The sequence below is a fragment of the Paenibacillus sp. Lou8.1 genome, assembly GCF_024213565.1.
In the GTDB taxonomy this organism is placed as follows: Bacteria; Bacillota; Bacilli; order Paenibacillales; family Paenibacillaceae; genus Paenibacillus; species Paenibacillus polymyxa_B.
This window is the reverse complement of record NZ_JANAVN010000010.1, coordinates 115,343-230,685: the sequence shown is the minus strand read 5'-3', so window position 1 is coordinate 230,685 and position 115,343 is coordinate 115,343. Positions and strand designations below refer to the sequence as shown.

Sequence of the window (115,343 nt, the reverse complement as noted above, 5' to 3'; positions counted from 1 at the left end):
ACCCAGGCAATGGCGATAAAAATCACATAATAGGCGGCCAGCACGGTGAGCGAAAAGGTTAGACTGGAACTTACTGTTCCCGGCGGCATATCTAGATATTTTTTCAGATCCATATGTGTAAATAGTACGTATTGGGTCCATTCATAACGATCTGTGCTGAACAAGCCAATAGAGTTATAGACTGTTTTGGTGAACATCATGAACAACGACAGCCCAATCGCCAAGGCACTGGAACGGAAAACTGCGGATAGCATAAATGCAAAGGCCATCGTCACGAATAAGGCGATATAGCTATACAAGAAGTTCAGCGTTACATAAGATATCGGATCACTGAACAGCGGAACAGAACCCGCTGGTGCATCCTTGGATAACATCAGCCATGAGGACAGCGTAACCATCAAGATCAAAATGATCGTTCCGAGCAAACTGAACAAAATCACGGATATATACTTGGACAACAATATTTTGCTGCGAGTCCAAGGTCGGATGAGCAACAACTTAATCGTTCCCCAAGTAAATTCACCAGCCACCGAATCAGCGGCTACAATGACCGTAAACGTCGTATTGAGGAAAAATGTAAACAACGTCGTCAACGCAATTCCATCCCACACACTGACCTGATCGGAAACCAGGGAAATCAGCATCGGAATCGCAGCCGTGATGACCGCCAGCAGACCCAGCATAATCCATGTGCGCACACGCAGGTAAATTTTCAGATTTTCGTTATGTACCAACTTGAAAAAATCAGCCAATGAACCCGCCTCCCGTCACTTCCAAAAATTGATCTTCCAGCGTACGGGCAACCGGGCGAATCGCATATACTTTAATTCCGTTTGCAGCCAGCAGGCTGTTCATCTCTGCGATCTGTTCCCGCTCCAAGTGAAGCAGCAGTTGATTGCCTTCGACGCGCCCTGCTCCAGCAAGCGCATAAGCTTGCTCGGCATCATTTACCTCAAAAGCAATTTCTGCCGTCTGCACTTCCTCCCCTGTATTCTTCAGCTGCTTGATATCAACCAGCCGTCCGCTCTGAATAATGGCTACACGGTCGCACATCAGCTCCATCTCGGACAACAAATGGCTTGATACGAACACGGTAATTCCTTCCGTACGGGTCAATTGACGCAAATAATCCCGCAGTTCTCGAATACCCTGCGGGTCCAAGCCGTTGGTCGGCTCGTCCAGCACGAGCAGCTTCGGTCGATGCAAAATCGCCTGAGCTACCCCAAGTCGCTGCCGCATCCCGAGCGAGTAGGTTTTTACTTTGTCATGAATTCGGTTTCCGAGTCCCACCAAACGAATCGCTTCATCCACGCGCTCTTGGGTCACCCCAGGAGACATTCGCGCAAAATGCTGCAAATTTTGATAGCCTGTCAAAAACTTGTACATCTCCGGGTTCTCAACAATTGCGCCGACATGGGAAACGGCCTTTTCAAAATCGGTATTAATGCTGTCTCCACAAATATGAATATCGCCCTTGCTGATCGAAATCAGGCCAACCATCATACGGATGGTAGTCGTTTTTCCCGCACCATTGGGTCCGAGGAAACCAAATACCTGTCCCGCCGGAACCTCCAGCGTCAGATCATCCACGATCGCTTTTGAGGAAATGATTTTACTCACACCCTCCATACGTATGACGGGAACCTGTCCTGTCGCTTGCTGCATACTATGAAACTCCTTCCATCCGGAGTGAAGCTGTTATCCATTTTACTTTACATTTCCGGTTTTGGAAGTATTGTACCATATTTAACCTTTTAGAAACACCACGCAGCCTCTATTCCTTGTCCTTGTATATCCAAAGCACCCGCCATTTCTCATCTTCCTGTGTCACATAACAAGGCTGTACGATATCAAAATTACCGAATCGGGTCTTGTAATGCTGAGTGACCGTAATACGGTAAACCTTCCCTAACTCCTCTCCATTCGGATCGGTACGAATGTCATATTCAGCCTGCGGCTCCCCCAGTTCAAACGTGAACGTATCCGTCCCCATATCCTGCATAAAAACGTGCGCACGCTGCTGTACATACGTAGATTTCTCGAATTTCTTTTTCATTTGCGAATGAAAAAACTCCCATGATCCTCCGAAATTTCCCGATTGCTCCATAGTGTAGAACTCGTTCAGTGCTTCTACCGCTTGATCGCCCTCGCCTGTAGACACCACCCCACGCAGACCCAACCACAGCAGCCATAACAATCCACATATGATGGCAAAATATAATAGCTTACGGACGAACGCCGAAGCCGCTCTCCTTCTAAACAGCACACATTGCCCCTCCTTCTGTTGGACTATACCGAATTCTCTACAGATGTATGTGGGACAAGCCTTGTTTAGAAGTCTTTAGAAGGAAATTACGGGTGACCTCCCAAATAGGGCACCCGTCTACATAAAGCTTACCTAAGGCGATATGGCCGTGGTAAGCATGTGCTTCTCCAGCACTCCATGGAGACGCTGGCGTTCCTGCTCCTCCACAATGTAATAATATACACCGTTGATTTTACGCCCCTGTCCCTTCAGTTCAACGGTATCCATCTGCTTGAGGGACGGACCGATCCGGGTCAGGAAAGTGGTCATATCGTCAAAGGTAATGTCTGTGCGAATCTGCTCCCCCGCTGCCTCCAGTATCGGCTTTACCCTCAACAGCCCTTCCTTGCTGATGGACTGGGCCAGAATTTGCTTGAGGAGCTCCCGCTGGCGGGCATTTCTTCCGAGATCTCCACGTGGATCATCGAATCGCATACGAGCGTAGGCCAACGCCTCAGCCCCGTTCAAGTTCAAATTACCCTGCGCAAAATGATGGCCCTCATATTGAAAATCAAGTGGATTATGAACCTCCACTCCCCCCATAAGGTCCACCATTTTCGCAAACCCTTCCATGTTCATCTGCACATAGTAATCTATCGGATGGTTCAAAAAATGCTCAACCGTACGAATCGACATATCCACGCCCCCAAAAGCAAAAGCGTGATTGATTTTGTCCTCACGCCCCTTGCCGATCAACTCTGTTCGCGTATCACGCGGAATGTTGAACATCAACATAGAGCCTTCGGCAGGGTTAACAGACAAAACGATCATCGTATCCGATCGTCCTGGATCGTGAGGCCGCCGATCTACGCCCAGCACCAGCACGGTGAACGGCTTGAACTGGGAGATGGCTGCCGGATTGGGTGTACTTGATCCCGTATCTGTACCTACAGATCGCCCTGCTCCGCCCGTTGCAAGGGTAGAAACCGCCCCAGGCTGCACGATGCTGCGCGGATGATACATCGCATTCGCCGCTGTTTTAAAGGAATGATACACATAAGCGGTGTAGGCAGTAGCCCCTACGACCATTAACGCCGCAGCCCCCAATGTCACCTTCAGCCATCGTTTCATACGCAGCCTCCCCTTTACGGATTCACTACAGACTGATGACGATCTACATCCAGATTGTTCATCTGTGGCCTGCCGACAGAATAGTATGCAAAGGCGGATTGTCTGATCTGCTCTTCGCTGTACACATTGCGTCCGTCAATCATAATTGGATACTTCATAAGCTCATTCAGCTCACCCAACCCGATATCACCAAACTCTTCCCATTCCGTCAATAGACACAGTGCGTCACATCCCTCTGCCGCTTCTCGTGCGCTATCTGCCCACGTTACTTCCGAGCTGTCGAGCAGTCTGCGGAAGTTAGCGGTAGCGATCGGGTCATACGCACGAATTTGCGCCCCTGCCTCCAGCAGAGACTGCATGATATCCAGCGCCGGGGCATCTCTTACGTCATCTGTATTCGGTTTAAAGGCCAGTCCCCATATACCAATCGTAGCTCCCTCCAGATCACCCAGCGCCTCTTTCAGTTTACGAATCACGTTAAAACGTTGCCCTTGATTCACTTCCACCACAGATTTCAGCAGCTTGAATTCATAGTCCACGTTACCTGCAATTTGGATCAGAGCTTGTGTATCCTTGGGAAAACAGGAACCCCCATAGCCGATACCAGCAGACAAAAAGGAGGAACCGATCCGCTGATCTAGTCCCATACCGTGTGCCACGCGTGTAACGTCTGCGCCCACCTTTTCGCAAATATTTGCAATCTCATTAATAAACGAAATTTTGGTCGCCAAAAAAGCATTCGACGCGTACTTGATCATCTCCGCCGAATGGATATCCGTGGTTACGATATTTGTCGTCAACGGCTCGTGCAGTGTAGTCAGCACAGCGGACACATGCGGATCAGAAGCTCCGATGATAATTCGATCTGGCTGTAGGGTGTCTATGACTGCTGAGCCTTCGCGTAAAAATTCAGGAACCGAAGCCACACCAAACGGATAGTTTGTGCGGCTCGCAATCCAATTTTGAATACGTTCGTTCGTTCCGACAGGCACCGTGCTTTTGGTGACAATTATTTTGTAGCCATTCATGGCGTCTGCCACCTCGCAGGCGGCTTCTTCAATATAGGACAGGTTCGCTTCTCCGCCTGGCAGTGAAGGCGTGCCGACCGCCAAAATAACAATTTCGGCTGCCTCCACCGAAGCAGCCGTATCTGTTGTAAAGCTTAGTCGGCCTTGTTCTACATTATCTTTAATTAGAGCCTTTAATCCCGGTTCATAAATCGGCACCCCACCTGCACGCAGCTGATGAATTTTGTCCTCATTCTGATCTACACAGACGACGGTATTCCCGAGTGCGGCAAAACAGACCCCTGACACCAGCCCGACATACCCTGCACCAATTACACATAACTTCAAAGCAACTCCCCCTTTTACATGCTGTCTCATTGCATCCTGCTTTTACCGACTTCACTTCTCTATATCTCTTCCTGCAAGCCGATTATGATAAAGCGTAAGCCGTTTGTTTTGCCGATAAGATTTTAGAAAACGGTATACATACATCGGATTGTTATAGGCATACCTCTTCCATAATCGCTTCGGTTCACAGATCAGACGGTACAGCCACTCCAGCCCAAGCTTTTGTATCGCTAGTGGCGGTCTACGAACCTTTCCAGTGATATAGTCAAAGGCCGCCCCTACTCCAATCATCACGCCATGAATGCGGGCTTTGTTTCGATGCATCCATATTTCCTGCTTCGGACAGCCTAAGCTGACGAATATGATATGCGCGCCGGACGCATTGATTTCATCAATGATCCGCTCCTCCTCATCTGGGTGAAGCTCACGAAATGGTGGTGAAAAGCTGCCCGCGATGCGGATTCCAGGGTAATCCTGTTCTACTCTTTCTTTTAAGCTATCCAGCGTATCCGGCGTACTGCCGTAAAAATATATACTTACCTTCGTCTGTGGCGCACGTTCGCACAACTTGAGCATCAGACTGGGACCATCTACCCGATCCTGACGCTCAAATCCGTACAGCTTAAGCGCCCATACCAACGGCATACCATCGGGAGTACACAAATCGGCTTGAGTGAGCGCTTCGTGGAACTCGGAATGATTCCCGGCTGTGACAATGGAATGCGTGTTGCAAATACAAACATAGCCGTCCTTTCGTCCGACTGCCCATTGTTCCAGCATGTGTACCGTCTCCTGAAACGTAAGTGCTGCAATATCTGCATCCGCAATCCTTCCGACTCTATATTGGGGCAGCTGCTTCATAATCACGCTCCTCCATCGCCTCGCTATATATCGCCATCAGCTGCTTCACATTCACTTCTTCCGTATAGCGTGCAGCGTAGTTTTCCGACACCTTCTGTCTTATAGCTGCATAGTTTTCATAAGCTACTGCACAGCGAATCACAGTCTTTATATTTTCCAAATCATCATGTTGAAAATGGAAACCCGTCACCCCGTCCTCCACGACTTCCTCCAGTGCACCGAGCCGGCTGCATAATACCGGAGTTCCAACAGAAAAAGACTCTACAATGGTCATGGGAAATCCTTCATACCAAATGGAAGGCACCATGACATACATGGCCCGGCTCATGCAATCCAGTACCGTGTCTCCATCCTGCTTACCGAGAAACCGAACATCTTCCTGCGGATAAGCAGCGGTCAATTCAGCCTTTTCCGGACCATCCCCAATGATGACCAGTCTCAATCCCCCCCGATCTTCCAACTGTGACCAAGCTTTCAGCAGATTGCGAACCCCTTTTTCAGCAGAAATCCGCCCCACGAACAATAAATAACGATCATTCGGGTCATATTGGGTTTTCACTGTTTTATGATGGACAAAATTTGGCTTTACCGCGATACGATCCAGTGGAATACCGCTTTCGGCAAATTTGTCCCGTGCAAATTCTGTCAGCGCAATATAGCGACTTACCTTGTGCTGCCATGTGCCGATCAGATCGTTGAACTTAATCATCGCCGCTACCGGAATCGTCTGAAGCTGTGAACCTCGATAGCATCCATGACGGATGGAATGCAGTAGCGTGCCGTGCAGACATTTTTCACAAACCTTATTCCCTCGCATAAAGGTTGCCGCCGGACAAATCAGCCTGTAATTATGAAGTGTCTGGACAACCGGAATCCCCAGCCGTTCACAAGCATGATAGACCGAAGGGGATATAACCGGGAAAAAATTATGCACATGTACCACATCTGGCTTCACCTGTAAAAGCAGCTTCTTGATTCTTTTGAATTCCGGCAGGGACCATGCCGCCTCTACCGCCAGCTTTGCCATGTTCGCTAGCCCTCTGCTTTGAATGCTGTCGTTGTGCACATAGTAATGCTCTGTCTCTATTCCTCTGGAACGCAGCATAGCTGATTCTTGCTCGACAACCTTGTCTTCTCCCCCGCTTTGCTGATAAAAGTTATGGATGATCAGCACCTTGCTCACAGGAGGGTTCATCTGTCTGCTGACCTGTTGGCTCACGTGGTTGCCCCTCTTTCCTGCGTTGATTGCATAGCGTGGTTCGAGCTCATAGGTTTGATCCCTTGATGACTTACTATTTCATCCGCAATGCGATCCCACGACATACGGTCGACCGTAAGAAAGGCCTTCTCCGCCATACTTCGTCTCAGCTCAGCATTATCCAGCAAATCGCCTATTCGACCAGACCATTCCTCTTCTGAAAAGCTTCTCAGCATCACTCCGCTCACTCCGTCCTCAAGCAAGGTAACCGAGCCCCCGTTTACCGAAGAGATAATCGGGACGCGAAACAGCATGCTTTCCAGCAGCACCATACCAAAAATATCGTATTGGGTCGGAAACAGCATCACATCCGCCGCTCCGTAAACCTGCCACAGATGACGTTGCTCCACTCTTGAAAAATGTATAATACTGTCCGTTATTCCCAGTTCATGAGCATATGTCCAATAGCGGTCTGTGTCCGTCTTCCGTCCATCCCCGACCATTAACAAAAGGCAGCTAGGATGCTTTTGGAGTACCCTTTTGAACGTAGTCAGCATAAAACGTATATTTCTCCGTTCCTCCAATACACCAACATACAGTAGCACCGGACGATCACCGATTCGACGCAGCTCATTCGCGACCTCACGGTTTTCCTCACGTTCTCCGCTTATGTCTTCACTGTTGTTACTGGTTTCACTATCGAATGCTCTCTCTACTTTACTGCGATCCAGTCCGACCCCAATCGTAACCACGTTGTCAAAACCTTTATTCTCCAAATAGCGCTTGGCAAGATCGGATTTGACATAGGTACGGCGTAGAGATTTTGCTACCTTCGGCAGCAGCATAATATCGTACAGTTTGCGGATCAGCGCGTGCGTGTTATCTCGGTATGGGCCGTGATACAACGCCAGCTTATCAGGACATTTGCGAGAAAGCAGATAGGTCATGATCTGGTTGTATTCTGTAGTAATGACCAGACCATAGGCATCCAGAAAAGAATCTTTGAGAACATCTCTGTAGATGCTGTTGCTTAAGAACTTAAACCCGTGGAGCCAGATAATACGCAAGGTGCATCCTTCGTGACGGTAGACCTGTTCCAGATGGGTTTCTTTACGATCGTTGTAGTAAACAATATCGCAATCATAGCCTTTTCGAACGAGTGCTTTGCCCAAACCGACTTCCTGTAAATTGTATGAGTCCCCGTTCACTTTGCTGGCAAAATTGCGGAGATACAATATTTTTTGAATCATCATCAGGGCTCCTGCCATTTCATATTGGGTGAGTTATGGAGCACGGAGGGTTCAGAGAACGCTGCGCGTTTCATTTGATCTTCCGATCGCTGTTGCAGTGGGATTCCTGGATATATAAAACATTCCGAGGTAAGAATCCCACTGCAAAGGCGAACGCTAGCGCTTCTTCAGATTCAAATGGACCGCTCCGCTACTGACCGCCGGGTCTATAAAGTCACCTCATTTCAAAAAAGGGAATGCTGGGCATGAAGTGCCCCACTGGCGGATACTCGAACACGGATGCATGCAGAGCGTTGACTTCGTCAAACGCTTGTGAACTTGGCACGATTATGGCAAGCTCTCAAGCCAGCATGGTAATATTGTCGCCGGGTTAACCAAGCAAGACGCCTTAACTAGACTTGATTGTTGCTTGTCGTGAGTGTTATCCACCAAACGCTGTCACCCTGACAGAGAACGGTACAGAGCATTAATTACGCCGGGATGCATGCCCGGCGAGAAGTTCGCGGCGATAAGGCGAAGCTATCGCCAGGCGGCTCTTACCTCCCCCACCCAATAGGCTGGGGGAAATTCTTTTTGGCGGCGGTGGGTAGCGGAGGGTAAGGATTTGAATCTGGAGAAGCGTCAGCGTTCGCCTTTGACGTGGGATTCCGCCCTCTGCAGGGCTTTATTCAAACAAAGGAATCCCACGTCAACAGCGATCGGAAGATCAAATCCGTCCCGAAGCGGCCTTCCATCCACAATAGTTGCTCCAGGATCAAACCCGCCCCGAAGCGGCCTTTCCCCTCCAACTTGAATGCTCACGCTGCCTTTCCTCTGTCATCTGCATATTAAAATGATCTGCCCCTTTGAGCTGGGCTGCTGCCATATCTGCCACTAGAGTCACACTCGATTCCATCGGCACAAAGCGGTATTTGTAGGCTGTAAGCCGATGATCCGTTTCGTGAAATAAAATATCCTGAGCGTAATTCCCCCATCGGTCCTTGGGCATCAAATCAATGGTCATGCTGGCATGCGCAGACGGCAGCAGCATATTAGAGCCGTGGATACCGATTACTAATTGGCTGGCTGCGTATACCTCGCAGACCCGCAGCTCACTTTCTCGATCGAAGCGTGTGACACGCTCATCAGAAATCCATGTCGGGAAGCTCCCGGTACGCCCAAGTCCAGCGACTGTAAAACGATGATCTGGGAAGCTTTCTTTTAGCCTGCGGAACAGCCGTATGATTTTACTGCGCTGATGATAAATTAGCGGTTTTAGCCCACGTTTGAGCTGCGGAAATTTCTGTACCGCTCTTGCGATATGATGGCTGCCGCTCCACAAGCGATCTTCCCTCCATACGAAGGTAATGCGCGGCTCCGACTCACGCCCCTCGTCATAGCGGGAGACACCTGTAAACTGCTCAATATCAAACTGATTGGGATGTGAATATGCCGGGCTGACATACACCTCATCAAAACGCATCAGTTCCTCAATCATCCGATGATGTAGTACAGGATAAAAGTTACGTGCCCTGCTGAATGGCACATCAACCGTCCAAATTTCAGACACATATGCTGGCACCATCCACTCCAGCGACTTTTGCACAATGACGATAATTCCCAGGTCCGGGGATTGCTCGTATTCGCGTTGCACATTGAGCAGCTTGAGCAACGCATGACCATACAAATAATCCATAGTGTTGACGATGATTACACGTGTAGAAGCTTTCATTTTATGCACGGTCATGCCGACTGCTAAGTCATAGGAAGGATTCATCAACGATTGCCGCAAAGGCTCTCCGAGCCATTTTCTCGACTTCGTATCACCGGTCAAAATATAGTCAGGCATTTCTACACGATAAGGTGAATACGTGGCATGACCGACCCTCATGTCCTCGAGATATTCGCGTCCGCACCCCTCACACGCAGTGCTGACACATACATGGATTCCCTGCCACAGCACCTCTCCACCACGTACCTTACCTCCACAATGCGGGCACTGTTCCTCATGCCGAACAAACGGTTTAATGGGTATCATGATTGTTCTCTCCAACTTTCGGTACTGTAATTTGAACACGCCAAAAGGTCAGGATGGACTTCATCATCCAACCCAAATTAGATTTAACTTCCTTAAACAGCAAATCTAATAGAAATACAGATATCGTAAAGGACAAGATCGTCGCCACTAACGACCCTCGGACACCGAGCAAAGGGATTAGCGCGTAATTGAAAGCGATATTCGTAACCGCCCCTACCACCGAGGTCAGCAGCGTGTATCTAAACAAATTTTCATTGGTAATAAACAAGCTTTTAGCAACACTGAAGTTGGTGAAAAACAGACGAATCGCAAACAGAGACAACAGCGAACCTGCTTCGGTAAATTCTCTCCCATACAGCACAACCACTACCCATTGGGATAGAAAAAATAAAGGTACCGAGGTCACAAGAAAGCATATAAACATCAGCCGATACACCTTGGACAATGTCTGTCTGTATTCGTCACTTCCTTTCTGCTTGGAACGCGTCACCACCGGAGCATAAGCCGTCGTCAGAACGACCGGAATGAAGCCCAGCACTTCGATGAGTCGGAGTGCAACGGAGTATTGCCCGACCGCAGCATTCCCCAGCAGTTCACCGATAATGACTTGATCGATCCGTGCCTGTACATATACAGCGGAGGATGACAATATAAGCGGCCAGCTGTGATTCATGATTCGCCGAGCTGTGGTTAAGCGGAACGTCCATCGGTTCACACGTCGTCCTTCCTTATGGAAGAAATACAGCAGCAGCAGGCTTCCCAACAGAAACTCTCCATGAGCACACAACGCCACCAACCATATCGGAACACCGGACAACAAAAGAATGATTTTGATGGTGGAGCCGAGAACAAAAGCGGTATTCTTGGCAACGACCGTGTATTTGGACAGCATCTGCGCACGAAACCAGTAATCGATGATATCAAACAATTGAAATATCGAGGCCGTAGCCAGGATCAGATTGATCAACCGCACTGAACTATCTTCCGGTCTGAGCAGTGAAATCAAGGAATAGGACAGTACAATGGCTATCAGAGTACCTACCAATTTCAGCAGAACTGCCGTCCCCAATAGCTCATGCTCATCCTTGGGGTCTTTGACAAGATCGCGTACTAATATAGAATCAAAACCAAGGGTCGTGAAAATCAGAAACATCCCGAAAAAGGATTCCGCATAATTCCACTTTCCCAGTTCCTCTGGTCCCAACACTCTCGCCATGATGATGCTGACTGCCAGGCCAAACACCATGCGAATCATTTTGTCACCGAACAGCCAGGATGTATTCACCAGCAAACTTCTGCGCGGTTTGGCGCGTTTTTTGACTAATGTCATAGGTTTTACTCCATCTTAAAAAATGACCTTTCGCACAGCCTTATAACCTGCTGTTCTGTCAATGCAGCTGCAATCATGTACAGCGAAGAGACCCCCCGCCCAGGCGGTTGGCCCCTCCATCTCTTACACGACAACAGAAGCTTCAACTGCAGCCTGCCTTTTTACCCGCTCCAAGTCTGTATCCACCATCATATGAATGAGCTGCTCGAAGCCTACTTCCAATCGCCAGCCCAGCTTTTCTTTCGCCTTGGCACAATCGCCGAGCAATAAATCTACCTCTGCCGGACGGACAAATTGAGGATCGATCACGACGTAATCCTCATAATTTAAACCTACATGGGAAAAGGCAATTTGCAGCAGTTCACGTACAGAATGCATTTCTCCCGTGGAAATGACGTAATCATCCGGTTGATCCTGCTGAAGCATCAGCCACATCGCCTTTACATAATCGCCTGCAAAACCCCAATCTCGCAGTGAATCCAAATTTCCCATGCGCAGCTCCTGCTGCAACCCTAGCTTGATACGAGCTACCGCATCCGACACTTTACGCGTTACAAATTCCAGTCCTCGGCGTGGCGATTCGTGATTGAACAGAATGCCAGAGCAAGCAAACATATCAAAGCTCTCGCGATAGTTCACTGTAATCCAATGGCCGTACACTTTGGCGACACCGTAGGGACTACGTGGGTAAAACGGAGTCGTTTCTGTCTGGGGTGTCTCCAGCACCTTACCGAACATCTCGCTGCTTGACGCCTGATAAAAGCGCGCTTCCGGCTTGGCAATTCGAACCGCCTCCAGCATATTGGTGACAGATAGCGCTGTAATCTGCCCTGTAGCCAACGGCTGCGGCCACGAGGCCGCTACAAAGGATTGAGCAGCCAAGTTGTAGACCTCATCTGGGTCGGACTGACGGACGGCTTCGATCAATGAAGCCAGATCGGTCATATCACCGGAAAGCCAATGGATGTCATTCTGGATATGCGCTACATTTTCAAAGTTCGGTGTGCTGGTTCGTCTGCGCACCCCGTATACCTCATAATCCTTGGACAGCAGCAACTCAGCCAGATAGGACCCGTCTTGTCCGGTAATCCCTGTGATCAGCGCTTTTTTCATTCCAATTCCCCCACCGTTTTTTTATTGTTCAACCAGATCCAGGCCTTGAAATGCCTGATACACAGACCTTAATCCCTCTTCTAGTGAAATACGCGCCGACCAGCCCAGCCCGGAAATTCGGGATACATCTACCAACTTACGCGGCGTTCCATCAGGAGCGGAGGTGTTAAAGGTAATTTCTCCCTCATAGCCAACTACATTCTTCACTCGTTCAGCCAGCTCACGAATGGAGATATCCTCACCTACGCCGATATTTACAATTTCATTTCCCTCATAATTGTTCATCAGGAACAGACAGGCTTCAGCCAGATCATCAGAATGAAGAAATTCTCGGCGCGGCGTACCAGAACCCCATACTTCTACAGTCGGAGATTGATTCAGCTTGGCTTCATGAAACTTGCGGATGAGCGCAGGTAGCACATGAGAGGTCTGGAGATCAAAATTGTCGCCCGGACCGTATAAATTCGTCGGCATCACAGAAATAAACCGGGTTCCATACTGACGGTTGTAAGACTGACACATTTTAATCCCGGCAATTTTAGCAATCGCATAGGCCTCATTAGTAGGCTCCAGTTCACCCGTAAGCAGATATTCTTCTCGCAACGGCTGCGGAGCAAATTTAGGATATATACAGGTAGAGCCGAGGAATAACAGCTTGCCTACATTCACCCGGTACGCCGCATCAATCACATTCGTTTGTATAAGCAGATTGTCACGGATAAAATCAGCCGGATATTCGCTATTCGCCAAAATCCCACCAACTTTGGCCGCTGCCAGAAATACATAATCCACAGGCTCTGTTTCAAAAAAATGATCTACTGCCTCTTTATTGCGTAGATCCAGCTCACGGCTTGTGCGAGTAATAATATGACGGTAACCCGCATTCTGAAGCGCTCGGACAATAGCGGAACCCACCAGTCCGTTATGCCCTGCTACATATATGTTGGAATGAAGATCCATACTTATCCCCTACCTTCTTCGTGAAAATGAAAGACTTTAATACGCATCCTTGGAGCCTAGCAGCACACGAAATGTTTTCAGCATAATGATCATATCTGTGCGGAAACTGCGTCTGGATATGTACTCCAAATCCAGTTCTACCATCTGGTTAAAGCTTAGATGATTACGACCGCTGATCTGCCATAGACCGGTGCAGCCTGGTGTAACCGTCAGACGCAGCTTATCCCTCACTGTGTAATTATGGACTTCTCTTGGCAACGGGGGTCTGGGTCCTACCAGACTCATCTGCCCACGCAGTACATTGAACAGTTGTGGCAGCTCGTCGATGCTCGTTCTGCGAAGAAAGCGACCCACACGGGTAATTCGGGGATCGTCCCGCATTTTGAACATCGCACCCTCAATTTCATTTTCCACCAGCAGTGCAGACAATCTGGCTTCGGCATCAGACACCATGGAACGAAATTTGATCATGCGAAACGGCCGTTCATTTTTCCCAATACGTACTTGATAAAATAACGCACTGCCTTTTGGGTCCTCCAGCTTAATCAGCAAAATGACAAGCAGAAATACCGGGCATAGCACGATGATTCCAATGAAAGACAATATAATATCCATGCTTCGCTTCACGACCGGGTATACGTTCCATCCTTGCCGCCGTTCAAGCCCATGAGCGACCGAATATACATCCACTGACGCGCCCAGCACTTCGGCCTCGTTCGAGCGGGAAGAAGACACGTCTCATCACCTCGCTCCTTATTGATAATTATCATTTATACATTGTTAAAAGAATTTTATATACTCTCATTTTCCTCCTTTTTATTCATGTCAGATTGCGTTCCTCCATACCTCTCTCGGCGCGGGTATTCGAACGCTTCACATTATTAAGTACGACACCCAGAATGCGCGCCTTTACTCTTTCCAAATTCGCTTTTGCTTTCTTGACGACATCCTTTTTGACCTTCCCTGCCTGCACCACCAGAATGACTCCGTCACACATAGCGCTTATAATTAAGCCATCCGGAAAGGACAGCAACGGCGGCGTATCCATTAAGATCACTTCATAATGTTCTTTTAGCTCAACTAGCAGAGCATTCATTCTACGGGAACTGAGCATCTCGGACGGATTGGGCGGGTTCGGCCCGGCTGTAATTGCATGCAGATGGTCAATCCCGGTTTCCTGAACCACATCCTGCCATGCCTGTTGATTGGCAAGCACCCGTGTCAGCCCTGTATGATTACGCAAACCAAACATATGGTGCAAAGAGGAACGACGCAGATCCATATCCATAATCAGCACCTTTTTTCCCTCTTGCGCATAGGTTACAGCCAAATTGCTAATTGTGACCGTTCTGCCTTCACCCGCCTGAGCGGACGCCACCATCATAACCTCAATCGGCTCGTCTATAGAAGAAAACTGGATGTTAGTACGAAGCATGCGGTACTCCTCCGAAACGGAAGACTGAGCATGTAGGGATGTAACGAGCTGATTATTGATTAATCGCGGCATATTGCCCTTCACCTACCTGTTTAGGAGTTGTAGTGGAGCTGTCAGAGCGTTTATCTTCTTTTTTCATTTTCGTAATCAGGGATAGGGTAGGCAGACCGAGTTCTTTTTCAATATCCTCTTCATTCTTAAATGTATCATCCAATACCTCCAGCAAAAACGCCAAGCCGATTCCCAACAATAAAGAGGTGACAAAAGCAATAAATATCTGTATAGCGGGATTACTGTTCACGGGAACTGCTGGATCATTCAGACTGGCTTCGCTTAGGATGGTGACATTGTCCATTTTCATGATAGAGGGAATTTGCCGTTTGAATACTTTGGCTACCGCATTGACGGTTTTCACAGCCTTCGTATACGATAAATCGCGGATTGTTACATCCATGACCTGTGAATCACCTGCGGTGTTCACTCTTAATTTTTGCGCCAAAGCTGACGGAGTGACCTTAAGGTCGGGGAAGCTGGCGACCACCTGATCCATAATCGCCGAGGAGATCATAATTTGCTTATAGGAGTTCGTTAAGGCTATATTCGTTTGAACTACACTGTAATCAACGACACCTGCACGATCCGGTCGTGGCGTCTGGTTGATAATGAGCTTTGCGGTAGCTTCATAAATCTGCGGGGTAAAATATACATTTTTTATGCCCACTACAGTACATACCAGCAGTACGATGCTACCAATCAACCACATTCTTTTACGGATCAAACGGATGTACTCTTTCAACTGCACAAGACCAGTCCTCCCTGATTGACTTGTTTTCGATGCAATAACGCTTGTACTGATCCTCTGCATAACGGGGAAAAGAACGATGCATGACCCTCTAATCTATAGTAAAATGTTGTATAATAGCGCATAGAAGGTCTAGCCAGCGAATAAGCACAAAATGCTCAATAATCGGTGGCCTCTTAGGGTATATAAACGAAGACATAAGTGAAAACTATGAAATAAAGATACGTTATGTAACTTACATAACTAATTTATGATACAAAACGTATCTTGTCAAGCGTAAAATTGCTTTTTTACCTTTCTTAACCTTGCCTTCAGGAGGAAAAACAGATGAATTATGGCACCCGCATCGCTGAATTACGAGAACATAAGGGATTAAAACAAGAGGAACTAGCGCAATCCCTCGGAATTACGCGGGCAGCTCTTTCTCACTATGAAAAAAATAGGCGCAAGCCAGATTTTGAGATCCTGACCAAGCTCGCTGATATTTTCGGGGTAACGATTGACTACTTGGTGGGACGTACGAGCCATCCGGCAGCGATATTGGATTCAGATGTGAGGGAATTTGTGGACCAGCTTGAACTGTCCGACGAGGATATTCTGCAACGTTTCAACCTGACCATTGACGGACGCACCTTGTCTGAGGAAGAAGCCAAACGTTTTATTGCATTTGTCCGAATGGAACGAATGATGGAATAAAGAAAGCGGCCGACTGCTTCCGTCTCGCTCAAGTAAGACCAGCCATTGAATTTACACGCGCTTGTCCTTCCGGTATGTGGCTCCATCAGCGTCGTTTTCTAGCCATTCTGGCATCGTGAACCCACATTGGAGCAAAATGTCCCGGATGTCCAAGTCGATAGCGGCTTTGTCTACTTTCCGTGCGTTGTTTTGAAAAAGAGGGTTGTTCACCCCTAATTCTGTCTCCTTGTTCATTCAGCACTAACCTCGCTTTATTATTCTTGGTCACCGGAAAGAGATTTCCTACAAAACCATGTATGTATTGTCATGAACAAAACTATTATATATGAATACATACCTGCAATGTTGTCGTCTTATGACGAGAATATAAAAGGATTTTCTTATTTTTTTCTTCATTATACGTAAAGTATTGGCAAATCAGAACGATTTTCCAACAAAAAAGAACCTGTCAGGTCCTATTTTCTCCTGATAGGTTCTTTTTTGTTTTATTTCGAAATGATGTTAGGTATTCGTTAACTCAGGTCCTATATACATTCCGATCTGTTATTAAGCGACCTCGGCTGCCTGGGAAACCTGAGTGCCTCCGGTCGCCCGGACTTTGTAGACATAGTGGCCTCCAGCTTTTACTGTGCGGTCTGTATACGTGTTTCCCGCTACTTGCGAGGCAATCACCTGATAGGCCCCGTCGGTCCCGTCAGCACGCAGCACATCATAGGAAGATACGCCTTCTGCCTGAAGCCAATTAATCTTTACCGCCCCATCCTGAACAGAGGCAGCCTTCACCTCTGTTGGGGCTGAAGCTGCGGTCTGATCTGTACTTTTTAATTCCAAAATATATTGTACCGCTTCACCAGGACCCAGCTTTTCTTCAAAATCAAGGGCAGGAGAAGCCTTGAGCCCTGATATGGAACGCTGTGCCTGACTGTAAGTAGAACCTGCTCCAAAACGTTCACCCGTGTACAAACCGGCTTTCGGCATCGTTACCCGTACACGAACGGTCTGCGGGGTAGCTTCGAAATTCACTAGATTCACCAGCAATTTGTCTGAAGTAGCGCCGCTACCTGCCAGCGGTTTAAGCTTGGACGTATCCACCGCACGAACATACACCATCTTATCCTTGGTATCCTCTGGATTCAGCACTGTATAAGTCAGAGGTTTTCCATGGGTGGCATAGGCTAAGCTCAAGCGTCTCATGATCTTAACACGGGTGTCCTGTCCTTGCCCGAACGGATAAATTTCTGTGTTGGCCGGGTTATGACTTTGCAGATCGAAGCCTGTTTTAAACAGCGTATAATCCTTATAAAAAGCAGCGTGCTGGATAAACATATCGGCAAACCCGATTTGCGAACGCATAATCCGGTCGAATGCAGCTGCTTGTGGCTGACTAGCCCCGTAATCTGGATTGTCTCGATGCGTATCATTGGTACCGAACTCCGTGTTCAGCATCTTTTTCGCCAGTCCATTGCTCGAACCGCCGAAGGTTTTCAAATTTTGGACGAAGCTGCCCCCGCCCTCTTCATTATACGATTCACCATAGGCGTGTCCATTGGTCAGGTCGGTGACTTCCTCCAGCTGTTTACGCTGCTCTGGGTCCCGTTCCCATCCATCTGGGTCACCGCATTTTTGCGTACCACTGGTTTGATTTTTGCACGCCTTGGTAGAGTACGTTGGCCAGTAGGCCCAGCCCGGTGCTACGGTTTTGAGATGCGGTGCCAATTGCTTGCCTTCTGTATTCAACCACTTGGCCACAGCCAGGTTTACCGCCTTGGAGCGATTAAATAATCCAGGTTCGTTATCTACTTCATAATATTGAAGATAGGAACCGTATTTTTTTACATAATCGCGCAACTTTTGCTTGGCCGTCTCTGGCAGAGAACCATCTTTTTGCAGCTTAATATCACCTGTATATAAATACAAAGCAGACGATTGCATATTATACTGCTTTAACGTTTGATAGTAATCATCCACGTCTGTACATGCCTTGCCCACATTACTGGCACAGGTGACCCTCATGACGTTGCCACTATAAGCAATGCCCAGCCACTTGAGAACGTATGGTAAATGCTTAACTGCACCCTGATCATAATAAAATTCTTTATTGTTCACATTTGTTCCGGTCAGTATATATTTACCGTGTACCGGTTCGACCGCAGGTGAAGCTAACGTCTCCAAGCTCAAGTCATCCCAAGTCCACCACACATTTTTATCTTCTGCAGAGGAGCAGTATAGGCAGCGCGCTGTCTTTAGCTTGAGTACGTTAACACCGCTTTGCAATTGCTCTTTGGGTATATATAACTCGTAGTTGTTTTTGAAATTATAAGCACTCCCAGTACCGGATACCCCGGCAATCTGAATAATACCGGACAGCTGATGATTTGAAAATACAGCCATTTGCGGGACTGCTTTGCCCGCATCCAAAATCCGAACACGGAATATCATACCATTGGGAGGTATCTGATTCAGCTTATACTGAAGTGTCAGTTCAGGGTTCGTGGACGCATTCAAACCGGGAGGAATATCTCCACTGCTGAGCAATACCGGAACTGTTGTACTCTCTTCTGCTACCGACAACGCTGACAATGCTCCTTTAGCAGACGATTCGGTAGTGGCAGCTGCTGTAGAAATGTCGATATTATCCCTACCGACCACACCTTTGAATTCCGCTGAAGAGTCATCCCTCTGACCCAGCTTCCATACTGGACTGGCAGCCGCTACTTTATCCGTCTGCAATTCTGCGCTTCTTGAAGGCGTGTATATAAACCAAGCGATCATCGCTATAGCTACGACCGCTAGTAGTCCAGATAAAACGACTCTATACCTATGGGATAACCATTTTTTTATCATATGATCCACCCTCTCTCCTCATATTTTTGGACCGGGAAAGAGTATCAATCAAGGAAGAAACAAAGCGTTTCCGGGAATCACCGCTTTCGCTTCATGCTGACTTTCCCACATAAGACGTGCCATCGCGTCGCCCATTTCATCATAGTATTCCACTTTTACATCTACCATTTTGCCTGCTTCCAAAGTAATACTGCCTTTACGCTCCGTCCAGCTTTGTTTGAACCAGCTGTCAATCACCAACTTGCCGTCTACCCATACGCGAATACCATCATCGGATATCGTTGTGAACGTATAGGTCTCGCTATATTGTGGTTTGATTTTACCCGTCCAGCGAACCGAGAACTGATCGGCATTCACCTTTGGATCAGCTGCATTGGCGCGCCAGTTGTAGTCCAGCTTGCTATCTGTACGGATCAAAGCAGGACTTCCATTCAAATTCATATTGTTAAAATATTCGCCCTGAAGCCCGTTCACATATACCACATCAGGAACGGAAGGAGGGGTCGGAACCGGGATAGGCTCACTTTGTCCCTCGTCCGGTAAGGTCGGTACATCTGTCCCAGGTTGTTCGATTGCTGCCAGCCCATTTTTCACATCATCCCGTGTCAAACTCTTCGAATCATTCATATAATCCTGTATTTGATTTGTTGTGTTATTCTCGGTCAGCATCTTGCCCCAAGTCATGGAATATACCCATTTAGGCTGAGCCTGCAACACCTCAGAACTAGGCATCTCACCGTGCTCCCCAATGGCAATCGGCTTATTCCGTGCCAGCCCGAGCAGACCTTCATAATGACTTTGCTTAAAATCATTGTTGTAAATGTCTACTGCCAAAATGTCCACTTTGTCATCTCCCGGGTATTTCGGGGTATACGGGACAGTATACGAATTGGGCGCATTCGGACTCCATACCCACAGCAGATTGTTCAATTGATGTGTGTTTGTAAAACGGTCGTACATGATATTCCATAGCTGATTGAAATTAGTTTTGTTTCCCCACCAGAACCAGTCACCATTCATTTCGTGGTAAGGTCTCCACAAAACCGGAACCCCTGCATCACGAAGCTGCTTTAACGAAACAGCGACCTTATCCAGATCGGCAATGAGGAGGTTATACTGCGTAGTACCTGGGGTCACGTATTTGTTGAACTCTGTCTGACTTACTTTCGCCTGTACATTGGCCCAAGTCAGTGGCCTACCCGGTAGCGCTTCATGAAAAGTCATCGTCACAATACCACCGGATCTGCTCCAATGGATAGCACTATCGACGACATTTTTACGTTGTGCTGCTTCCGTAGCGTCAGATTGACCAGAGATAGCTCCCATCTCATAGCCGTGTACACCAACATATGCCTGACTGATTTTTTGGACCTTGTTACTTAATTCATCCGGACTTTCCAAATAATCATGCTGACCGGTGACTATTTTTTCCCCTGAGATGTTGAGTAAATAATTGTATAGTTCACGGGCCTGAGTAGAAGCGTCCGAATTAACAGGTTGTAATGAAGTGGCATTCGCCACAGACAGAGAATCACCAAAACCGACGGGCAACAATGAAAAAAGCATAACAAAGGGGAGTACATGACGTATCAGTCGATACAGAGGAATAAAATTGAATCTCACTTTCGCTCTTCCTTTCGGTAGCCAGGCTGCCATCCTTGTAGAAGGCCCTTTAGCTTTGCGTACCTGCCTTTCGACAGGGCTGCGTTTATCGTTGGAAGGAGTTTGGATTCCTTCTTACCCTAAGTATCGACTTTCTTTTACCAAAATTTAATAGGTCATGTTCATGAATTTACAGGTTTTCGCCCAATTTCGACAGTTTGAGCTATGAATTTTCATGAATTCGTCTTTTTTTTCGTTTTTACGAAAACAATTATGAGATAAATTGGTGACGGGAAATTTCATTCCAATCCATACAAAAGCGGACAATATCCTCTTCAACCAATTCAGAACCAGTCTGCACCTCAATAAAATCCACATCGGTCACAGCCAAAATGCTATGCTTCGTTCCTTCAGGAATGCGAACTACATCACCAGCTTTTACTTTGTGCAGCTTCTCATTCAAAATAATTTCCGCTTCACCGCTAATAATGGTCCAAATTTCACTCCGTTTGAAATGAAGCTGATAGCTGATATTTTTGCCTTTCCGTACGCGGATTCGTTTGGTCAATACCTCGTTACCCTCGTCATACTTGACATAATCCACAACCCGATACTGCCCCCAACGACGTTCTTCATACATTGGACGCTGATCATGAGCCTTGAGCACTTCCTTAATGCGAGGACTTTCAGCCTTATTGGTCACAAGAATACCATCCGGGCTAGCGGCTACAATCAGATCATTCGTTCCAATGATCGCCACAGGAATGTCTAACTCGTTAATAAGACTCGTATTGACGCAATCCTCCGTTACTACACCTCTGCCCACTTGTTGATTAGACATTTCTTCTGTGAGCGTATTCCAGGTGCCCAGATCCTTCCAAAAACCATCATACGGAAGAACTACGATATCCTTTTCCTTCTCGACTACTTCATAGTCAAAGCTGATTTTTTCCAGAGATGCGTATTGCTTTTGCATTTCTTCATAATTCAGCGGCAAACCCTTGGATGCCAAGATATCCAGCAAATAACTTAATTTGAATGCAAAAACCCCGCAGTTCCATAGAGCATTGCGTTCAATTAGACGCTCCGCCTGCTCCCGGTCGGGTTTCTCTTGAAAATGGCTCACTTCGCGGTAGCCAGTGCTACCTTGGGTGGCATCGTTTTTCGGAATAATGTAACCATATTTCTCTGAAGGATAGGAAGGGACAACCCCGATTAAAGCAAGCTTGCCTTCACTCTCCTGGAGTGTATGTTCCAGCTGGGCTACGGAAGCGAAGAAAGCATCCTCAACATAAGGATCTACAGGCAATATAGCTATAATTTCATCAGGGGAAACACCAGCAATGGAATATAGATAAGTCGCTGTCAGCGCAATCGCAGGAAAGGTGTCTCTGCGTTCCGGCTCAACAATGATGCGCGTATTCGGCCCGACCTGACTCTGGATCATTTCGACCTGTGCTCTCCCTGTCGCAATAAACGAGGATTCTGATAATCCGTTGTCTCCCAATTGTCTCCATACCCGCTGTACCATGGATTCCGAAATCCCCTCCGGGCTCTCCAGTACCTTCAAAAATTGTTTGGAACGGGAATCGTTGGACAAAGGCCATAATCTTTTACCGGAACCACCAGACAAAAGTACGAGCTTCATAACTCTCCACTTCCTCTCTATAATGTATGGGTGATCGGATGGGGCAGGGTTGAGTAGTCCGCTACGGGCTGGATTTGATCTTACGATCGCTGTTGCCGTGGGATTCTTTGGATTGTGTAAGACATTTATATGTAAGAATCCCAAGTCAAAGGCGAACGCTCCGCTTCTCCAGATTCAAATCCATCCCTGCGCTACTCAAAAATGCATCATATCGATCATATCTTGTGGTGCAAAAGGCACGACCGGACATTATTAAGTCCGGTCAGCCTGTAAGACGTTCGAGAACTCAGAGCTTGCCCGCTGTGCTTGCAAGCTTCAAGTAATCGAGGTTTCGTAACGCCTTGCCAAGATTGCCTTCGGCAACCGCAATGGCGTACTTGATCGGAAGGAGCGGCTTCAACCGCGCCGCTCCTTCCGATACGCCTTCCTACTCCCCCCCATAAGGTGGGAGTTTAAAAACTGTGACTCCACGGCGAAAAGCAGCGGAGCGGGCAGAATTGTTCTGAAGAAGCGTCAGCGTTTGCCTTTATCCCCGGATTTTAACCTTTGAATGTTTTATATAATCCAGAAAATCCGGGGGTAACAGCAATCGGAAGAACAATCTGCACGCGCAGCGCCTTCAGCGCCTCCAACACCGCCACAGTCACTTTTTAATCTGTCACTTTTAAACTTCCACTTTATCCCGATTCCACCCACTCATCCGCGGACGACCCACGGAGTAGTATTCCAGCCCGGAGCCTTGGATCTGTTCCTCAGCGAATACGTTACGACCGTCAATGAGAACCGGCTTGCGCAAAATGGAGGCCAGTTGTACGAGATCGACTTTTTTGAACTCTTCCCAATCGGTCAACAGGCACACAGCGTCGCTACCTTCAGCGGCTTGCTGTGGGGATGAGCACCACATAATATTCGGGTGATCCACGCGCTCCTTGAATTTATCCATCGCAATGGGATCATACAGTTTGACAATAGCGCCTGCCTGAATGAGCGTTTCTACGATTTCCAGTGCTGGAGCTTCGCGGATGTCATCTGTATTTGGCTTGAAGGCGAGGCCCCAAATGCCAATGGACACACCGTTCAGTTGACCCAGCGATTCGCGCAGCTTGGATACAATCATAAAGCGCTGGTCGGTATTCACCTCGACCACCGATTTCAATAACTTAAATTCATAGTCTACATTACCTGCAATTTGGATAAGCGCATTTGTGTCTTTTGGAAAGCAAGAGCCACCATACCCAATCCCTGCTTGTAGGAAAGAGGAGCCAATCCGTTTGTCCATACCCATACCGTCAGCCACACAGGTGACATCGGCGCCAACCTTTTCGCAAATATTAGCGATTTCGTTAATGAACGAAATTTTAGTTGCCAGAAACGCATTGGACGCGTATTTGATCATTTCAGCACTACGGATATCCGTCACATAGATTTTATCCGTGAACACCTGATGCAGAGTGACCATGGTCTCACGCAATCCTGTATTGTCCAAACCAATAATGATGCGATCCGGATAAAGCGTATCATTGATGGCTGAGCCTTCTCTCAGGAACTCCGGCGCGGAGACGATATCGAAAGACAAACTCGTGTGACGAGCCAACACGTCCTTAATCTTTTCGTTCGTTCCGACAGGTACAGTACTCTTGGTCATAATAATCTTATACCCGTTCATGGCTTTCCCAACATCAGCGGCCGCCTGTTCAATGTATGACAAATTCGCCTCGCCGTTAGCCAGTGAAGGTGTACCTACCGCCAAAATTACGATATCCGAGCGGCGTACCGCATCGGCCAAATCCGAGGTGAACTCCAACCGGCCCGCTTCCAGATTCAACGCGATCAATTCCTCAATACCCGGTTCATAAATCGGAGATTCTGCCCGGTTCAACATGTCGATTTTGTGCTGCTCCAGATCGACACAAATCACCTCATTACCTTTTTGCGCAAAACATACACCCGAGACGAGTCCAACGTATCCAGTACCGATTACAGCCAGCTTCATTCCGTTCATCCTCCTTTTAGAAAGTTCACATAGGCTTGTTCTACATACTTTTTTAATTGATCCTTGAAATTTTCTTCATCAAATTTGCGCGCATGGGTAATGATATCGTCCACATTCCACGCATGTTGCTCAACCTTTTCGACGGCCTCCAGCACATCCTCTACTTGATGCTTGCGGAAAAATACGCCGTTCACATGAGGAACAATCGTATCCAGCGCTCCCCCACCCTGAAAAGCGATGACAGGCCGTCCGGCCGCATTCGCCTCCAAAGGCGTAATACCGAAGTCCTCTTCACCCGGAAAAACGAGCGCTCGGCATTCTGCCATCAGCTTGTTAACCTCTTCATCCTCAAGCCTGCCGAGGAACTCAATGTTCGGGGCAGCCATACCTTCGAGTCGTTTACGGTCCGGTCCTTCACCCACAATGCGTAGCTTGAGACCGTTACGTTTGAATGCTTCGATCGCGAGATCAATGCGCTTGTAGGACACCAATCGGGATACGATCAGGTAATAGTCACCGATGTTTGTAGCGCGTTTAAAACGGGATGTATTAATAGGTGGGAAAATCACATCCGAATCCCTTTGGTAATAGTGCAAAATTCTTCGTTTAACAACCGAAGAGTTGGCGACAAACTGGTCTACGTTGCGAGAAGTTTTGGCATCCCATGTTTTCAACCGGTTCATGTACAGCTTGAGCATGTTTTTGAGCAGGTTGGATTTGGACTGCCGGGCCATATATGTATCGTAATCCCAGGCAAACCGCATCGGCGTGTGACAATAACAAATGTGAAACGTATGTTTGGGTACCTGGATGCTTTTCATAAATGCACTGCTGGAGCTTAAAACAATGTCGAAATCCCTAAAATCAAAATCACGGATAGCAATGGGATACAGCGGCAGCACTCCTTTGAAGTTGTCCTTCACTCCTGGGACTTTTTGTAGCCAAGTGGCTCTAATATCCGCATCCTTCAAGTTACGCGACAGGCGGTCGTCGCTGAACACCGTTGTGAAGATAGGAGCCTCCGGATACATATCGTGGAATACCTCTACTACCCTTTCCGCTCCGCCCATTTGGATTAAGTAATCGTGTGCTATCGCTATTTTCATCTGAATCATCCTTTAACGCGAATGTCGGTCAGACTCCTGCCAACAAACCCTTATAGTAATGAACTATATCCTTAACTGTGTTCTCGATGACAAAATGCTTCTTGACCCGTTCCATCCCTCTCTCACCCATCTGCTGACGTTCTTGTGGATGCTCCAACATCCAGCGGATGGCTGCTTCCAGCTTAGCCGGATCACCCGGTTCAATAAGCAGCCCGGTTTCATGGGGTACCACCGTTTCCTTGGGTCCACCCTCATTGGAAGCAATCACGGGGAGACCCGCAGCCATGCCTTCAATAATGACCTGACCGAATGGTTCTGGTGTAATAGAGGTATGAATCAGCAAATCACAACGCTGCATCAGGCCTTGAATGTCATCGACGTGTCCCAGCAGATTGACGTTAGCCAACCCGTATTCGCGCATCGTGGACTCTAATCGTTGCTTGTATTCCTCTTCTCCGAACAACGCATCTCCAGCCAGCCAGAATTTCACGCGCTGATCCGGTAAAAAGGAGCGTGCTGCTTCCAGTAAAATATGCTGTCCCTTCCATTCCGCCAATCTGCCGACCAATACGACGTTAAACGAGTCATCACCACGTACATGGGCAGCCGTGTCACGTGCTGTAATTGCTTTGGCAAAAGCGGAATAAACGACAAGCGTCTTTTTGTCCGGGGGTAACTCCAACGCACTCAGCGTGGACTTGGAATTAGCAATCACTCCGTTGGGCAAAAAGCGGGACATCAGCCGAATCCCTTTGGCCACAATCGGCTTCAGATACGGCGGACCGATGTGGTCACGGATATGCCAGATCAAGGGCAGCTTCGCCGATTTGGCGGCTACTGTACCATACAGTGCAGACTTGAGCGAGTTCGTGTGAACGCACACGACCTTTTCCTCCCGCAGCAAGGGCGCAAGTTTTCTACCGTAAGCCAGCAAACGAAAAGCTGCTGCAGGCGCACCTAGATTCACGGCATTCCGTCCCCGATTGCGAATTGAATCGTCCAATGGAACGATGCGCACATCAATATCACGCTGCCGAAGCCGATCTGCTAAATCGCCCTCCTCTGCCAAAATAACGAGCGGGTCGATATGTTCCCCGATATTCGTCAGTATGTTGTACAAAGCGACTTCGCCGCCGCTCCATCTTGCCGTATGGTCAATATAAGCTACTCTCATCATTTCGCCGCCGCCTTTCTATCAAGGACCTGTCGGAACACCTCTTCCACCTGCTCCGCTACATGTCCCCATGTATATCTGCTCAGGACATGGTCCCGGCATTCCCTTGCATTCGGTAGAAGTTCACGATGATCCAGCACACGCAGCAACCCTTCAGCAATGGCTTCACTATCCGTTCCCTTGAACAAAAGCTCGGGACGGAATCCTCTTAAAATCTCCTTGTTGCCACCCACAGGAGTCGCCAGCACTGGCAGTCCCGAAGCCATTGCCTCCACCGTGATCAGACCGAAACCTTCCAGCGCCTGTGTAGGTACGACGAACAAATTCGATGCTTGGTGGTACTGGGGAAGCTCCTCATCCGACACATAACCGAGCAGCCTTACATGGTTATGAAGATTGTATTCCGCTACCTTGGAAGCCAATTCCTCCATCAAGGGGCCCTTCCCTCCAATCAGCAGCAGATGATCAGGATGACGCTCGGTTACTCGTCGCCATGCTTCGAGTAGCTGTAGCAGTCCCATTCGATTAACAAGACGACGAACGGTTAGCACAATCGTCGCGTTTTGCGGCAAATTCAGGCGCTCTCGTACTGCTCCCCGATCCTCTGCCGGGTGGAACCTTTCTACATTCGCCGCTCCGGGAATAATGTGAATTTTGCTGAGTGGAACCTTATAGTGCTCATGCAAAATATCCCGAAAAGTCTCGCTGAGCACTATAAATTTATCCGCCAATCCGTAGGCCTTCATTTCAATGGATTTGGCCAACGTCGTTTTTAGCAAATGCTTGAGGCCCTGTCCTTCAATCTTCATTTCCTCCGTCCACGGTCCATGAAAGGTGGTAACTACCGGGATTCCTCTTTTTTTCGCCTCCAGCGCCGGTCCGACACCATAGGGAGCAAAATGGGAATACAATATATCCATCGGTTGCTTGTCGAACAACTCTGCTGCATATTTTTGCATTAGCTCTCGACGCTTCCAGATGGATTGCTGCTTGCTGCCAATCGTATGAATCCGAATACGGTCGGGCGCTTGCGGCTGCTCGTCACTACAGATTAGAGCATCCAACGTATTGCGCTCTAGCGTAAGCTGCTCACAGATCGATTTGAAATAGGTGTTGAGGCCTCCTGGCTGCAAAGACGGCCAGCTCAACCCCGTTGCCGCAATACGAAATCCGTTATTGTACGACATAGCTGGTTTCTCCTTTCTGCTCGGTATGTCCGTCATCCACGATTTCTATCTTTTTTCGCCGCTTGGTTAGCTCATAATGCTTGAAGCAGACGAGAAACTCATACATCACCCAGAAAACGGCTACGGCAAAACCCGCCAATCCCTTGCGGTATAAGCCTTGGACAAAATACTTCTGCACAAAGCGGGCAGGAGGCCGCCACAACAGTCTGGTAATCCGAAAGGATCTTCCTTTGTTAAATGCCGTCTCTGCTTCCAGATCTGTATATTTATTAAAACGGGTCATATGATCACTGATGCTGCGGAAGCCGTAGTGCCATAACACGCCCTCCAGATTGACAATCTGGGAAGAGGCTACATCCGGCATTTCATGAACAAGACTATTCGTAATGCCATAAATACGCCGATTGTACAAACGAACCAGATATTCGCCTTTATTCATCCATTTGCCGAGAAAATCGCCAATCCGAAATACGGAATATGCTTTGGCCGGATCGTGGAGCGTTTCCTTTACTTTCAACAAGTCTCCAAGCAACTCTGCATCCACTACTTCGTCCGTATCAATCAGGAATATCCAATCAAATTCCGCTTTTTCAACACCAAACATGCGCTGCTTGGCATAACCCGGCCACGGGTTAGAAAACACCCGACAGCCCAAGGATTCAGCTACCTGAATCGTATTGTCCTTGCTCCCTCCGTCAATGACGACGATATCGTCCGCAAAGGGCTTGCAGGATTTAATGGCGGCTGTGATTCGAGTGCCATCATCCTGAGCGATAATAACTACGGATATCCGGTTGTCCGCGGGAACGCTAGACATGTGGTTCATTAGCGGGTGCCTCCTTCTTTATCTAACCGTTAACTGGCTTTTTCCGGATGTAGTGTGACATCGTTGATCGGAGCCATTGAAAATCTTGTTTGGAAATAAGCAGTCTTGGAATTTTCATTTTAAGAACGAATTTAACATTACATAAAATGAAAATGAACCGTAAAATCCCCGAAGACAGCATTGCTATCCCTGCACCCGTCAATCCATATCTCGGCACGAGTATGGACAGCAATGGAATGACGAGCGCCAATCCGACACCCTGTAGAATGGTAACCAGTTTGGGCTTACCCAACGCCATAAATTGTTGTGCCAGCACCATGGTCCCTCCACTGATAGCAACCTCAAGCACCAAGAACCGGAATACCGTGAGCGCTTGTTTAAACTCTTGACCATATAACAATGTAAATACGAACGGAGCAATCAGCATCAGCATCGCCGCAGCCAGAAAGGTTGCCGTTGATGTCACTCGAAATGCCCGAAATGTTATGGCCACCGCCTCTTCCTTATTCAGACCAGAGGCTTTGGGAAACAGCACGACAATGATCGAGGTAGAAAATACATTCACCATCCTGGCCAAGCTGACCGCTACTGCATATAAACCGAGATCAGCGGGTCTGAGCAGACCCGCAATCAAAATCTGATCAATATAAGTGGAAACCTGCCCCATGAGATCATTTCCGTATGAACCCATACCGTAGGTAAAGAGATTTTTAAATTGCGTCCAGCTGTTCTTTACCTTTGGTTTGTACAGCCGAATCATTCGTATCGTGACACCGATATAAATTGGCAAGCCTGGCAGTAAATAGGCCAATGCTGAGGTGTACGGATTCATATTTCCGGTTAAGATCAGAATCGCCAGACCCAGCAGTGTACTCAGCGGTACCAGATACCGGAATAAATTGTACTGCTTATATTCCGAGCGAACTTGAAGCAATGCATTATTGATCTGTGAAATCGCTATGAGCGGACACATCATCATGGAGCACTGCGCGAAAAGTATGACCGATGAAGAAAAAGAGCGCAGCCAATAAGGAATTAGAAAAACTCCGACGAGTGTCGCCAAGCCCCCGAACATGGTAGCCAGCAGCAAGGCCAGACCATACAGCTTGCCCGTTTCCTCCGGTTTCCTTTTCGCATTGTAAATCAATGCAGACGGGACACCGAAGCTCATGCAGAAGGCGAGAAATTGGGACCAGTTCACCATCGCTGTCTGTTCCCCGCGTCCAGTAGGACCCAGGAATCGTGCCGTTAGCACACCAGTCAGCATATTCACGACGAGAATCAGCATACTGAATATCATCGTTTTTACTGCTGCAGAGCTGTTATCCTTGCTTTTGGCAAACCGAATCACTGTGGACCATAGTGTCCGGACAGGTGCGGATAATGCTTGTAAGTTTTGCACAGCCTTTACCTTCTTTCCGCGATGACATCTTTTGCCCATAGTCCTATTCCGATCATCATCCAGATCAGATAGCCGCGCATACCGGGGAAACCATTATCTGATATGAGACTGGCTACAGCTCCGGCCCACGTAGCCAACGCCAGTCTGATATAAGGCTGACTGGCATCTCGTTCGGCAATACGGGCGAGAAGGCGCTTAATGATAACGAACAGACCACCGAAGAAAAAGAATGCCCCGAAAATACCGAAGGTGAGGAAAATGGCGATATATCCATTATCCATAATCCCAAGTTCGCCGAGATCGCCGCCGTTATCAAGCTTGGTTCCGATTCCTACACTCCCGATCCCCTGCCCGACCGGATTGCCAGCAATCGCCGGAAGCATCGTATGCAGTAAATCCAAACGTTCATTGTACGAATGATCCTGCTGAATATCCGTCAGCGTCTGCATGCGAGCCACCAAACCTTCTGCCCCTGGAAGTTTTGGAACAATGATGTAGAGAAGAAGGCCAACTATAGCTAGTTGAAACAAGGTTTTCCACTTTCCCTTGGAAGATGAACTGAGAATGTAAGCCAGCAACATGACGAAGGCAATTAGCCAGGCTGAACGTACCAGCGTGATTAAGAGACAAACGACCGTCAGCAGGATTCCGATCCACCCCAAAGTGCCACGCCAACGTTTTTCCATTAGCATGGGTACAAGTGCCATCGCCAGGAAAATAGCGCAGGGACCGGGCGAGTTCATGGAAGAAAATACTCTGATTTGAAGTGGTTCTGGAACACCAATGGAATTCATTTCTACATGATTCATCCAAAATGCATCCCACGGAGGCACCGTCAAGTACTGGATAATGCCGTAAATTGCCACAAGAACAGCAATGTTGGCATATGAATACAGCAGTCGGTCCAGCTCCTTCGCCTTCATGGGCTTAATCGCAAGATAAGGCAACAGGATCAAAGGAACCACATAATTGGCTAAATCATAAGCAAAAACAATACCATTTTTGAATAACCCGACCACACTTCCGTAGGCCAATTCTATGCCGAAAAATACAGCAATTCGGGTCAAGGGTTTTTCCGCCTGATGAATGCCTCGCAACACAGGAATAATCAACATACTGCTTACCAGCAGCGGTGCCACGCTCAACAAGGAAACCGAGTGATACGTTCCCTCCATCCAATCCGCAATGCGGCGGATTTCCGGGCCTACTGCCCACACTGCCAGTGTGTAAGGAATCAGTAGCCGCGATTGCAGGATCGCCAGCAGGAAGGCCGGAAAAACGAGCGCCAGCAATATGGCTCCCTGCTGGCTCATGGTGGGATTCATCTTGGCGCTGACAAATCCGATGGCGAGTGGCAGCATACAAGCCAGCAATCCCATGCCGATCATGCTGATTCCACGCCGATTTCCTAGCCAAACGGAAATCTGCTGATCTGCCAACCGACTCATGTTTCTCACCCCTGACCTCCCTTCATCCGCTTCCGCTTGAACATCTCCTTAAACAGCAGAACGAGAAATTGGGAATCTTCAATCAAATATCTTTTCCACAATCGTTTAGGCTCCTGAGACAACCTCCAGAACCATTCAAATCCCGTCTTCTGCATCAGCTCCGGTGCTCTTTTCACATTTCCAGACAGGAAATCAAAGGTCGCTCCCACCCCAATCGAAATCGGAGCACGGTAAGTCTCATAATATCTGTAGATCCATTTTTCCTGCTTAGGTGCGCCTACACCTACAAAAACGATGTCCGGGCGTGCCTCTTGAAGCAGTTGGATAATGTGCCTATTCTCCTCCTCGTTTTTCTCAAAGCCATAAGAAGGAGAGTAACAGCCCACCACATTCATGTTCGGATAAGATTCCTGGAGATTGAGCATAGCCTTCTCAGGAATACCGTCAGCTGCACCGAGAAAAAATAAACGATAGCCTCGATCCTCAAAAGCCTCTCCCAGCCGAGTGAACAAATCTGACCCGGACACCTTTTGTTTGAGGGGTTTTTTCAGTAACTTGGACGCCCATATGATAGGCATCCCATCGGCCACTACAGCTCCGGCATCCGAATACACCTTGCGGAATTCATCATCCTTGCGAAGCTTGATCACATGATCGACATTACAGGTCAAAATGTAGGAATGACGCTGATGTTCAATAGAAGTATCTATAAATTCGAGTAGATCATTAAAATCGTAATTATCAAAGTTGACATCGAACATGTTCACTCTGCTCATCGTATCACTTCTCTTTGCGAAAATCGGTTTGAGTAGATGTCTGGTATAACGCGTTCAAATACCAGCAAAATGGAATAATCATCTGAACCGTTGACAACGTATTATCTGAAAACGAGTAGATCAGAAAGCCTGCAATTAAGCTTGCAAAATAAGGTTTGATAGACTTGGCAAGCGATTGGTAAATGAGAGCGAACACGATCAGCAATGAAAGTATTAATAGCCCGCAACCGATATATCCCGTGTCAAAATAAAAGCGTATATACTCGTTATGCGGTACAACAAAGCCATTGAATAATGTCCCGTCGTTCGCGACCGTTACCGCGCCAAGACCTCTCCCTGACCAAGGGTAATCATGTACTCTGTTCAAAAAATATTCCCATGCCTCCGAGCGTCCCGACAGGTCAATGCCTGTATCGGTCTCCCGTTCGAAGGAGCGTTTTTTTAAATTGTTCCATTGCAGGGCCACCGCCCCCAGAGCAACCAAAAACGATCCGGCCAGCGGTAGCAAATAATTGACTTTCCCCTTGAGGTACTGACGGGCAATATCAAACAGATACACAGCAAACATTAATAACAATGCCAGAATCGGTCCACGTGTACCGGTGGCGATCAGAATCAGAAAGTTCAGTGCCAACACAGTGTAATAAAAAGCGGCTTGCTTGGGTTTACGCTTGACCTCAATTAGAGAGACAGCAATTCCGAGAAAGGAGAGCATTGCCAGATGCGGCGGTATATTCGCTCCTTGTACTCTGACTGCGCCCGTAAATTCTACATCCGTAAACGAATGCAGCCCTAGAACCTGCAAACCCAGTCCAATGACCACACTAATAATGGGCAACAAACTGATCAGTCGGATATGCTTTTCTGCCACATCCTTTTTCCACTGGATCAGTAAAAAAAAGAAAGGGAGTGATAAACCGACGAACGCCTTGACGGCAATCGAGGTCGTTAACAAAGGCAGCCATGCTGAAAATCCAAATGTGATCCCCAGCATGATCACCAATGCCCAGACCGGATAGCTGAACTTGAGACGTATGCCATACACGAGCATGCACGGCACCAGCAGAGCCAAAATGCCCAATTTGTACAATGACAAAATCTCAATACCGAACACGCCACCCTGATACAGAGAATCGACTGAGACTGCTGTACTTAGCAAAACAGCGTAGCTGATGCGCTCTGGATGATGAATGGAAACAGCCAGCAAGAGCAGTAAACATACCGCCGCAATACTGACCACCGGCTGATAGGTAGCCGCAATTCCTACAGCAAGAGCGCCCAGTAGAAAAATAAAAACATGCTGTATGGTGTTTATTCTAGTAGTCCAAGGATAGTTACTCATGTTCCATCTTTCACCCCGCAGCTGACTCGCTTTTCCGGTTGCGCAGTGTATCCAGCGTCCCACGGATACTTTCAAGCCTGCACCGGTTCAACAGCTTCCTGCCCTCACTACGCGCCAGCAGGGAATCCACAGTGATGTATAACACTTTGGCTGCCGTCTTCGCCATCAGCATCGCGTTGCCGCGCAGACCTACGGCCTGAGCAGCGTTAGACATGCCCTGACAATAGTAGCGGTTCATGATCCATTCTTTCGTTAACCGTGAAGCCGGCACAAAATGTTCCACAGACATGTGTGGATGATACATAATCGTTCCACCATTTTTACGAATTTGCTCGAAAACCCACGATTCTTCACCAGATAGAAGAATATCTCCCTTTCTGCCTAGATGAAGCGGGAACATAACGGCGGCAAAAGCCGTTTTGCGCATCGCCATATTCGCTCCAAATGGATTCAGTCCCGACGGATATTCACGAACAGCTTTGCCCAGATCAATAATTGTGTAAGGCAGTTCAAGCGGGCCTGTCAGCCAACCCGGTCGTTCCGTCTCAAACATAGGGTCAATTTTCCCACCCATAGCCGTCAGCTCAGGATTGTTCCCGAATGCTGACATAATCGTTTGCAACCATGTAACACACGGAATTGCATCATCATCGAGAAAAGCAATGACTTCCGCTCTTGATAACGTAATGCCTGCATTACGAGCAGCAGACAGTCCTTGTTCGCGCTCATAATGATATCGGAGATGGATATTCTGACCATGGGCGACGGTGAACCTTTTGATCGTCGCTGCTGTATGATCGGTGGATCGGTTATCGACCACAATGATCTCAGCCAGTGCAAGGTCTTCCAGTTCCAGCAGGGACATTAACGTTTTCTCCAGCAGGTCCGCCCGGTTATAGGTGCAAATAACGACGGACACTGCGGGACATCGCTTGAATGCATCCATCAGTAAGCATCCTTGGAGAACAGCATTTTAACGCCTGTTTTCATGATGATTTTCAAATCGAGCCACGTATTGCGAACATGAATATACTTCAAATCCATTTGCACCATTTCTTCGAAGCCTACACTGTTACGTGCGCTCACCTGCCAGTAACCCGTACATCCCGGTGTTACAATCAGGCGTTGCTTATCATAATCGGAATATTGCTCGACCTCGCTGGGCAACGGCGGACGCGGACCGACTAAGGTCATGTCGCCGACCAACACGTTCCACAGCTGCGGAATCTCATCAATACTCGTCTTGCGCAGAAAACTGCCAATTTTCGTGATCCGAGGATCGTTTTTAATTTTGAACATGGCGCCGCTCACTTCATTCAGCTCCATCAAGTCCTTTTTCAGTTCCTCAGCATTGGACACCATTGAACGGAATTTATACATATCGAATAACTTCTCATTCTTGCCCACCCGAGTTTGCTTGAAAAACACGCTTCCCTTTGGGTCTTCGAGCTTAATCAAAACGCCTACCACTACAAAAAGCGGAAGCAAGACGATCAAGCCCACGAACGACAGCAGCATATCAAGGAGGCGTTTTGTGACCAGGTAGGACGTTTTATCCTGAATTTGTGTATTTCCGTATGGCATGTAAAACGCTTTACCTGACATGACAGCCTCGCCGTCCTCCGGTAAATTTTCCATGCTCATGCTGACGTCCCCCCTCTCAACCTGCCGTGGTTGCTTTCTCGGTCTTTTTCAACCATTCATTCATGGCCTCCATAACCGGATACTTCAAATCATCGCTGGCAAGTGCAAATTCAAGTGTGGTTAGAATATATCCAAGACGTTCACCTACGTCATAACGTGTGCCTTCAAAATCATAGGCGTACACACGCTCACTCTGATTCAGCTTTTGGATCGCATCCGTCAACTGAATTTCGCCGCCAGCTCCTTTTTCCTGAAGATCAAGATATTTGAAAATTTTCGGCGAGAACACGTAGCGACCCATAATAGCCAAATCAGATGGCGCTGTGCCTGGAGCCGGTTTTTCTATAAAATTATTCACTCGGTACAAGCGTCCGTCCTGCTGATCCGGTTCAATGATGCCGTACCGGTTCGTAAATTCCTGCGGTACCCGCTGCACACCGATAACCGAATTTTGAGTTTCCTCATACTGATCCATCAGCTGGCGCAGGCAAGGCTTTTGGCCTGTTACGATATCATCACCCAGCAGCACACCAAACGGCTCGTCCCCGATAAAGCGTCTTGCGCACCATACCGCATGTCCGAGACCTTTGGGTTCTTTTTGGCGAATGTAGTGAATTTCCACTCCCGAAGAACGCTGTACTTCCTCCAGAAGCTTCAGCTTACCGTCCTCGAGCAGTTTGGATTCCAGCTCAAATGCGTTGTCAAAGTGGTCCTCAATGGCACGTTTGCCTTTACCCGTAACGATAATAATGTCCTCAATACCAGAAGCAATCGCTTCTTCCACGATATATTGAATCGTAGGCTTATTGATAATCGGAAGCATTTCCTTAGGCATCGCTTTTGTAGCAGGGAGGAAGCGCGTACCTAACCCTGCTGCTGGAATAATGGCCTTTTTCACTCTTTTCGTCATCGCACTCATTCTCCTTGCTTCATCGAATTTTGGTGTTGCTTACTTCACCTGATTCATCACAATTCCAACCAGCGTCGCACTGGCCTGCTCCATGAGTTGCTTTGTTTTACGTAGATCTTCCCGTTTGGTACGACCATGTCTAGCGACGAGAATCACACCATCCGTTAAGCCTGCAATCAGGCGAGCATCCGTATAATTCAGCGCCGGAGCCGAATCGAGTAAAATGATGTCATATTCACGTTTGAGCTCTTCCAATAGCTCAGCCATACGTTCGCTACCGAGCAGATCTGCTGCGTTGTACAGGGTGTCTCCACCGGGAACAACCGATAGCTCCAGGCCACCATGTCTAACGATAGACTTGGAAGAAGCCCCACCGCGCAAATAAGCCGATAGACCTCCGGTATTCTCCATTCCGAATATCTCGTGCAGCGCTGGTTTATGCAGATTGCAATCCACCAGAGCTACCTTCTTGCCTTCTTGTGCAAAGGAAACTCCGATGTTGGCGAGCAGTGTTGTTTTACCCGCTCCGCTTTCCGGCGAGGTCAACAATAGAACCGTGCCACGGTCCTTTTGCCCAATCACCTGCTGCCGGATGTATGTACGGAGGGATCGAAATGATTCCGAGATATACGATGATGGATTACTTTCTGTAATCAACATGTCATTCAATCGCAGCATATTTACGCTCCCCTACCCGTTCTTTGGAATTTCCGGCTGCTCCATCGACGTCCTTCTTGCGAATGACTGGAATCGATGCAATTACCGGAATACCGATGTCCGCGTCCGCTTCTTTCTCCGAGCGCAGCGTACCGTTAATGCTTTCCAGGAACACAATCGTGCCCAATGCAATCATCAGCGATACGAGAAAACTAATCGCAATATTCATGAGCGGGTTCCCATTAATCGGGTCAGGATTGGCCTGAGGGTCCGCTTCATTTAAAATTTTCACATTATTCAATTCCATCAATCCCGGAACTGTCTGTACGAATTTCTGGGTTACCGCGTTTACAACCGCTGCGGCCTGTGGATAGCTCCCTGCCTCAAACGTCAAACCGATAACCTGACTTTTATCCGAGGATTTAATCTGCAGTTTCTCTGCCAACTTCTGCTGCGTCAAACCGAACTCGGGATGAGTCGCTACAACAGCGTCCATAATTTTAGGTGAAGTGAGAATTTGCTTGTAGCTTTCCACCAAATTAAGACTTGTGTTGACGTCGTTCAGATTGTTGCTCCCCTGCTTGGCGGAAATATGATTAACCAGCAGTTGGCTTGAAGCGGAATAGACTGGCTTCACGACATTGTCGCTCACAAAGTATGTTGTTACACATGAGAGAATGACAAAAATTGCGATCAGCCACAATCTTCTTTTAATCAGGACTAGATAATCCAAAATGGTTTTCTCCACAAAAATCCTCCCTCCTATACAATTTCTCTTCATATTTAAGTATGACTTTATTGTAACAATTGGCTCTGTGAACGACATGGAACCGAATGGCACTTTCTCCCTCACTATGGGGGGAGGGAAATGTATACTTTCGGATACGGCATGGTATACTTTTGTACCATGCTTTGTCGATTATGGAAAAAGAAATCGAAAAAAGCCTCAAAATCACAAAACTTGGTGATTTTGAGGCTTTTCTTTCCACTCGCACATGAAAGTGCAGCGTAGCTTATAGAGTCAGCGCATCATTGTTGGCTCGTACTTCGCCAGACCGATGGCATTGGCATACAATGCTGCCTGCGTACGATCCGCCAGCCGCAGCTTGGCCAGTATCTGACTGACATGCTTTTTGACTGTGAACTCACTGATAAATAACCGGGATGCAATTTCACGATTGCAAGCTCCTTGTCCCAGCTCGACCAGCACTTCCTTTTCCTTTGGCGTCAGGTCGTCGGTCAGATTGCCCGCATCTTCACGCAGCTTGTTTTCGAGAATAGCCGGATCATAATATTTGCGTCCTTTGTTGACAAGATGAATCGCGTAAATTAGTTCCTCAGGCAATGCTTCCTTAAGCACATAACCGTCCACGGAAGCTTCCTCTGCTTTTAGAAAATCTTCACGTGTTGCGGAAGAAGTCAGCAAAATAAATTTGCTTCTGAAACCGCGTCCGCGCGCTATCTTGATAATATCCAGCCCCGATTCATCAGCTAGTTTCAAATCCAGCAGCACCAGATCCGGATCCGTTTCCTCTATCACCACAAGTGCTTCCTGTTGATTCTGGGCCTCTCCCGCAAACTGAACATTGGGCTGCATGGATATAACCGCAGCGAGTCCTTTCCGTACTAAAGGATGATCATCGACAATGACAATTTTCATGATTCGGCCTCCTGTCTACAGTTCAGGATTTGCATAATCCCTATGTATCCGATTGTTACCGCAGATTTTGTATTGCAGAATGTTCACACATTTTATTCGAGGATTTTGCAAAATCCTCATTCATAAGCATTTACCGGAATGGACAATCGGATCTGTGTTCCCTCTCCGATTCGACTTGAAATATCAAATTCGCCTCCCATCGATTGAGCTAAATATTCCATATTCATCATGCCCAGGCCCCCGCCTGCACTGACCGCCTCACCTCCTGCTACCATTCTCGCCGTCTCAAACCCTACTCCGTCGTCATGAATAGACAGTCTAATCACTTGGGGCGTCAATTTTAACTTCACATCAATTCGCTTGGCCAATCCATGACGGATTGCGTTCCCCGCCGCTTCGGAAATGATCCGGAATAAAGCCTTTTGGTACAAATACGGAAGTGAATAATGATCACCATGAATGTCAAAATCAATTTGTACATGGTTCAGCTTGGAGAGTGTATGCAGATGACTTTTCACCGTCCCTAACCAAGTTGAGCCTCCGCTTTTTTTCGAACTTAAACTATGAATCGCCCCTTTCAGCTCTCTAACCGCTTGGTTGGCTGATTGCTGAATTAGATCAATTTGCTCCTCCACCTGCTCCTTTGGCTGATGACACCAGGTTTGCCGGAGAGAATGCGTTGCGTACACAATACCAAAAAGACTTTGAGAAACATTGTCATGCATTTCATTTGCAATCCGGTTCTGCTCATTCGTCACAATCAGCTGATTTTCAATACGCTCCAGCTCATAGCGCTCCAAGAACACAGCGCTGAGCTCAGCCAAGAATATCAGTTGTTGCACGAGCCAGCGTCTTCCTGTCAGACTTTGATCCGGGCCCAGCTTGAGGCCAATCGTCGCTACAAAACGGGTCGTCATCGGTACGGTGATCATGAGGAAATCGCCCCATTCTGGCAGATGTCTGAAAAATGGTTCACGTTCTTCCCTGAATTCCTCCCGATAATTCCCCAGCTCCTCGAATAGCTGCTCCTCCTCCTCTACCGTCCAACCTGTCTGGCTGCTTGCCGGTGCATCCTCCTCCTGACTATCCAGCCAGAAAAATGCACGGCTTTGCTTGGTTAGCTTGACCGTATAGTCCGAGATGACTTGACCGAGATTTAAAGCCTCATTGTGGCTGGTCGTCTCCATGATGTGGTAAATCGACTTGATATGATCCATCGTCTCATTGGCTTGTTCTTTAGCCACCTTCAGTTCGTCCTTCATGACGCCGATAACCTGCATTGCCATCGTAGTTGCGATCAGTACCAGAAACAAATTGATGTTCTGCAATATAAGATCCCACAAAAAATATTGACCTGGTGTAAAAAAGATATAACAAAATGTAAGCACCAAGCCGATATAAGAAAGGAGGAGTGTCCAACTGTATCTCATAGACAGATGAGCACAAGCCACCAGCATGGGGGTAATCACATACCATTTGAACGGGCTATCCATCCCTCCGGTTGGGAACAACAACAAAATGATCCCTGCTGTCTCTAGTGCAATGCTACATTTCAATACCATATCATGAAGTCTGTATTTACGGTAAATCCAAGTAAATGCTGTAACGGATAAAAATAGAAAACCAATCAGTAATAGCTTCTGCCACACGATTAATCTAGATGATTCGAACAGAAAAACAAGTGACGTTAAAGATAGTGATACATAACGGTATAAAAAAATCATTTGGTCTTCTGCTGACTTCCTCAACTTCATCCTGTCACCCTATTCTGTGTTTTGAAGGGACGATGGGCATATTAGGTTTGTTTGTGTTTGTGTACTCTAAAAAAATCATAACCAATCCAAAAATAAATAACAAGACATAAACTCTTACGTAAACGGTTACATTCCAAAAAATTTGGTACTTTTTATAACATATTTACCGTTTCAGGAAAACATTTTGGGGGTAATGTCAGAATTTATGACGTTTGTCAAGGAAATAAATCACATTTTTGTAACCTAAAAAAGACTTGCTGGTACCACCGTGATTATAACAGCGGTATTCAGCGAGTCCTTTTTTAGTAAATTTGGTAGTCTACATTTTAACCCCCGGCACGCGCCAATTCACGCATATTGGCTTCAAATGCTGCCAACAGAGCTTCATCTCCGCTCAAACCAGTTGCCTCTTCTTTTTGGATCTGTTCAACCATACGCTTGTAATCCTTTGGAATCACTCGTACAAACTGCTGAATCGCAGTCTGCCAATCATCCAAAATACGTTGTCCCGCTTCACTACCCGTGTAAGTGACATGGCGTTGAATCAAGCCGCGCAAATCCGCTGCTTCTGCAGGATCTTCCACACCTTCCAGCAACACCATTTCCAGATTACAACGGCTCAGGAACGTCCCCTCAGGGTCATAGACATAGGCAATACCTCCGGACATTCCGGCTCCAAAATTCCGTCCGGTTCCACCCAATACAGCTACACGTCCACCCGTCATATATTCGCAACCATGATCACCAACGCCCTCAACTACAATACGTGCGCCGGAGTTCCGAACGGCAAAGCGCTCGCCTGCGATTCCGCTAATGTAAGCTTCACCGCTGGTGGCTCCATACAATGCTGTATTTCCGATAATAATGTTCTCTTCTGCCTTAAAGGTCGCTTTGTGAGACTTTTTCACAATAACCTTACCACCAGATAGCCCTTTACCAACATAGTCATTGCTATCGCCTTCCACGCTCAGCGTGATGCCTTTCGGAATAAATGCCCCGAAGCTCTGACCTGCCGATCCAATAAAGTTAAAGCGAATCGTATCCTCAGGCAGACCCGCCACTCCATACTTACGGGTGACCTCGCTGCCCAGAATCGTTCCTACCGCCCGATTCACGTTTGTAATAGGTAAGGTACCCTCAACAGGCGTTCCGTTCTCCAGCGCTTCCGCAGCCATCGGTACGAGCTGTTGCATGTCGAGTGTTTCTTCCAGACCGTGATTTTGGCGTTGTACGCGGTAACGTACACTACCTTCTTCCAACTCAGGAACATGCAACAGCAAGCTCAGGTCTACGCCCTTCTTCTTCCAGTGCGAATCGGCGTTCACGGTATCCAGACAATCCGTACGTCCAATCATTTCCTGAATCGTACGGAAGCCCAATTCCGCCATAATTTCACGGACATCTTCCGCGATGAAACGCATAAAATTCACCACATGGGCAGGATCGCCCATATAATTTTTGCGTAGCTCCGGATTCTGCGTAGCCACACCAACCGGACATGTATCCATTTGGCATACCCGCATCATAATACAACCCAACGCCACGAGCGGCGCTGTAGAGAAGCCGTATTCTTCCGCGCCCAACAGGGCAGCTACTACCAAATCGCGGCCAGACAGCATCTTGCCGTCTGTCTCCAATACCACGCGATCGCGCAGGTTGTTTAGCATCAGCGTCTGATGCGTCTCCGCCAGGCCCAGCTCCCAAGGCATACCCGCATGGCGGATGGAGCCTTGCGGGGAAGCGCCTGTACCACCGTCATAACCGCTGACCAGAATAATGTCAGCACGGCCTTTTGCTACCCCTGTAGCAATCGTGCCTACGCCTACTTCTGACACCAGTTTCACGTTAATGTCAGCACGCGGATTGGCGTTTTTGAGATCATAGATGAGCTCTGCCAAATCCTCGATAGAATAAATATCGTGATGCGGCGGTGGTGAAATCAAACCTACTCCTGGCGTAGAACCACGTACCTCAGCGACCCAAGGGTATACCTTACGTCCTGGCAGTTGTCCACCTTCGCCCGGCTTAGCGCCTTGCGCCATTTTGATCTGAATTTCGTCAGCATTCACCAAGTAATTCGATGTTACACCGAATCGGCCCGACGCTACCTGCTTAATCGAACTGCGGCGAGAATCGCCATTGGCATCCGGTATGAAACGTGCAGGGTTCTCCCCACCTTCACCCGTATTGCTCTTGCCACCGATCCGATTCATCGCAATCGCCATATCTTCATGCGCTTCCTGACTGATCGAGCCAAAGGACATGGCTCCTGTCTTGAAGCGACGCATAATGGATGCAGCGGATTCCACTTCATCCAGCGGCACAGGCTCACCAGCAGGCTTCAATTGAAGCATGGAGCGAATCGTCAAATACTGTTCAGATTCACCCTGTATCAGCTTGGCGTACTTCTTGTAAAGCTCGTAGTCTCCCGAGCGTACCGACTGCTGGAGCAAATGCACCGTTTGCGGGTTAAACAAATGTTCTTCCCCATCGTTACGCCATTGATAGTCGCCGCCCGAATCCAGCACTTTGTCGTTGCCGTCCTTGTCAGTGAAAGCACGGTTATGATGAACCAGCGCTTCCGTAGTCACTTCCTCCAGACCAATACCGCCAATGCGGGAAGGTGTCCAGGTGAAATAACGGTCAACAAAATCCTGCTTCAGACCTACAGCCTCAAAAATTTGTGCTCCACGGTACGACTGAATCGTGGAAATACCCATTTTGGACAATATTTTAACGACACCCTTCGTTGCCGCTTTAATATAATTTTTAACTGCCTTTTCGTGCGAGATGCCGCGCAACAAGCCCTGCTGAATCATGACATCCAGCGTTTCAAAAGCCAGATACGGATTAACCGCGCTCACACCGTAGCCAAGCAGTACCGCATAATGGTGAATATCCCTTGGCTCCCCGGACTCCAGCAAAATGCTCACACGTGTGCGTGTACCCTGCTTAATCAGATGGTGATGCAGGCTGGAAACAGCTAGCAACGCCGGAATGGCCGCATTTTCCGCATCCACTCCACGGTCGGACAAAATCAGGATGTTATGACCTTTGTCAATGACACGGTCAGCTGCCTCAAACAATCCTTCCAGCGCCTTGCGTAAGCCCTCAGCGCCTTCCTTCGCTTCAAAGAAGATCGGAATCGTCATCGATTTGAAGCCAGGACGGTGTACGTGGCGAATTTTGGCAAACTCCTCATTCGACAACACCGGCGAATCCAAACGAATCTGACGACAGCTTTCCGGTTCTGGATGCAGTAAATTGCGCTCTGCTCCAATCGTAGTTGCGGTTGACGTTACAATCTCTTCACGAATGGCGTCAATCGGCGGGTTCGTGACTTGAGCAAACATTTGTTTAAAGTAATTGTACAAACGTTGCGGACGATCAGACAGCACCGCCAATGGTGCATCGTACCCCATTGAGCCAATCGGTTCTGCACCTGTAAGTGCCATCGGCTCCAGAATTTTGCGCAGTTCTTCAAACGTATATCCAAAAGCGAGCTGAAGCTGATTTACATTTTCATGTTTAGGCTCCGGCTGTTCCAGTGCTTCCGGCAGCTCATCCAAATCAACCAAGTGCTCATCCAGCCATTGCTGATAAGGTTCCTCGGAAGCAATACGTTCCTTTAACTCTTCGTCAGAAACGATACGGCCTTCTTGGGTATCAACCAACAGCATACGACCCGGACGGAGACGATCCTTATAGAGCACATTTTCAGGAGCAATATCCAATACGCCCGCCTCTGAAGACAGTGCGATCAGATCGTCCTTGGTCACATAGTAACGTGCAGGACGCAGACCGTTGCGGTCGAGAATGGCTCCGATTTGGATACCGTCTGTAAACGCCATCGCAGCCGGTCCGTCCCACGGCTCCATCATAGTGCTGTGATATTCATAAAATGCCCGTTTCTTCGGGTCCATGGTTTCATGCTTGTTCCAAGGTTCCGGCACCATCATCATGGCTACATGAGGAAGGGAACGTCCGCTCAGATACAGAAACTCCAGTGTATTATCAAACATGGCTGTATCTGAGCCATCTGGGTTAATGACTGGTTTTACCTTCTTGATATCTCCGCCAAACGCTTCGCTTTCAAACTGCGCCTGGCGAGCATGCATCCAGTTCACGTTGCCGCGCATAGTATTAATTTCGCCGTTGTGAATCATAAAACGATAAGGATGCGCACGATCCCAGCTTGGGAACGTATTCGTGCTAAAACGGGAATGGACCAGCGCGATCGCCGATGTCACCCGCTCATCCTGCAAATCCAAATAAAATTTGCCTACCTGCTCGGTTGTGAGCATTCCTTTGTATACAACCTTGCGACATGACAAACTTGGAATATAGAACGACTCACCGTTCTCATCCTCTTGGTTATAGCGAATAGCAAGCTCTGCACGTTTGCGAATGACATACAGTTTCCGTTCGAAGTCCAGCTCTTCCTTCAAATCGCTACTGCGACCGATGAATACCTGACGCACGCCCGGTTTAGCTGCTTTTGCCGATTTACCCAGCATTTCGTCATAAGTTGGAACATCGCGAAAACCCAAACAATTTTGACCTTCGTCCACGATGATATCTCTTAGCTTCTGCTCATGCACTTCACGAACTTTTGGATCATTGGATACAAAAAGCATACCCACGCCATAATGTCCGGCCTTTGGCAATTTAAAGCCCAATCGCTCCGCTTCCTCTTGAAAAAACAGATGAGGGACCTGAATCATAATCCCTGCTCCGTCACCGGAGTTTGGTTCACTTCCCTGACCGCCCCGATGCTCCATATTCACGAGCATGGTCAAAGCCTGACTTACAATATCGTGCGATGGTTTTCCCTTGATGTGGGCAACAAAGCCCATGCCGCAGGCGTCTTTTTCGAATTGGGGATCATATAGTCCCTGTTTGGGTGGTAAACCTGTCTGTCTCATGGAACGCAACCTTTCTGTTATAAAGTCATGCTGGCCTGAAATACAGGCGGCCGAATAGAAGACAGTGGCGACAAGAGGTAACTCAAAGAACAACTACGAGGAATGGGGGACAAAACATGTGACGTATTCAAGGCGGTACGGTCCGCCGAATGCGTATGTTTTTCAATAATTATGCAATGGCTTGACTTGAAAAATACGTCGATTCCACTGATGAATCTAATTAGTTCTATCATTTTATCATTGACCTATCATGTTAGCAATTCAAAGTTTTTATGATTGTGATAATAAATCTTTTACATTACAGCTTCAACGTATCAATGCAAAAATATCTCATTTTTATGTATAAATATTCACTTTTAAAAAACAGCCTTTCCTATTCCTCTAAGGAACAGAAAAGGCTGACAAAGGAGATTTGATGAGTTTATAGACCATCAAGTATATTCCCGTAAATCAGATATCCGTATTAAAATTCGAGACTTTCGCCGGGCTTCAATGCTTTCCCTTCAATGCCTTCTTTGTGCAGACGATCACAGAAGCCGTCTCCGTCCTGCTCAATACCCGGGAACGTATTGTAATGCACCGGTATTACGCGGCTTGCACGCAGCCATTTTGCTGCCAGCAGTGCATCCTCCGGTCCCATCGTATAACCATCTCCGATCGGCAATACCGCAGCATCGATGGAGTTAGTTTCGCCAATGAGACGCATATCGCCAAACAGACCAGTATCCCCTGCATGGAAAAAGGTTTGGCCTCCCATGGTCAATAAGATCCCCGCCGGCTCTCCCATGTAAATGGTTTGCCCGTCCACCGTCAAAGATGAGCTGTGGAATGCAAGCGTGAATTTCACATGGAAACCGTCAAAGTGGTGACCTCCACCCAGATTCATACCGTGAGCTTTGGCCCCCAAGGATGAACAATATTCGGCCAGTTCCGCGACCGCGATTACTGGACAATCATTGCGCTTGGCAATTTCAACAGCATCTCCAAAATGATCGGCATGACCGTGTGTCAACAGCACGGCATCCACCTGAATATCCTCGGCCTGTACGGTTGCTTTAGGATTTCCTGTCAAAAAAGGATCAATAATAATCCGTTTCCCCTCTGCCTCTACCAGTACAACTGAATGTCCATAATATGTGATTTTCATATCATCTACGCCTCCTTTGTCACTTTCATTATTTTGGTTACTTTCCTTTACCCATTATACCTCTTTTGCATACTGGCTTCACCTGTACCCTAAAATTCGTTCACAAAGCTGAACCCTATTGTTTAGAAAGGGCTGTTATTTGTAGAAAGTATGATGACCGATAGTTTTCACCTTCGTACGCGAATGATGAACCGTAAGGTCCTGGGCCAACGTAAGCGACAGGAAAAAACAGGTGTTATCAGGCACGGCTTTATGGCCGTTCAAAGCAGCAGTAACCGCACGGATGCTGTCCTGGTTGGGCTGAACACGACGAAGACGCCCGTTCGCGACCGGACTAAATTGCGCTTTTTGATAAATCACTGCCTGAATCGTATCGGGAAATGGGGCTGACCGCAGCCGGTTTAAGACAACGTTGGCAACTGCCACTTTGCCTTCGTACGGTTCGCCTTCTGCTTCTGCCATCACTATTTTTTGCAGCAGGAGCAGTTCTTTAGCGGAGACAGGATAGCTCCAGGTAGACAACGCCTTGTCATCCTGCGTGAGCATTTTTGTCTTCGTAAAGTAGATGGTTGTAGGAGGGGTTAGGATTGCGGACTTGCTATGCTGGACCTCAGGCTTTTTCTTGCCTGTAGCAACGTTATTCCGAGCTTGTTCCGCCTGCTTCATCTGGGAAGCGGGTAACGGAGTCGGCATGATTTCTTTCCAGCTTGACTGCCCATGAGCAGCGACAAAGATGGGGCTTGTCCTGTTTGACCCGTTATGGGTCCCCATCCTGTCGCCATATGTAGGAGACGAAGAGTTCCCTGACCAGCTCAGAGATTGCATAGGTGCATTTTTATGATTTTTCTGTGTTTGCTGAACCTCAGCGTAGAGGCCTATCCCCAATATACAAACAAGCAGCACACTCAATAGAGGTGCAAACCAACGATGTTCTTTAACGATTTCCATAATGTTCCTCCCGTTAACTATAAGCACATTCCTCAGATATGTAACCTAAAATGCGCTTTTTGAATAACGCTGAAACACTATATCACTAAATTCGCTGATAGATCAAGGCTTTCACCTCATTAATGGGAATGTTTGAATTATTTGGTACATTGGTTTTTGACCCATTCGGGTTGCATATAAAACAAATTCTCCCACTTCCCATGGCTCGCTGCATCGGGCATTTGGCTGCCAAATAGACGGTGGAATAGGCTGTTCTCCTGTGTACGAACGTGCTAGGGTGATATGAGGTCGATAAGGTCGTTCCTCGGGTTTAAAACCCAGCGGTTCGGTAGCCTGGACTATGGACTGGTACAGTTGATCCAGTGAATCACGCTGCCCGGTCACTCCCCTCCACAGTACACGCGGAAATTCTTCACGGCCAAAAAAACCTGCTTCTCCAATGCCGAGTGTGAACGGGTCATGCTCAGCTGCAGCTTGAACTAAAACCTGCTCAAGTTTCGGTATAACCGAGGTCTCCACATCACCCAAAAACTGAAGTGTCACGTGGTAATCTCTGAAATCACTCCATTTGCGAAAAGTCAGGTCTTTTAAATCCTGCTCCACCCAATAATGTAGCTTCTTCTTATGCTCATTCGGGAGAGCAATAGCTGTAAAAAGTCTTTGCGATTCATTTTTCATCAACCTATACCTCCTTTCCTAATTGATATTTGTGGATATCTCAAAAAGTAGCTGTTTGGATTGTCCCTGATCAGGGTAAAGCCATTTGTTGTTATATATAATGACACTGCGAGCTCGTTTTTACCCTCCTTATGCAATTTTTTCGGCAATCTGTTATTCTTGAAAGGATGGTTCGCCAGAATATATTGGAAACTCCAAGGAATCAAAAATCGAGGAGGCTATGAACTATGGGAAACATTTTAAGCTTACATCAACTTACGGAAGAGCAAAAAAAACAAGTTCGTGCAACGGCTCCGGGCTACGAGTTGATTATTGGCAAAGCCCAGGAATTGGAGTCTAAACAAATCCGGGAGGCCGAGGTTATTCTAGGCTGGTCCAAGCATATTGCCGAAGAGGCATTACATCAAGACAGCAAGCTGAAGTGGATACAAACCTGGTCGGCCGGGATTGATAAGCTACCGCTTACCGAATTGGAGAAGCGTAACATTTTACTAACGAATACAAGTGGTGTGCATGCAATTCCAATTACAGAGCAGATCTTTGGAATGCTGCTATCGCATACACGTTATTTACAGCAAGCAGCTCTCTTGCAACGTGAGAAAACATGGCAGCCACCGAAAGGCCAACTGACGGAATTACGTGGCAAAACGCTCTTGATTACAGGCGTTGGAGAAATTGGCCGTGAAACAGCGCGGATTGCAGAAGCCTTTGGCATGCGGGTGATCGGAGTCCGCCGTTCTGGCAAGGAAGCTCCCCATGTAGAGCACATGTATACTAACGAACAACTACACGAAGCATTGGGAGCAGCGGATATCGTGGTAAATATATTGCCATTCACCGAGGAAACCCATCACTTCTTTGACGAAAAAGCATTTGCAGCTATGCGTAAGGGTGCCTTCTTCATTAATGTAGGTCGCGGTGGCACCGTTCATACGGATGCGCTTGTACGCTCTTTGGAACAAAAGCATATTGCCTTTGCCGGACTGGATGTATTCGAGGAAGAACCGCTACCTGCTTCACATCCGCTATGGAGTCTGGACCATGTCTTGATCACACCGCATATTGCAGGCGATACGGACCGATATGCCGAACGGGCGGTGGATATTTTTCTTACTAATTTGAATGCCTATGCCGCTGATCAGGAGTTACCGCTGAATGTGGTTAACTACAAAACTCAGTATTAATACACTACTTACAGATCCAGATTTCCCGACTCATACCTGTCTTATGTATGCGGCATTGCTCCGTAAGGGTCCAGCCTGACTCGGATAACAATGTTTCCATCGGCTCCGTGCTCACGACCACTGCCCGCGCGGCCAAGCGTCTCAGACTGCGCAGCATCTTCTTTTGTTCATCAGCCGGGAGCACGGAGCACAGGTTATAGGGCATATCCAATATGGCCGCATCGTATGTGCCTTCGAGCATATTCATATCCCCGAGCTTCACTAGATCTTCTTCATATCCAAAATGACGCAAATTCACTCGTGCCCCACGCACCGCCAACGGGTTGATATCACAACCGCGAATATCCTTCCCCATGCTCAATGCCTCAATCATTACATTGCCCATACCACAACACGGGTCTAGCAGTTTCAATGAGCCTGACTCTCCCTTTGCGGCTGTTAGATCAGTTGCTGCCAAATTCACAAGTGCCCTAGCTACCAGAACGGGTAGTCCAGTAGAATAATTTTGCGGCTTCTGACGACGTTCCTGCCACGATCTGTCGCTATACTGACACATGCCCAGTAGCCACCGTTCTCCTATCCGAATAACACCAAGGGTGATATCCGGTGTCTTCATTTGCGCCTGGCCATAAATGCGTGCACCAATTCGGCGTTCGATTCCGCGCCGCTCGTCATAGTCGGCCTCATGGTCACCTTCTTTAAGGCACAACACCTTGAAAGTCTTTCCTTCCTCAAGTTGTAACATAGAGGCTGCTTCGCATAGATCTTCCAGTGTTCCCGCATCTGTCATTACATCCAGCCGAAGATGAATAAACGGGCTGGTCCCCGGTTCCAGCCGCCGATGGGACAACAGGATGGAATCCTGCACGGGCGGCTGACCGAACAAGCATTTCAATTCCAAAAGACACAACTCACGCTCTGTTTCATGACACGCATAGGTATATATGTAGCTTGGTTTCATTTCTTCGATATTCGTTTTCTGTTTATTCATGTCATATCTCTTTTCATTTGGAATCAAGGCTAGAATTTACAGCCTCCGCTATTAGACGGTAGGAGTGAAGCCGCTGCTCATAATCGGGAATCGGTGTGACCAACAGAAACTCATCATTATCATATTTAATCTGCAAGCCGCGTAACCGTTCGGCAATATCCGACGGCGTTCCCACTAGCCAGCTGGCTCGCATTGCCGGATCGCCCAATGAAATCTGAGCAGCCCATTGCTGCGCCAGTTCATTCGTCAAGGCACATACTGCTCCTACAGCCACCATGGTACGTGGCTTGTCCATCCGGTTGGATGGCTGAAAGCTGGAGCGGTAAATGCTTAGCATTTCTTCCGTTTGCTGTTCACTCATAAACTGACCGAATACATAGCCTGTTGAATACTGGGCGGCATATTCGGCACTTTTTCGGTTTGTACCTAGCATCCACACTGCTGGCGGCTGTTCAGGCATCGGCCGGGCAAACACAGGCACCTGTTCATATTCATAAGTACCTTCCAGCAAAGCCAATAGAGCTTCCATCGTCTGTGGCAGCTCCGTCACATGTTGAAGAAAATTACCGCTCAGTGCCATCGAAGCATGAGGTCCCCCACCAGGTGCTCTCCCCAAGCCCAATTCGACTCTGCCAGGATATAGAGCGGCCAGTAGATGAAACCATTCCGCGACCTTGACTGGACTATAATGCGGGAGCAAAATAGCACCCGCACCCAGTTTAATTGTCTTCGTCACCGCCCCGATATGCGACAGCAGCACTTCCGGGCTGGAGGAAGCCAGCCCCTCCATATCATGGTGCTCCGAGGTCCAGTAGCGTGTATATCCCCATGCTTCTGCCTGGCTCGCTAGTTCACCAGCTCGTTGAACCGCCTGCTCCGGGCGGTTACCGGGCAGCAACGGCACCATATCGAGCACACCGAGATTCAACCTTTTTATAGATAAAGACCGAGATTGCATAGACACATCCCTCCCTCCTGCTATCCATTACAAACCAGTTCCTTCTACTATATAGGGGAAATTTAAAGGTCAATCCAGATCATAAATGGAACCCACCTTCAGACCGTATAACTCATTATAGATTTTTTCAGCAAAAGCATCGGTCATACCTGCAATATAGTCTATGACCATATGCTCCCATGTCCAGATCGGTTTCGCCTTGGCTTGGTCGCGCTCATAGCGCTGGAGCCAGTCGCTTGGAATAATAGATTTCGACGTTTCTGGGTCCAGAAAAGCCAGCCACAGCCGTCTGAGCATCCACTCACTCCGTTTTTGCAGTCGCTGTACGCGTAGATCGCGGATCATCGTAACCCAAGCAAAGCTTTTCAACACACTCACAGTGCGCAGCATATCCAAATCTTCGCTTCCATCCCGCACGAAGGTTACCTTTTTCCAATTTCCATCATCAATTACACCCAAGCTGCTGACAAACAGGCTGACCCAGTATGCCTTCACTTCACGGCGAGTACGGGAATAATCGTGTTCACACATCGGCATCTTGCCATTCCACACCTTCAAAAATTCGCTCAGCACAGCCGCTACCTTCTGCTCAATCTGAGCCAGTTGCCAGCCTTGCCAGAAGCTATCCTCCAACGTGGTGATTTTCTCCGTAATCAGACGAATTAAATACGGATCATATAAGAAATGCTCGTGCACCTCGATTTTCCCAGCTTTAATCCCATCCTCCAGATCATGCGCAGAATAAGCGATATCGTCGCACAGGTCCATAAGCTGGGCTTCTAGCGTCTTTTTACCATCAGGGATACCCCAATCCTCGCGGATAGAACGTATGTATTCCCACTCATGCAGGTACAACCCTTTTTTGTTCAGAATCCCCGGGTATGGGTATTTGTTGATCCCCAGTAACACAGCGTCCGACAAATTCAAACCATCCACGTTCTCACGCTTCTCCAAAAACATAATCAGTCGGAAATTGTGCGCGTTCCCTTCAAAATGCTCATAAATTTGTCGCTCACGCGCATAGGCCTCCTGTCCACGCTTGGACTCCGGTGTGAAGCCTCCGGCAGAGGATATCTTTTCTACCTTTGTTTCAATCAGTTGATCCAAAATCCCGTCCAGCACCTCTTCTCCCTTGTGTCCGAACGGTGGATGCCCAAAGTCATGTGCAATGGAAGCACATTCTACCACCTCCGGGTCAATGATCAGTCCTGCGTTATCTGCCTGTTCCAGCTCTACTTCGGGATGGCGGCGCAGCAAGCTTCGTGATGCTTCACGCGCAATTTGCGCTACCTCCAAAGAATGCGTCAGTCGTGTGCGGTAATAATCGCCCGTGCCTGCGCCAAACACCTGTGATTTACCCTGCAATCGCCGGAAAGTCGGTGAATGGATCAAACGGGAGTAGTCCCGTTCATATGCGGCCCGTGAAGCGTCGCTTCGTGTCTGTTCCGCAAATTGCCGATGCTCTCTCTTGTCCTGCCATGTCATAAAGCCCACTCCCTACGTACTCAATTGGAGTGATTATACATTTTTTTCGCGCCTCAGGAAAGCTCACATGACTTTCAGCTGTAAAAGTTACTTTTAGCGCCACTGCGCAGTCGGATGGTGCTTTCTATTCCAATACAAAAAGTGTCATATAAAAAAAGGTGGTCCCCAGCCATTTTCTTCAGGCCAGAGAACACCTCTTTACTCAACTTTATATACCTCATCACTTTTGCTCTAACGCTTTGCCCTCGGGTCCAATACATCCCGCAACCCGTCCCCCATCAGATTAAAGCCCAATACGGTCAGCATGATAGATATCCCCGGAAAGATAACTGTCCACGGCGCGTTCTGGATATATTGCCGCGAATCGGACAACATTTTACCCCACTCTGGCTCAGGAGGTTGTGCACCCAAGCCCAGAAATCCAAGCGCTGCCGCTTCAATGATGGCCGTTCCGATCCCCAACGTTCCCTGTACGATGATTGGTGTCAGGCTGTTAGGCAAAATATAGCGGAGGATGATTCGTGTATTATTGGCTCCAAGCGCTCTAGCAGAAGTGATATACTCCTCCGTTTTGACACTCAGCACCTTAGAGCGAACTAACCGTCCATACGTTGGCACATTGACAATGGCAATGGCGTACAACGCATTTTCCAATGAAGGCCCTAAAATGGCCACAATAGCAATGGCCAGCAAAATCCCCGGAAATGCCAGTAAAATGTCGAATAGCCGCGAAATGGCCATATCTGCCCATTTTCCGTAAAATCCTGCGATTAAACCTAAGGCTGTTCCTACAATCATTGAACCAATAACAGACAAGAAACCGACCCACAACGAGATTCTGGCTCCATACAGCGTGCGAGTCAGTAAATCTCGACCGAGATCATCCGTACCGAACCAATGCTCCGCAGAAGGAGGCTGCAAACGGCTCACCAAGTTTTGCTCTTTATAGTCAAAAGGAGCAATCCACGGCGCGATCAAAGCAATGATGACAAAGAAGATAATAATGCTCAGGCCGACGAACGCCATTTTATTGTGACGGAAAGCCCTCCATGCGTCTCTCCAAGGGCCAGTCACGACAGGCAAATGCGCCAATGTGCTGCGTGTCGTCGGTATGTTGTTGGGTTCCATTGAAAATTGTGACATCGGACAAGCTCCCCCTTGAACAATTGACGACTTGATTACTGATAACGGATACGCCGGTCGAGCACCGCGTACAGCAAATCGACAATCAGATTAATGATGACGAACAGGAACGCTATGATCAGAATTCCGCTTTGAATAACCGGATAGTCACGCGAGCTGATCGCTTCAAAAATGTACCGTCCGATGCCAGGCCAGGCAAAAATGGTTTCTGTCAGTACCGCGCCTCCCAGTAGTGATCCAGTCTGAAGACCGATGACAGTAAGTACGGGGATCGCAGCATTTTTAAGCGCATGTTTGTACACAACTTGAAAAGATGCCAGCCCCTTCGCCCGAGCCGTACGGATATAGTCCGCATCCATAACCTCCAGCATGCTGGAACGAGTAATGCGCGCAATGACCGCCATTGGAATCGTTCCAAGTGCGATACTGGGCAGGATCAAATGCTTGATGACGGTCCATACCTGATCCATACGCCCACCTATGAACGCATCAATCACGGCTAAATGTGTCACAGCTTCCACCGGATCACGGGAATTCATGCGTCCGATGGAAGGAAGCCAATGCAGTTTATTTGCAAAGATCCACTGCTCCATCAAGCCCAGCCAAAAAATCGGCATCGATACCCCGACCAGTGCAATGACCATGCTCACATAGTCAAACCAGGAATTTCGCTTCCAGGCACTCACGATGCCGGCATTCATTCCGACTACAACGGCAAAAAACATGCTTGCTACTGTCAACTCCAGTGTAGCCGCCAGATAAGGGACCATTTCCCGGGCAATCGGCTGCTTGGTGCGAATGGAATCGCCCAAGTCCCCTTGTGCCAGCTCACCTAAATAGGTCCCATATTGCTGTAACCACGGCTTATTCAGCCCCAATTGCTCACGTAGCGCCTGCTTGGACTGTTCCGTAGCCTTATCTCCCAGTATGGTTTCCGCCGGATCTCCCGGAATGGCATGAATAATGGAAAAAACGATGAGCGTCATGCCCAGTAATACAGGAATCAATATGGCCAGTCTTTTTACAATATATGAGTTCATATCCTATTCACCGCCTGCTTGCGTTTGGGCTATTCAAAATAAATATTTCCGTACGCTTCAATACCTGCCGGAGAAGGTACAAAACCCTTGAGATTCGCTTTACCTGCCATCAGCGGTGTGCTGTGAACCAATGGAATCCACGGCGCATCCTGTTTAATAATCACTTGTGCTTCCTTATACATTTCCGCACGCTTGTCCTGATCGACCTCAACCTGCGCCTTCACCAATATTTTGTGGAGTTCCTCATTCACATAAAAACTACGGTTATTGCCTGGAATCGTATCCTTGTCCAGCAATGTATAAAGGAAATTATCCGGGTCACCATTATCCCCGTTCCATCCCAGCATATACAGATCATCCTTTTTCCCCGCCTTAACATCATCCAGATACGTAGCCCATTCCGGGGATTGGATGTTTACTTTGACGCCTATTTTTTCAAAATCGGCTTGAATGGCCTCTGCCACCTTTTTGCCGTCAGGCATATAAGGACGAGATACGGGCATTGCATAGAAGGTTAAAGGCTCGGGAAGCCCGTTAGGAAAGCCCGCTTCCGCCAGCAAAGATTTAGCCTTATCCAGATCATAGGCGTAGTCCTGAATACTATCGTTGTACCCCCATAACGTAGGTGGCATCGGATTGACCGCAGGCTTAGCCTGCCCTGCAAACAATGCATCAATAATAGCCTGCTTGTTCACTGCGTGATTCAGTGCCTGCCGCACCTTGGGATTATTGAATGTTTTTTTCTTTAAATTAAAGCCAATGTACGCCACATTAAAGGAGGGACGTTCAATTTTCACCAAATCGCTATTGCCGTCTAACTGCTTTGCATCATCCGGGTTCAAATCCTCCATCAGGTCAATTTCCCCGTTTTGCAGAGCATTAAATCGTGCGGTATTGTCGGGTATGGAGCGAACAATGATCTTAGCCAGCTTCGGCTGCCCCTCTTTCCAATAGTTTGGATTCTTCTCCAGCGTGATGGTATCGTTCCGTTTCCATTCCTTAAATACAAAAGGCCCCGTGCCGACCGGATTACTCTTGAAATCAGCCTTTTTCTCCTGAATAGCCTTGGGACTTGAAATACTAAAGGATGGCATAGCGATATTTTGTAAAAACGGCGCCTGCGGCTTGTTTAGTGTAAACTGGACGCTGTTCGCATCTACCGCTTTAACCTCCTTAATCACCCTACTTCCTTCAGGACCGAACATAGAATCATAATAGTCAAACGAGTCACCTTCAAATTTGTATGGACTTTTCGGATCAGCCCAGCGGTCAAAGTTAAACACAACCGCTTCTGCGTTAAAGTCACTTCCGTCATGGAATTTCACACCCTGACGCAGCTTGAACGTATAGACCAGTCCATCCGGTGATACTTCCCAGCTCTCTGCAAGCCCCGGTTGGATCTCCGTTGTATTTTCCTTATATTCCAGCAGTGTGTCGAACACTTGCATTCCGATTTTTAGCGACTCGCTTTCAGTCACAATGGCAGGATCTAGCGCCACGGAATCTCCGCCGCGTCCATAAATGAGCGTGTCCTGCACGCCCTCTCCTGCTCCGCTTGGTGTTTTCCCTGCCTCTGGCTTTGCTCCTTCACCTGATCCCCCACAACCGGAAAGCGCCAAAACAGCTCCTAGCGCAAGCACCAGCAGAACGGTCCAGATTTTGTGTTTTGCATACTTTTTGCTCATGCAGCAAACCCCTTTCACACCTTATATATTGTTAATACGTTGATACCGGATGAATGCCAATTCCTTTAGATTGACATGACAAGCTTGTCCTCAAGCTGTGGTCCCAAATTCCGAGTTCATCAAATAGGTGTAGTAGGACAGAAGTGTTCATAAACTAGTGGTGTAAGAGATGCTGTAGGGTAATGAATAGATGTGATGTAATAAATAGAAAGAGGAGATGTCAGGTCGTGGTGAAAGTGTGATATATACTCACAAATAGTGAATATTATGCTCAAACAAAGTTGATTATTGGATACTTTACTATAAAATCTGGAAGCAGACAAGGGGGTTTTTCATACATTACCATATGTTTTTATACATCATGTCAATTAATATTACAAACCAATTTATACAATCATATCAAATAAATACTCCTGCTTGGGGTCTTCAACCTCCAAGCAGGAGCATGATCTTACCTCAAAAATGTATTCAGCACCAAACCTACAGGGTCCTTTACAGCTCGATCCGGCTGGTAGACATACTGCATTTTCACCCAATGATTCACACTTTTAAAGCGTTCGAGTTCAGCTTATGTAAAAATCATGAAGAACATTACTTTACAATAAGTGCAGGCGGTTGCCTCTGAACCGCCTGTCAATTTACGTTTCAGGTGTATGGCTTGGTTTACATGAAAATAATCCCTTCCGGGCATATGATTTGCAAAAGGTCATTTATTTTTTTTAAACACATCCAGACGGTTCAGTACGACCAGTAAGCGATAAAAATCGTAACTGCTTGGCAGTTTCGCATCCACAATCGGGCTTGCCGGATTAAATGCAACAGCGGCAGCCATCGCTTCCTTCGCCCAGGTCGGTACAGGCATAGCCTGACGCCCCTCCAATTCAGCTACCCGCTGATCCACCTTTTTAATATAAGCGCTTTGTTCATTCAACGTCTGCTTGAGCACATCTTTGCTGTTTTCAAGAGCGGCGATCTGCTGCTGCAGGGCCTTAAATGCCGCTTTTTCCTCTGCTGTCATTGGCTCATCCCCCACTTCTCCTGCAAATGCTTGGCGTAGCTCGGCCTCTGTTCCGGCGTATACATTCAGGTCAACCGGCCCTTGAATTCCATCAACCCGTCCACTATCGCTGTATTGCCAAAAGTCCCAGTTCTTCCAAGCTGTGGTGTCACCGGGCACCCATGTACTATAACGTGCAATCCACAGCATATAACTACCCAATGGCGCTTTGAAATGGGCAGCAAAAGCATTCCCTGTATATACCATCGGCTTACGGCCGCTTACCCGTTCAAATTCCGTTAAAAATGCCAACGCAACCTCATGAATCGCGGCCGAGCTAAGCCCTCCCGGATTATTTTCGTAATCCATTACCGCCGGCAAGTCCAGCGCTTTCGCACCACCCACCTGATCCAGCACCTCGGTGAAATGCCTGGCTTCCGCTTTTGCTGCGTTTACACTGGTTGCATCTACAAAATGGTAAGCTCCCAACAGAATCCCGGCTGCCTTGATCCCTTTTGAATTCGTGATAAATGTCGGATCGACGTAATGCTGTCCTTGACTCGCTTTAATAAATGCAAACGATTTACCATCGGCTCGTACACGCTTCCAATCAATTGTTCCCTGATATCGGGATACGTCAATGCCTTCGGCAGCGTTAGGGCTGCGATTCTGCATAAGGCGTTCCCTCCTTATCATTCATAATGTTGTAGCTCACTCTGTCTCTGTTATCCATATGCTTGGACCATCCATACGGTCTGGGCTTTTCCACTTTTACACCGAAAAAAGGGCAAAAAGGTAGTCTGCCTATTTTGTAGTGGCCACTGGTGGCACTTTTATGAAGCTTTATTTTCTTTGTCGGAAGGGTCGGTTGGCTTTATTTTTTCTCCACTCGACTTGGACTCAAAAATAGCTACCGCATTCCGCAAAATATCCGGCATCGGCACTCCCATTCTGCCCACATTTTCAATAATGGACAACAGCTCGTTCGCTAAATAAAAGAAAACGACGGCATCCCGGAAGTAATGTGCATCCCCGAGAATACCGTCGATTAGATGAGCTACCGTAATGAGCAAAAACACGGTAACCTTGCGAAAAATACCGTAATACCCCTGGCGGCTTTTGAGCTCCCCATTAATCCAGGCCGCTGCCCATCCGGTGAAAAAGTCGATCACGACCATCCACCACAGCAACGTCAACATTGTGGTCCACCCCCCAAAAAAATAACCGATCAAGGTCCCCGTGGAAAGCCCCAGCCAAATCTGATCGATCTTTTCATACATGTTTGTTCCCCCTTTTGAACCTAGGTGTAAAATGAATGCCCTTGGACTGATCCAAGGGCAAATAAACATTTTTTTGTTTTATTCTCTATACTGTTTTTTACGAAAAATAGAGTTATACCATTTACCCGTTTCTTCCTGTTTATTCAGAGCATTGGTTGATGATGAATTATCTACGTTGCCCGCTACTAGATCAGAACACTTGGATAAAATAATCTTCATTACTTGTTCACGTTGTTCTTCATCTAAAGCGTAGCTTCCCATGATCGTTGCTATATCGCCCTCTCCTCGCTCATAGCGGGTGATGCAAGCATGAGCACAAATACGCATTTGAGCCTCTGTTAAAGGTGTCATGTTTATAGTTTCACCTCTTTTAAATTAAATTTCATGCTGCTATCTGTCAGATTACGTCATTTCCCTGTGTTACCAAGCATGAGCTGGGTCAGCGTCACTTCGAGATCTGCAATACGCTGCTTCAATTGGTCTGTCTCACTTGGCTGTTGCTCTGCTTTTTGTGTCAGTTCCTTAATTGCTTCCTCACTCAATCCTTCACTCCAGAATGTCGTTGGGTCTCTTCGTTCTGGAGCCATGAATGTCTGAGCAAAATGCACAGGTTCATCCCCGCGTTCGTTTTCCGGCTTGTTTCGCCATTCATCATGCAACTTCTGAAATAAAGCTTGGGATTCGTTTTTCAACTGCTCATAGGCTTTTTGCGCTTCTATCAGCTTTTGATTATATTCCGCTTCATAGGTCAGCCAACCTTGGATATCAAAACGAGGATGGTATAGACCAGGTGATACTGGAATTCCTACTGTATAACCAGTAAGGATTCTTTCTGAATTGGTTGCATCTATGATACTAGGGCTACTGTCAGTAAGCTGATAAATGTCTGGCTGCTGATTTGTATCAGATAGCGTAGGCGAAGATGGACTATAAAAAGGAAGGATACCTGAAAAGGCATCGTCCACCAGCTCGTCCTCTAGATAGAGACCGTTTGTATTTACTTTAGGTACTGCTTTCATTTGTCAGACCTCCTTTATTTTTCTGCGAGAAATGGCGGCAAACTGTCCAAACTAACCCACCCAGCATCTGTTACCGTGGTACCAAATACAGGTACTATCAAAACACTGCCATTAGAGCCAATATTGACACGTCCTAAAACATCACGCGTATTATCGGTATTTGCCGCCACTACTGCTACAATTGTTAGCGCTGGTCTGTACCCTACTGGCAATTGGAATACCGGAGTTCCGAATGTTCCAGGTTTAACTACGCCTTTTACGTGGACATACCCCGCCGAATCCTTTAAGTAAGACACCAGACTTATATCTGTAGCCCTGTTAGTCCACCCATTAAGCAGCGTAGGCGTAAGCCATGCAGGATTATCTTTGTCAGCCTTCTTGTTCTCTACCACGGACAGGCGCGTATTAGCCTGTTGCACACTGTCCACCAAGTCCGCAAGTAGCGTTTTTTCGTTGGCTGCGTAGGAACCTGTGAACGGTACGACTGGCGAACGGTCAAGCATAAGGTACGTGGTGCTGTAGGATGCTGCTGGATCGAACTTATAAGCTGGTATCCAAGCCTGAATTAAGCCGTAGACATCCCACACATCGGACGCATGTCCGATTACTGACCAATTATCGTCCTTGCCGTTTTTAAAAACCGTAAAAATCTTATTAGTGCGCCATTTAAGTTTACCAAGCCCGTTTAGAGAACCGTTAATCCAATATTGATTGTTGGATATTCCAGGCTTGGATTCCTCCCTAACAACTATACCCGTACCTACTTCAACCTGATTATCGCCTTCGACAAATGATAGCTGCCCCTCTGATGCGATAGGCTCTACTGTAGGTGTTGCAAGTTTGTATACAAGTTGATACGGCATGTACCCTGTATAAGACTGTTGCGGTACGGATTGAGTAAAGTTAGCTGCGCCCACACGTTGAACCCAATATTTAGTACCTGTACCCGACCATGTAGCTGTAGTCATGGCTTGAGCATTTGCAGGAGTGATGGTATTAGCGTCATAGGCTTTGTAGCCAAAAAAGTACGCTTTGATATCATCTTGTGACGGCTCGTATCCGTCTGCCCACCCACTGTCTGCAACCGATATAGTCAGACCCACAACCCCTGATTCTGGACTAAGGTGGGATTGATCCGGCCCAGTTAAAGGGAAAACATGCTGGATTAACTTACCGTCAAACTTTGTTATCCTCTCACTGTCAACAAAACCATTATTAACAGGAACACGAACACCCTTATATCCCCCACCTGACCCAAAGTAAACCCAAGGTAACGCCCCGTCCAGAGTCATGCCTTGCCATTTCTTAGACTTAAAGTATTGCCCGTCACGTTCGAAAACTGTATCCGCATTAGCGCCTATAACTGGATCGGCGTACAGGTCTGTTTGCAATGCTAACATTGAGTCTTCTCGTGGTTTGAACAGCTTGGCTGTACTGCCGACGTTAAGCATAGGATTTTTGAAGGTATAGGACCCTGCTATTGGCGGCGCAACTACCCACATTCTCATATAAACAGCATTAGCGGGGGCAGTTAACGTCGCCGTGTTAGCATCAATAAACCCAGTAGACAGTAAAACAGTGTCCTTAGCAGCATTCAGGAAATCGAATCCTATCAAACCACTGCCAACCCTTTCAAGCGAGAAAGTATACGAAGTTCCCGGGACAGTCGGCATATGGTAAGTAACAGCGGTATTGACCGAAGTTCCCGCCGCTACCGTTATTGTCTGTTCGTAGGCTCCACTGATTTTGGCGGCACTGTTCGACTCCCACTCATAAAAGCTCGGCGATAGATTTTCCCCGTATCGTATCGCATATGGATTACGTACAGGCATTACACTATCAACATACGGATACCTAGCTCCGGCCTGTGCTGGCGTAAGGCTTGCGGCAGCTGCATAATCTGCATCGCTGATCTCATACACGCGCACACTATCCATATTAAACGTATTACCAGTCGTACCCGTGCCTGTAATGGTAACAATATGAAAATATTCCTTCGCCGTAAACCGTACAACAGACGGCGCAAAAACAGAGCCAGAAGTTACCTCATTACCCACAGCACCGACAATACCATTTACTGATATCGCCACCTTGCTGGTATTACCACTTTTCACGTCTGCTATTGCGATATATTTTCGACTAGGCGTGGTCAAAAAACTTGCAGACGCCGTTGCTGGTACACTGCCTAGTGTAATTTTAAATGAACTGCTGCCGTTGGTTTTGTTGTTAGAGTCTATTGCAATAGCTACATTCGAGGACCACTCGCTTACTGTCTCGCAGTTCCCCATCCGCCCCAACAAATTCACTAACATACGTCCGCTCAGGCCCGTCAACGAAAATGGCGCAGTCTTTTCCGCATGAACAATTTGCACCCCGGGTTCGAGAGTCACTGCCTTACGCTCCGTCGTATCCAGACGCTTCTTGATCTCATTTACACCATCATTCACGTCACCTGCGAAATCATCTACAGAACGCCAGTTTTGGTCCAAATACTTCTCCAGATCAAAATACGTGGTTTTGGGCGATGTGCGGTCAATTTGATTTAAACCAAGATTTGGTGTTTTTTCGCTTGCCATGTTATGCGCCACCTCCTAAATATCTATCCTGTGTTGTATGTTCATTTTCATAGAGGGTCATAGACTCAACTTCAGCAATGGTCAGGTAGCGTAATTTGTACTCCACCGCCATATGAGCGGGCTTGATCTCCTCAATGGCTGCTTTAAGATCCTCCACGTTGGGCGGAATCCCGATGGTATCCATAAATTTGACGGTAAATCCCCATTCGGCGGGATGAAAGATAACATCTACCGTGCCTCCGTCGTACGCTTCAGCTACATTTTTGACAAGCCGGCCGGAAAAGGTTCCTGCCCCTCGCAGCTTCGATTCCACCACAGCACGCCGTTGGTCCAATGGCTTCGCCAGGTCGGTTTCGATCCCCAGCTCCATTTCCCAGCGTTCCAACCCCCAAGTGGCGGTACGTACGAAAAACTGTCCCACCGTTGCATCCATCGCAAGATACAAGGCGTCCAGTTCGCTTCCTTTAGCATCCATATCGGCACGCATCACACGTGAGGTTTCATAATAGGCAGGCAAATAGGAAAGCAGCTCGCGTCCCCGCTCGCTGCTCATTTGGCTCAATGTATCTCCCGCTATAGTTACTCGATTAACAAAAGTGTCACTACGGTTTGCACGTTTTCCCTGGTCTGGGTTATTCAATAAATCTTCAAAACTGTTCGTTCCATTGTTACTCACTGACGCTCACCGTCCCCAGCACTGCCACCTGACCTGATCCAATCTCAATATTCTGATTGCTCTGTCCATTGATTTTCAGTTCAGAGAAATCAATAATAATTGGAATGTCGAGCAAAACAGCAGAAATCCGGGTATACCGTACCAACGGGTCTTCCTTGTAAAAAGCAAGCTGCTTCAAATACGTCCGCACACCGCTTTCGATCAGCTTTTTGATTTCATCCAATGTGGACGGCTTCTCTTTGGTACGCTGTACCTTGACTGAGATGTTAATTTCCACTTCTGTCGCTGGCATGATCGTCACCACAGGACCCGCTGGTGCCAGCCCTTCTCCTTGCCCATCCTGCGTCGGATCAATATACTTTTGCACCGCAGCCACGATATCCGGGCTGGCTGCTCGTTTGTCCGTATCCAGTACATATAACCCCACTGTTCCTGGCCCTTTCCAGAGCGGAACAACTTCTACGCCACCCACTCCAGCAATTTCATTCGCCCACTGGGTATACTGCGCCTTGTTGCCGCTTGTGCCTTGGTTCCGCACCTTGGCATAAAATCGCTCCAGCAACAGCTGGTCGCTCTCAACGTCTGTACCGCTTTTTGTTTCCTCCGTATTGATCACAGAGGCGACCCCGCTAACCGGGGTTGCCATCACTTGGATGACACCCGCAGGCACATTGCCGCTACGCCCGGGATTGACCGCCCGAATAGCTGCTTCCCCAACACCTTGTTCATCCAGCGTGACCGTTGCCGTGGTCGCATATTCAATGGAAGCTTCCCCGGATACATCATCTGCCGGGGTCGCCACCAACGTTCCCGCCGGAACGGTCGTTCCCGCTGTGCCCTTGAACGTGACCATACCTGAGGCAGCAACCGCTTCTCGCCGTGTCACCCCATGCTCTGCTGTCCGCAAATCCAACTCCGGCGAGCGAAAATCCGGATTATCGCTGGCTGCGGTGCTGGCAAAGCCACGTCGCAGCAGCTCCTGCGCCCAGATTGCGGCTTCGGATAGCATAAAAGCCACTGGCGCCTGCGCATCCCAAATAAAAGAGCCCTCGGACTTATCCATGTCCGAAGGCACTTTTTCCAACATCCGATTTAAAATTCCCTCTTCCGTCTGGTCTACCAAATATTCCGGCAAGTCTGCCATTAGATCACCACACTTTCCACAATTTCCGTTTCATCTCGCACGTTCGTAATCTGGCAGCTAAAATGGCACGCCTCACCTTCCCAGCGAAACGTGAATTGATCCACACTAGCCGTACGTGCATCTGCTAGTAACGCCTCCGTGACCATGCGTTTAATTTCACTTTCCTGCACACCGTGCCCATAGCTGCTGCCAATCAGCTCCTCCAGCTCGCTACCATAGTCAGGTGAATAGATCACATGCCGGTAGCGAGGAGTGCGAATCGCTTTTTCACACCACTGTACCCAGGCTTCTTTCTCGCCTGTAGTCACGATTTTACGGCTAGGGCTCATAACAAACTCACCAGCTTCAAAATCAAACCGCCAGCTTCGACCAAATACTGCACGGTTATCCTCCAGTACATCCGGGTCGGTCATATCCGTGTCTGTCCAAGTCATATCATCTGTTTCGGGAAATAAATTAGCCACGTCCACTCACCACCTTGCACACGACCACCACATCGTTACCGCTATTCACCCGAACCGCAAGTACACGATCTCCGGGCTTGAGCCCTTCGTTCAAACGTAGATTCACATCCTCCAGCTCGTCTTCCCCGATATAAAAGGAAGTTTTCAGCTCTTTGCCTTCCCAATTTTCCGATTCAACTGCGGTTGAGGTGCCTTTATACATATGACGTGGTACAGACAGCAGCCCCGGTAGCTCGGCGACCAAATAATCCTGAAGCTCATGTTTAAAATCGTCCAGCTTGAGTCCCGTGGATGTGATCGTTCCTAGTACCGCGCCTACCCCACTCAGTGCTTGCTTGGTATGCTTATGAAATGAAGATTGCAGCGCAGTAGCCAAATGCCCATAGGGGTCCTTATTCAAGGTAAAACCTCCTTTTCACATCGTCATACGTTCCGAGCTCCAGCGACATACTGCCAGGGTTGCCTAATTCCCTGCTCACTGAAATGACCAACAACTTTATGGAGCCTAACATTACCGCGTCTCCTGCTCGAATCGTGTTCATATCCGGTGCATTTACCGATATCGTTTGTTGTATGCCTCTCAGCTTACTTTTGGCCAACTCACGTGCTGCTGCACCAGACTTGACTTCGTCATCCTGCACGATCACCTGAAGTGTCCCATATTTGGCAATGTCCTTCTCCTCAAGCGCCATCACCTTGGACGGTACCTCATTGCCTGATTCACTAGCCGCCGTAGCCAACACCTTCACCCTCGTGGCCGCACCTTCCAGCGTACGGGACTGTGTCGTATCAGTCACTCTCTCCAAAACATACACATCTTTGTTCGTTCCCAGCTCGTACAGCTCCAACCCGGAAGAAATCATCCGTGGATGATACAGCTTTCCCCCCGCCTTTGCCGTTTCGCGCAGATCTCCCAGCATCATAGAATAGATAGACTGTGTGCGGTATACGGCGCGTCCCAGCGATTTTTTTGTATCTGGCAATGAAGCGATTTTCAGCTTCCAGTCCCTAGCATACTTCTGAAAACGCTGAGTAGCCGTCTGCTTGGCAGGAAGTAAATATTCATCTTCGGACTTGTCCAAATACACCGTACGGTCATATAACGTCAGCGTCATACGTTTGAGCCCGTTGTTAGAGGTTTCTACTTCCCAGATCACTGCGGGGGACAACAAGGGAACATAATCTTTTTTACCATAAGGAATTCCGCTAACCCGGATCGACATCCCTGGAGAAATCGGCGGCATATCCGACGTAACGACCAGATTGACCGTGCCCTGATAGGCGATTTGCTCCAGCGAATCCCTCAAATTAATGTTCTCCACAAGCGGAGACAAATCATATTTATCCTGTAAAATGACTTTATAGCTCATGACAACACCAGCTTTTGCCCCGGTTTAATTGCATTCGGATTTTGTCCAATAACCTTTTTGTTAAGCTGATAAATACGACTCCATTGGGAGCTATCCCCCAACTCGAGCTTGGCAATTTTGGACAAGGAATCCCCGGACTTAACCGTATATATTTTTTTCTTTTCTTTCATATCTGTGCGGGGCTTTTTGTTGACCGTAGCCGCCTTACTTCCTGTACCACCAGCTTTTTTGGCAACTTTCATATCACTCCAGGTCCGCAGTGACAGATCAAAATTCACATCCCCATACTCGCCGCCGCGAAAGATCGAATTATGAGATGCCACAATTACTGGTACATTCACGGCTGTCTCCGTAATGATAAAACGTAGCGGGTTTTTGGATAACAAAAAGCCATTCAACGTGTTCATGGCCTCCTGAGGATCAGGGATATCTTTATATGTGCAATACGCTGGATTGTATTCTTTCGGAAAAAAAGAAGAGAAGGAGATTTCCTTCACCTTCTCCCCTTGCGGGAAGTCAAACTCCCCATAGGATAAAATCGTCGTTGTATCAAATCCTTTTTGCCGTGAGATCGTCACTTCCTCAGGATTTACTGGAAACTGAAATTTTTTCCCTTTACCATCCGTTAAACTAAATTCCATCTCTTTCCTCCTTCCCCATTACTCCCATCTACCGTATTACTTAGCTACAGCGCCTACAGGCTTGGTGTTCTGCGTTGCACGCAGAATTTCAGCTTTGAGACGGTAGCCAATTTGCGTAATAAGCCCATCCACATCCAGCTTGTTCTCATGTACAGTGACCTGTACAGCCCCCGCAGGAAGATTGAATTGGTTGGTGGTTTCCGTTTTAAAATCCTTCAAAAAGCCAGACAGTGTTCCCATTTGTTCAGGACTGATCTGTACTACTTGAGGTGTCGGATTACCATTACCTTTGCCTTTAGCTTTGGCTCCATTGTTCGCATGAGCCGCAGTATTCAGTAGTGGGTTTGGATTGACTCCCTGGTTAGCTATAGCCATCGGTCCATAAGGATTAGGGACGCCTTTTGCACCTGGTTGCGGAGGTACGTTTGCAACTGCACGAGCACTATAATTTATAGCCATAGGCGTTAAGGGCTCAAATGACTTACCTAAATTCGAATGAGGTGGGATTGCTGGTTTAGAGGTTGCTGGTTTAGGTACTTCAGGCGGCTTAGCTGGCTCTTTCTTAGGTTCATCTTTTTTACCAAAAGAAAAGAAATCAGAAAAGCCTTTACCGAAGTCTCCAGCCTTATCCGAAAGCCAGCCTGTAACCTGGGAAGCTTTTTCTCCAAGGAATTTACCAGCGGACTTCGCTTTGTCCATCATGGCTGGACCATAATCTGAGACTAATCCGCCAATTTTACCTCCAATCCAATCACCTGCCATACTCCCTAATGTAGAGCCAATAACAGTACCTGCTCCTGGAATCACTGAACCTACAATACCTCCGACGGCTCCCAATACTCCCCCTCCTATAGCAGAGCCTACAGCTTGTGAGCGTTCTTTACCAGGAGCGGACTGAGCGATATTCATAATATCCATCCCATAACTTAAAGGTCCCAACAGTTTTTTCGCTCCACCTTTTAAAAGGTTCTTAAATAAGCCTGATCCGGCTTCCTCAGCTGCACCAGCAGTGCTTGGGTTTATAATGCTAGAAGCCGCGCTAGAAACTGCATCTATAGCAGCACTGCCACCGCTTTTAATATTCCCAATTATTCCACCGCCGCCTTTAAAAAAATCCATTCCGCCTTCCAGCATATCTCCAGTACCGCCGAAGCTTTCAAAAAGTTCACCAGTAACCTTGCCTAATTCTGCTCTGTTCTCCCATATTTTTTTCGCACCATTAGCTATTTTTTGTCTTCTTGTAGTTCCTCCTGCTGATTTGACCTTACCCCATTCCGTTTTAAATGCTGCTCCTTTAGTTTTTAATTCGGAAAATCCTTTCATGCCTTCGCCAAACTTTTTGACACCCCCGAGGGTATCTTTAAGATTTTCCAAAAAACCCTTTGGCTCTTCTTCTTTCGTCCCACCACCGAGTTTCAGAGAGCCTAACTTAGTACTCAAATCCGCAATAGCAGCCGTATTGGCCTCTACAGCAGTAGTATTTGCTTTCAAAACCGTACTCAGATTGTTATCAGACTTAACCGGACCTGCTTTAGCAGTGCCGCTATTCACCTTCACATTTACATTCCCCGAAGCGTTAATAATCTGGGATTTGACCCGATTAATCTTGTTCAACAGATTATCCAATCCTTTGGAAGCCATATCGTTCAGCACAATTTCCGGGGCCATGCGAGTGCGGCCGATTTTCAAAACACGGCCTTGAATCCGCTCAAAATAGCGTTCCATTGCACGCAACTCTCTGTTCGCCTTAATGACGTTTTTAGGATCAATCACAAGGTTCATGCGGTAATTTAATGCTTCTGCCATCTATCATGTTCACCTCCTTGTTTATGCTTTTGAAGCTGCTATGCTATCCATTTCCTGTTCGGCAAACGCCAGCAGCAGCATACGCTCACCGCGAGGAAGCCGCCAAAAGTCTCCGGGGCGGAGGTGGTGCCGGACCCACAAGTGGTACAGCATCGTCGTCATTCCCCCGGAGCCGATTAGTTTTTTAGATCAGCAATCTCAACGCCAAAACCGGACAGTTCCAGCACCTTATCCCCTACTGCATCCAGTTCACCCGCCAGCAGCATACGGCGGACGGACTGTTCACCACCGGACAGCTTCAAGCGGCTTGTAATCCGGGGATCGCCCCAACCATTAAGGGACAAGCCTTTCACTTCCAGCTTGCCGGTAGCTTCCGAAATCAACAAGGCGTTGAACGTTTCAGTATCTACCTTCTCATCCACTGCACCCTTTACGGTTCGGCGAATCGTGCAGCGCTCACGAATGCTGTCCACCTTGCTGGAGGTCAGGCCGTGCAGCACAATTTTCATATCAAGGCGCTTGATACGAACCGTTTCCTCCGGTAGTTTTTCAGCGGCCTCAAACAGACTGTCCAAAATTTGTTCTTCTGTCATATTCTCATTCAAGCTCATAAGTCATTCTCCCTTATTGTTTATTTGTATTTGGGGAACGGAACGCCTCACAGCATCCCATCCCCCGTTTTCCAATTTAGTTTGCTACAATCGGATCTAGCAGCTCATAGCCTTCAAAGGTGAAGGTCGTTTCTTCCTGTACTTCTTCACCTGCTGTCCAGTTGGCCAGTTGGATTTTGTCAGGAGTGCAACGAATAAGACGAATACTTTCATGTCCGAAGGCTTCTGGATCATCCAATTTTGTAATAATCTCAAAACGGTTAAAACCGCGACGAATCATATCGGATGTGACCTTGTAGCCACTCATCGTTCCCGTTCCCTTTTTGATACCGCGCTTGTGCACCTTCCACTCGTTGCCCACGAGATTCAGCTCGCGTTTTTCCATCTCTACGCTAGCTTCCAGCTTATTGATATTCGTCTGCCACACCCCGTCCACATGCGCCTGACCATACGTACCTAAAATGACTCTTGAAGCATCCAACATTTCTTTTTCCTCCTCAAAATAATCCATAATATAGTTCAGGATTTTATAAAATCCTCGTTGTTAACAAGCTACTTCATTTCTACTGATTGCCTGCGAAATGCTTATACACGTAAAAATGCTTATTTATTGCACGTAAAATGTGCCGAACAGCTGCTCCATCACGTCGGTGAGCTTCACGTTCCATTGCAGGAACACTTGATCCGGCTCCGGTTTGATGACTGGCGCATCACCGTAGTAAGCCGGGTCGAGAATGACATCGTAGCCGTCTGCTTCAATGACGTTGCTCAGCGACAGCTGTGCCAGGTATTCTTTGATTGCACCGATAAGCGCCAGACGACCTTCCACCGTGTTGTTGATTTTGCCAATGTATGTCTCTTCGGCTGCACGCTGCAAGTCAGCGTTAATAGCGTCCATAACGCGGATGGAACGGATTTTCTTCCATGCGTTGTTTTGTCCGGCAGACGGGTTTACCAAGCTGTTAATCCCACGCAGCGCTTTGACCTGACGTCCGTCGAAGAACAGCAGGAAGACACCATTACGGACAGCCTGCTCCTGCTCGGAACGTGTCCAGCGGCGGGTTACATCCTCAAAAGGCGTAACCGCATACGTTGCCGATTGATTCAGACGTTGGCCTGCGATCAGTCCGGCTACATAAGCAGCCGTTTGGGCAGAACTGTAGTCCGTACCTGCCAGACGTACGCCTGTACCGACGTTCACGATGCCTTCATGGTTCAGTGCCAGGGAACGTGCAGAGGCTACGCTGACGGCTGTTTTGGACACATCATCTGCCACAGAACCACCGAATACAGCGATTACGCCTTTACCTTCGTTGCGGACACGCTTGATCCAGGCAGCAAAGCTTTGCAGCAATGCCAGATCAGCTGCATAATCCAGGGCCAAGACATTAAATTCCTGTCCTTCAAGCGCCTCCTGCATCGCGATGTAATCGGCATTAACCAGCTTGCTATTGCCGCTGTTGCCGCCAGTGAGGTGTACGCCGCTGACATCCACCGGAATGCCGCCGTCGCCGACAACCTCAGCCTTCACCCATACGTTTTCGCTGTTCTCGTTCATGGCCTTGGCAATGGAGGCAGCCGTACCGTCACTGCCTTTGTACGTACCGAGCAGCTTGGTTCCTTCATAAAGGCGCACCTCACGTGCTTGCTCATCACCCAAAGTTGGCTGTACAGTTACAGCAAAACCATTACCACGGCTACCTGTATACAAAGCCTTCAGGCGCAGCACATCCGCTGGGGTCTCACCGCCGCTTTTCAGCGTCACAGATGCTTCAGCAGCTGTATCATCTGCCAAACGGTAAGCTAACAGCTTTTTCGGACCGCCCAGCAGAGCCAGATACAGCGTCGAATACGCGGTCGCCCCGTCCAGACTGTCACCCGAAAAGATTTGACTAATTGCCGTTTCACTGCCGATCTCTACAAACTCACGTACAGGGCCCCAATTCGCCTTAACCGGTACAACGACCGTACCACGCGACCCACCTTGAATCGCTGAAGCTGCTGCTGCCTGAAAATTCATATACAAACCCGGCAATACCGGTTTATTCGTGTTTTCCCATGTTCCGCCTGCCATAATTAGTCCACCTTCGCTTTCATAAATTGTTCGATTTTAGTGTGTGCTTCTGCTACTGTAAACAGCTTGTCCTGTGTGCCAAAAAAGGCGCCTGCCAGCACTTCTTCTTTCACGGAAAACAATTGTTCTGCGTGCTCCTTTAGCTCCTCCAGCGTATAGCGGGGGCCACTTGCTTCCTGCCCGGAATGTACCGGGGCCTTCTCATGGTTTTCCAAGGTCACTCGGACCACCTCATTTCAAAATAGGATGAATTTCCACTCTGCGAATCAACGCCGCTTCCTCAGCTGGGCGCATACGCCGCTGTACCAGCATCAGCCGAAGCTGACCATCTAAAATGGCATCCGCCTGCACATCGGCTGAAGCTTCAGCTGTAGACATATAACGGCCCTTGTCCTGATCCAGAGGAAGTTGGATTTGAGCGGCAAAGCCCTCGATCAGTGCGGAAGCTGCGCGGTTTTCTTCAGTGGTGTCCGGGGCGGTAATATGCCCGATGAACCGTTTGCGCAGCTCATACATGGAGGCTCCCGCCATCCTAGTTTCGCAGCCGCTCATCCGCCATAGTACCGCTTGCCGCCCCGGCTGTGCGGGCCATGCGTCGGCGTATACCGACCACGTTTCGCCCAGTTGCTTCTGCGTCCAGCGGACCAGCGCGGCCAGCCACTCTTCCGGCTGTGTAGCACCGCTTGCTGGAACGGCCAAACCACCTTCCGTCTCAGGCACATACACGCCAAAACGCAGCGTTCTATAGGCCTTGCCCGTAACAGTGTCCAGCTTTTCTGCATCTCGCACGCCCAAATAGTGCGCGGTAAAAGCCGATGTGTCCTCACCTGCACCTGTCACTGGTTCCCGGTGCAGCCCGGCAATCAGGGCATTCGCCCATACATCAGCCTGCGCCAGCCCGGCTTGTCCTGCGTACAGCTTGATGCGAACAACCTGCCGATAGCCGGCCCAGGAAGACTTCCAGATTTCCTCGCCCAGCGCCATAACAGCATACGGCTCCTCTGCCGTCTGCGACGGTGGCTGAACATCGTATACACGCCCTTGCAGCGCTGGAATAATTTCAATGAGCTTTTGCTTAAAGGCTTGTCTCATCCTGCGGCATGCCACCTTTGCGTACCCTGCGTTCGCATGTTGTGGCTATTCAGCCAGGCTTTTTTCCACTTCCGTGTTCTCAGCTGGCGTAGCCTCGTACTCATGCATTGCAGCATCCCTTGCTTAGGCAACACGACTCCTCCTTTCTATTCAACGAATTCATCGGGAACCGACAGAGACAATCACCGCATGAAAAAACCGGCCTTAATGGCCGGCTAACGTTTGACTGTGTGTGTCTTCGGTATGTCCTCTTGTCTTGATTCCCGATGATATAATCTTACACCCTAATAACAAATGCGTTGCCGGGGAAATGGACGATAAAAGCAGAGACTAGGGATGAAGTTGGGAGGTTTTTCGAGAACATGTGTTCCTGTCATGAAAAAAGGCCTTGATCCCTGTTATTACAGGAAATCAAAGCCTTTTAGGAAACGATTTTAAAATAGAAATGAGAACAAGTGGATAATTATTACATTACCCTAATTTTCGATCCGCGCCCTTCTGCAAGCCTGCCAGATTCAAAACGCCTTGGTCCGCCAGCGCAAGCGCCATTTTGTAAAAAGCACGCGTACGAAGCTTCGTATACGTATCCTTGCTGACTGGCGGGTCTAACACATAATTGTAAACCTTGTAATCAAACACATCGTCATCCTTTAAATAACGTTCACGGATGAGCAGCTGTTCGCGTTCATTCAAGCGACTCACTACCGCATCCACCATTTCGCAGTAGGCCAAGCGGGCGGCAGGAGCATCTACATTATATACGGCTGTCCGAGCCGTTGGATCGCTTGTCACATTCGTTGGTCCGTTCGGGCGATCCGTATAGCCAGCAGTAATAAAGCTCTCCCGATCCATAAAAGTAATCGTTTTATAAATTCGGTATTTCTCAAACACACCCTCCAATGCATTCTGCGTTTTGCGACGGTCCAATTCGGGTAAGTTATTTCTCATGTAAAGCAACACTCCTTATCTTATGCCTTTTGACAATGATGTATTTTTAAATGAGGATTTTGCACTTCGAAGCGACTGGAATCGAATTTTGCAAAAATCCTGAAATAGAAAAACGCTCGTGTTTACAATTTGTTCCCCTTTTGTTCGTATCTTGAGTATAACATAACATTATTTAGGATAGGTATCCATCGTCAAAAAAAGCAGTATAGCTCCAAAAACAGGATATTCGCTTCATTTTTCTATGCCTTTTGGCATATTACGTGCTTTTACTATTTACCTAATGGTATAATAAAACTAATATCTATGATTCTCTTGCAGAAAGGAGCCCCCATTGTGGAACAGCCAGCATTCGGAACTTACTTAAAGCAGCAGCGTGAGCACAAACAATGGAGCATCAACCAGTTGGCAGATGCTGCAGGTATTAGCAATTCACAAATTTCCCGCATTGAAAATGGACTGCGCGGAATTCCCAAACCCTCCACTCTCCGCAAAATAGCGGACGCGCTTAGCGTATCCTATACCGAAATGATGAAGGCCGCCGGATATTGGGGAGACGATGATTCAATGGAGCAAAGTCCACATGAACTTTATCCTTCTACTGTGCCGGAATGGACAACCTCTAAAGACCGCCGGGATTTTAAAAAAATGCTGGAGGAAGACGACGAATTAATGTTCGATGGCATTCCGCTGGATGAAAAAGACCGCCAACGGATCAAAGACGTGCTGACAGGTCTGTTCTGGGAAGCCAAGCAGATGAACAAACATAAAAAGCCCAAAGAGCCCCGAACGGGCAAAGATCAGGGATAGCAGGTGAGCGTATGAACGAACTCATTCACAAACTTGTCCGAAAATACCGTACCAACTGCCCCTTCGATATTGCGAAAGCCCTGGGTATCCATATCCGATACTGCGATCTAGGCCCCACAACCAAAGGGCTGTATTACCACAAGCTGCGTAGAAGATTTATCGTTATCCACAATGGCCTCACACCCGAATGGGAACGGTTCGTCTGTGCGCATGAATTGGGACATGACCGACTGCATAAAGGCATTAGCCGCTTTTTTATGGAGGAGCATTCCTACTTTTCCCCAGGAAAATTTGAACAGCAGGCCAATCGGTTTGCCGTGCTTTTGCTGAGTGAAGGAAAACCGCCACTAGCTGACGAAACGTTGGATCACTATTTACCCCGGATCGGGCTGCCCAAAGAGACTGCCCTTTTTTTTGATCATAAAACAGAACATTAGTTCTCATTCTGTGAGCTGCTGTTGATTACTTCCTCTATAATATAGGTAACTAGACGATGGATTTAACAACCGATATATCAAAAAATTTTAATGCTTTGATATAAAATAGAAGTTATTTTTACAATCATCTGATAAAATGTGGTCGTAAGCGGTTTCTCTAATTCATTCATTTTATGGGAGGTTGAAGGAACAACATGAACTCATGGAAAAAACTCTCGTCAATCCTGACGACTGTCGCGCTTTTACTTGGGTGTCTCGGTACAGCAGCAGCAGCAGACCCAGCAACCAATGTGGGAACAGCGGGAACGGCAACGGCTCCAGTCAGCGGTAAACACATCACCATCTTACATACGAACGATACCCATGCCCACGTGGTCGCGAACGACAAGGAAATGGGATTCGCCAAGCTGGCGGGTATCATTGATCAGTACCGGGCTTCCAATCCCAATACACTGCTGCTGGATGACGGGGATACCGTTCACGGAACGACCTTCGCTACTTTGGTTAAAGGTGAAAGTATTGTGAAAGTGATTAACAAGCTGCGCTATGATGCTATGGTTCCGGGTAACCACGAGTTTAATTATGGTTGGAAGCATCTTGTTGAGCTAAGTAAGGAGATTCAGTTCCCTGTGCTTAGCGCCAATATTAAACAAACAGACGGAACACGTTTGTTCGAACCCTATGTTATTAAAGAAGTGGACGGCGTTAAAATCGGTATTATCGGTCTGACTACGCCAGAAACGGCATATAAGACGAATCCCAAAAATGTTGAGGGTATTCAATTCACCGATCCTGCGGCTGAGGCCAAAGCGGCTGTTGATGAAATCCGCAGCAAAGTAGATGTCGTTATTGTTCTTGGTCATCTGGGGCAGGATGCGTCTAGTAAGGACACCAGCCTCAAGGTTGTTAAGGAAGTGCCTGGCATTGATATTTTCATCGATGGACACAGCCATACCGTACTGGAAAAAGGCTTGGTTAGTGACAATGGTACATTGATCGCTAGCGCAGGTGAATATACCAAGTATCTGGGTGTTGTGGACTTATGGGTTGACGGGGGTAAGGTTACGCAAAAGCAAGCCAAGCTGATTGATTCGACTCAAGCACCCGATGTTCAGCCCAACGCTGAGATTGCTGCATTGATCGCCTCCATTCAAAAGGACCAGGAACCTATTCTTAAAGAGGTTGTAACGCAAACGAGTGTGGATTTGGAAGGAGCACGCGAAAAGGTACGTGCAAGTGAAACCAATCTCGGTGACTTGCTCACCGATGCTATGCGTGACGTTTCGGGAGCAGACGTAGCTTTAACGAATGGTGGCGGCATCCGGGCTTCCATCAAGACGGGGACGGTAACCAAGGGAGACATCATCACTGTACTGCCCTTCGGCAACCAGATCGTTACCCTGAAAGTGAAGGGCTCTGACATTCAGGGCGCACTGGAAAATGGTACAGCCTCCTATCCAGAGCCAAGCGGAGGTTTCCCACAGGTATCAGGTATCACGTTCAAAATAGACACATCAGCAGCCAAAGGCAGCCGTGTTCATTCCATCCTGATCGGCGGAAAAACACTTGATCCTGAGGCAACATACACACTGGCCACCAATGATTTTACTGCCGTAGGTGGTGACCAATATACGATGTTCGCTAAATATCCACAAGCAGGTATGTTCGGCTCGCTTGATGAGGCGTTAATCCGCTATATGCAAAAGGTCGGCTCCGCTAGCCTGCAAGTACAAGCGGACGGTCGCATTCAAGAAGCCAAGGCTGACGGTAAAACTTCTGTCCCTGCCACACAAGCTGCGCCGTCTGCCTCAACCGCAACACCTGCACCTGTGCAGGAAAAGCCGCAACCCGTTCCTACACCGGCTGCGAAACCAGCACCCGCAAAACCGGCGCCGGAAAAGTCTCAAACAGCCAAGCCACAGCAGACATCAAATTCTGCACAAGTTACAAATAACCATGTATATGTTGTGAAATCCGGGGATACGCTGTATGACATTTCCCGCAAACATGGTACCACCTGGCAACAGCTTCAGCAGTTGAATAAGTTGAAGAATCCTCACCGCATTTATCCGGGACAAAAGTTAGACCTCCCGGCCTAATTCAATAGCTAGCAAAAGCAGCATCCGGAATCCTAGTGGTTTCGGATGCTGCTGTATGTCAGGCGTTTTTAGATATGCGATAGTCCAAGCTCATTTGGACATCGCATATTTTTTTTAAAAGCAAACCTTTTAACCGCTGACAAGTTGTGAACCGAGAGGTATGATGGAGAAGAGTCATTCGGGCAGAGAACATTCGTCCCGATACCCATCGGGATCAGTTATATGTGTGAAAGGAGTCCTGAAATGCAATACATTATTTACGATCTTGAATTTACTGTTAGCCGCAACGCCAGATATTCCTCCGAAATCATTGATATTGGTGCCGTCAAAGTTGTTCAGGGAGACGATGGCCTATACGTTGCGGATACGTTTCACAGTTTTGTAAGACCCTCGAATCGGCCTGTACTCTCTACAGATACCGTTCAGTTCACAGGTATTACTCAACGAGATATTGATGCCGCTCCACTATTTCCTGAAGCTGTGAAGGAATTCATAGCCTGGCTCGGTACGGATTCCCCTTATTATTTATGCGCATGGGGCCCGGATGACCGTCAGAAGCTGGTATCCCATTGTCGTACCCATCATGTAGATCTCGGATGGATTCATAATACAAATGATATACAGAAGCAGATTTCCCGTCTGTTTGGTTCCAATGGAAAGTACCGTCAGTTGAGCCTGTCTCAGGCGCTGGAATTGTGCAACATTGACTTTGACGGTCAACAACACCGGGCACTGGATGATGCCGTGAACACCGCTCAGGTTTTCATGTACCATTTTGATCGTATTACATTAGTTCATAATGCTGCTGACGATGAGGAAAGCCGTGGATCGAAGCTCGTCTACTCCTCACCAGAAGAAGAACAGGAGCAGTACAGTCCTTTTGGCAATCTCGCCAACCTGTTTAAGGACCGTTAAGCGGATAGCTCCCCGGCCCGTTCCGGGGGATCTCCCCCTGTTATTCTTGATTTCCTGCCTTTTTATCGAAATAGAATGTCCCCCAGGTCCGCAGCATTTCTTGCATTCGTTTGCGGTACCGTAAAGGCTCCAGGATCTCGGCCTCAGCTCCATAGGAAGTGAGCCAATCCAAAAATTCACGGTCATGATTGACCGTCACCTCAAACAACAAACTTCCATCCGGCAAATCCCTAAGAAAAGGCTTGATGAACAGCTCCTCTTCTTTGACCCGATATACAGACTCGGCAGAAAAACGTACCACAAACCGGATATTCTGATTTCCTTTGGTCACCGACCAGGTCCCTTTAAAAAACATTTCCATTTCAGTTGTATTTTTTTGAAACGTATACGGCAAAATTCTCATGTTCCGAAATCGACTGATCCGAAAGGTTCTCATCGCGGATTGCTTGTGACAAAAACCAAGCATATAGAATCGCCGATCCTGCGGAACCAAACAATAAGGATCCACCTGAACGAGTGATACATCTTCATTTTGAGGTGAGCTGTATTCCGCTTCAATAGTCTGCTGCGTAAGACTCGCTAAAACAATCAGCCTGAGCAGATAGGGCTGGTTTTCCCGATCAAGTGTCGAGCCGAGCCGGACAATATTTTTCATTTCCTGCGCGAAGCTCGTCTGGTCCATCTTTTTTTTCTGACTAGAGGCCATCACTTTCTCATAAGCACTTTCAAAAGCTGGCGGTAAAAGAGGCTTTACCGTTTCCATAATCTCTCCCAGCTTAGTAAAAGCCTCTGCCTCTTCTTCCGTCCAATTTAGAGGATACAAAGCAAAATTGCTAATAAAAATGTACCCCTTGCCATGCCCCATATTCGTAATCGGTATATGCATAGCGCTTAGCGCCTCCATATCTCGGTATATGGTACGTTCTGATGTTTCACAACGTTCGGCAAGCTCTCTTGCCAATATCCCTGGATTTGCCTGAACAATAGTAATAATCCGCATTAAACGTATCAACCGATCAGTCAAGGAAGTCTCTCCTTTACAAAAAGATAGTAAATTAGACTCACTATATTACACAAATAAACTAGCATAATTGCCTATCTCAAAGTATCATTTTCAGTAAAACGAACATTTTCTAGCGATATCGCCTTATTAAAAAAGACTTTAGAACTATACGCTTTAAATGATACAAAAGTACCGCTCCATTTATTACGTATAGCCAGAAGCAACTCGGCTTCCTGCAGGTAGTCCATATCATCGCTTCTTGCTGCACGTATAAGTAATTCATCTGCTTGTCTGGTAAGGATGAACGCCCCTTGCTCATATTCCCCTTTCTCGTACATACGCAATGCCTTTTTTACAATAGGAGGCGTCTCATTCAGTTTTATGTATTTTTCCACCTTCGGGTTGGATGGAATGCTCAGCAGACCAAGATGATGCGTAAAATGAATGTAGAGCTGGTCTGTCCGGATCAGCGTTCGCTTTTCCTGCAATGGCTTGCGCCAGCTCCACTCCATCATTCCAATCGTATGTCTTCCGGACGAGTGAGCCGGTATAGAAAACGTCAAAATAGCCTGTCTATATTTTCCCCGCCTTACATCACCACAGTGAACAAACATCCTATCTCCGTTTTCCGAGCGTTTAAAACCGAGCCTTACCCCTTCAGCTTTTAATAGACTTACTCCGTTTTCTGGAATGAACTGGAGTTGAAGGTCACATCCCGCTGCTTTCGGTATTAGATTTCCTTTTCTTTTGCGTATAGCTCCATAGCCCCATTCTATCAGTAGATTTACTTGTTTGGACCCATTCGCAGATATAGACTCTTTGTCCCATGTGTACGTTACATTGAGCATTGACTTCACCACTGGTAAATTCCCCCTAAAAGAACATGTAACTCTAAATTAACAGTGTTATCTGACACTATATTGTCAGGGAACGTATGTTTGATTGTGAAAATTATACATGGGAATCTTTATGAAGGGGGACCTAGTTTGGTAAATAACATTTTAAACCATTTGAATTACATGAATGCGCAAAAATAGCCCGGCGTATGCCGGGCCATATTATAGTCTACTTCTATATTTAAACTTATGAGATTGTAGTTTCTGTTAAAGAAACATTCGTTTTTGTGCAAATATCAGATATAGGAGCAAAAGTAGTGCTATCTACGACGAGATCCTTTGATAACGGCTTTCCATTTACAGTGATTTTTAAAGTTTTATAGTTTTGTTCTCTCTCATTCATCTTGCAAAATCTCCTTTTATATCAATTTTTAATATATTTCAGTTCATTTATTCAACTTAAGCCCCTGATCAGGTGTGGATCGTTCTTTACTTGTATGCTGGGAAAAATGCCGGAATGTTGCCGCTTCCTTGATATACCCGTTTTAAGGTACACTTAAACTAATATATCGACTTTTTTTGAGGACATTTTCTTCATATTTATCGTCCGTTTATTCTAAAATCTGCATCCGAATCGTTATATTATACGTAACCATGTCATATGGGTAATGATCTATATCATCTAACATCTTGGTTTATCAAAAGGGGGAACATCTCTTGGCACGACCAACTTGTCGTTTTGCTTTGTACCGCCGCATTGTCTGCGCTGCTATAGCACTTTTGTTTATTTTTGGGATAACTCGTGTACCCGAAGTACATGCTGCTTATTGGGATGATGTGTACCAAGGCTTCGAGCAATTTTCGCGGTTGCCCGGTGATGTGTATCAGCTCAAGGAAAGCTACCGACAAACACAGGAGGATCTGGAGAAGGCCCGTAACAGCTTAGAAGCCTATCAAGAGCAAAACGCCCAATTACTGGAGCAAAACCGCAAGCTGACTGACACTGTCACAGAATTAAAAAATCTTCAAACCCAGCGCGATCAGGCTTCACACCGAAATAAAATGCTCATCATCACAGCTATAATTCTGCTGGCCGGTTATTTTATCGGTATCCGACTGTTGCGTTACGGGATGCGTCGACGTTCGGGAAGATACTAACTGCCTGAAAGGATGAAAGGTCTGAATGGACATACAAGCAGGACAACACCATGATGAAAGCGTCGGTTCGGTCGTAACGCTCGATCTGGCGGAAGGAGAAAAGCTGCACGTTCTGCATCCGCAGCAAATCATCGCATACCGCGGACCCAGCTCAGGCCGTAGTGATAAACTAATGAATATAAAGGGCATGTATCGCAAACACAAACTGATTCAGGCCGATTTCACAGGTGCTTGTCGCCTAATTGCCGCACTTCCACCTGGCTTTAGTCTAAAAATGATTAAGCTTGAAGGAAGCGATGATCTGTTATACGATTTTCGCAACCTGTTCTGGTACAGCTCCGGTATTCAAATGCGTACCAAGCTGCTAAGCATGAAAAACATGTTGTTTAGCCGCGATGTTATAAAAATGAAATTTGACGGTGTGGGTCAAATCGGTCTTTTGACACAGGGATTGGTATGTCAAGAACAGCTTCATCCGACAGAGCCGATATATGTGGATGCGAGCAGCGTCATTGCCTATCCCGAAAACGCCAAACTGGAGTTGACCGTGTACGGCAACCATCTGGCCAGCCAGCATATGAACTATCATTTTAAAATGACCGGACAGGGTACCGTACTATTCCATGCCGGGGAACATCATCGGCGGCTCCAACAGGATATGAACGACGATGGCGTGATCCAGCGCTTTTTACGGGAAGTCATTCCATTTGGTGGAGTGTTTATCAAATAGCCCTGCCATGCTATAATGACAATGCTAAAGCCGTCTGTCCTCGTGGCAGATACTAATGAAGAAAATCCATGCGTCATGCATGGGAGAGGTTCGCGAACTCCCTCTATAAAAAACTAACGATGCTTTGTCCTCCGCAAGAAAAATGAATTCGCGGGGCAAGGCCTGTTTTTTGTTGAAGTCGGTTCAAGAACTCTCCTTCTTCCAAGTGACAAGACTCCGTGTCTTGCACCATTCCAAGAAGATCGAGAGGTTTTTTTTTATGTTTGCAAACGAAAAAGCAGTCGTCGTATTCAGCGGCGGCCAAGACAGCACAACCTGTTTATTTTGGGCAAAAAAACATTTTGCTGAAGTAGAAACCGTGACGTTCGATTACGGTCAACGCCACAAGCAGGAAATCGAAGTAGCCGCTGGAATCGCCCGTGAACTAGGTGTTCCGCAAACGGTACTGGATATGAGCCTGCTTAATCAACTAGCCCCTAATGCCCTCACACGCACCGACATTGACATTACACAACAGGAAGGCGAACTGCCTAGCACCTTTGTAGATGGTCGCAACCTTCTGTTCCTGAGCTTCGCGGGAGTTCTCGCCAAGCAAAAAGGAGCGCGTCACTTGATTACAGGCGTTTGTGAGACGGATTTCAGCGGCTATCCCGATTGCCGGGATTCTTTTATCAAATCGCTAAACGTCACACTGAACCTTTCGATGGACTATCCCTTTGTGATTCATACCCCGCTCATGTGGCTGAACAAGGCCGAAACCTGGCAGATGGCCGATGAGCTGAAAGCTTTTGAATTTGTAAAAACACGTACACTAACGTGCTATAACGGCGTCATTGGCGACGGCTGTGGCGAATGCCCTGCTTGCAAACTTCGCCGTGCTGGACTCGAGCAATATCTCGTGATGCGCGGAGCTTCCTCCCAAGGAGTTGAAGGTCATGCGTGAGCCAGGTACCTTCCGCATTGTCGACAAGCTCCAGCAGTTCGGGACAGACATTGAGCACTCTCAGCTGCGTTATCACCGCAAACGTGTACTAGTCAGCAAACAATTTACATTCGATGCAGCACATCATTTGCACTGCTACGAAGGCAAATGCAAAAATCTGCACGGTCATACCTACATCGTCGTTTTTGGCATAAGCGGTATACCCGGCGAAACGGGTCTAACGCTGGATTTTGGTGACATCAAAACGATCTGGAAAGAGCGGATTGAACCTTTTCTGGACCATCGTTACTTGAATGAGACGCTTCCTCCAATGAATACAACGGCGGAAAATATGGTCGTCTGGATCTTTGAACAAATGGAGTCCGCCTTGACCTCGGATGCATACTGCAACCGTGTCGAAGGTGGACGTACCGAGTTTGTACGGTTGTTCGAGACACCTACCAGCTACGCCGAGTTCCGACGGGAGTGGATGCTCGATGAGTAATACCGTGACTACTCACCAACCCATGATAGCCTCCCACGGGACCAAAATAGCCCCTATTCCCGTACTGGAGGTGTTTGGACCCACTGTTCAGGGCGAAGGGATGGTCATTGGTCGTAAAACGATGTTTGTTCGCACCGCAGGCTGCGATTACCATTGCTCGTGGTGTGACTCCGCCTTTACCTGGGACGGCAGCGCCAAGGATCAGATCCGTCGTCTGAGTGCCACAGACATTTGGCAGGAGCTGAAGGCCATCGGTGGCGAACGGTTTTCGCATGTGACCCTTTCTGGAGGAAATCCTGCCCTGCTACCGCAGCTTGGGGAGCTAATCACCCTGCTACGCAGCCAAGGCATTGCCACCGCTGTCGAAACACAAGGCTCCCGCTGGCAGGAATGGCTGTACGATATCGATGAGGTAACCCTGTCCCCGAAGCCACCCAGCTCGGGTATGACGACCAACTGGGATGTGCTGGATGATATCGTCGCCCGTCTGTCGAACCGGAAGATGGCTAGTGAGCCCCGAGCTACGTCCAACGTCCCAACCGCAACGGGCTTGAAGGAACCCGCTAATGAATCTGCGCGGCTCTATATCGGAGCTTGCAGCTTGAAGGTCGTCATCTTCGATGACACCGATCTTGCCTACGCCCGCACCGTTCACGAGCGCTATCCACACGTACCGCTGTTCCTCCAGACGGGTAATCCAGATGTGAACACGGAGAACACCGGACAGATTGCGGAGTCCCTACTCCATCGTTATGAATGGCTTATCGACCGTGTCATGGACGATTCCCGACTAAACGACGTAAGAGTACTCCCACAGCTCCACACCCTCGTATGGGGCAACAAACGCGGCGTATAACACTTATATGTAATATATTCCGTATGAGCTGTATGTGATACACAAGTTATGCCAAATTAGTCGAAGTACATCCTCGACATCCAAAAGAGAAACCCTCGTCCGTGAGGGCGGGGTTTCTCGCAAAATAACGCTCCTTTCATATAGGAGCGAGCATTATTCACTTCTGCCCCAACCAATATGTAAACGGGTAGGGACTTTATGGTGTTGACGGCGGTCGGCAGCGAAGCGGAGGAATTGAAGCTGGAGAAGCGATAGCGTTCGCCTTTGAAATGGGATTCTAATCTATATCTTTCAAATCATCAGAAAGAATCCCATTTCAACAGCGATCGGAAGCTCAAATCCTTCGCGGAGCGCCACCTAACCCCACACCATAACTCCCTCTCTCTTTTACCAAACTAAACTTAAGGAGCCGCATCCATATGACCGGAAGAACACCCGAAGAAATGACCGACGTTACCCTACTTGGCAATCAAGGCACACAATACACTTTTGCCTATGATCCCGCCATTCTCGAAAGCTTTGATAATAAACATCCGTATCGGGATTATTTTGTAAAGTTCAATTGCCCGGAGTTCACCAGCCTGTGCCCGATTACAGGACAGCCTGATTTTGCAACCATCTACATCAGCTACATTCCCGATATTAAAATGGTAGAAAGCAAATCCCTTAAGCTGTACCTGTTCAGCTTCCGTAACCACGGCGATTTCCATGAAGACTGCGTCAATATCATCATGAATGACTTGATTAAGCTGATGGACCCTCGCTACATTGAAGTATGGGGCAAATTCACGCCACGCGGCGGCATCTCTATCGACCCGTACACCAACTACGGCAAGCCAGGAACGAAGTATGAACAGATAGCGGAGCACCGCATGATGAACCATGATATGTACCCGGAAAAGATCGATAACCGTTAAGCTAATACTCCCTATCCTTAAACAATAAAGTGCACCCCTAGAATACATCCCCATGTATTTTAAAGGTGCACTTCAATTGTTATATAGCGAGCTAATTATGTTTTACTTAGTGACTTTCAACTGAGCACTGTCAGCTGTATAGATAACCTTCACTTTATAATTGCTTGGTAAACCTACCGTTTCAATGGAAGAAAATGCTCCATTTCGTTTAGCATAAGTTAAGATCGTAGCACCATTAGCCGGTACATATTTGTTAGAAAAATTCAGACGTAATTTTCCGTTGAGTATAGCTGTTCCCTTTATTTTGAGTACATCATTTTTACTGCGCAGGTTAAGCTCAAGTGTTCCCTTGGCAGATTGTCTGTAATTTCCGCCAATAATCAGCTTTCCAGAAGCATTTTTAAGAAAAGTTCCCCCGTTATTCGTAATTCCACCACTTCCGAAAGCCGTTTCCGAAGTTCCCTCCAAAGTACCTTGGTCGATCTGTGTACCGCCGGAATACGTATTGTTACCCATTAGCTTCAACGTACCTGTTCCCTTTTTAGTCAGCTTTCCAACACCAGAGATATTATTGCGCCAGCGATCCAATGCATTGAAACCGCCTTTGGAAGCGTCCATATTCACCGTCACATTATTGGCGAAAGCACCGTAGCCATCCGCAGCGGAAAACAAGTTCAATCGTCCCCATCCCTCAGCATCATCAAGTACAGGATAGCCGGAAGGAATCCCCGTGGTACCCAAAACCCAACGACGTTGTGTGCTATCCAGGTAAGGCAAGCGTGTCTCCAATAGTACCTCAGCTCCCTTAGGCACTGTCATTGGCGTCGTAGTTGGATTAACCTGACTGAATCCGTATGTTAATCGTTGATTATAATTTTTTTTGTTTGTGGCATAATTGCTGAACCGATCTGGAGCTGTACCTTTTTGAGATAGCAGTTGTTTACGAGCATCCTGATAAGCGGCTTTCTTCAAGCTGCTATTGGCTGGATCAGACAGGATAGCAGCCGCCATCGCCGTTGCCATGACACGCCCTCCCATAACATCAAGCGGTGAATGCATACCAGCAACAACACGGTTATTGCCCAGCTCCGAAGCTCGCGTCAGCAGTTCTTGATAACGCTCCGGCACGGCGTAGGCCATAGCAATAGAACTGAGATACGCAGCATTGGTATGACCGCTAGGAAAGCCGCCATCGCTAGTAGCATCAGCTTTGAGAGCGGGAATAAGGCTCGGAACAACTACTGAGTTATCGCTCCAGCGAAATGGGCGAGGGTAGCTAAAATAAGACTTAGCTGGGTTCGTCGTAGAATATTCCCCGCGCAAGGTATTTACCAGATTTACGATGTTGCCGAGATTGGAGCTTGTACTCCCAGCATTCGTTCCCTCATCTTCGTATTTCTTAGTCAGAGCATCTGCCGGAATGTCGTTGATCGTTGTTGTGGCACCTGCATTCTTTCGATATACATCAGTGAGCGAACCCAGACCGTCGATCACACTGTAGCTCTGGTTTCTGCGATCATCCAAATAAGCTGCATCAGCCTCACTAGAAGTGCGACGAGCAGCTATATCAATCACTTTTTGAATATTGGCGTCCAGCACGCTGCTGTTTAGCTTGGTACCTGTATCCCAAGTAGCACCGGGAGTCCAAAGCTTATTAAATTCGGAGAGCAATCCGAGAGTCGGATTAGCGCTTTCCGTCTTATTTGCAGAACTATTATTTTTATAATGATCTACGAAGTATCCCCATGACGGTTCTGTTGGAGTTACCGTTGTTGGTAGGGTTGCCGCACTCGCATAACTTCCACCCAGGGAACCTAGAAGTAATGGTAAAGATAGTAATGCAACTGATAATGGTTTCCTTAGCGATTTCATTCTCAAATCAGATCCTCTCTTCTCTTGTGCTCTTCGTGCTTTCTCTACGGAGCTATTATCTAAATAACAAGATGTATGACATAAAGAATCATATCTTAAGTTTGTTAAATCAAGAGCTTAGTTTTGTTAAATGAAAAAAAGGCATCCCAAGAGCCGTATATACGACTCTGGAGACACCTCGTTCAAACCGTTATAGAAAAACCAGCTACCCTACAGCCATACTTCTATGACTTTGCCATTCACGAAAGCTACCGCCTTGAAATAAAGACTACGGTTGCCGTATACCCAGGCTTCGACTTGAGTTCCGTTTGAAGCAGCCCCCTTTTCTCTGACTGTTGGGTTTCCCCATGCGAACTGCACCTGCGTCGTATTCATGCCCAAGCTTACCTCATTATTTTTAATCTTGTTCCAGATGGCTTGCGACCATTGGTATTTCTTGTACGGATCGTAAGTCAGAAATTGATCGGGATCAGACAGCATTTGTGGAATGCGTGAAGCTCCGATGATGGAAAACGTGTTATAAGTTTCGCCATTGGCCCCCTGGAAAATAACTTCGTAAGATTTAACACCGTTCGGGTCCGTGCTGACTTCGATATCTTTAACTGTTACCTTGCCAAATCGCTCTCCAGCGCTATAGAAGTTATTGACCCAATAGGTTTTGCCAATTAGTTTGGACAGACTGCCCAGATCAATGGCTCTGATAATTTTTGCCGTTTCCGGCGTCTCAATGACCAGCTTGGTAGCGCCCACAGATAATTCTCCTTGCTGGCGGTCACGATTCCATTTGAATCCGCCCAACTTCAGATCGGTCAGTAATGTTCCCGGGAATACAACCTGTCCGTTAACCGTTTGAACCTTGCCCTTCAGTGCAACAGGTTTACCATTCACCATTGCGGTGGAACTCCCTTTTTGGAGTACGATATTGTTTTTACCCAGCTTGATCGTAAAGGTCTGGTTCGCCACGGTAACAGATCCACCCAGCGTCTTGAACACAGACTGCACAGGCAAATACACATTACCGTTCAGTATAGCCGCCCCGGTCAAGGTTTGATCGGACGATACCTTTAGTGTAAAAGAAGAGGGTATTCCTTCGGTCCGCAGAGCTACGGATGTGCTTCCAATGCCCCTTACTTTGAGTGTACCGGAACCATTCTGCTGTAGCTCGGCAACCTGCGGTTTCTCCACTTCAATCTCACTAGCTTCGGGATGACGTGTTAGTCGATAACCGTTCGAATACGTCTCTTGTACATTTAATTGAATCGTATCGCCGATAGCAGCCTCTTTGGAGGTCGTCAACAAGGACATACCCGTTAATGTAGGCAAGCTCAGCGCAGTCGTGATTCCGTCCTTATAGCCAACCCAAGAGCCATCCTTTAATTGTGCAAAAAGCTCGTCAGGCGAATCAACCAACCGTGCAACATTAGATAACCCGCTAAGCTGCACAGCTGGATATTTCTTCATTCGGTCATAGCTCCATACAGTCCCGTCATGATGTACAGTAATCAAGACATGTGTACCTTTTTTCCATAAAATCGAAGCAATATCACTTCCCACTTCGCGCGGTGGTTCATTGGTCAGCATATCCAGCATCGTGACATGGCCATCTTCCTTAAGCACTGCAGCATACGCCGTACTCATTTTGATATCAAGCGCACCATCTACATGACCTATCTTGCGGGGCTTAGATTCTGCGTACCCTGTGGAATACCATACATCACCGGATCGAGTAAGAACCGTAAAGTAGGTACTTACCTTATCACCGTCTATAGCATCCGATATTCCCTCAACCTGTTCTCTTCCCCAGGAGATCGTCCCATCGGTTTTAATAGCCAAACCCTCACCTGTAATTTCTTTAACTCCTGAGGATTGAGCCGTCACTTTTGGGTCGGAGTTATCATCCCAGATGGCTACCTTCCCGTCCTCAGTCCAGCCATAATAACCTTGGCTCTCGTTTTTGCTGCCTGTAATGCCCTTCAAATCCAATTTCTCAATAACCGGGCCATCTATACTCTTTCTCCATAAAGAACCATCATCCAGTATGTAGTTATTCCGGTCGATCACGTCTATAATTTTAGCGTTTTTCCAAGTGTTGTTCGTCGTTACATTTGCCGCTACTGCTGTTTCTACATTGTTTAACGCAGTTCCCACCACCGCTCCACATACCATAGATACTGCCAGCAAAATCTTCGTTGCTTTTCTCATCGTGGTTCCCCTTTTCTATCTATATTTCAATATCAATATTTTGCATAACTTCATTCCCAACGCTCAAAAATACATTATATAGACGAACTAGATCACTTCGATCTCTATATTGCTAATTTGAAAAGCGCTCTTGGGACTTATGCAAAATACTCACATATATATCGGTTTTGAGGATGGTAAATGTTTGAATTTGGATATGTGATTTTAGAAATTCTAACTAAATGGAGCAATGAAGAGTATCCAGCAGGATGGGCAAGCAGTAATGAGTAAAGGTGGCCTTTATCCCACTTTCAGCCATTTGCTGCAAACGGATCGCTTCCTATATCTTAAAATATACATACATATTCGGAGGTTGCCATGACTAGTAAATCTGCTACAAAAAATGAAACGGGCCGATCGCTCCCCCTCCCGGGTCCACAAGCGAAAGGCACCGTTTTTGCGATACTGATTGCGATCAGTTTCGTCCATCTGTTCAATGACTCGATTCAATCGGTCATTCCAGCGATCTTTCCGATCTTGAAGGAATCTATGAGCCTGAACTACACGCAAATCGGCTGGATTTCATTCGCGATCAATTTTACAGCTTCAATCATGCAGCCCGTGATTGGTTTGTTTTCAGACAAACGGCCCACGCCCGCTATCCTTCCCATCGGCATGGGCTTTACGCTGACTGGCATGCTGTTGCTCGCCTATGCTGCCGATTATAAAGCGGTGCTGATCGCAGTCATCTTTGTGGGTCTGGGGTCGGCTGCCTTTCACCCTGAAGGCTCGCGCGTATCCCATATGGCGGCCGGGCCGCGTCGGGGATTGGCACAATCCATTTTTCAAGTTGGCGGCAATGCGGGCCAATCGCTGGCGCCGATGCTCACGAGCTGGATTTTTATCCCGTTAGGACAATTTGGTGCGATCTGGTTCACAGGTATTGCGGCAGCGGGAATTGTGGTGCAATCGTTCATCGCCCGCTGGTACGGTAACGTCCTGCGTACAGAAGGCATTGCACGCAAAAAAGCGGTGGCACGCCGCATGAAGCCTGAAGTGCGTAACCGTGTTATGTTTGCCATGATTGTCCTCATTCTACTGGTATTCGTCCGTTCATGGTACTCGACCTCGGTCGGAAGCTACTATTCGTTTTACCTGATGGAAGTATTCAAAATGCCATTGGCTGATGCACAGCTCTACATTTTCCTGTTCCTCGGGGCTGGAGCGCTGGGCACCTTCTTTGGCGGTCCGCTCGCGGACCGTTTTGGTAAACGCAACATGATTTTTCTGTCCATGGTATTAGCTGCACCACTCGCGCTGGCACTACCTTATGCCAACCAATTCTGGACGGCGATCCTACTGGCAATTATCGGATTTATTATGCTGTCTAGCTTTTCGGTTACAGTCGTATATGCACAGATGCTCGTGCCCGGCAAAATCGGAACGGTGTCCGGCCTCATTACGGGCCTCGCTTTTGGCCTTGGGGGTGTGGGCGCACTCGTGCTCGGCAACTGGATCGACAAGGTAGGCATCACCCACATCATGTTCCTGTGCGGCTTTTTGCCACTGCTCGGCATCTTAACCTTCCTGCTTCCTACAGATAAAACCCTGAACCGCTGGGCGGAAGAAAATGGAGCCGAAGTGTAACAGGCAAACGTGCAGCGGCCATCTTGGCCGCTACACACCTTTATACCCAACTAACGTAACTCCTCACTCTCTACTTCTTCCAAACGCATTAAAATCCGACGCTTCCGATACAGCATTTTCCCTGCTTCAGCTACGTCACTAATAGCGCTTCGGTTCGCAATGGAGCCAAACAAAATACCCGCAATCGGGACCATTTGAAGCAGCTTTTTCCATCCAAACTGGTCACGATAAGTGTTAATGACCTCTCTCCATCCCTGCATCTGGGAAAAAACCTGTGTCTGACGTGAAGGATCATCAAACAAAGCCAGCTCCTCTAATACGGCCTTCTTACCCACAATATCGGATGAAGCAAATTGCATACATTTAATAATAAAAATGCGTTCCTGCTTATCATGGGGATTAAAGCCATAACACAAGGCTATTTCCTGAAGCACTTTGAGTGACAAGCCGAGCAAAAGAGGAATATCCGCCGCAATCGTAAACACACCGCCAATTCCCGTTGTTGCTCCCTGAGCGGTAGCAAAGGTAATACGAGCCGACGTCATATCGTCAGCAGTCCGATCCATGATTGTTAGCGGGAGCTCAGCCGCCTGCTTCAACTCCCACCTAGGTTCGGCACTATGTTCCGAATCAGCGTTTTCCCCGGCACGAGGCAGGTCCTGCGTATCCGACACGGAATCTGCGCCATTTTGCTGAATTACATGTTCATGGGCCGTCTTTTTCAGCCTGTTCAGAACCGTTTCTTCCTTCACCAAATATTTGCCTCCGTTCTGAATGAAACTACCCATCTCATTAAGCAGTTGCTCCAGCTTGTCTTTAATGACTTTGGGCGTCAGCCGATCCAGCAACATAAAAGGCCATCTGCCGATTTTTTCCCAGAAAAAAATGTCCTTCTGTTCCTTTTCCCATTTTTCAATATTCTTCAGCTCATGACGCAATACGTCCTGGCTTTCCCGATATTCTGCAAGCTGCTTCATAACCGTAGACGTCTCCTTTTGACTATGCTAGTTTATGTATGGGTAATACGTAAGTAAGGCGAGTTCAGGTTTCTTTTTTTAGCAAACTAGATGATAAAGAAAGTTAAAAATCCATACAGATCGGAGTGTAATGATGAATAATCCCACATTCGCCTCACAGTCTTCTTCAACTGCTAATGTAGAGCTTGTCCCTTACCATTGTGAACATGATGCCATTTTACATACCTTCTACTTGCCTGAGGAGCAGAAGCAGTTTACTGGAATGCCGGATGAAATGCTGACACTGGCCAAGGAAGATCCGCACTGCCATCCTGTCGTGATTACGGCTACTAGAAGACCCGTTGGATTTTTCATTTTATACGATGGGGATGAATTAGCGGACTATACGAATATTTCTGAGGCACTGTTGCTGCGCGCGTTCTCTATTCATTACGCAGATCAGGGACAAGGATTCGCTAAAAAAGGGCTGCTTCTACTACCACAATTCATCGCCAGACACTTCCCACATATTCGCGAGATTGTACTGGGCGTCAATGCCCGTAATCTGCCTGCCCAAAGTCTGTATCGCAAATGCGGCTTTATCGATGAAGGCAACACTAAAATGGGACAACACGGATTGCAGCATATTTTAAAAATAAGCCTATAACGTTGACCTCATAGCCCTCGCCCAAATAAAAAAGCTTTCGGCACAAACGCCGAAAGCTTTTATCGTTAAATCTCACCAATGGAAAAACTCAATTTGTAATTACCAAACTTCGTAAGCTCATCCAGCATGGTATTTAACTCTGCCTGTGATGACATGCGCAAGCGCATCCAATAACAGCCTTCCCCACTCACTCGATGGATTTCGACAATATAGGGATGCTCCCGTGCAAAAGCCTGGAAAGCACTGTGAGTTGTTCCTGAATTCAAAAAAACCGTAATAAAGGCATGAATCGTCTGTCCAATTTTCTCAGGGTTCCAGCGCAGCGTATAGCCCTCGATAATGCCCGCATCCTGCATTTTTCGAACACGCGCTCCTACTGCTTGGCCTGTCAAATGAACAAGCTGACCGATCTCCTTGTGCGATAAAGAGCTGTCCTCAATTAAATGATGAAGAATGCGCAGATCGGTGTCATCAGGTACGAATAGTTCCATAGTTATTTTTCCTTTCATGATGAAACGATAATGCTGGTTTTCCTTTCAGCAGGCCGTAGCCTGTAGCTCCTTGCGTCAGATATGATTGTAACAGAAACAAAGAACCACCGAAAATACACTCTGTCCAAAAACATTCACTACCAAAGGAGCTTTCATATATGAAAATCACACTAATCCGCAACGCAACCTTATGGATCGAATACGCTGGAGTAAAATTTCTGATTGATCCGATGTTGAGTGATGCTGGCGTAAATCCGCCGGTTCCCAATACGGAAAATGCCCGCCGTAATCCGCTGGTTCCGTTGCCGCCGCAATGGCAGGCACTCGGACAGCCTGACGTTGTGATCGTCACACATTTGCATCCCGATCATTGGGACCCGGCAGCAGTACGCTGGTTGGACAAACAAATTCCCGTCTTCTGCCAGCCCGGAAATGAAGAACAAATTACTGCTGACGGTTTTACACAGGTTACTCCGATCTCGGTGGCTGGCTCCGTGGGAGAAATTGAGCTCATCCGTACTACCGGGCATCACGGCACCGGAGAAATCGGGGAACAGATGGGACCCGTATCCGGCTTTGTGTTTCAGGCACCAGGTGAACCTGTCGTCTATTTGGCCGGGGATACGATCTGGTGCAGTGAAGTCGCGGAAGCACTGGATAAATACCGTCCGGAGTGGACAATTGTGAACGCTGGAGGGGCTCGGTTTACGATTGGTGATCCCATCATTATGACTGCCCAAGATGTAACGGCTGTTGCGCAGCATGCCTCTTACACACAAATCGTGGCTGTCCATATGGAAGCAATCAACCATTGTCTACTAACTCGCTCCGAGCTTACGGAACACATCAACCGTGAAGGTTTGGAGGGCCGCGTTCACATTCCGGCAGATGGAGCAACGGTTTCGGCATAAGGCGATAATCCAGAGTCACCGCTTGCGCCCATTTTGAATATATTGGATTTCAAAACGCCTAAAGAAGGGATTATCAATGAATTGGCAATATCCTTATTATGGTACAGAAACCCAATGTAAAGAAGTTCCGATTGTCTTTCCTCCCCAGCATCAATATAGACAGCCGGGGTTGGAATACCTGATGGTTCCACGCCCTATTTATGATAATCCAAAGTATATTGGCACCGGAAAGCTTCAGGATCGGGTGGCTATTATTAGTGGCGGGGACAGTGGCATCGGTCGTGCAGTTGCAGTAGCTTTTGCCAAAGAAGGGGCCGATGTGGTCATTGCCTATCTCGATGAGCATCGAGATGCTATGGAAACCCGTGATGTCATTCATAAGCTCGGCAGACGTTGTTTGTTAATTCCGGGCGATCTAAGGCTAAAAAGCAACTGCTGTCTGGTTGTTCAAAAAACGATGGAAACCTTTGGTCGGATTGACATTCTGATTAACAACCTGGGTGTTCAGTTTGTGCGCGAATCGTATCTGGATATCAGCGAACAGCAGCTTCGTGATACGTTTGATACGAATATTATTTCCTTCTTCCATATGACTACAGAAGCCTTGCCATATATGCGGGCTGGGGCCAGCATCGTCAATACGGCATCGGTTACAGCCTATGTTGGTCAAAAAAATCTGATCGACTATTCAGCTACCAAAGGGGCCATTGTCAGCTTCACCCGCGCTCTGGCTAATAATCTGGTCGATCAGTGCATCCGCGTGAACGCCATTGCTCCCGGTCCGATCTGGACTCCGCTGAATGCCGCCACACAGCCGCCCGAAGCGATCCGTATCTTTGGCACCAATACGCCGATGAAGCGTGCCGGGCAGCCTTATGAATTGGCCCCCGCCTATGTGCTGCTGGCTTCGGATGATGGCTCCTACATTACAGGGCAAACGCTGCATGTCAATGGCGGACAAATGGTGACGGATTAGTTGCGTTAGCTGACAAGACCTAATAAATATAAGACACCTCCGGCACCCACATTTTAAGTGGGACTGGAGGTGTCTTGTTTTACGATATCGAATCTGAGCTTAAGCTGATCTTTTGTTTTTGTTGTAAATATCGAAGGCAACCGCCAGCAGAAGTACTAAGCCCTTGATGCCTTGCTGCCAGTCAATACCCAGACCAATCAGAGACATACCGTTATTCAGTACGCCCATGACCAAACCGCCGATAATGGCTCCAAAAACGGTTCCGATTCCGCCGGATGCCGAAGCACCGCCGATAAAGCAAGCCGCGATGGCATCCAGCTCAAAGTTCGTACCTGCTCTCGGCGTAGCCGCGTTCAGACGTGCAGCAAAGACCAGACCGGAAATGGCGGCCAGCACGCCCATGTTAACGAATACCCAGAACGTTACCTTTTTCGTTTTGACACCGGACAGACCCGCTGCCTTTTCATTTCCACCCAACGCATACACATGACGGCCCATAATCGTGCGGTTCATGACGAAGGAGTATACAACGATCAGTATGAACAGCAGCACGAGAATGTTAGGTATCCCCGCGTAGCTCGCGAGCATAAAGGTGAACAGATTGATAACCGCAGCTACCACAATCAACTTGAGTACAAATAACGTTTGTGACGGAACCTCAAATCCATATTTAAGCTGAGAACGGCGTTCGCGAAGTTCGTTCACGATAAACCATACCGTGAGTGCAATACCGACAATGATGGATACCAGGTTATAACCGGTAGATGAAAAATCCGGTAGGAAGCCTGAACTGATTTTCTGGAAGCCCCCCGGAAATGGAGAGATCGATTGACCTTCCAGCACGATCATGGTCAATCCACGGAAGAGCAGCATCCCCGCCAATGTAACGATAAATGCCGGAATCCGTACATAAGCGACCCAGAACCCTTGCCATGCGCCGATTAACGCCCCGACCAGCAAAGATGCAATCACAGCGATCCATGCTGGAAGCTGCCAGTCGACCATCATTATGGCGGCAACCGCACCGACAAAAGCGGCTATGGAGCCGACGGACAAATCAATATGTCCAGTGATGATAACCAGCACCATCCCGATGGCCAGCACGAGAATGTAGCTGTTTTGTAGAATCAGATTGGTAATATTAATCGGCTTCAACAGCAGGCCGCCCGTCAGCACCTCGAACAAAATCATAATGACGACCAGCGCAATCATCATGCCATATTGGCGGATGTTATTTTTAAATAGTTTAGTTATGGTTTCCATGCTTCACGCCTCCTGACTTGGTCATATATCTCATCAACGTTTCCTGCGACGCGTCCTCACGGCCAACTTCTCCAGTGATCCGCCCAGCATTCATGACATAAATCCGGTCACACAAGCCTAGTACCTCGGGCAGTTCGGACGAAATGACCAGCACTCCCTTGCCTTCAGCGGCAAGCCGATGAATAATCGTGTAAATCTCATATTTGGCGCCCACATCAATGCCGCGTGTCGGCTCATCCAAAATCAGAATATCCGGCCCGGCGAAAATCCATTTGCTCAGCACCACCTTCTGCTGATTGCCGCCACTCAGATTACCCGTTTTCTGTAAAATGCTCGGCGCTTTGATGTTCATGCTTTTTTTCATTTCCTCTGCAACAACGACTTCCTCCTGCTCATTGACGACAGCGCCCTTCGTCAGCTTGTTCAGTCCAGTCAGCGAAATATTACGCTTGATATCATCCATTAGAATGAGGCCATACTCCTTGCGATCCTCCGTTACATAGGCAAAGCCGTTGTTGATCGCGTCCGTAACCGTGTTGTTCTGGATCGGCTTGCCGTCTTTAATCAGCTGACCGGAAATGTTGCGTCCGTACGACTTGCCAAAAATGCTCATCGCCAGCTCGGTCCGTCCCGCCCCCATCAGCCCGGCAATACCGACAATTTCACCGCGACGAATATTCAAATTCACCTGATCCAGCACCTTACGGTCTGCATGATGCTCGTGATACACCGTCCAATCCTTCACTTCCAGAACGACTTTGCCAATCTCGGCATGACGCTCTGGATAACGGCTGGTCAGATCACGTCCAACCATCCCGCTAATGATCCGATCCTCCGTGACCTCATCCTTTTTCATATCCAGTGTCTCAATCGTCTTCCCGTCCCGTAAAATCGTAATTGAATCCGACACCTTTGCGACTTCATTCAGCTTGTGGGAGATGAGAATGCAGGAGATGCCCTGTCTTTTAAATTCCAGCATCAAATTAAGCAGATTCTCACTATCATCCTCATTCAACGCCGCTGTCGGTTCATCGAGAATAAGCAGCTTTACCTTTTTAGAGAGCGCTTTCGCAATTTCGACCAGTTGTTGCTTCCCGACCCCAATGTTCGTAACTAATGTATTGGGATTCTCACTCAAACCGACCTTGGACAGCAGATCGCGTGTACCCACAAAAGTCTCTTTCCAATCAATCACACCGCCACTGGCGCGTTCGTTGCCCAGATAAATATTTTCAGCTATCGAGAGATACGGAATCAGCGCCAGCTCCTGATGGATAATGACAATGCCCAATTCCTCGCTCTGCTTGATATCCTTGAACTCACACGTTTTGCCCTGGAAAACAATATCCCCTTCATAGGTTCCATGCGGATATACACCGCTTAGTACCTTCATCAGCGTCGATTTGCCCGCACCGTTCTCACCGCACAGGGAATGGATTTCGCCTTCCTTGACCTTGAGATTTACATTTTCCAATGCCTTCACGCCGGGAAAGGTTTTGGTAATTCCCTTCATTTCCAAAATGATTCCAGTCATGGGATACACTCCTTTCGGTTGGATTCTTACTCTTATTTCAGTCCGATTTGCTCTTTGGTGTAATAGTGACTGCCGACAATATCCTTTTCCACATTCGTCCGATCCACCGAGATTGGATCAAGTAAGTAAGCAGGAATGATCTTTTTACCGTTGTTATATGATTCGGTGTCATTCACTTCCGCTTGTTTGCCCTGTAAAATGCTGTTGGCCATTACGACCGTTTGCTCAGCCAGCTTGCGAGTATCCTTAAATACAGTTTGCGTCTGCTCCCCAGCCACAATGGACTTGATGGAAGCCAGCTCCGCATCCTGCCCTGTAATGATCGGCAGCGGCTTGTTCGCTGATCCATATCCGACCCCTTTCAGGGATGAAATGATACCGATGCTAATGCCGTCATAAGGGGATAGTACCGCATCCAGATTAGCCCCCGAATAGTACGCACTCAGCAGGTTATCCATTCGCGACTGCGCTAAAGCTCCGTCCCATCGAAGTGTAGCAATCTGCGCCATCGTCATCTGCTTGCTGCGTACGACCAGCTTACCGGAATCAATGTACGGTTTAAGTACAGACATCGCACCATTAAAGAAGAAATAAGCGTTATTGTCATCCGGTGAACCACCGAACAGCTCGATATTGAACGGGCCTTTGCCTTCCTTGAGTCCCAACTTTTTCTCAATATATGCCGCCTGTAGCACGCCCACCTTAAAGTTATCGAAGGTCGCATAATACGTCAGATACGGTGTGTTGCGAATCAGACGGTCGTAAGAAATGACCTGAATGCCTCGGTCGTGTGCCTTCTGAATCACATCCGTCAGCGTGTTTCCGTCGACCGAAGCGATCACCATAACATTGACACCCTTGGTGATCATATTTTCGATTTGGGAGATTTGGTTTTCCACCACGTCCTCGGCGTACTGTAAATCCGTTTTATAGCCTTGCTCCTGAAACAACCGGACCATATTCTCTCCGTCCCCTACCCAACGCTCGGACGATTTGGTCGGCATGGAAATGCCCACATAGCCTTTTTCCTTGCTACCCGTTCCACTCTCCGCCAAATTACAGGCCGAAAGCATCAGGGCCAAAACCAGAAGCCATACGACAACAGCTCCTTTTTTCATATGAAGTTCCCCTTTCCTCATGTGATGCAGGTCATTTGAAGGTAAGGATTTTACAAAATCCTCAGGTCAGTGCTGATTAGATCCGTAATTAGATAGCGCTTACATAAGTGAGGTAACGAGTACCTCTCCTTTTTTTATGTGCAAACACATGGTATCATTCCAGGCCAGGAAAGGTCTTTGCTGGTTTTGAACTTTTTTTATAAAATTTTAACCTTTGTGGTGAGGGTAGAGGGATTTAAGTTGGAATAAGGATCATCAGGATCGCACATATACCTTGAAAATGCAAAAAGACTTTGGCCTTTTTACGATTGGCAAAAGTCTCAATTTGTAGAATCATTAAAAACGGCTATCTAAAGAGTTACACTTTTTTGGAACTTATTCACAGAGGCTCATATTTCTTATTACCTATGCCTCAGTAACGAACCATACCTAAATAAATTATAAATTTAATTAAATGATTTGAGTTATTATTAGGTATCCCATTCCCCGTTAATACTTAAAGGCTTAGATAAATAGCTTTATATTTATCAAAAACCTAAGTTTGGTCTCCCTCCGCATCTCCATTCATTTTTGAGGTGAAAAAAGGATTAAAACCTGTTTTAAATTCAGTAACTAAGTTCTCCGAATGGTCTGGTTTTAAATCCAATGTTTCATATTCCTCATCATCAAACATAAAAAGCTGTAATTTGTTTTTTCCGATACTTTCATATGCTTTAGATATTACTCTGCCTATAGCTTTTGAATTTGAATGATCAAATGGCTTAGATAAATGATCGATAACCAATATAGGGATTATTGGATATTTATTCTCCTCTATTAATATTTTCAAAAATCCGAAATAACCGCACAATTGAATTAGTGTATGCCTTGCCATACTTCCAATATAATAATTAACAGCCTTCTTTTCTTTTAATTCATTTTCATCAAATTCTGTTTTAATTATTGTGGGTTGCAATATATTACCTTTTTTTAGATACTGTATCTTGAAACCTTCTTGGTTGAAATCATCATCTACCACTGAAGAAATATCCTTTGCAGATTGATAAAGATCTGTAATAAACTTGGATAACTCCTCAATTTTTTTATTATCATCAGAATTTTGCAATACCCTTAATTCTTCACGTATTTCTTTGATTCTCTTTTTTTTCTGTTTTAGCTCATCTTCATAGGATCTAATATCTGCCGATAAATAATCTTCTATAATTATGATTGCCTTTGCCTTTTCTTCCATTGAAAATAGTCTGAATCGAGAATCGTTTCTTTTTATTTCCATTTTCACTTGTTCTCTTTGTTTCTTTAGTTCATTTATAGTACTGTCCCCGATTAGAAATTTACTAAACGATATTGTAGAATCAAGTTCAGAAATTAACTTTTGTAATGGAGAAACTAAATATTCAAAATCACTATTTTCTCCAAGTAGTGAATTCAGCTTCTCTAATAATAACTTTCTGTTTTGATTGTCTCTCTCAATTTGCTTATAATCAGAGATTCGGTTTTCATATATTTTAATTTGTTCAGAGATGTTGCTATACATTACTTCCAAGTCAGCAATATTCTTCTCTTTCTTGCTTAGAACAAGGTCATTCATGTTCTTTATTTCATTAAGTTTGATTTTTATATCTTCCGCATTTTTCCCAGAGTACCAAATTCCAGTTCCTAGTTTCTGAAGGTTCTTATTTATTTGTGCAAATATAAAATCATACCTTGCTGTTGCAGTTTCTAACTCCCTCACTTCAGATAATAGAGAATTCAATTCTTTTTGTAACTCATATATGCGCTCAAGATGTTTATTGAATATGAAATTTAATATAGGCGCCAGTTTTACCGAATATTTCACATCACTACATTTGTCAAAAAAATCATGAATCGCTCCTTGCCTTTTCTCACCAAGAAAATTAAACATTGTAAATGATCTATAGGTAAGTTCTTCCTCTGTAAAGTTTTTCAAATCTTTAAGGAGGTCAATATCTCTTGCAAAAATTTTATTTAGCCTTCCTTTATACTCCCTTAAATCTATAAAGGCTGTTTCCTCTTCATCTGAATAATAGAGATAATTTATATTAGGATTACTGGTTCTTGATATTTTAAAATTTAAACCATTATATTCAAACTGCATTGTTGCCTTTGCTAATGTTCCATTGTACCAAGGCTTTTTTCTAATATCTTCCGAGGACCCGAACATAAAATCAATAAAACTATAGAACTCAGTTTTTCCAGAACTATTTTTACCTTTGAAATAATTAATCCCTGGTTTAAACTCGTATATGAATTTACTATCATCAACACTACAAAGCTCTAAATTAATTATTTTAAACATTATTAGTGACCTCTTTCATAAATTGTCTTTCATTTATACCCTTACTGTATTCAATGGCTTTTTCGAGGAATTTGGTTTCTTTGAATATACTTTGACTATCAGATAAATTATCCTTAATCAATAACAAATCATTTTCTACAATAATAATCTTCCTAGTTTTCAATACATGGATTGCCTTAATAATAAACTCTACACTGTTACAGAATTCTAAATAGTCTCCAGAAAGGAGCGAAAGACATTTATAAATAATATCTTGAGTATTATTTCCGTTATAAACACTATTAGGGATAAAACGCTGTTTTTTAATTAAGTAGGCAAAAACTAATGTTTTAGTTATGCTTAATCTCCTATGCTTCCTAAGAATATCTAAAACTATTTCACAAAAAATACTAACCTGAATGGATTCAACTTCAATTTTCAGTTGTCTCATGTTTATCATCCTTCCAAGAAATTTGGATGTCTTCGATTCCTTCTTTTGTTAAAAATATTCCTGATCCAAAACGAACATGTTCATTTTGTGCATATGTGTTCCCTTGTTGTTTTGTTGCATTCAAACGATTAAATGGTGTATCATTTCCATTTTTTTGTAATTCAAATTTAACCATCTCAAAGTTCTCATGTGTTGTTTCTTCGATATTATCAATCTTACCGATCTTATTTAACTCCATATATTTAAAACGTAACTCCTTGTAATACTCACCGTATCCCAAATGCGTTTTAATTATAGGCTGTGGCAGTTCACAAGCAAGTAATTGCTTATATTCTCTAGATTTTGAGATACTTAAATCATTAAAATCAATAGAGTGAAGCTTTTTAAAATCCGAATATTGAGGGAGCGTTATTTCTTCCGTCATCCTACTGCAAATTTCTTCTACTAATGTAATGAATTTTTTATAGGTGAATATATAGGGTTTTTTACTATATATGCTATCCATGATTTGTACGGTAATATGCTGTAACAATTCCTTTATTCTTTGATAATAAACAACCTTATTTATACCAGCTTTTCTAAATAACTCTGAACAATTTTCATCTATTTTCTCATCAATATTTTCCATAGAAACAAATTCGTATTTTTCTTTAATAGAGTCGTATACATTTTTGAATTCTTCTACTTCTTTGTATATTTTTTTAACCTTTGTAATAGTGGCCTTATTACTCTTATCCGAGTCTCTAATTGATTCAAAAAGTGTTTCCGCTGAATTACTAAACAATATATCTGTATTGTTATATTCAGCATCAGTAAACAACGTATATTTGGAAACCTTATATTCCGAAGATTCGAGTAAAATCCAATTGAGTAACACTTGTACTGCGGTACTTTGCGTGATAGTGGTTCTCTTAACTTGCATTGTTTCATTTGTTGAACTACCAACTATTTTATTCAAAAATTTTTCATCAAAATCATCTAGTTGTTGAGGTTTAATTTTCTTCATATTAATATCATCAATCGTTTCAAACTCAATTTGCATTCCTTCTTTAAGCTTTAACATATAATAAACAAATACTCGTATTTGATAAGAAAATCCGCTCAAACTATATATTCCACTGTTATCCAGTATGTATGGTTCCATAATTGCACCTCATATACTAATTATTTCGTTACATAAATACTTTTTTGAATCATAACAAATAATTACATCCCTCAAAACTACTTAGTCATTTGCAAATTTATAAATGATGTAAATATAATGGTCCATATGAACTACTACTTTCGACATAATTTTATATTCCTCCTGCTTTTCCCATTAATTTTAGTATCATTAAAAATATTCCTACAATTTCTTTAAATCCAAAAAACTTAAATAATAACAAAAAGAACCTCTGTAATTACTCCAGAGGCCCTCTCTACGGCTAATTGGGTTCATCTTAACAAACCGTCAACTCTACTCGATTCCCTTCCCTAATTATACACAATCCGCTCCACCATTTTCTTCAACGCTCGATTCTGCTCTTCACTCGTCTGCGACGCTCCAAAGTACTTGCTTCTGTTATTATGTCTTCTTCATACGATTCATGTGGCTTGTCCAGAACTCACTTTTGTTTCTTTAATTTCTGCGCTTAGACCTCAATTATCACCTGTGCATCATTATAACGATTACCATTCATTTCAATCTTCGCATATACTTGCTTCATTTAATATTACTTCCTGCTGTAACGAACCTTTTGCTGATGTTTACTACACTCTCTCAATCACAAACACAAATAATCTCTTTATTTTCTTTCCCCTGTATAATTCCATATTTCTCTTAAACATTTTGACGATGTAGTTGAATACATTTCCTTAAAAAATAGATTATCAATCCGAACTGCATTATAAAAGAAGTCATAATAAAATCCCGGAGGCATATCGTATCTCCGCGATAAGTCCATCCGCTAAATTATCCGTAATGAGCTTGACATTAAGCTTCATCGACATCAATTAAAAACACCCGCTCCTGGAATCCGCCCCGTGCCTCAGCTTTGTCCGCCCGCAGCTTGTCCAGCTCTGCTGCATTCGCTCCATGTACTTCTGCTAGTGCCCGGATGACTTCCAGCATATCCGCCAGCTCTTCCAGCGCATCCTGATCTTTGTCCGCCGCGAAATATTCCTCAGTCTCTTCACGAAGCTTCGTTCTCAGCTCCTGCTTATATTCCTCTGGGTCCAAAATGTGTGTCCGACATTCCTTGCCCTGAGACATAATGAGGTGCGGAATCCGATCCCGCACCAGCTTGTTGTATGTAGGCATATGAAATAACACCCTTTCTGATGTGGAAGCTTTAACCCGTAATCCAACATATTCCTTTTCGTCATTATATCATTAGCTCAATAAGCATCGGGGATGATTGATAAAAGATCTAACGATTCATTGAATGAATTTTCTTTATAAATAGATGGATACCGCTTAGACGGATCAGCTACGATTCGCTGTGACAGAGACTCTAGAATAGAGTCCGTTTTATAAAGCAACTTGTCTACTTCCCCCAGCTTCATCGGCTCTTTAGATACATCATCTTCTCCCGAAACCAGATAATGTACCGTACCGATAAACAGCACCATATCTAAATTGGGCTCAGCCTCTGTGTGAATTAAAGGGAACAGGTCAGTCACGGATAAACGAATATACAATGGAATGATTTTGTTTCGATGAACATAAATGGCCTTAGCCATAGAAAACATCGCTCGATCACAAAGAATGAGGCAGTTTTGAAACTGATGATGGTCGCGCATCATCTGTGCAAGCTTGATCTGGTATTCGGCAAGCTTTTGAAAATCCATCATGCAATTGAATATGTAGGTGTCGCTGTACTTAGGCAATTTGAAATCGGAATCACTATGTAGTTGGGGACTTAAGGAGTAATGTTTCAAGGGGAATCAACTCCTGAATTAAAATTTCATAAACAAGGATTTTGCAAAATCCTGAAACAATGTGAGCAACGTAGCACAATTATGTAACCATCAAGATGTATAATTTTCTAGCTACCGGACAAGCTTCATAATAAATATTACTATATAGTAGTTTTTAATTCAATTTACTTACTAACACTTATTAATTAGATGTAACTCTTTCTCTACACTTCTAACTAGAGGATTTTGCAAAATCCAATAAGCGACTTCCAATAAATAATATATAGGTCGAGATGATCTAGTTCGTCTATATATGCACTTTGGAGCGGTTGGAATCGATTTTGTAGAACCCTTACTATAGAGAGGTGTATTCATGTCAGAACTTTTGAAATTAGTCGGTACACGTATTCGAGATATTCGAAAGTCTAAAGGACTTTCCCAAGAAGCTTTAGCCGAAAAAGCAGGATTCAATTCGAGTTATATTGGTTTCATTGAGCGTGCGGAGAGAAATATATCTTTGAAAAATCTGGAGAAAATAGCGAAGGCATTGAACGTGGGCGTCTATCAGTTGCTTACATATGTGAAGGAAAATGATGAGCTTACCGAAGAAGATTCGAGTATAAAAACCATTTTAACTCTCCTAAGAACTCGTGAATCCAAAGATACTGAACTGGCACTAAAGATTCTTACGGACATCTTTATAAGAATCGATGAACGATGAAACAAAAAAGGAACTGCACTTTGCAGTTCCCCACCAATCTCTTACGACAATGCCAACATCGCTTTCATATCTTCCTCTGCGGTCGTAATTAGCTTCAAGCCAAACATCTCCACCAGCACATCCAGTACACCAGAAGAAATAAACTCAGGCGGCTTTGGCCCAATGCGAATATCCTGAATGCCCAGGCTGAACAAGCCTAGCAGGATGGCAACGGCTTTTTGCTCAAACCAGGACAACACAATGCTGACAGGCAGCTCATTCACCGTACAACCGAATGCATCCGCCAATGCCAGAGCGATTTTCACAGTAGAACCCGAATTGTTGCATTGCCCCAAATCAATATAACGCGGAATGCCGGTATCTCCAACGGTGCCATAATCCACGTCATTAAAGCGGAATTTACCACAGGAAGTGGTCAGAATGACCGTATCATTCGGCAAGGATGTAGCTAGCTCGCGGTAATAGTTGCCGCCTTTGCCCGGTGCGTCGCAGCCTGCAATGACAAAGAAACGGCGGATATGCCCGTCTTTAACCGCCTGAATAATCTCAGGAGCCAGCCCGATAACCGTCTCATGATGATATCCTGTCGTAAGCACCTGCTCCGAATCTACATCTGCGGCTGGCAGGGCTAATGCACGCTCGATCAAGGGTGAAAAGTCGTCGTCCATGATCTTGGCTACTCCCTCCAGCCCGGCTACTTCATAAGAGAAGAAGCGGTCTGCATACGTACCTTTAATCGGCATAACACAGTTCGTCGTGGCGAGAATCGCACCCGGGAACTCCTCGAACAGTCTACGCTGATCGTACCAGGCTTTACCGATATTCCCTTTGAGATGTGCATATTTCTTCAATGCCGGATAACCGTGGGCAGGCAGCATTTCTGAGTGGGTATAGATGTTGATGCCTTTACCCTCCGTCTGCCGCAACAATTCCTCCAGCGCATACAAATTATGTCCAGTCACGACGATACATTGGCCTTCGATTTTATTCTGACTGACGGTAATCGGCTGCGGAATACCAAAACGATCCGTATGCGCACGATCCAGCACATCCATGATCCGTACAGCCGCATTTCCGACCTTCATCGCCATTTCCAAATGCTCTTGTACATTAAAGTTAGAATTGGTTAAGGTCATATATAACGCTTCGTGCGTGATCCGATCCACCTCAGGATCGCTATATCCCAACTGACGAGCATGTGTCGCATAGGCAGCGATCCCTTTTAATGCAAAAATCATCGTATCCTGCAAGCTCGCTACCGTCTCATCCTTCCCGCACACCCCAACTACTTTACACCCGCCACTCGGCGTCTGTTCACACTGATAACAAAACATATCGTTTTCCTCCAAATATTGATAGATATTTGTTCGTTATCCCCAGCGTAACAAACCCCTGAATGCGTAGGTGTGATTACACACACATTTTTTCTTACAGTTTATTATTAGACAGTGTGGGACTCATCCCTCATTTCAATTCTTCCTACTCCACCGTGTTTTCTTGAATTCCCCCGCCTTTACGGTACTGCACAGGGGACACGCCCATAGTCTTTTTAAAAGCGGTGCTAAAATAGTGCTGACTGTCGTAACCCGTACGTTCTGCTATATCATAGATAGACAACGTCGTGGAATCCAACAGCTGCACTGCTTTACGGATACGGGCACGCGTGACGAGGGTCACGAAGCTGTCGTTGAGCTCCTTTTTGAGCACGCGGCTGAGATATACGGCGGATACTTGTAGCCGCGAAGCAAGGGCTTCCAGCGTTAATTTCCGATCGGCGTAACCTTCCTGAATGAGCTGCCGGGCCCGACGTACGATGGGAGACAGCTGCGATTCGCCATACACTCGATCTCGACTCACCCGGTACGCGTCAATTGCACCTTCTAGTCCACCCGCGTTGGACTCCACATGCGTATGAACCGCTATATTCAGGTAACGTCCAATCGCCTGCTCCATGGAAGCGCCTATCGTCTCGGGTGCCTCCTGCCACAGGCATATGCCGATCAGTCCATTCGCATCGCGGAACAACACATGCGGTCGGTCCTCCAGCAGTTCGCCAATAATATTTTCAGCGGCAAAAAGAAACAACTGGCGGTCATTCTCACGCATAATCGTCTGCCGTGCCTCTGCCGCAGGCCACCGTACCACACCGATCTGAGCAGGCGGCCGCGATGGAAGCCGTAAAAACGCCAACTGCTCCATGATGTCTTTTCCCGTGTGTTGCCCTTCCATCCATTCCAGGCAAAAACGCTGGCGCAGCAGCGGAATATTCCGTTCAATCTGTCCGGCGGCTTGTTCTACATAGGCGGCACGCTTGTGCTCTTCGTCCATTCGCTGACGAAGCCGCAACAGTGCAGCATGAAGCTGATCCGCATTTACCGGCTTCAAAATATAATCCTCTACGCCAAGTCGGACAGCCTCCTGCGCATAAGCAAATTCATCATGCCCGGAAATGATCAGACAGCGGCATTCCGGATGATCTTCCCGCAGCCGCCGAATCAGTTCAATGCCGTCCATGAACGGCATATTCATATCAACCAGCACGATGTCGATATGAAGCTGACCCACCAGCTCCAGCGCTTCTTCTCCGTCCTCCGCCTCTGCTGCCACCTCCATGCCTAGTGCCGCCCAATCTATGCAATCTCGTATCCCCTCACGAATGATCGGCTCATCATCTGCGATCAATACTTGGTAACGTTTTGCTGGGCCTATGGTCACTTCTGTTATGGCCTGGTCAATCAGACTCGCCGTTATCGAGTTGTGTGTGGCCTTTGATTTCGTCATCCTGACCCTCTCCTTTTTCATAAGGCTTCTTCAGTTGCGCCATATCCAGCAGCAACGGATGAGTAATCGTCACGCAGGTACCTGTCCCTTCTTTGCTCTCCAGTACAATTCCATATTCCTCGCCAAAAGATAACCGGATACGCGCTTGTACATTCAGCATGCCATAGCTTCTGCCATGGGTACTAACTCCCTTTTGCTTCTGCTTTACTTCCATCGCCTCCAGGGGTATTTCCAGCCATTCACGCAATTCACGCAGACGGTCCGCCGTCATTCCTGCGCCATCGTCACGTACCGTCAGCAGCAGCTTGTCATCCTCAGCTTTAGCTTCTATCCAAATCGTGCCTGGACCACGTCTGGCCTTGATGCCGTGATAAATCGCGTTTTCCACTACAGGCTGAAGCATTAACTTCAACACGAACAGATCCTTTAGCTCGTCAGGTAGATTCAATTCCCAGCGAAGTCGGTCACGATAGCGGGTTTGCTGGATTTGCATATAGCTAGATATATGCTCAATCTCGGAGCGCAGTGGAATAAAGTCATCCCCCTTGCTCAGCCCGAGACGGAACAATCTCGATAGCGCTCCCACCATATCGGACACGTCGTCTGCTCCATTTTTTCGGGCCATCCAATGAATCGTATCTAGCGTATTGTATAGAAAATGGGGCTTAATATGCTCCTGAAGGCTGCGCAGCTCGGCATCCCGTTTTTGCCGTTCCCTCAGTTCGCTAAGTGACATGAGACGGCGAATTTGCTCCAGCATTCGGTTAAAGCTCCGCCCCAGCATTCCAACTTCATCCCCACGGTCACTCCATTGGCGAACTGTAAGATCCCCTGTCTCTGCCGTCCGCATATAGGACATCAGCCGGAAAATCGGCTGCGCAATGGAACTCGACAATCGCAAGGATGCCGTTAAGCCAAATAGACATACAATGAAAACAAAACAGATGACATAGAACTGAATTTGCCGCACTTCCAGTGTAGATTCGCGTGCCGGGAATACCCCCACTGTTCTCCAGCCCGTGAATTCGGAAGCCCTGAACATGAACAGCAATTCCCTGCCCCCAGCTTCACGGGTAAACATCCCGCTGTCACCTGCCCCGAACCATTGCGGCGGGATACGCTCAATCAAAGGCATATCCGGCCTGTACACGCTGCGCCCCTCAGCATCTGTCACCATTAAATACCCGCTTTTGCCCAGGGTTACATCTCTGGCAGCCTGCGATACAGCCCGCAGCTTGAGGTCAATCATAATCGCGCCTAGCACGCGTCCGGTTTCCGGATCTGTAACCGAGCGAACGACGGAGACAATTTCACTGTCCTTGTACTGGACATGAGTGGTCACATTACGGTGACTCGGCTGTCCTAGCACAGTGAATATGCCTGCATGCTGCGCCGCCTGTTGGTACCAGCCTTCTTCCGTCAGGCTACGCGTGCTTCGAGCGTACATTTCGTTGCTGATATAGTCGCCTTTTTCGTTCACGATCAGAATCCCTGCAATTTCAGGATATAACGTGGTATAGCCCTGCAAAAATTGCTTCATTTTATACAGCGTATCCTGCTCCTGTACAGAACTTAATGCCTGCTTGGAAGTGAGAGTCTGGTTTTCCGGCGTTACGATACTCGCATGACCCGCGTGGCCGTCAGCCAGCGTCTTCCCTTTCCAGAACTCCCCGATATCGGGGTTAAAAGCAATCAGATACGTCATGTTTTGCAAATTTTCCATTTTGGTATCCAGCGCTTCGTTCACCTTGCCAATCAACTGCATCGTATGATCTTCCACCTGCCGCTCAATAATCCGTTCCACCGTCCAATTGACCAGTAGACCTAATCCCAGCGAAGGCACAATGCCAAACAACAAGAACAGCAGCATGAGCTGATAACGTAAAGGCATATTGCGCAAGCGTAACCGCGGTATCGTTTGGCGCACCCCTAATTGGATACGCTCCCAAAATTTATTTCGCATAATAATCATCTACATTTGCCCGGGTGACTACGGAAATCCCAGTATCTACCCGCACGGGCAACGGAGTGTTGTCTCCAGAGGAAGAAGGGGCAGGAATCGTTAAACGATGATGCAGATGGAACAAATATTGAAGCGACCAATAACCCATATTCCATGTTCCCTGGGCAATCGTTGCCGAGATTGTCCCACCACGAATCATATCCAGTGTCGCTTTATTCGTATCAAAAGAAATGATTTTCAGCGGATGGCTGTTTTTTTGACTCAGTACCGCTTCACCCACACCTGTTCCTCCCGTTGCATCGGTCACAAAAATGCCCGCCAGTTTCGGATAAGCTTTCATCAGCCTTTGCGACTCATCCCGGGAGACCATCGCGTCTGCGCGGCCATCTGCGACTTCCACCACCTTCATCGCAGGATACTGCCGTTGAATGGTATCGCGAAAGCCACGCGAGCGTTCCTCATGATTTTGCTGTCCAGGCAGCGTCAGAACAGCGACCTGACCTTCTCGTCCCAACAGCTCTGCCATTTTATCCGCAGCGGTCACGCCCGCCTTATAATTATCCGTGCCCAAAAAGGAATACGCCCGGCTCCCCGGCGCTTCGGCATCAAACAATACCACAGGAATGCCCGCATCCAGCGCCTTATTAATCACCGGAATCAGGGAGTGAGGATCAATCGCTGATATGGCAATCCCTGCGGGTTTACGAGCAATCGCCTGCTCAATAACAGTTGTCTGCTCCTGCGCATCATAACGGGTAGCTCCCCGATACTCCACAGTCACCCCCAAAGCATCACCCGCATCCTCGAAGCCCTTGAGCCCGCTTTTCCAATACTCCAAACCGGACTGGAACGTAATCATTATATAGGTCTCTCCGATACTGCCTCGCAGCCCTTTATCCTCCCAAGTGCCATTCAACGGGCCAGATTGTTCATACCTGAACACATAGAGAGCAAAGGCCGCAATCAACAGCATATATACCAGCAGCGTTTTTTTCATCCTTCCTCTCCTCTTCCTGTGTGTATCCTTAAGTTATAAATTCACTTTAATTTATTCTGGTTTTACTTAGATTGTAAACGCAATCATATTAAATTGGAACTACTTCACTCTTCTTACTTTCAGGTGGCGTTAATCCTGCACTAATGTTTCTACGTTACAATACCTACAATTGTGCTAGGAAAAACATGTGCATATCTTGCGGAAAAGGAGTGATATGGATGAGCAAGCCGCGTATCGCGGAGTGGACAGAACTACGGGGCCTTGCCTACCTCGCTGTCGTGCTTCAGCATTGCATTGGCGAATATATTTATCGCAGCGACATCCAACAGCCAGATTCTGTTATGCTCGCGATGCTGTATCATTTGACACGTTTTGGCACACCGACGTTCGTTTTCCTGTCTGCGGCGCTGCTTTTTTATAACGGCAACAAACCGATTGGCTATCCTCGCTATATTGGCAGGCGGTTTCGAGATATTTATGTTCCTTTCCTTTGCTGGACTGTTATTTATTGGGTGTGTACTCAAAACTGGTCAACGGCGCAGTGGGGATATATTTACTTTTATAAAGGTATGTTCGAGGAAATGATCATCCCCGTCAGCGGATATCATCTATGGTTTGTAGTGATGATCTTTCAGTTTTATATTTTGTTTCCTTTATTTTCAAAAGCAACCGGGAAGGTTCAAGCGTTTCTACGTCGTTACAGCACGAAAAGACGCAAACAGCTTGTTTTGGCTATTATGCTGATTGCCGCTACGGCTTATGCTTTGCTGTTACAATGGTCCTACTATGACATGTCTGCATGGAGCACTGGGTTGCCGTCCTTTTGGCAGACTCTGCTGGATTATCGCACCTATAACTTTGTCATGTACTTTTTCTATTTTATGCTGGGCGCAGTATGTGCTTACATGACAGACACCTGGCGTGGACTGGCCAAGCAGACGTTGCCGTGGAATGTATTTGTGTTTATTGGTTTGTTCATGCTCATGGGTCACACGATGCTGATCCAATCGGGCGATACGATCAATCTTAATATTTCCACCTATTTGAAGCCAAGTACCTTTGTGCTCATTGTCTCGCAGCTGCTTTTATTGTACGGACTGCTGCTCCATTTGCAAAAAGATACACGATCCGAGCCGTTTCGCCGTATGTTGAACTGGATCGGGCGTTATTCTTTTGGAGGATATCTAGCTCATGCGCTCGTGCTGGCCTTCATATCCTACTACACCCGCTCGCTTGCACTGGGCGATCATCATTTTACAGCTACGCTCATTACGTTTATCGTCGTGGCAAGTGTTTCTCTGGGCATCAGCTGGCTTTTTGCCCATCTGCCCGGCGGTAACTGGATTGTTGGCTCCAAAGGCAGACAGCGATTGAACTGGCACTCCTTTCGTTTCCAGTTCCTTTCCTCCAAACGCGCTTCCAAAAGCACGCAGGAGCTTGGCTAATCTTATGCGTCTGTGTTTCAGCATGGGGTTATGATTCCAATGAACTTTGGCGGGGCTCACTTATTGAGCTCTGCTTTTCTGTGCCTTAGTATGCCGTCCCCTCAAAAAGATGATTAACATTTTATGACATGAATATGTATTTTATTTTAAAATAAGTCATTATATAGAATAATAAACGTTACGCGGGAGAAGTCATAGTTTTGCATAACAAAGTAGGGAGAGGATGGACTAAACATAATGAGGTAGCTTCTTGGTCTGAAACATACGGTTGTACTGATTAATCAGTTCATCCAAAAGCATAGACTGCTCAAGTACACAAGCATGTCCGAAACCATACTCTTCGTAAAGATCATGCAAATGTTGTCTGGCGTTTTCCACCTGTTGAATTAACGTAACTGTTTCATACCTGTTCATCCTGCATACCTCCTAATGAATCTCATTTTAAGGAGGGATGTACAAATACGTCATGATCTTTTTTGAACTAAAAAATTACAAAATAATACAAAAAAAAATAGACCAGCGATAAGCTGGCCCATAAAAAAATAAAATTGTTTAAGCTGTACCAACATGTCCTTGAACTTGGATTGTGTTAGAGCTTGGGATTCCAGTTGGAACTGGTAGTGCAAATACAAGTAGAAATTAGTCGCTACAAATTGCAAATCCGTCTTTTCGATCATTTCTTTCCCACATGTTGTACCGAGCTAGTATTTCAGGTTCGGCATATGCTCTAAAACGCTCAAACAAACCAACGCAATTAGCAATAAGAAGTGCATGTTTAAGAGTAACAGCTTTTTCAAAAGCATCTATTAAACATTTGAAACCATATGAATATCTACCTTTATTCAGGTTATACTTGGCTAACTTGTACCAGAATCTTACGTATTCTTCTGGTAAAACCTGTTGTGTATACATGTCAGAAGACAACGGTACCTGATACGCTGCAATTTGGGATTCAAAACGCTTAAGGATATGGTCTACATCTACATTGTACCGATTAGCCACTTCAATGACGTTTATTAATTCGGCAAAAATCTCATTTTCGGCAGCCATATGTTCTACGTAATCGGGGAGAACACTAATATCCCCGGACATAAGCCTGTTGACGTAAGTATTAATTTTCGCCCATTGCTGATATTGTTTCTTCCAATAAAGTGAATCAGGGTCCTTCTCCTTTACCCAACTTAGATCGGCATAACCTCGGATATGTTCTAATGCCTGTTCATGATCTCCTTTTGCATCGCAAGCATTAGCACACAGCAATTCGGAGTAAACTATGTATACAAACAGTGGCCTGCTTAGCTTTTTTCGTGGCTCTAATCCTTTTCGCTTAGAGTTATGAATCAAATTATATTGGATCTTTCCCATTTGACCCATTTGATGTGCAAATTCATACACCTTATCCCACATACTTAAGGATCTGTACACGTTCGCTAAATCTTTTAATGCATCTAATTGCTCTATCTCGTCTAAACGATCAACAAAAGGGGCAAATTCAATGGCAGCTTGAAGATTTATAGCTCTATCTTGTCCAATATTGATTTGGAACAAACGATACTGGCAGATCGCCAATCGCTCTGAATGCTGCTGCTTCTCACTTTCAGCCACTTTTTTGTAAAGGTAAGCCGCTGCTTCATTGTAACCGTCTTTGTATACATTTTCGGCAACTTCAAAGAGCGATGGCGGATAATTAGGGTTATCCAATAACAGAATTACAACTCGCTGCAAGCAGTCCAGTCGTCCTAGCTCAATACATCGGTATAAGAAAGGGCTAATTTTTTTCCAGTTGAGCGGAGATTCTTCAATGCATTCTTCAATATAACGTTCGTAAAAATAATCCGGTGGTAAATTCATTCCCGCAGTAATACTATCCAGTTGGTGAACAGAGATAGATCGGTTACCGGTCACAATGCTACTAACTGTACCTACATTCAAATCAATCGTGTGACCAAACTTGGTCATCGTTAAGCCTTTTCGTTTCAAATAGGTTTGAATTTCTGCCTGTATCGTAGGTGTGATTTCCATGGATAAACCACCCTTTCAGCATTTTCATAAAATTTCAATTTCAATAAACAATATAGTTTGGAAACTAATAGTATAATTATTGATTTTCCTTCACGATAATACCATCTTTTGGAACAAACATAAATGCTTTTACTTTATTGATTTTTATATTTTTATTAGGAGATCTTTGGATGTTGGACAATGGAAGGAGAAGATCACTTGAAAAATACAGGTATGACACGTCCATTGGATACGTTAGGTCGAATTGTTATTCCTAAAGAGATGCGAACCTCTATGGGCATTCAAGCTGGTGAGTCCTTAGAATTTTATTTAGATGTTGAAACAGGTTTATTGAGTATGCGGAAGTATATTGGAGTCTGCTGTCACTTATGCTATTCGATTCAGGATTTAAGCTATTTCAGGGATTCATTTTTATGTAAAAAATGCATAAACGATCTGAAGGGAAATATAGGTGTGAGTCCATTACCTTTTCCTGTCATAAAGAAACCTGCGTACAAAGAAAAAAGTAACCATCGGTCGTCTTCACAACATTTAGTCGAAAATCTAAGAAAACTCATGCGCGAGCATCCAACAGCCAAGCAAGGCGAATATGCTGAATGGCTCGGCGTATCCCAAGGCCGTATTTCCCAGCTTAAAAAGCTATTATAGGTATCGCTCAACTCATATTCTAGCAAAGCTAAATAACCAGTCGCTGGTAGATTTCAAGGCGACTGGTTATTTCAACTTCTAAACCTGAACGAATTACCACTCCTACCCATGACCACAAAAATTAGAGACGCCAAAAGAACAATCAGACAACCTATTTTATGAAAACCAAAGGGGATATTGTTACGATTGGTGTAACCAAAGACCCAGTGATTTCCTATGAGGATTTTAAAGTTACGCCTTCGGTAGCCCTTGATGAAGTGTCCGCGGAGGATATTCAACTCCTAATTATACCTGGTGGAGATAACACTCCATTAAAGACGAACAAGAACTTTTAGCTTTAATCAATACACTGAATAATGATAATAAAGTGATAGCGACCATTTGTTCTGCCACTGAACTTCTGGAGATAGCAGGTGTCTCCTATAAAAATCCTGTGAATCATCCAACGGGTCTGGAGATACACAAGAATATCATTACGGCTAAACCAAATAAGTATGTGGACTTTGCAATTGAAATAGGCAAGGTGGTGGACATTTATACGGATGATGAAGATTTAAAAGAAACCATTGATTTTTTTAAGCTCTTTAAAGATAGTTAAGCTCCAAGCAAACGAACTTTGATTCAAAAAATGATAGATAACATCTTTGCTGGGAAAGATCCGCTCCATGGTCACTTTCCAGAAGACGAAACCAGTCAACAATGGCTTCACTATCACTATCCGCAAAAGAGAATACGATGCTTTCGATACTGGGCATTCAATAGGTCCACACACTGGCTACGATATTAAACAGCATATGGAACAAAGTACCCAGTATTTTTGGAAAGAAAATTATGGTCAAATTTATCCGGGCCTAGCCGAGCTTTTGAAAAATAATTTACAACACTAAAGGGTTTTAATTACAAAAAGACCGGTTTTCACGCCGATATGGGTGTAGTTTTTTGTTATCTCTGGTTCAAAAGCCGCAATGATTTCGGGAACCTTCCTTTTCCATGCGGATAGAATTACAAAATTCAAAAAATGTTATTTGTATTTTGAATTTTGTTATAGTATATTCAATTTATCTTAATAAGG

106 protein-coding genes and 2 riboswitches (1 of these 108 cut by a window edge) are annotated in these 115,343 nt (G+C 46.6%); of the genes, 21 read left to right on the top strand and 85 right to left on the bottom strand.

The window, feature by feature from the left end; genetic code table 11:
* From NLX78_RS16260 to NLX78_RS16190, 15 genes are all read right to left on the bottom strand, one after another.
* Positions 1 to 752, bottom strand: the 5' portion of a protein-coding gene (locus NLX78_RS16260; protein WP_250267682.1) for an ABC transporter permease. The gene continues 31 nt to the left of window position 1, outside the view; 752 of the gene's 783 nt are visible here — the first part of the coding sequence; its start codon is at positions 750 to 752; its stop codon lies off the left edge, out of view.
* On the bottom strand, positions 745 to 1,665 hold the full coding sequence (locus tag NLX78_RS16255) for an ABC transporter ATP-binding protein (RefSeq protein WP_029516218.1): 921 nt from the start codon (positions 1,663 to 1,665) through the stop codon (positions 745 to 747). The genes NLX78_RS16260 and NLX78_RS16255 overlap by 8 nt, the downstream gene beginning before the upstream one ends.
* A gap of 109 nt (positions 1,666 to 1,774) precedes the next feature.
* Positions 1,775 to 2,266 carry a hypothetical protein gene (locus tag NLX78_RS16250; protein WP_254350973.1) on the bottom strand — a complete coding sequence of 164 codons (492 nt, stop codon included), beginning with the start codon at positions 2,264 to 2,266 and terminating at the stop codon, positions 1,775 to 1,777.
* Between the two features lie 132 nt (positions 2,267 to 2,398).
* A complete protein-coding gene (locus tag NLX78_RS16245) occupies positions 2,399 to 3,376 on the bottom strand; it encodes an LCP family glycopolymer transferase (RefSeq protein WP_061830261.1) in 978 nt (325 codons plus the stop codon).
* A 14-nt stretch (positions 3,377 to 3,390) separates the two neighbouring features.
* Entirely contained in the window at positions 3,391 to 4,731 is a 1,341-nt protein-coding gene (locus NLX78_RS16240) for a UDP-glucose dehydrogenase family protein (protein ID WP_061830262.1), read from the bottom strand.
* 51 nt (positions 4,732 to 4,782) lie between these two features.
* On the bottom strand, positions 4,783 to 5,592 hold the full coding sequence (locus NLX78_RS16235; protein ID WP_061830263.1) for a WecB/TagA/CpsF family glycosyltransferase: 810 nt from the start codon (positions 5,590 to 5,592) through the stop codon (positions 4,783 to 4,785).
* The gene (locus tag NLX78_RS16230) at positions 5,570 to 6,811 is read right to left on the bottom strand and encodes a glycosyltransferase family 4 protein (protein ID WP_254350972.1); all 1,242 of its coding nucleotides are present in this window, start codon (positions 6,809 to 6,811) and stop codon (positions 5,570 to 5,572) included. The genes NLX78_RS16235 and NLX78_RS16230 overlap by 23 nt, the downstream gene beginning before the upstream one ends.
* A complete protein-coding gene (locus tag NLX78_RS16225; RefSeq protein ID WP_254350993.1) occupies positions 6,808 to 8,040 on the bottom strand; it encodes a glycosyltransferase family 4 protein in 1,233 nt (410 codons plus the stop codon). Before NLX78_RS16225 ends, NLX78_RS16230 begins: the two co-directional genes overlap by 4 nt.
* 754 nt (positions 8,041 to 8,794) lie before the next feature.
* On the bottom strand, positions 8,795 to 10,057 hold the full coding sequence (locus NLX78_RS16220) for a hypothetical protein (protein ID WP_254350971.1): 1,263 nt from the start codon (positions 10,055 to 10,057) through the stop codon (positions 8,795 to 8,797).
* A complete protein-coding gene (locus NLX78_RS16215) occupies positions 10,044 to 11,387 on the bottom strand; it encodes a flippase (protein ID WP_254350970.1) in 1,344 nt (447 codons plus the stop codon). Before NLX78_RS16215 ends, NLX78_RS16220 begins: the two co-directional genes overlap by 14 nt.
* 123 nt (positions 11,388 to 11,510) lie before the next feature.
* Positions 11,511 to 12,500, bottom strand: a complete 990-nt coding sequence (gmd, locus tag NLX78_RS16210) for a GDP-mannose 4,6-dehydratase (protein WP_013309172.1) — start codon at positions 12,498 to 12,500, stop codon at positions 11,511 to 11,513.
* 21 nt (positions 12,501 to 12,521) lie between these two features.
* Positions 12,522 to 13,460, bottom strand: a complete 939-nt coding sequence (locus NLX78_RS16205) for a GDP-L-fucose synthase family protein (RefSeq protein WP_250267672.1) — start codon at positions 13,458 to 13,460, stop codon at positions 12,522 to 12,524.
* A gap of 36 nt (positions 13,461 to 13,496) precedes the next feature.
* Complete coding sequence (locus NLX78_RS16200; protein ID WP_254350969.1) at positions 13,497 to 14,195, bottom strand: sugar transferase; 699 nt, start codon at positions 14,193 to 14,195, stop codon at positions 13,497 to 13,499.
* An 85-nt stretch (positions 14,196 to 14,280) separates the two neighbouring features.
* The gene (locus NLX78_RS16195) at positions 14,281 to 14,967 is read right to left on the bottom strand and encodes a CpsD/CapB family tyrosine-protein kinase (RefSeq protein WP_254350968.1); all 687 of its coding nucleotides are present in this window, start codon (positions 14,965 to 14,967) and stop codon (positions 14,281 to 14,283) included.
* Positions 14,948 to 15,697 carry a YveK family protein gene (locus tag NLX78_RS16190; RefSeq protein ID WP_039269541.1) on the bottom strand — a complete coding sequence of 250 codons (750 nt, stop codon included), beginning with the start codon at positions 15,695 to 15,697 and terminating at the stop codon, positions 14,948 to 14,950. The genes NLX78_RS16195 and NLX78_RS16190 overlap by 20 nt, the downstream gene beginning before the upstream one ends.
* A 327-nt stretch (positions 15,698 to 16,024) precedes the next feature.
* On the opposite strand from NLX78_RS16190, the gene NLX78_RS16185 reads away from it, so the two are divergent.
* On the top strand, positions 16,025 to 16,393 hold the full coding sequence (locus tag NLX78_RS16185; protein WP_025720479.1) for a helix-turn-helix domain-containing protein: 369 nt from the start codon (positions 16,025 to 16,027) through the stop codon (positions 16,391 to 16,393).
* A 51-nt stretch (positions 16,394 to 16,444) separates the two neighbouring features.
* On the opposite strand, the gene NLX78_RS16180 is transcribed toward NLX78_RS16185, so the two are convergent.
* The 24 genes from NLX78_RS16180 to thpR form a co-directional block, all read right to left on the bottom strand.
* Positions 16,445 to 16,627: a hypothetical protein gene (locus tag NLX78_RS16180; RefSeq protein WP_254350967.1), complete on the bottom strand. Its 183-nt coding sequence runs from the start codon at positions 16,625 to 16,627 to the stop codon at positions 16,445 to 16,447.
* 312 nt (positions 16,628 to 16,939) lie between these two features.
* On the bottom strand, positions 16,940 to 19,237 hold the full coding sequence (locus tag NLX78_RS16175) for a PD-(D/E)XK nuclease family protein (RefSeq protein WP_254350966.1): 2,298 nt from the start codon (positions 19,235 to 19,237) through the stop codon (positions 16,940 to 16,942).
* Between the two features lie 48 nt (positions 19,238 to 19,285).
* Complete coding sequence (locus tag NLX78_RS16170) at positions 19,286 to 20,860, bottom strand: glycosyl hydrolase (RefSeq protein WP_254350965.1); 1,575 nt, start codon at positions 20,858 to 20,860, stop codon at positions 19,286 to 19,288.
* Between the two features lie 13 nt (positions 20,861 to 20,873).
* Positions 20,874 to 20,954, bottom strand: a riboswitch (cyclic di-GMP riboswitch).
* Between the two features lie 156 nt (positions 20,955 to 21,110).
* The gene (locus NLX78_RS16165; RefSeq protein WP_013309163.1) at positions 21,111 to 22,487 is read right to left on the bottom strand and encodes a sugar phosphate nucleotidyltransferase; all 1,377 of its coding nucleotides are present in this window, start codon (positions 22,485 to 22,487) and stop codon (positions 21,111 to 21,113) included.
* A gap of 664 nt (positions 22,488 to 23,151) precedes the next feature.
* On the bottom strand, positions 23,152 to 24,480 hold the full coding sequence (locus NLX78_RS16160) for a UDP-glucose dehydrogenase family protein (protein ID WP_061830275.1): 1,329 nt from the start codon (positions 24,478 to 24,480) through the stop codon (positions 23,152 to 23,154).
* Positions 24,481 to 24,485: 5 nt separating this feature from the next.
* Positions 24,486 to 25,586: a glycosyltransferase gene (locus NLX78_RS16155; RefSeq protein WP_023987424.1), complete on the bottom strand. Its 1,101-nt coding sequence runs from the start codon at positions 25,584 to 25,586 to the stop codon at positions 24,486 to 24,488.
* 28 nt (positions 25,587 to 25,614) lie between these two features.
* On the bottom strand, positions 25,615 to 26,763 hold the full coding sequence (locus NLX78_RS16150) for a glycosyltransferase family 4 protein (protein WP_165176467.1): 1,149 nt from the start codon (positions 26,761 to 26,763) through the stop codon (positions 25,615 to 25,617).
* Positions 26,760 to 27,947, bottom strand: coding sequence for a glycosyltransferase family 4 protein (locus tag NLX78_RS16145; protein ID WP_254350964.1), 1,188 nt, complete (start codon positions 27,945 to 27,947; stop codon positions 26,760 to 26,762). Before NLX78_RS16145 ends, NLX78_RS16150 begins: the two co-directional genes overlap by 4 nt.
* On the bottom strand, positions 27,934 to 28,773 hold the full coding sequence (locus NLX78_RS16140) for a glycosyltransferase family 2 protein (protein WP_023987421.1): 840 nt from the start codon (positions 28,771 to 28,773) through the stop codon (positions 27,934 to 27,936). Before NLX78_RS16140 ends, NLX78_RS16145 begins: the two co-directional genes overlap by 14 nt.
* Before the next feature lie 22 nt (positions 28,774 to 28,795).
* On the bottom strand, positions 28,796 to 30,175 hold the full coding sequence (locus tag NLX78_RS16135; RefSeq protein WP_061830278.1) for a lipopolysaccharide biosynthesis protein: 1,380 nt from the start codon (positions 30,173 to 30,175) through the stop codon (positions 28,796 to 28,798).
* Positions 30,176 to 30,180: 5 nt separating this feature from the next.
* Entirely contained in the window at positions 30,181 to 31,623 is a 1,443-nt protein-coding gene (locus NLX78_RS16130; RefSeq protein WP_061830308.1) for an O-antigen ligase family protein, read from the bottom strand.
* 5 nt (positions 31,624 to 31,628) lie between these two features.
* Positions 31,629 to 32,399 carry a WecB/TagA/CpsF family glycosyltransferase gene (locus NLX78_RS16125; RefSeq protein WP_028543109.1) on the bottom strand — a complete coding sequence of 257 codons (771 nt, stop codon included), beginning with the start codon at positions 32,397 to 32,399 and terminating at the stop codon, positions 31,629 to 31,631.
* Between the two features lie 4 nt (positions 32,400 to 32,403).
* The gene (locus NLX78_RS16120) at positions 32,404 to 33,741 is read right to left on the bottom strand and encodes an O-antigen ligase family protein (RefSeq protein ID WP_254350963.1); all 1,338 of its coding nucleotides are present in this window, start codon (positions 33,739 to 33,741) and stop codon (positions 32,404 to 32,406) included.
* Between the two features lie 10 nt (positions 33,742 to 33,751).
* Positions 33,752 to 34,687, bottom strand: coding sequence for a glycosyltransferase (locus tag NLX78_RS16115; protein ID WP_061830280.1), 936 nt, complete (start codon positions 34,685 to 34,687; stop codon positions 33,752 to 33,754).
* A complete protein-coding gene (locus NLX78_RS16110; RefSeq protein ID WP_013309152.1) occupies positions 34,687 to 35,385 on the bottom strand; it encodes a sugar transferase in 699 nt (232 codons plus the stop codon). The genes NLX78_RS16115 and NLX78_RS16110 overlap by 1 nt, the downstream gene beginning before the upstream one ends.
* Positions 35,386 to 35,401: 16 nt before the next feature.
* The gene (gene galU / locus NLX78_RS16105; protein WP_013309151.1) at positions 35,402 to 36,295 is read right to left on the bottom strand and encodes a UTP--glucose-1-phosphate uridylyltransferase GalU; all 894 of its coding nucleotides are present in this window, start codon (positions 36,293 to 36,295) and stop codon (positions 35,402 to 35,404) included.
* A gap of 39 nt (positions 36,296 to 36,334) precedes the next feature.
* The gene (locus NLX78_RS16100) at positions 36,335 to 36,973 is read right to left on the bottom strand and encodes a CpsD/CapB family tyrosine-protein kinase (RefSeq protein WP_013309150.1); all 639 of its coding nucleotides are present in this window, start codon (positions 36,971 to 36,973) and stop codon (positions 36,335 to 36,337) included.
* Positions 36,957 to 37,700, bottom strand: a complete 744-nt coding sequence (locus tag NLX78_RS16095) for a YveK family protein (protein WP_165144642.1) — start codon at positions 37,698 to 37,700, stop codon at positions 36,957 to 36,959. Before NLX78_RS16095 ends, NLX78_RS16100 begins: the two co-directional genes overlap by 17 nt.
* Positions 37,701 to 37,973: 273 nt before the next feature.
* Positions 37,974 to 38,612: a response regulator gene (locus tag NLX78_RS16090; protein WP_069291324.1), complete on the bottom strand. Its 639-nt coding sequence runs from the start codon at positions 38,610 to 38,612 to the stop codon at positions 37,974 to 37,976.
* Positions 38,613 to 38,728: 116 nt separating this feature from the next.
* A complete protein-coding gene (locus NLX78_RS16085; protein WP_367988299.1) occupies positions 38,729 to 40,366 on the bottom strand; it encodes a sensor histidine kinase in 1,638 nt (545 codons plus the stop codon).
* 326 nt (positions 40,367 to 40,692) lie between these two features.
* A complete protein-coding gene (gene gltB, locus NLX78_RS16080; protein ID WP_254350961.1) occupies positions 40,693 to 45,291 on the bottom strand; it encodes a glutamate synthase large subunit in 4,599 nt (1,532 codons plus the stop codon).
* A gap of 463 nt (positions 45,292 to 45,754) precedes the next feature.
* Positions 45,755 to 46,438 (bottom strand): metal-dependent hydrolase, encoded by a 684-nt coding sequence (locus tag NLX78_RS16075; RefSeq protein WP_029516186.1) that lies wholly within the window; start codon positions 46,436 to 46,438, stop codon positions 45,755 to 45,757.
* A 135-nt stretch (positions 46,439 to 46,573) separates the two neighbouring features.
* The gene (locus NLX78_RS16070) at positions 46,574 to 47,386 is read right to left on the bottom strand and encodes a cell wall hydrolase (RefSeq protein WP_209941246.1); all 813 of its coding nucleotides are present in this window, start codon (positions 47,384 to 47,386) and stop codon (positions 46,574 to 46,576) included.
* A gap of 111 nt (positions 47,387 to 47,497) precedes the next feature.
* Complete coding sequence (gene thpR / locus NLX78_RS16065) at positions 47,498 to 48,064, bottom strand: RNA 2',3'-cyclic phosphodiesterase (protein WP_254350960.1); 567 nt, start codon at positions 48,062 to 48,064, stop codon at positions 47,498 to 47,500.
* A 227-nt stretch (positions 48,065 to 48,291) separates the two neighbouring features.
* Between thpR and NLX78_RS16060 the strand changes: the two genes are divergently transcribed.
* The gene (locus NLX78_RS16060) at positions 48,292 to 49,248 is read left to right on the top strand and encodes a D-2-hydroxyacid dehydrogenase (RefSeq protein WP_254350959.1); all 957 of its coding nucleotides are present in this window, start codon (positions 48,292 to 48,294) and stop codon (positions 49,246 to 49,248) included.
* Between the two features lie 4 nt (positions 49,249 to 49,252).
* Here the strand turns inward: NLX78_RS16060 and NLX78_RS16055 are convergent, their stop codons facing one another.
* From NLX78_RS16055 to NLX78_RS15935, 25 genes are all read right to left on the bottom strand, one after another.
* Complete coding sequence (locus NLX78_RS16055; protein ID WP_254350958.1) at positions 49,253 to 50,239, bottom strand: TRM11 family SAM-dependent methyltransferase; 987 nt, start codon at positions 50,237 to 50,239, stop codon at positions 49,253 to 49,255.
* Between the two features lie 13 nt (positions 50,240 to 50,252).
* Positions 50,253 to 51,197 (bottom strand): MsnO8 family LLM class oxidoreductase, encoded by a 945-nt coding sequence (locus NLX78_RS16050; protein WP_254350992.1) that lies wholly within the window; start codon positions 51,195 to 51,197, stop codon positions 50,253 to 50,255.
* A 69-nt stretch (positions 51,198 to 51,266) separates the two neighbouring features.
* A complete protein-coding gene (locus NLX78_RS16045) occupies positions 51,267 to 52,682 on the bottom strand; it encodes a deoxyguanosinetriphosphate triphosphohydrolase family protein (RefSeq protein WP_061830290.1) in 1,416 nt (471 codons plus the stop codon).
* 231 nt (positions 52,683 to 52,913) lie between these two features.
* The gene (nikC, locus tag NLX78_RS16040) at positions 52,914 to 53,825 is read right to left on the bottom strand and encodes a nickel transporter permease (RefSeq protein ID WP_103048940.1); all 912 of its coding nucleotides are present in this window, start codon (positions 53,823 to 53,825) and stop codon (positions 52,914 to 52,916) included.
* A gap of 35 nt (positions 53,826 to 53,860) precedes the next feature.
* Positions 53,861 to 54,865, bottom strand: coding sequence for an ABC transporter permease (locus tag NLX78_RS16035; protein ID WP_069291317.1), 1,005 nt, complete (start codon positions 54,863 to 54,865; stop codon positions 53,861 to 53,863).
* Positions 54,866 to 54,894: 29 nt separating this feature from the next.
* Positions 54,895 to 56,550 carry an ABC transporter substrate-binding protein gene (locus tag NLX78_RS16030; RefSeq protein WP_254350957.1) on the bottom strand — a complete coding sequence of 552 codons (1,656 nt, stop codon included), beginning with the start codon at positions 56,548 to 56,550 and terminating at the stop codon, positions 54,895 to 54,897.
* A 706-nt stretch (positions 56,551 to 57,256) separates the two neighbouring features.
* Positions 57,257 to 58,222 (bottom strand): glycoside hydrolase family 25 protein, encoded by a 966-nt coding sequence (locus tag NLX78_RS16025; RefSeq protein WP_254350956.1) that lies wholly within the window; start codon positions 58,220 to 58,222, stop codon positions 57,257 to 57,259.
* A 158-nt stretch (positions 58,223 to 58,380) separates the two neighbouring features.
* Entirely contained in the window at positions 58,381 to 58,827 is a 447-nt protein-coding gene (locus NLX78_RS16020) for a phage holin family protein (protein ID WP_254329338.1), read from the bottom strand.
* Between the two features lie 78 nt (positions 58,828 to 58,905).
* Positions 58,906 to 59,178: a hypothetical protein gene (locus tag NLX78_RS16015; protein ID WP_254350955.1), complete on the bottom strand. Its 273-nt coding sequence runs from the start codon at positions 59,176 to 59,178 to the stop codon at positions 58,906 to 58,908.
* 56 nt (positions 59,179 to 59,234) lie between these two features.
* On the bottom strand, positions 59,235 to 59,846 hold the full coding sequence (locus tag NLX78_RS16010; protein ID WP_254350954.1) for a hypothetical protein: 612 nt from the start codon (positions 59,844 to 59,846) through the stop codon (positions 59,235 to 59,237).
* Positions 59,847 to 59,860: 14 nt separating this feature from the next.
* A complete protein-coding gene (locus NLX78_RS16005) occupies positions 59,861 to 62,422 on the bottom strand; it encodes a hypothetical protein (RefSeq protein WP_254350953.1) in 2,562 nt (853 codons plus the stop codon).
* 1 nt (position 62,423) lies between these two features.
* Entirely contained in the window at positions 62,424 to 63,098 is a 675-nt protein-coding gene (locus tag NLX78_RS16000) for a YmfQ family protein (RefSeq protein ID WP_254350952.1), read from the bottom strand.
* Positions 63,091 to 64,242 (bottom strand): baseplate J/gp47 family protein, encoded by a 1,152-nt coding sequence (locus NLX78_RS15995; RefSeq protein WP_254350951.1) that lies wholly within the window; start codon positions 64,240 to 64,242, stop codon positions 63,091 to 63,093. Before NLX78_RS15995 ends, NLX78_RS16000 begins: the two co-directional genes overlap by 8 nt.
* Entirely contained in the window at positions 64,242 to 64,706 is a 465-nt protein-coding gene (locus tag NLX78_RS15990) for a DUF2634 domain-containing protein (RefSeq protein ID WP_254350950.1), read from the bottom strand. The genes NLX78_RS15995 and NLX78_RS15990 overlap by 1 nt, the downstream gene beginning before the upstream one ends.
* Entirely contained in the window at positions 64,699 to 65,106 is a 408-nt protein-coding gene (locus NLX78_RS15985; protein ID WP_254350949.1) for a hypothetical protein, read from the bottom strand. The genes NLX78_RS15990 and NLX78_RS15985 overlap by 8 nt, the downstream gene beginning before the upstream one ends.
* Positions 65,099 to 66,076, bottom strand: coding sequence for an XkdQ/YqbQ family protein (locus NLX78_RS15980; protein ID WP_076292306.1), 978 nt, complete (start codon positions 66,074 to 66,076; stop codon positions 65,099 to 65,101). The genes NLX78_RS15985 and NLX78_RS15980 overlap by 8 nt, the downstream gene beginning before the upstream one ends.
* Positions 66,073 to 66,717: a LysM peptidoglycan-binding domain-containing protein gene (locus NLX78_RS15975; RefSeq protein ID WP_029516163.1), complete on the bottom strand. Its 645-nt coding sequence runs from the start codon at positions 66,715 to 66,717 to the stop codon at positions 66,073 to 66,075. Before NLX78_RS15975 ends, NLX78_RS15980 begins: the two co-directional genes overlap by 4 nt.
* A 36-nt stretch (positions 66,718 to 66,753) precedes the next feature.
* The gene (locus NLX78_RS15970) at positions 66,754 to 68,523 is read right to left on the bottom strand and encodes a hypothetical protein (protein WP_254350948.1); all 1,770 of its coding nucleotides are present in this window, start codon (positions 68,521 to 68,523) and stop codon (positions 66,754 to 66,756) included.
* 21 nt (positions 68,524 to 68,544) lie between these two features.
* A complete protein-coding gene (locus NLX78_RS15965; protein WP_153794612.1) occupies positions 68,545 to 68,685 on the bottom strand; it encodes a hypothetical protein in 141 nt (46 codons plus the stop codon).
* 14 nt (positions 68,686 to 68,699) lie between these two features.
* Complete coding sequence (locus tag NLX78_RS15960) at positions 68,700 to 69,134, bottom strand: phage tail assembly chaperone (protein WP_007429164.1); 435 nt, start codon at positions 69,132 to 69,134, stop codon at positions 68,700 to 68,702.
* Positions 69,135 to 69,210: 76 nt separating this feature from the next.
* Positions 69,211 to 69,618 (bottom strand): phage tail tube protein, encoded by a 408-nt coding sequence (locus tag NLX78_RS15955; RefSeq protein ID WP_007429163.1) that lies wholly within the window; start codon positions 69,616 to 69,618, stop codon positions 69,211 to 69,213.
* A 123-nt stretch (positions 69,619 to 69,741) separates the two neighbouring features.
* A complete protein-coding gene (locus tag NLX78_RS15950) occupies positions 69,742 to 71,208 on the bottom strand; it encodes a phage tail sheath family protein (protein ID WP_254350947.1) in 1,467 nt (488 codons plus the stop codon).
* Positions 71,209 to 71,210: 2 nt separating this feature from the next.
* Positions 71,211 to 71,429 carry a YqzN/YkzM domain-containing protein gene (locus tag NLX78_RS15945; protein ID WP_028543149.1) on the bottom strand — a complete coding sequence of 73 codons (219 nt, stop codon included), beginning with the start codon at positions 71,427 to 71,429 and terminating at the stop codon, positions 71,211 to 71,213.
* A 10-nt stretch (positions 71,430 to 71,439) separates the two neighbouring features.
* On the bottom strand, positions 71,440 to 72,300 hold the full coding sequence (locus NLX78_RS15940; RefSeq protein WP_254350946.1) for a hypothetical protein: 861 nt from the start codon (positions 72,298 to 72,300) through the stop codon (positions 71,440 to 71,442).
* A 471-nt stretch (positions 72,301 to 72,771) separates the two neighbouring features.
* On the bottom strand, positions 72,772 to 73,248 hold the full coding sequence (locus NLX78_RS15935; RefSeq protein ID WP_013309118.1) for an ArpU family phage packaging/lysis transcriptional regulator: 477 nt from the start codon (positions 73,246 to 73,248) through the stop codon (positions 72,772 to 72,774).
* Between the two features lie 333 nt (positions 73,249 to 73,581).
* On the opposite strand from NLX78_RS15935, the gene NLX78_RS15930 reads away from it, so the two are divergent.
* The 4 genes from NLX78_RS15930 to NLX78_RS15915 all read left to right on the top strand — a co-directional run bounded on the left by NLX78_RS15930 (position 73,582) and on the right by NLX78_RS15915 (position 77,506).
* Positions 73,582 to 74,055 (top strand): helix-turn-helix domain-containing protein, encoded by a 474-nt coding sequence (locus NLX78_RS15930; protein ID WP_254350945.1) that lies wholly within the window; start codon positions 73,582 to 73,584, stop codon positions 74,053 to 74,055.
* Positions 74,056 to 74,066: 11 nt separating this feature from the next.
* Positions 74,067 to 74,492, top strand: a complete 426-nt coding sequence (locus NLX78_RS15925; RefSeq protein ID WP_250259133.1) for an ImmA/IrrE family metallo-endopeptidase — start codon at positions 74,067 to 74,069, stop codon at positions 74,490 to 74,492.
* A gap of 194 nt (positions 74,493 to 74,686) precedes the next feature.
* The gene (locus NLX78_RS15920; RefSeq protein WP_254350944.1) at positions 74,687 to 76,591 is read left to right on the top strand and encodes a 5'-nucleotidase C-terminal domain-containing protein; all 1,905 of its coding nucleotides are present in this window, start codon (positions 74,687 to 74,689) and stop codon (positions 76,589 to 76,591) included.
* A 243-nt stretch (positions 76,592 to 76,834) separates the two neighbouring features.
* Positions 76,835 to 77,506: a 3'-5' exonuclease gene (locus NLX78_RS15915; protein ID WP_061831175.1), complete on the top strand. Its 672-nt coding sequence runs from the start codon at positions 76,835 to 76,837 to the stop codon at positions 77,504 to 77,506.
* A gap of 40 nt (positions 77,507 to 77,546) precedes the next feature.
* Here the strand turns inward: NLX78_RS15915 and NLX78_RS15910 are convergent, their stop codons facing one another.
* From NLX78_RS15910 to NLX78_RS15900, 3 genes are all read right to left on the bottom strand, one after another.
* Entirely contained in the window at positions 77,547 to 78,530 is a 984-nt protein-coding gene (locus tag NLX78_RS15910; protein WP_061831176.1) for a helix-turn-helix transcriptional regulator, read from the bottom strand.
* Positions 78,531 to 78,601: 71 nt separating this feature from the next.
* Positions 78,602 to 79,369 (bottom strand): hypothetical protein, encoded by a 768-nt coding sequence (locus NLX78_RS15905; RefSeq protein ID WP_254350943.1) that lies wholly within the window; start codon positions 79,367 to 79,369, stop codon positions 78,602 to 78,604.
* Positions 79,370 to 79,592: 223 nt separating this feature from the next.
* Entirely contained in the window at positions 79,593 to 79,748 is a 156-nt protein-coding gene (locus NLX78_RS15900) for a hypothetical protein (RefSeq protein ID WP_165176511.1), read from the bottom strand.
* 314 nt (positions 79,749 to 80,062) lie between these two features.
* On the opposite strand from NLX78_RS15900, the gene NLX78_RS15895 reads away from it, so the two are divergent.
* From NLX78_RS15895 to queF, 6 genes are all read left to right on the top strand, one after another.
* The gene (locus tag NLX78_RS15895; RefSeq protein ID WP_023987365.1) at positions 80,063 to 80,503 is read left to right on the top strand and encodes an SH3 domain-containing protein; all 441 of its coding nucleotides are present in this window, start codon (positions 80,063 to 80,065) and stop codon (positions 80,501 to 80,503) included.
* A gap of 25 nt (positions 80,504 to 80,528) precedes the next feature.
* On the top strand, positions 80,529 to 81,233 hold the full coding sequence (locus tag NLX78_RS15890) for an AIM24 family protein (RefSeq protein WP_254350942.1): 705 nt from the start codon (positions 80,529 to 80,531) through the stop codon (positions 81,231 to 81,233).
* A gap of 79 nt (positions 81,234 to 81,312) precedes the next feature.
* Positions 81,313 to 81,356: riboswitch (PreQ1 riboswitch) on the top strand.
* A 136-nt stretch (positions 81,357 to 81,492) separates the two neighbouring features.
* A complete protein-coding gene (gene queC, locus NLX78_RS15885; protein WP_254329356.1) occupies positions 81,493 to 82,176 on the top strand; it encodes a 7-cyano-7-deazaguanine synthase QueC in 684 nt (227 codons plus the stop codon).
* Positions 82,169 to 82,660: a 6-carboxytetrahydropterin synthase QueD gene (gene queD / locus NLX78_RS15880; RefSeq protein WP_025720580.1), complete on the top strand. Its 492-nt coding sequence runs from the start codon at positions 82,169 to 82,171 to the stop codon at positions 82,658 to 82,660. The genes queC and queD overlap by 8 nt, the downstream gene beginning before the upstream one ends.
* Positions 82,653 to 83,516 (top strand): 7-carboxy-7-deazaguanine synthase QueE, encoded by an 864-nt coding sequence (queE, locus tag NLX78_RS15875; protein WP_254350941.1) that lies wholly within the window; start codon positions 82,653 to 82,655, stop codon positions 83,514 to 83,516. Before queD ends, queE begins: the two co-directional genes overlap by 8 nt.
* A gap of 419 nt (positions 83,517 to 83,935) precedes the next feature.
* Entirely contained in the window at positions 83,936 to 84,433 is a 498-nt protein-coding gene (gene queF, locus NLX78_RS15870) for a preQ(1) synthase (RefSeq protein WP_013309106.1), read from the top strand.
* Between the two features lie 102 nt (positions 84,434 to 84,535).
* Here queF and NLX78_RS15865 read toward each other — a convergent pair whose 3' ends face one another.
* On the bottom strand, positions 84,536 to 86,305 hold the full coding sequence (locus tag NLX78_RS15865) for an acid phosphatase (RefSeq protein ID WP_254350940.1): 1,770 nt from the start codon (positions 86,303 to 86,305) through the stop codon (positions 84,536 to 84,538).
* Between the two features lie 210 nt (positions 86,306 to 86,515).
* On the bottom strand, positions 86,516 to 88,507 hold the full coding sequence (locus NLX78_RS15860; protein ID WP_254350939.1) for a stalk domain-containing protein: 1,992 nt from the start codon (positions 88,505 to 88,507) through the stop codon (positions 86,516 to 86,518).
* A 357-nt stretch (positions 88,508 to 88,864) separates the two neighbouring features.
* Here NLX78_RS15860 and NLX78_RS15855 point away from each other — a divergent pair, with 357 nt between their 5' ends.
* Positions 88,865 to 90,133 (top strand): MFS transporter, encoded by a 1,269-nt coding sequence (locus tag NLX78_RS15855; RefSeq protein ID WP_069291294.1) that lies wholly within the window; start codon positions 88,865 to 88,867, stop codon positions 90,131 to 90,133.
* A gap of 50 nt (positions 90,134 to 90,183) precedes the next feature.
* On the opposite strand, the gene NLX78_RS15850 is transcribed toward NLX78_RS15855, so the two are convergent.
* On the bottom strand, positions 90,184 to 91,110 hold the full coding sequence (locus tag NLX78_RS15850; RefSeq protein ID WP_254350938.1) for an EcsC family protein: 927 nt from the start codon (positions 91,108 to 91,110) through the stop codon (positions 90,184 to 90,186).
* A gap of 133 nt (positions 91,111 to 91,243) precedes the next feature.
* Between NLX78_RS15850 and NLX78_RS15845 the strand changes: the two genes are divergently transcribed.
* Positions 91,244 to 91,756, top strand: coding sequence for a GNAT family N-acetyltransferase (locus NLX78_RS15845; RefSeq protein WP_254350991.1), 513 nt, complete (start codon positions 91,244 to 91,246; stop codon positions 91,754 to 91,756).
* Positions 91,757 to 91,821: 65 nt separating this feature from the next.
* Here the strand turns inward: NLX78_RS15845 and NLX78_RS15840 are convergent, their stop codons facing one another.
* Positions 91,822 to 92,247 (bottom strand): Lrp/AsnC family transcriptional regulator, encoded by a 426-nt coding sequence (locus NLX78_RS15840; RefSeq protein ID WP_025720601.1) that lies wholly within the window; start codon positions 92,245 to 92,247, stop codon positions 91,822 to 91,824.
* Positions 92,248 to 92,405: 158 nt separating this feature from the next.
* Here NLX78_RS15840 and NLX78_RS15835 point away from each other — a divergent pair, with 158 nt between their 5' ends.
* Together NLX78_RS15835 and NLX78_RS15830 are read left to right on the top strand one after the other, a co-directional pair.
* Positions 92,406 to 93,158, top strand: a complete 753-nt coding sequence (locus NLX78_RS15835) for an MBL fold metallo-hydrolase (protein ID WP_254350937.1) — start codon at positions 92,406 to 92,408, stop codon at positions 93,156 to 93,158.
* A gap of 76 nt (positions 93,159 to 93,234) precedes the next feature.
* Complete coding sequence (locus NLX78_RS15830; protein ID WP_254350936.1) at positions 93,235 to 94,134, top strand: SDR family oxidoreductase; 900 nt, start codon at positions 93,235 to 93,237, stop codon at positions 94,132 to 94,134.
* Positions 94,135 to 94,233: 99 nt separating this feature from the next.
* Here the strand turns inward: NLX78_RS15830 and mmsB are convergent, their stop codons facing one another.
* From mmsB to NLX78_RS15790, 8 genes are all read right to left on the bottom strand, one after another.
* Entirely contained in the window at positions 94,234 to 95,397 is a 1,164-nt protein-coding gene (mmsB, locus tag NLX78_RS15825) for a multiple monosaccharide ABC transporter permease (protein WP_254350935.1), read from the bottom strand.
* A complete protein-coding gene (gene mmsA, locus NLX78_RS15820) occupies positions 95,381 to 96,931 on the bottom strand; it encodes a multiple monosaccharide ABC transporter ATP-binding protein (protein ID WP_235307542.1) in 1,551 nt (516 codons plus the stop codon). Before mmsA ends, mmsB begins: the two co-directional genes overlap by 17 nt.
* A gap of 32 nt (positions 96,932 to 96,963) precedes the next feature.
* Complete coding sequence (gene chvE, locus NLX78_RS15815; protein WP_061831190.1) at positions 96,964 to 98,049, bottom strand: multiple monosaccharide ABC transporter substrate-binding protein; 1,086 nt, start codon at positions 98,047 to 98,049, stop codon at positions 96,964 to 96,966.
* A 535-nt stretch (positions 98,050 to 98,584) separates the two neighbouring features.
* Positions 98,585 to 100,366 carry a hypothetical protein gene (locus tag NLX78_RS15810; protein WP_254350934.1) on the bottom strand — a complete coding sequence of 594 codons (1,782 nt, stop codon included), beginning with the start codon at positions 100,364 to 100,366 and terminating at the stop codon, positions 98,585 to 98,587.
* Entirely contained in the window at positions 100,359 to 100,796 is a 438-nt protein-coding gene (locus tag NLX78_RS15805; RefSeq protein ID WP_160789574.1) for a hypothetical protein, read from the bottom strand. The genes NLX78_RS15810 and NLX78_RS15805 overlap by 8 nt, the downstream gene beginning before the upstream one ends.
* Positions 100,777 to 101,940 (bottom strand): hypothetical protein, encoded by a 1,164-nt coding sequence (locus tag NLX78_RS15800; protein ID WP_254350933.1) that lies wholly within the window; start codon positions 101,938 to 101,940, stop codon positions 100,777 to 100,779. Before NLX78_RS15800 ends, NLX78_RS15805 begins: the two co-directional genes overlap by 20 nt.
* An 828-nt stretch (positions 101,941 to 102,768) precedes the next feature.
* Positions 102,769 to 103,095 (bottom strand): nucleoside triphosphate pyrophosphohydrolase, encoded by a 327-nt coding sequence (locus tag NLX78_RS15795; protein ID WP_254350932.1) that lies wholly within the window; start codon positions 103,093 to 103,095, stop codon positions 102,769 to 102,771.
* Positions 103,096 to 103,172: 77 nt separating this feature from the next.
* Complete coding sequence (locus tag NLX78_RS15790) at positions 103,173 to 103,715, bottom strand: hypothetical protein (RefSeq protein WP_367988288.1); 543 nt, start codon at positions 103,713 to 103,715, stop codon at positions 103,173 to 103,175.
* 352 nt (positions 103,716 to 104,067) lie between these two features.
* On the opposite strand from NLX78_RS15790, the gene NLX78_RS15785 reads away from it, so the two are divergent.
* Positions 104,068 to 104,415 carry a helix-turn-helix domain-containing protein gene (locus NLX78_RS15785; RefSeq protein ID WP_254350930.1) on the top strand — a complete coding sequence of 116 codons (348 nt, stop codon included), beginning with the start codon at positions 104,068 to 104,070 and terminating at the stop codon, positions 104,413 to 104,415.
* Between the two features lie 41 nt (positions 104,416 to 104,456).
* Here NLX78_RS15785 and hcp read toward each other — a convergent pair whose 3' ends face one another.
* The 4 genes from hcp to NLX78_RS15765 form a co-directional block, all read right to left on the bottom strand.
* Positions 104,457 to 105,749, bottom strand: a complete 1,293-nt coding sequence (gene hcp / locus NLX78_RS15780) for a hydroxylamine reductase (protein ID WP_061831199.1) — start codon at positions 105,747 to 105,749, stop codon at positions 104,457 to 104,459.
* A 145-nt stretch (positions 105,750 to 105,894) separates the two neighbouring features.
* Entirely contained in the window at positions 105,895 to 107,196 is a 1,302-nt protein-coding gene (locus NLX78_RS15775) for a response regulator (protein WP_254350929.1), read from the bottom strand.
* Entirely contained in the window at positions 107,147 to 109,168 is a 2,022-nt protein-coding gene (locus NLX78_RS15770) for a cache domain-containing sensor histidine kinase (RefSeq protein WP_254326581.1), read from the bottom strand. Before NLX78_RS15770 ends, NLX78_RS15775 begins: the two co-directional genes overlap by 50 nt.
* Positions 109,149 to 110,156 carry a substrate-binding domain-containing protein gene (locus tag NLX78_RS15765; RefSeq protein ID WP_254350928.1) on the bottom strand — a complete coding sequence of 336 codons (1,008 nt, stop codon included), beginning with the start codon at positions 110,154 to 110,156 and terminating at the stop codon, positions 109,149 to 109,151. Before NLX78_RS15765 ends, NLX78_RS15770 begins: the two co-directional genes overlap by 20 nt.
* A 218-nt stretch (positions 110,157 to 110,374) precedes the next feature.
* On the opposite strand from NLX78_RS15765, the gene NLX78_RS15760 reads away from it, so the two are divergent.
* Positions 110,375 to 111,601, top strand: coding sequence for an acyltransferase (locus NLX78_RS15760; protein ID WP_254350927.1), 1,227 nt, complete (start codon positions 110,375 to 110,377; stop codon positions 111,599 to 111,601).
* 228 nt (positions 111,602 to 111,829) lie between these two features.
* On the opposite strand, the gene NLX78_RS15755 is transcribed toward NLX78_RS15760, so the two are convergent.
* Together NLX78_RS15755 and NLX78_RS15750 are read right to left on the bottom strand one after the other, a co-directional pair.
* Positions 111,830 to 112,015: an aspartyl-phosphate phosphatase Spo0E family protein gene (locus NLX78_RS15755; protein WP_254350926.1), complete on the bottom strand. Its 186-nt coding sequence runs from the start codon at positions 112,013 to 112,015 to the stop codon at positions 111,830 to 111,832.
* 225 nt (positions 112,016 to 112,240) lie between these two features.
* On the bottom strand, positions 112,241 to 113,623 hold the full coding sequence (locus NLX78_RS15750; RefSeq protein WP_254350925.1) for a helix-turn-helix domain-containing protein: 1,383 nt from the start codon (positions 113,621 to 113,623) through the stop codon (positions 112,241 to 112,243).
* 180 nt (positions 113,624 to 113,803) lie between these two features.
* On the opposite strand from NLX78_RS15750, the gene NLX78_RS15745 reads away from it, so the two are divergent.
* The 3 genes from NLX78_RS15745 to NLX78_RS15735 all read left to right on the top strand — a co-directional run bounded on the left by NLX78_RS15745 (position 113,804) and on the right by NLX78_RS15735 (position 114,869).
* Positions 113,804 to 114,271, top strand: a complete 468-nt coding sequence (locus NLX78_RS15745; protein WP_254350924.1) for an AbrB/MazE/SpoVT family DNA-binding domain-containing protein — start codon at positions 113,804 to 113,806, stop codon at positions 114,269 to 114,271.
* A gap of 158 nt (positions 114,272 to 114,429) precedes the next feature.
* A complete protein-coding gene (locus NLX78_RS15740; protein WP_254350923.1) occupies positions 114,430 to 114,606 on the top strand; it encodes a DJ-1/PfpI family protein in 177 nt (58 codons plus the stop codon).
* A gap of 32 nt (positions 114,607 to 114,638) precedes the next feature.
* A complete protein-coding gene (locus tag NLX78_RS15735) occupies positions 114,639 to 114,869 on the top strand; it encodes a type 1 glutamine amidotransferase family protein (RefSeq protein ID WP_254350922.1) in 231 nt (76 codons plus the stop codon).
* Positions 114,870 to 115,343 lie beyond the last annotated feature (474 nt).

Bases quoted from the DNA above. Each gene is read 5' to 3' on its own strand.
- NLX78_RS16255 (WP_029516218.1), bottom strand. From the start codon at position 1,665: ATGCAGCAAGCGACAGGACAGGTTCCCGTCATACGTATGGAGGGTGTG.
- NLX78_RS16245 (WP_061830261.1), bottom strand. From the start codon at position 3,376: ATGAAACGATGGCTGAAGGTGACATTGGGGGCTGCGGCGTTAATGGTC.
- NLX78_RS16235 (WP_061830263.1), bottom strand. From the start codon at position 5,592: ATGAAGCAGCTGCCCCAATATAGAGTCGGAAGGATTGCGGATGCAGAT.
- NLX78_RS16225 (WP_254350993.1), bottom strand. From the start codon at position 8,040: ATGATTCAAAAAATATTGTATCTCCGCAATTTTGCCAGCAAAGTGAAC.
- NLX78_RS16220 (WP_254350971.1), bottom strand. From the start codon at position 10,057: ATGATACCCATTAAACCGTTTGTTCGGCATGAGGAACAGTGCCCGCAT.
- NLX78_RS16215 (WP_254350970.1), bottom strand. From the start codon at position 11,387: ATGACATTAGTCAAAAAACGCGCCAAACCGCGCAGAAGTTTGCTGGTG.
- gmd (WP_013309172.1), bottom strand. From the start codon at position 12,500: ATGAAAAAAGCGCTGATCACAGGGATTACCGGACAAGACGGGTCCTAT.
- NLX78_RS16205 (WP_250267672.1), bottom strand. From the start codon at position 13,460: ATGGATCTTCATTCCAACATATATGTAGCAGGGCATAACGGACTGGTG.
- NLX78_RS16195 (WP_254350968.1), bottom strand. From the start codon at position 14,967: ATGCCGCGATTAATCAATAATCAGCTCGTTACATCCCTACATGCTCAG.
- NLX78_RS16185 (WP_025720479.1), top strand. From the start codon at position 16,025: ATGAATTATGGCACCCGCATCGCTGAATTACGAGAACATAAGGGATTA.
- NLX78_RS16180 (WP_254350967.1), bottom strand. From the start codon at position 16,627: ATGAACAAGGAGACAGAATTAGGGGTGAACAACCCTCTTTTTCAAAAC.
- NLX78_RS16175 (WP_254350966.1), bottom strand. From the start codon at position 19,237: ATGATAAAAAAATGGTTATCCCATAGGTATAGAGTCGTTTTATCTGGA.
- NLX78_RS16165 (WP_013309163.1), bottom strand. From the start codon at position 22,487: ATGAAGCTCGTACTTTTGTCTGGTGGTTCCGGTAAAAGATTATGGCCT.
- NLX78_RS16160 (WP_061830275.1), bottom strand. From the start codon at position 24,480: ATGAAGCTGGCTGTAATCGGTACTGGATACGTTGGACTCGTCTCGGGT.
- NLX78_RS16155 (WP_023987424.1), bottom strand. From the start codon at position 25,586: ATGAAAATAGCGATAGCACACGATTACTTAATCCAAATGGGCGGAGCG.
- NLX78_RS16150 (WP_165176467.1), bottom strand. From the start codon at position 26,763: ATGATGAGAGTAGCTTATATTGACCATACGGCAAGATGGAGCGGCGGC.
- NLX78_RS16145 (WP_254350964.1), bottom strand. From the start codon at position 27,947: ATGTCGTACAATAACGGATTTCGTATTGCGGCAACGGGGTTGAGCTGG.
- NLX78_RS16140 (WP_023987421.1), bottom strand. From the start codon at position 28,773: ATGAACCACATGTCTAGCGTTCCCGCGGACAACCGGATATCCGTAGTT.
- NLX78_RS16130 (WP_061830308.1), bottom strand. From the start codon at position 31,623: ATGAGTCGGTTGGCAGATCAGCAGATTTCCGTTTGGCTAGGAAATCGG.
- NLX78_RS16125 (WP_028543109.1), bottom strand. From the start codon at position 32,399: ATGAGCAGAGTGAACATGTTCGATGTCAACTTTGATAATTACGATTTT.
- NLX78_RS16120 (WP_254350963.1), bottom strand. From the start codon at position 33,741: ATGAGTAACTATCCTTGGACTACTAGAATAAACACCATACAGCATGTT.
- NLX78_RS16115 (WP_061830280.1), bottom strand. From the start codon at position 34,687: ATGGATGCATTCAAGCGATGTCCCGCAGTGTCCGTCGTTATTTGCACC.
- NLX78_RS16110 (WP_013309152.1), bottom strand. From the start codon at position 35,385: ATGAGCATGGAAAATTTACCGGAGGACGGCGAGGCTGTCATGTCAGGT.
- galU (WP_013309151.1), bottom strand. From the start codon at position 36,295: ATGACGAAAAGAGTGAAAAAGGCCATTATTCCAGCAGCAGGGTTAGGT.
- NLX78_RS16100 (WP_013309150.1), bottom strand. From the start codon at position 36,973: ATGCTGCGATTGAATGACATGTTGATTACAGAAAGTAATCCATCATCG.
- NLX78_RS16090 (WP_069291324.1), bottom strand. From the start codon at position 38,612: ATGAAAATTGTCATTGTCGATGATCATCCTTTAGTACGGAAAGGACTC.
- NLX78_RS16085 (WP_367988299.1), bottom strand. From the start codon at position 40,366: ATGAAGTTGAGGAAGTCAGCAGAAGACCAAATGATTTTTTTATACCGT.
- gltB (WP_254350961.1), bottom strand. From the start codon at position 45,291: ATGAGACAGACAGGTTTACCACCCAAACAGGGACTATATGATCCCCAA.
- NLX78_RS16075 (WP_029516186.1), bottom strand. From the start codon at position 46,438: ATGAAAATCACATATTATGGACATTCAGTTGTACTGGTAGAGGCAGAG.
- NLX78_RS16070 (WP_209941246.1), bottom strand. From the start codon at position 47,386: ATGGAAATCGTTAAAGAACATCGTTGGTTTGCACCTCTATTGAGTGTG.
- thpR (WP_254350960.1), bottom strand. From the start codon at position 48,064: ATGAAAAATGAATCGCAAAGACTTTTTACAGCTATTGCTCTCCCGAAT.
- NLX78_RS16060 (WP_254350959.1), top strand. From the start codon at position 48,292: ATGGGAAACATTTTAAGCTTACATCAACTTACGGAAGAGCAAAAAAAA.
- NLX78_RS16055 (WP_254350958.1), bottom strand. From the start codon at position 50,239: ATGAATAAACAGAAAACGAATATCGAAGAAATGAAACCAAGCTACATA.
- NLX78_RS16050 (WP_254350992.1), bottom strand. From the start codon at position 51,197: ATGCAATCTCGGTCTTTATCTATAAAAAGGTTGAATCTCGGTGTGCTC.
- NLX78_RS16045 (WP_061830290.1), bottom strand. From the start codon at position 52,682: ATGACATGGCAGGACAAGAGAGAGCATCGGCAATTTGCGGAACAGACA.
- nikC (WP_103048940.1), bottom strand. From the start codon at position 53,825: ATGTCACAATTTTCAATGGAACCCAACAACATACCGACGACACGCAGC.
- NLX78_RS16035 (WP_069291317.1), bottom strand. From the start codon at position 54,865: ATGAACTCATATATTGTAAAAAGACTGGCCATATTGATTCCTGTATTA.
- NLX78_RS16030 (WP_254350957.1), bottom strand. From the start codon at position 56,550: ATGAGCAAAAAGTATGCAAAACACAAAATCTGGACCGTTCTGCTGGTG.
- NLX78_RS16025 (WP_254350956.1), bottom strand. From the start codon at position 58,222: ATGCAGAATCGCAGCCCTAACGCTGCCGAAGGCATTGACGTATCCCGA.
- NLX78_RS16020 (WP_254329338.1), bottom strand. From the start codon at position 58,827: ATGTATGAAAAGATCGATCAGATTTGGCTGGGGCTTTCCACGGGGACC.
- NLX78_RS16015 (WP_254350955.1), bottom strand. From the start codon at position 59,178: ATGACACCTTTAACAGAGGCTCAAATGCGTATTTGTGCTCATGCTTGC.
- NLX78_RS16010 (WP_254350954.1), bottom strand. From the start codon at position 59,846: ATGAAAGCAGTACCTAAAGTAAATACAAACGGTCTCTATCTAGAGGAC.
- NLX78_RS16005 (WP_254350953.1), bottom strand. From the start codon at position 62,422: ATGGCAAGCGAAAAAACACCAAATCTTGGTTTAAATCAAATTGACCGC.
- NLX78_RS15995 (WP_254350951.1), bottom strand. From the start codon at position 64,242: ATGGCAGACTTGCCGGAATATTTGGTAGACCAGACGGAAGAGGGAATT.
- NLX78_RS15980 (WP_076292306.1), bottom strand. From the start codon at position 66,076: ATGAGCTATAAAGTCATTTTACAGGATAAATATGATTTGTCTCCGCTT.
- NLX78_RS15975 (WP_029516163.1), bottom strand. From the start codon at position 66,717: ATGGAATTTAGTTTAACGGATGGTAAAGGGAAAAAATTTCAGTTTCCA.
- NLX78_RS15970 (WP_254350948.1), bottom strand. From the start codon at position 68,523: ATGGCAGAAGCATTAAATTACCGCATGAACCTTGTGATTGATCCTAAA.
- NLX78_RS15965 (WP_153794612.1), bottom strand. From the start codon at position 68,685: ATGACGACGATGCTGTACCACTTGTGGGTCCGGCACCACCTCCGCCCC.
- NLX78_RS15960 (WP_007429164.1), bottom strand. From the start codon at position 69,134: ATGAGCTTGAATGAGAATATGACAGAAGAACAAATTTTGGACAGTCTG.
- NLX78_RS15955 (WP_007429163.1), bottom strand. From the start codon at position 69,618: ATGTTGGATGCTTCAAGAGTCATTTTAGGTACGTATGGTCAGGCGCAT.
- NLX78_RS15950 (WP_254350947.1), bottom strand. From the start codon at position 71,208: ATGGCAGGCGGAACATGGGAAAACACGAATAAACCGGTATTGCCGGGT.
- NLX78_RS15940 (WP_254350946.1), bottom strand. From the start codon at position 72,300: ATGAGACAAGCCTTTAAGCAAAAGCTCATTGAAATTATTCCAGCGCTG.
- NLX78_RS15935 (WP_013309118.1), bottom strand. From the start codon at position 73,248: ATGAGAAATAACTTACCCGAATTGGACCGTCGCAAAACGCAGAATGCA.
- NLX78_RS15925 (WP_250259133.1), top strand. From the start codon at position 74,067: ATGAACGAACTCATTCACAAACTTGTCCGAAAATACCGTACCAACTGC.
- NLX78_RS15920 (WP_254350944.1), top strand. From the start codon at position 74,687: ATGAACTCATGGAAAAAACTCTCGTCAATCCTGACGACTGTCGCGCTT.
- NLX78_RS15915 (WP_061831175.1), top strand. From the start codon at position 76,835: ATGCAATACATTATTTACGATCTTGAATTTACTGTTAGCCGCAACGCC.
- NLX78_RS15900 (WP_165176511.1), bottom strand. From the start codon at position 79,748: ATGAATGAGAGAGAACAAAACTATAAAACTTTAAAAATCACTGTAAAT.
- NLX78_RS15890 (WP_254350942.1), top strand. From the start codon at position 80,529: ATGGACATACAAGCAGGACAACACCATGATGAAAGCGTCGGTTCGGTC.
- queC (WP_254329356.1), top strand. From the start codon at position 81,493: ATGTTTGCAAACGAAAAAGCAGTCGTCGTATTCAGCGGCGGCCAAGAC.
- queD (WP_025720580.1), top strand. From the start codon at position 82,169: ATGCGTGAGCCAGGTACCTTCCGCATTGTCGACAAGCTCCAGCAGTTC.
- queE (WP_254350941.1), top strand. From the start codon at position 82,653: ATGAGTAATACCGTGACTACTCACCAACCCATGATAGCCTCCCACGGG.
- queF (WP_013309106.1), top strand. From the start codon at position 83,936: ATGACCGGAAGAACACCCGAAGAAATGACCGACGTTACCCTACTTGGC.
- NLX78_RS15865 (WP_254350940.1), bottom strand. From the start codon at position 86,305: ATGAAATCGCTAAGGAAACCATTATCAGTTGCATTACTATCTTTACCA.
- NLX78_RS15860 (WP_254350939.1), bottom strand. From the start codon at position 88,507: ATGAGAAAAGCAACGAAGATTTTGCTGGCAGTATCTATGGTATGTGGA.
- NLX78_RS15855 (WP_069291294.1), top strand. From the start codon at position 88,865: ATGACTAGTAAATCTGCTACAAAAAATGAAACGGGCCGATCGCTCCCC.
- NLX78_RS15850 (WP_254350938.1), bottom strand. From the start codon at position 91,110: ATGAAGCAGCTTGCAGAATATCGGGAAAGCCAGGACGTATTGCGTCAT.
- NLX78_RS15845 (WP_254350991.1), top strand. From the start codon at position 91,244: ATGAATAATCCCACATTCGCCTCACAGTCTTCTTCAACTGCTAATGTA.
- NLX78_RS15840 (WP_025720601.1), bottom strand. From the start codon at position 92,247: ATGGAACTATTCGTACCTGATGACACCGATCTGCGCATTCTTCATCAT.
- NLX78_RS15835 (WP_254350937.1), top strand. From the start codon at position 92,406: ATGAAAATCACACTAATCCGCAACGCAACCTTATGGATCGAATACGCT.
- NLX78_RS15830 (WP_254350936.1), top strand. From the start codon at position 93,235: ATGAATTGGCAATATCCTTATTATGGTACAGAAACCCAATGTAAAGAA.
- mmsB (WP_254350935.1), bottom strand. From the start codon at position 95,397: ATGGAAACCATAACTAAACTATTTAAAAATAACATCCGCCAATATGGC.
- mmsA (WP_235307542.1), bottom strand. From the start codon at position 96,931: ATGACTGGAATCATTTTGGAAATGAAGGGAATTACCAAAACCTTTCCC.
- chvE (WP_061831190.1), bottom strand. From the start codon at position 98,049: ATGAAAAAAGGAGCTGTTGTCGTATGGCTTCTGGTTTTGGCCCTGATG.
- NLX78_RS15810 (WP_254350934.1), bottom strand. From the start codon at position 100,366: ATGTTTAAAATAATTAATTTAGAGCTTTGTAGTGTTGATGATAGTAAA.
- NLX78_RS15805 (WP_160789574.1), bottom strand. From the start codon at position 100,796: ATGAGACAACTGAAAATTGAAGTTGAATCCATTCAGGTTAGTATTTTT.
- NLX78_RS15800 (WP_254350933.1), bottom strand. From the start codon at position 101,940: ATGGAACCATACATACTGGATAACAGTGGAATATATAGTTTGAGCGGA.
- NLX78_RS15795 (WP_254350932.1), bottom strand. From the start codon at position 103,095: ATGCCTACATACAACAAGCTGGTGCGGGATCGGATTCCGCACCTCATT.
- NLX78_RS15785 (WP_254350930.1), top strand. From the start codon at position 104,068: ATGTCAGAACTTTTGAAATTAGTCGGTACACGTATTCGAGATATTCGA.
- hcp (WP_061831199.1), bottom strand. From the start codon at position 105,749: ATGTTTTGTTATCAGTGTGAACAGACGCCGAGTGGCGGGTGTAAAGTA.
- NLX78_RS15775 (WP_254350929.1), bottom strand. From the start codon at position 107,196: ATGACGAAATCAAAGGCCACACACAACTCGATAACGGCGAGTCTGATT.
- NLX78_RS15770 (WP_254326581.1), bottom strand. From the start codon at position 109,168: ATGATTATTATGCGAAATAAATTTTGGGAGCGTATCCAATTAGGGGTG.
- NLX78_RS15765 (WP_254350928.1), bottom strand. From the start codon at position 110,156: ATGAAAAAAACGCTGCTGGTATATATGCTGTTGATTGCGGCCTTTGCT.
- NLX78_RS15760 (WP_254350927.1), top strand. From the start codon at position 110,375: ATGAGCAAGCCGCGTATCGCGGAGTGGACAGAACTACGGGGCCTTGCC.
- NLX78_RS15755 (WP_254350926.1), bottom strand. From the start codon at position 112,015: ATGAACAGGTATGAAACAGTTACGTTAATTCAACAGGTGGAAAACGCC.
- NLX78_RS15750 (WP_254350925.1), bottom strand. From the start codon at position 113,623: ATGGAAATCACACCTACGATACAGGCAGAAATTCAAACCTATTTGAAA.
- NLX78_RS15745 (WP_254350924.1), top strand. From the start codon at position 113,804: ATGGAAGGAGAAGATCACTTGAAAAATACAGGTATGACACGTCCATTG.
- NLX78_RS15740 (WP_254350923.1), top strand. From the start codon at position 114,430: ATGAAAACCAAAGGGGATATTGTTACGATTGGTGTAACCAAAGACCCA.